Source organism: Pseudomonas sp. 210_17 TE3656 (assembly GCF_054821965.1).
Window position 1 is genome coordinate 2454470 of sequence record NZ_JBTRBC010000001.1, and the last position, 112207, is coordinate 2566676.

Annotated in this window: 108 protein-coding genes and 1 pseudogene (2 of these 109 cut by a window edge); 54 read left to right on the forward strand and 55 right to left on the reverse strand. The window is 61.2% G+C overall.

Annotated features, from left to right (window positions below; all coding sequences use genetic code 11):
• Window positions 1–1634: the 5' portion of a putative bifunctional diguanylate cyclase/phosphodiesterase gene (locus tag ACVI9W_RS11530; protein ID WP_461530049.1), read on the reverse strand. 31 nt of this gene lie to the left of the window's left edge; the window shows 1634 of its 1665 coding nt (coding positions 1–1634); the start codon lies at window positions 1632–1634; its stop codon lies beyond the left edge, outside the window.
• Between the two features lie 264 nt (window positions 1635–1898).
• Here ACVI9W_RS11530 and rep point away from each other — a divergent pair, with 264 nt between their 5' ends.
• Both rep and ACVI9W_RS11540 read left to right on the forward strand, forming a co-directional pair.
• Window positions 1899–3908, forward strand: coding sequence for a DNA helicase Rep (gene rep / locus ACVI9W_RS11535; RefSeq protein WP_342623683.1), 2010 nt, complete (start codon window positions 1899–1901; stop codon window positions 3906–3908).
• A gap of 63 nt (window positions 3909–3971) precedes the next feature.
• Window positions 3972–4544, forward strand: a complete 573-nt coding sequence (locus tag ACVI9W_RS11540; protein WP_038615864.1) for a xanthine phosphoribosyltransferase — start codon at window positions 3972–3974, stop codon at window positions 4542–4544.
• A gap of 95 nt (window positions 4545–4639) precedes the next feature.
• Here ACVI9W_RS11540 and ACVI9W_RS11545 read toward each other — a convergent pair whose 3' ends face one another.
• The 6 genes from ACVI9W_RS11545 to dadA all read right to left on the reverse strand — a co-directional run bounded on the left by ACVI9W_RS11545 (window position 4640) and on the right by dadA (window position 10637).
• Complete coding sequence (locus tag ACVI9W_RS11545) at window positions 4640–6505, reverse strand: acetyl-CoA hydrolase/transferase C-terminal domain-containing protein (RefSeq protein ID WP_461531823.1); 1866 nt, start codon at window positions 6503–6505, stop codon at window positions 4640–4642.
• Window positions 6506–6622: 117 nt separating this feature from the next.
• Window positions 6623–7027, reverse strand: coding sequence for a c-type cytochrome (locus ACVI9W_RS11550; RefSeq protein ID WP_461531824.1), 405 nt, complete (start codon window positions 7025–7027; stop codon window positions 6623–6625).
• 157 nt (window positions 7028–7184) lie between these two features.
• Window positions 7185–7733 carry a cupin domain-containing protein gene (locus ACVI9W_RS11555; protein ID WP_028942437.1) on the reverse strand — a complete coding sequence of 183 codons (549 nt, stop codon included), beginning with the start codon at window positions 7731–7733 and terminating at the stop codon, window positions 7185–7187.
• A gap of 108 nt (window positions 7734–7841) precedes the next feature.
• Entirely contained in the window at window positions 7842–8915 is a 1074-nt protein-coding gene (gene alr, locus ACVI9W_RS11560) for an alanine racemase (protein WP_038615869.1), read from the reverse strand.
• A 95-nt stretch (window positions 8916–9010) separates the two neighbouring features.
• Window positions 9011–9364 carry a RidA family protein gene (locus ACVI9W_RS11565; RefSeq protein WP_461530050.1) on the reverse strand — a complete coding sequence of 118 codons (354 nt, stop codon included), beginning with the start codon at window positions 9362–9364 and terminating at the stop codon, window positions 9011–9013.
• Window positions 9336–10637, reverse strand: coding sequence for a D-amino acid dehydrogenase (dadA, locus tag ACVI9W_RS11570; RefSeq protein WP_038615875.1), 1302 nt, complete (start codon window positions 10635–10637; stop codon window positions 9336–9338). Before dadA ends, ACVI9W_RS11565 begins: the two co-directional genes overlap by 29 nt.
• 156 nt (window positions 10638–10793) lie before the next feature.
• Between dadA and dadR the strand changes: the two genes are divergently transcribed.
• Window positions 10794–11282 (forward strand): transcriptional regulator DadR, encoded by a 489-nt coding sequence (gene dadR, locus ACVI9W_RS11575; RefSeq protein WP_027980766.1) that lies wholly within the window; start codon window positions 10794–10796, stop codon window positions 11280–11282.
• Between the two features lie 3 nt (window positions 11283–11285).
• Here dadR and ACVI9W_RS11580 read toward each other — a convergent pair whose 3' ends face one another.
• On the reverse strand, window positions 11286–11639 hold the full coding sequence (locus ACVI9W_RS11580) for a YkgJ family cysteine cluster protein (RefSeq protein ID WP_461530051.1): 354 nt from the start codon (window positions 11637–11639) through the stop codon (window positions 11286–11288).
• 115 nt (window positions 11640–11754) lie between these two features.
• Here ACVI9W_RS11580 and ACVI9W_RS11585 point away from each other — a divergent pair, with 115 nt between their 5' ends.
• A complete protein-coding gene (locus tag ACVI9W_RS11585) occupies window positions 11755–13059 on the forward strand; it encodes an NAD(P)/FAD-dependent oxidoreductase (protein ID WP_422418245.1) in 1305 nt (434 codons plus the stop codon).
• Between the two features lie 95 nt (window positions 13060–13154).
• Here ACVI9W_RS11585 and ACVI9W_RS11590 read toward each other — a convergent pair whose 3' ends face one another.
• Window positions 13155–13385: a DUF1127 domain-containing protein gene (locus ACVI9W_RS11590; protein WP_038615880.1), complete on the reverse strand. Its 231-nt coding sequence runs from the start codon at window positions 13383–13385 to the stop codon at window positions 13155–13157.
• 178 nt (window positions 13386–13563) lie between these two features.
• On the opposite strand from ACVI9W_RS11590, the gene ACVI9W_RS11595 reads away from it, so the two are divergent.
• Window positions 13564–14994, forward strand: a complete 1431-nt coding sequence (locus ACVI9W_RS11595; RefSeq protein ID WP_461530052.1) for an aminotransferase-like domain-containing protein — start codon at window positions 13564–13566, stop codon at window positions 14992–14994.
• A 98-nt stretch (window positions 14995–15092) separates the two neighbouring features.
• Window positions 15093–16610 carry a phospholipase D family protein gene (locus ACVI9W_RS11600; RefSeq protein WP_461531825.1) on the forward strand — a complete coding sequence of 506 codons (1518 nt, stop codon included), beginning with the start codon at window positions 15093–15095 and terminating at the stop codon, window positions 16608–16610.
• Here ACVI9W_RS11600 and ACVI9W_RS11605 read toward each other — a convergent pair.
• Together ACVI9W_RS11605 and ACVI9W_RS11610 are read right to left on the reverse strand one after the other, a co-directional pair.
• A complete protein-coding gene (locus tag ACVI9W_RS11605; protein WP_422418248.1) occupies window positions 16607–17746 on the reverse strand; it encodes an MFS transporter in 1140 nt (379 codons plus the stop codon). The genes ACVI9W_RS11600 and ACVI9W_RS11605 overlap by 4 nt on opposite strands.
• Window positions 17747–17840: 94 nt before the next feature.
• Window positions 17841–19334: an aldehyde dehydrogenase gene (locus ACVI9W_RS11610; RefSeq protein WP_038615883.1), complete on the reverse strand. Its 1494-nt coding sequence runs from the start codon at window positions 19332–19334 to the stop codon at window positions 17841–17843.
• Window positions 19335–19531: 197 nt separating this feature from the next.
• On the opposite strand from ACVI9W_RS11610, the gene ACVI9W_RS11615 reads away from it, so the two are divergent.
• Window positions 19532–19891 carry a cupin domain-containing protein gene (locus ACVI9W_RS11615; protein WP_038615887.1) on the forward strand — a complete coding sequence of 120 codons (360 nt, stop codon included), beginning with the start codon at window positions 19532–19534 and terminating at the stop codon, window positions 19889–19891.
• Window positions 19892–20118: 227 nt separating this feature from the next.
• Here ACVI9W_RS11615 and rpmG read toward each other — a convergent pair whose 3' ends face one another.
• On the reverse strand, window positions 20119–20274 hold the full coding sequence (gene rpmG / locus ACVI9W_RS11620; protein WP_010225867.1) for a 50S ribosomal protein L33: 156 nt from the start codon (window positions 20272–20274) through the stop codon (window positions 20119–20121).
• An 11-nt stretch (window positions 20275–20285) separates the two neighbouring features.
• The gene (gene rpmB, locus ACVI9W_RS11625) at window positions 20286–20522 is read right to left on the reverse strand and encodes a 50S ribosomal protein L28 (protein WP_010225868.1); all 237 of its coding nucleotides are present in this window, start codon (window positions 20520–20522) and stop codon (window positions 20286–20288) included.
• A 362-nt stretch (window positions 20523–20884) separates the two neighbouring features.
• Here rpmB and ACVI9W_RS11630 point away from each other — a divergent pair, with 362 nt between their 5' ends.
• Window positions 20885–22474: an ABC transporter substrate-binding protein gene (locus ACVI9W_RS11630; protein ID WP_461530053.1), complete on the forward strand. Its 1590-nt coding sequence runs from the start codon at window positions 20885–20887 to the stop codon at window positions 22472–22474.
• Here the strand turns inward: ACVI9W_RS11630 and radC are convergent.
• A complete protein-coding gene (radC, locus tag ACVI9W_RS11635; RefSeq protein WP_461530054.1) occupies window positions 22458–23144 on the reverse strand; it encodes a RadC family protein in 687 nt (228 codons plus the stop codon). The two genes, ACVI9W_RS11630 and radC, sit on opposite strands and share 17 nt — an antisense overlap.
• 132 nt (window positions 23145–23276) lie before the next feature.
• Here radC and coaBC point away from each other — a divergent pair, with 132 nt between their 5' ends.
• The 7 genes and pseudogenes from coaBC (at window position 23277) to ACVI9W_RS11670 (ending at window position 29286) form a co-directional block, all read left to right on the forward strand.
• A complete protein-coding gene (gene coaBC, locus ACVI9W_RS11640) occupies window positions 23277–24485 on the forward strand; it encodes a bifunctional phosphopantothenoylcysteine decarboxylase/phosphopantothenate--cysteine ligase CoaBC (RefSeq protein WP_038615891.1) in 1209 nt (402 codons plus the stop codon).
• Between the two features lie 6 nt (window positions 24486–24491).
• Complete coding sequence (dut, locus tag ACVI9W_RS11645; RefSeq protein ID WP_422418259.1) at window positions 24492–24947, forward strand: dUTP diphosphatase; 456 nt, start codon at window positions 24492–24494, stop codon at window positions 24945–24947.
• Between the two features lie 136 nt (window positions 24948–25083).
• Window positions 25084–26460: pseudogene (locus ACVI9W_RS11650) on the forward strand (phosphomannomutase/phosphoglucomutase); the annotation flags it as partial.
• A gap of 29 nt (window positions 26461–26489) precedes the next feature.
• Window positions 26490–27395, forward strand: coding sequence for an acetylglutamate kinase (gene argB, locus ACVI9W_RS11655; RefSeq protein ID WP_038615898.1), 906 nt, complete (start codon window positions 26490–26492; stop codon window positions 27393–27395).
• A 155-nt stretch (window positions 27396–27550) separates the two neighbouring features.
• Window positions 27551–28231, forward strand: a complete 681-nt coding sequence (locus ACVI9W_RS11660) for a CsgG/HfaB family protein (protein WP_461530055.1) — start codon at window positions 27551–27553, stop codon at window positions 28229–28231.
• Between the two features lie 30 nt (window positions 28232–28261).
• Window positions 28262–28630, forward strand: coding sequence for a DUF4810 domain-containing protein (locus ACVI9W_RS11665; RefSeq protein ID WP_461530056.1), 369 nt, complete (start codon window positions 28262–28264; stop codon window positions 28628–28630).
• Window positions 28627–29286 (forward strand): DUF799 domain-containing protein, encoded by a 660-nt coding sequence (locus ACVI9W_RS11670; protein ID WP_461530057.1) that lies wholly within the window; start codon window positions 28627–28629, stop codon window positions 29284–29286. The genes ACVI9W_RS11665 and ACVI9W_RS11670 overlap by 4 nt, the downstream gene beginning before the upstream one ends.
• 36 nt (window positions 29287–29322) lie before the next feature.
• Here the strand turns inward: ACVI9W_RS11670 and pyrE are convergent, their stop codons facing one another.
• Complete coding sequence (gene pyrE, locus ACVI9W_RS11675; protein WP_010225878.1) at window positions 29323–29964, reverse strand: orotate phosphoribosyltransferase; 642 nt, start codon at window positions 29962–29964, stop codon at window positions 29323–29325.
• An 80-nt stretch (window positions 29965–30044) separates the two neighbouring features.
• On the opposite strand from pyrE, the gene ACVI9W_RS11680 reads away from it, so the two are divergent.
• On the forward strand, window positions 30045–30824 hold the full coding sequence (locus ACVI9W_RS11680; protein ID WP_028942456.1) for an exodeoxyribonuclease III: 780 nt from the start codon (window positions 30045–30047) through the stop codon (window positions 30822–30824).
• Window positions 30825–30887: 63 nt separating this feature from the next.
• Here the strand turns inward: ACVI9W_RS11680 and ACVI9W_RS11685 are convergent, their stop codons facing one another.
• A complete protein-coding gene (locus tag ACVI9W_RS11685) occupies window positions 30888–31256 on the reverse strand; it encodes a DUF4870 domain-containing protein (protein ID WP_038615900.1) in 369 nt (122 codons plus the stop codon).
• Window positions 31257–31280: 24 nt separating this feature from the next.
• Window positions 31281–32003 carry a ribonuclease PH gene (gene rph, locus ACVI9W_RS11690; RefSeq protein WP_461530058.1) on the reverse strand — a complete coding sequence of 241 codons (723 nt, stop codon included), beginning with the start codon at window positions 32001–32003 and terminating at the stop codon, window positions 31281–31283.
• A gap of 241 nt (window positions 32004–32244) precedes the next feature.
• Here rph and ACVI9W_RS11695 point away from each other — a divergent pair, with 241 nt between their 5' ends.
• Window positions 32245–33108, forward strand: a complete 864-nt coding sequence (locus ACVI9W_RS11695) for a YicC/YloC family endoribonuclease (RefSeq protein WP_461530059.1) — start codon at window positions 32245–32247, stop codon at window positions 33106–33108.
• 13 nt (window positions 33109–33121) lie between these two features.
• Window positions 33122–33742, forward strand: coding sequence for a guanylate kinase (gmk, locus tag ACVI9W_RS11700; protein WP_157190532.1), 621 nt, complete (start codon window positions 33122–33124; stop codon window positions 33740–33742).
• A 21-nt stretch (window positions 33743–33763) separates the two neighbouring features.
• Here the strand turns inward: gmk and ACVI9W_RS11705 are convergent, their stop codons facing one another.
• From ACVI9W_RS11705 to ACVI9W_RS11720, 4 genes are all read right to left on the reverse strand, one after another.
• Entirely contained in the window at window positions 33764–35314 is a 1551-nt protein-coding gene (locus ACVI9W_RS11705) for an APC family permease (protein WP_461530060.1), read from the reverse strand.
• A gap of 111 nt (window positions 35315–35425) precedes the next feature.
• Window positions 35426–36205 (reverse strand): gamma-glutamyl-gamma-aminobutyrate hydrolase family protein, encoded by a 780-nt coding sequence (locus tag ACVI9W_RS11710; protein ID WP_461530061.1) that lies wholly within the window; start codon window positions 36203–36205, stop codon window positions 35426–35428.
• A gap of 14 nt (window positions 36206–36219) precedes the next feature.
• The gene (locus ACVI9W_RS11715) at window positions 36220–37713 is read right to left on the reverse strand and encodes an aldehyde dehydrogenase (protein ID WP_461530062.1); all 1494 of its coding nucleotides are present in this window, start codon (window positions 37711–37713) and stop codon (window positions 36220–36222) included.
• 18 nt (window positions 37714–37731) lie between these two features.
• Window positions 37732–39114, reverse strand: coding sequence for a glutamine synthetase family protein (locus ACVI9W_RS11720; protein ID WP_038615917.1), 1383 nt, complete (start codon window positions 39112–39114; stop codon window positions 37732–37734).
• 244 nt (window positions 39115–39358) lie between these two features.
• On the opposite strand from ACVI9W_RS11720, the gene ACVI9W_RS11725 reads away from it, so the two are divergent.
• The 5 genes from ACVI9W_RS11725 (at window position 39359) to ACVI9W_RS11745 (ending at window position 44089) form a co-directional block, all read left to right on the forward strand.
• Window positions 39359–40237 carry a LysR family transcriptional regulator gene (locus ACVI9W_RS11725; protein WP_461530063.1) on the forward strand — a complete coding sequence of 293 codons (879 nt, stop codon included), beginning with the start codon at window positions 39359–39361 and terminating at the stop codon, window positions 40235–40237.
• Between the two features lie 220 nt (window positions 40238–40457).
• Window positions 40458–40724, forward strand: coding sequence for a DNA-directed RNA polymerase subunit omega (gene rpoZ, locus ACVI9W_RS11730; protein WP_028942466.1), 267 nt, complete (start codon window positions 40458–40460; stop codon window positions 40722–40724).
• Window positions 40725–40784: 60 nt separating this feature from the next.
• On the forward strand, window positions 40785–42893 hold the full coding sequence (spoT, locus tag ACVI9W_RS11735; protein ID WP_038615922.1) for a bifunctional GTP diphosphokinase/guanosine-3',5'-bis pyrophosphate 3'-pyrophosphohydrolase: 2109 nt from the start codon (window positions 40785–40787) through the stop codon (window positions 42891–42893).
• A gap of 23 nt (window positions 42894–42916) precedes the next feature.
• Window positions 42917–43297, forward strand: a complete 381-nt coding sequence (locus tag ACVI9W_RS11740; protein WP_038615925.1) for a RidA family protein — start codon at window positions 42917–42919, stop codon at window positions 43295–43297.
• Window positions 43298–43354: 57 nt separating this feature from the next.
• Window positions 43355–44089, forward strand: a complete 735-nt coding sequence (locus ACVI9W_RS11745; RefSeq protein ID WP_038615928.1) for a hypothetical protein — start codon at window positions 43355–43357, stop codon at window positions 44087–44089.
• Window positions 44090–44101: 12 nt separating this feature from the next.
• On the opposite strand, the gene ACVI9W_RS11750 is transcribed toward ACVI9W_RS11745, so the two are convergent.
• The gene (locus tag ACVI9W_RS11750; protein WP_461530064.1) at window positions 44102–44959 is read right to left on the reverse strand and encodes an SDR family oxidoreductase; all 858 of its coding nucleotides are present in this window, start codon (window positions 44957–44959) and stop codon (window positions 44102–44104) included.
• A gap of 196 nt (window positions 44960–45155) precedes the next feature.
• On the opposite strand from ACVI9W_RS11750, the gene exbB reads away from it, so the two are divergent.
• The 6 genes from exbB (at window position 45156) to ACVI9W_RS11780 (ending at window position 51883) form a co-directional block, all read left to right on the forward strand.
• Window positions 45156–46142: a tonB-system energizer ExbB gene (exbB, locus tag ACVI9W_RS11755; protein WP_461530065.1), complete on the forward strand. Its 987-nt coding sequence runs from the start codon at window positions 45156–45158 to the stop codon at window positions 46140–46142.
• Window positions 46143–46145: 3 nt separating this feature from the next.
• The gene (exbD, locus tag ACVI9W_RS11760; protein WP_038615935.1) at window positions 46146–46571 is read left to right on the forward strand and encodes a TonB system transport protein ExbD; all 426 of its coding nucleotides are present in this window, start codon (window positions 46146–46148) and stop codon (window positions 46569–46571) included.
• Entirely contained in the window at window positions 46568–47305 is a 738-nt protein-coding gene (locus ACVI9W_RS11765) for an energy transducer TonB (protein ID WP_157190539.1), read from the forward strand. The genes exbD and ACVI9W_RS11765 overlap by 4 nt, the downstream gene beginning before the upstream one ends.
• Before the next feature lie 93 nt (window positions 47306–47398).
• Window positions 47399–48319, forward strand: a complete 921-nt coding sequence (locus ACVI9W_RS11770) for a hydrogen peroxide-inducible genes activator (protein ID WP_038615940.1) — start codon at window positions 47399–47401, stop codon at window positions 48317–48319.
• Between the two features lie 9 nt (window positions 48320–48328).
• A complete protein-coding gene (gene recG / locus ACVI9W_RS11775) occupies window positions 48329–50404 on the forward strand; it encodes an ATP-dependent DNA helicase RecG (RefSeq protein WP_038615942.1) in 2076 nt (691 codons plus the stop codon).
• 78 nt (window positions 50405–50482) lie between these two features.
• On the forward strand, window positions 50483–51883 hold the full coding sequence (locus tag ACVI9W_RS11780; protein WP_461530066.1) for an aminoacyl-tRNA deacylase and HDOD domain-containing protein: 1401 nt from the start codon (window positions 50483–50485) through the stop codon (window positions 51881–51883).
• A gap of 23 nt (window positions 51884–51906) precedes the next feature.
• Here the strand turns inward: ACVI9W_RS11780 and ACVI9W_RS11785 are convergent, their stop codons facing one another.
• From ACVI9W_RS11785 to ACVI9W_RS11815, 7 genes are all read right to left on the reverse strand, one after another.
• The gene (locus ACVI9W_RS11785) at window positions 51907–52281 is read right to left on the reverse strand and encodes an SCP2 sterol-binding domain-containing protein (RefSeq protein ID WP_157190543.1); all 375 of its coding nucleotides are present in this window, start codon (window positions 52279–52281) and stop codon (window positions 51907–51909) included.
• 124 nt (window positions 52282–52405) lie between these two features.
• A complete protein-coding gene (locus ACVI9W_RS11790; RefSeq protein ID WP_461530067.1) occupies window positions 52406–53383 on the reverse strand; it encodes an SEL1-like repeat protein in 978 nt (325 codons plus the stop codon).
• Window positions 53380–54267, reverse strand: coding sequence for a hypothetical protein (locus ACVI9W_RS11795; RefSeq protein ID WP_461530068.1), 888 nt, complete (start codon window positions 54265–54267; stop codon window positions 53380–53382). Before ACVI9W_RS11795 ends, ACVI9W_RS11790 begins: the two co-directional genes overlap by 4 nt.
• Window positions 54264–54656, reverse strand: coding sequence for a hypothetical protein (locus ACVI9W_RS11800; protein ID WP_461530069.1), 393 nt, complete (start codon window positions 54654–54656; stop codon window positions 54264–54266). The genes ACVI9W_RS11795 and ACVI9W_RS11800 overlap by 4 nt, the downstream gene beginning before the upstream one ends.
• Window positions 54657–54854: 198 nt before the next feature.
• Entirely contained in the window at window positions 54855–55130 is a 276-nt protein-coding gene (locus ACVI9W_RS11805) for an HU family DNA-binding protein (RefSeq protein ID WP_003213368.1), read from the reverse strand.
• 187 nt (window positions 55131–55317) lie between these two features.
• On the reverse strand, window positions 55318–56466 hold the full coding sequence (locus ACVI9W_RS11810) for an NAD(P)/FAD-dependent oxidoreductase (RefSeq protein WP_461530070.1): 1149 nt from the start codon (window positions 56464–56466) through the stop codon (window positions 55318–55320).
• Between the two features lie 33 nt (window positions 56467–56499).
• Complete coding sequence (locus ACVI9W_RS11815) at window positions 56500–56667, reverse strand: rubredoxin (protein WP_028942479.1); 168 nt, start codon at window positions 56665–56667, stop codon at window positions 56500–56502.
• A gap of 169 nt (window positions 56668–56836) precedes the next feature.
• Between ACVI9W_RS11815 and ACVI9W_RS11820 the strand changes: the two genes are divergently transcribed.
• Window positions 56837–57400 (forward strand): chorismate--pyruvate lyase family protein, encoded by a 564-nt coding sequence (locus tag ACVI9W_RS11820; protein WP_342623708.1) that lies wholly within the window; start codon window positions 56837–56839, stop codon window positions 57398–57400.
• The gene (gene ubiA / locus ACVI9W_RS11825; protein WP_461530071.1) at window positions 57400–58287 is read left to right on the forward strand and encodes a 4-hydroxybenzoate octaprenyltransferase; all 888 of its coding nucleotides are present in this window, start codon (window positions 57400–57402) and stop codon (window positions 58285–58287) included. The genes ACVI9W_RS11820 and ubiA overlap by 1 nt, the downstream gene beginning before the upstream one ends.
• A 67-nt stretch (window positions 58288–58354) precedes the next feature.
• On the opposite strand, the gene ACVI9W_RS11830 is transcribed toward ubiA, so the two are convergent.
• Window positions 58355–58726 carry a COG4315 family predicted lipoprotein gene (locus ACVI9W_RS11830; protein WP_038615961.1) on the reverse strand — a complete coding sequence of 124 codons (372 nt, stop codon included), beginning with the start codon at window positions 58724–58726 and terminating at the stop codon, window positions 58355–58357.
• Window positions 58727–58871: 145 nt separating this feature from the next.
• On the opposite strand from ACVI9W_RS11830, the gene phoB reads away from it, so the two are divergent.
• The 3 genes from phoB to ACVI9W_RS11845 all read left to right on the forward strand — a co-directional run bounded on the left by phoB (window position 58872) and on the right by ACVI9W_RS11845 (window position 62372).
• Window positions 58872–59561: a phosphate regulon transcriptional regulator PhoB gene (phoB, locus tag ACVI9W_RS11835; protein ID WP_038615964.1), complete on the forward strand. Its 690-nt coding sequence runs from the start codon at window positions 58872–58874 to the stop codon at window positions 59559–59561.
• Between the two features lie 80 nt (window positions 59562–59641).
• Window positions 59642–60916 carry a phosphate regulon sensor histidine kinase PhoR gene (gene phoR, locus ACVI9W_RS11840; protein WP_461531826.1) on the forward strand — a complete coding sequence of 425 codons (1275 nt, stop codon included), beginning with the start codon at window positions 59642–59644 and terminating at the stop codon, window positions 60914–60916.
• Between the two features lie 115 nt (window positions 60917–61031).
• Complete coding sequence (locus tag ACVI9W_RS11845) at window positions 61032–62372, forward strand: hemolysin family protein (RefSeq protein WP_038615969.1); 1341 nt, start codon at window positions 61032–61034, stop codon at window positions 62370–62372.
• A gap of 75 nt (window positions 62373–62447) precedes the next feature.
• On the opposite strand, the gene ACVI9W_RS11850 is transcribed toward ACVI9W_RS11845, so the two are convergent.
• The 8 genes from ACVI9W_RS11850 to ACVI9W_RS11885 all read right to left on the reverse strand — a co-directional run bounded on the left by ACVI9W_RS11850 (window position 62448) and on the right by ACVI9W_RS11885 (window position 72874).
• Window positions 62448–63344 carry a peptidoglycan DD-metalloendopeptidase family protein gene (locus tag ACVI9W_RS11850; protein WP_461530072.1) on the reverse strand — a complete coding sequence of 299 codons (897 nt, stop codon included), beginning with the start codon at window positions 63342–63344 and terminating at the stop codon, window positions 62448–62450.
• Window positions 63345–63509: 165 nt separating this feature from the next.
• Window positions 63510–64412: a response regulator gene (locus tag ACVI9W_RS11855; protein WP_461530073.1), complete on the reverse strand. Its 903-nt coding sequence runs from the start codon at window positions 64410–64412 to the stop codon at window positions 63510–63512.
• Between the two features lie 162 nt (window positions 64413–64574).
• On the reverse strand, window positions 64575–65333 hold the full coding sequence (gene phoU / locus ACVI9W_RS11860; protein ID WP_038615977.1) for a phosphate signaling complex protein PhoU: 759 nt from the start codon (window positions 65331–65333) through the stop codon (window positions 64575–64577).
• A gap of 56 nt (window positions 65334–65389) precedes the next feature.
• Window positions 65390–66223: a phosphate ABC transporter ATP-binding protein PstB gene (pstB, locus tag ACVI9W_RS11865; protein ID WP_038615978.1), complete on the reverse strand. Its 834-nt coding sequence runs from the start codon at window positions 66221–66223 to the stop codon at window positions 65390–65392.
• Between the two features lie 85 nt (window positions 66224–66308).
• Entirely contained in the window at window positions 66309–67979 is a 1671-nt protein-coding gene (gene pstA / locus ACVI9W_RS11870) for a phosphate ABC transporter permease PstA (RefSeq protein WP_038615980.1), read from the reverse strand.
• Window positions 67980–67996: 17 nt separating this feature from the next.
• Window positions 67997–70285, reverse strand: coding sequence for an ABC transporter permease subunit (locus ACVI9W_RS11875; protein ID WP_461530074.1), 2289 nt, complete (start codon window positions 70283–70285; stop codon window positions 67997–67999).
• Window positions 70286–70424: 139 nt separating this feature from the next.
• Window positions 70425–71423 (reverse strand): phosphate ABC transporter substrate-binding protein PstS, encoded by a 999-nt coding sequence (locus ACVI9W_RS11880; RefSeq protein WP_461530075.1) that lies wholly within the window; start codon window positions 71421–71423, stop codon window positions 70425–70427.
• Window positions 71424–71584: 161 nt separating this feature from the next.
• Window positions 71585–72874, reverse strand: coding sequence for an MFS transporter (locus tag ACVI9W_RS11885; RefSeq protein ID WP_157190557.1), 1290 nt, complete (start codon window positions 72872–72874; stop codon window positions 71585–71587).
• Window positions 72875–73247: 373 nt separating this feature from the next.
• Between ACVI9W_RS11885 and ACVI9W_RS11890 the strand changes: the two genes are divergently transcribed.
• Complete coding sequence (locus ACVI9W_RS11890) at window positions 73248–73649, forward strand: acyl-CoA thioesterase (protein WP_009402429.1); 402 nt, start codon at window positions 73248–73250, stop codon at window positions 73647–73649.
• A gap of 72 nt (window positions 73650–73721) precedes the next feature.
• A complete protein-coding gene (locus ACVI9W_RS11895; protein ID WP_461530076.1) occupies window positions 73722–74618 on the forward strand; it encodes a D-hexose-6-phosphate mutarotase in 897 nt (298 codons plus the stop codon).
• Window positions 74619–74716: 98 nt separating this feature from the next.
• On the opposite strand, the gene ACVI9W_RS11900 is transcribed toward ACVI9W_RS11895, so the two are convergent.
• The 5 genes from ACVI9W_RS11900 to ACVI9W_RS11920 all read right to left on the reverse strand — a co-directional run bounded on the left by ACVI9W_RS11900 (window position 74717) and on the right by ACVI9W_RS11920 (window position 78325).
• The gene (locus ACVI9W_RS11900) at window positions 74717–75250 is read right to left on the reverse strand and encodes a DUF3299 domain-containing protein (RefSeq protein ID WP_461530077.1); all 534 of its coding nucleotides are present in this window, start codon (window positions 75248–75250) and stop codon (window positions 74717–74719) included.
• Between the two features lie 44 nt (window positions 75251–75294).
• A complete protein-coding gene (locus ACVI9W_RS11905; RefSeq protein ID WP_157190560.1) occupies window positions 75295–75540 on the reverse strand; it encodes a GlsB/YeaQ/YmgE family stress response membrane protein in 246 nt (81 codons plus the stop codon).
• Between the two features lie 93 nt (window positions 75541–75633).
• Window positions 75634–76716: a 5-(carboxyamino)imidazole ribonucleotide synthase gene (locus ACVI9W_RS11910; RefSeq protein ID WP_038615994.1), complete on the reverse strand. Its 1083-nt coding sequence runs from the start codon at window positions 76714–76716 to the stop codon at window positions 75634–75636.
• 10 nt (window positions 76717–76726) lie between these two features.
• On the reverse strand, window positions 76727–77218 hold the full coding sequence (purE, locus tag ACVI9W_RS11915) for a 5-(carboxyamino)imidazole ribonucleotide mutase (protein WP_038615995.1): 492 nt from the start codon (window positions 77216–77218) through the stop codon (window positions 76727–76729).
• A 201-nt stretch (window positions 77219–77419) separates the two neighbouring features.
• Window positions 77420–78325, reverse strand: a complete 906-nt coding sequence (locus ACVI9W_RS11920) for a LysR substrate-binding domain-containing protein (protein ID WP_157190562.1) — start codon at window positions 78323–78325, stop codon at window positions 77420–77422.
• A 178-nt stretch (window positions 78326–78503) separates the two neighbouring features.
• On the opposite strand from ACVI9W_RS11920, the gene aspA reads away from it, so the two are divergent.
• The 4 genes from aspA (at window position 78504) to ACVI9W_RS11940 (ending at window position 83308) form a co-directional block, all read left to right on the forward strand.
• Entirely contained in the window at window positions 78504–79928 is a 1425-nt protein-coding gene (gene aspA / locus ACVI9W_RS11925) for an aspartate ammonia-lyase (protein ID WP_461530078.1), read from the forward strand.
• A 162-nt stretch (window positions 79929–80090) separates the two neighbouring features.
• The gene (locus ACVI9W_RS11930; RefSeq protein ID WP_461530079.1) at window positions 80091–81083 is read left to right on the forward strand and encodes an asparaginase; all 993 of its coding nucleotides are present in this window, start codon (window positions 80091–80093) and stop codon (window positions 81081–81083) included.
• Window positions 81084–81141: 58 nt separating this feature from the next.
• Window positions 81142–82134, forward strand: a complete 993-nt coding sequence (locus tag ACVI9W_RS11935; RefSeq protein WP_461530080.1) for an AraC family transcriptional regulator — start codon at window positions 81142–81144, stop codon at window positions 82132–82134.
• Window positions 82135–82276: 142 nt separating this feature from the next.
• The gene (locus tag ACVI9W_RS11940) at window positions 82277–83308 is read left to right on the forward strand and encodes a histone deacetylase family protein (protein ID WP_461530081.1); all 1032 of its coding nucleotides are present in this window, start codon (window positions 82277–82279) and stop codon (window positions 83306–83308) included.
• A 3-nt stretch (window positions 83309–83311) separates the two neighbouring features.
• Here ACVI9W_RS11940 and pdxR read toward each other — a convergent pair whose 3' ends face one another.
• Window positions 83312–84841 (reverse strand): MocR-like pyridoxine biosynthesis transcription factor PdxR, encoded by a 1530-nt coding sequence (gene pdxR, locus ACVI9W_RS11945; protein WP_461530082.1) that lies wholly within the window; start codon window positions 84839–84841, stop codon window positions 83312–83314.
• Between the two features lie 90 nt (window positions 84842–84931).
• Here pdxR and ACVI9W_RS11950 point away from each other — a divergent pair, with 90 nt between their 5' ends.
• From ACVI9W_RS11950 to ACVI9W_RS11960, 3 genes are read left to right on the forward strand one after another with little or no spacing between them, the layout of a single operon-like run.
• The gene (locus tag ACVI9W_RS11950; protein WP_461530083.1) at window positions 84932–85561 is read left to right on the forward strand and encodes an FMN-binding negative transcriptional regulator; all 630 of its coding nucleotides are present in this window, start codon (window positions 84932–84934) and stop codon (window positions 85559–85561) included.
• 11 nt (window positions 85562–85572) lie between these two features.
• Window positions 85573–86019, forward strand: a complete 447-nt coding sequence (locus tag ACVI9W_RS11955; protein WP_461530084.1) for a GNAT family N-acetyltransferase — start codon at window positions 85573–85575, stop codon at window positions 86017–86019.
• A 16-nt stretch (window positions 86020–86035) separates the two neighbouring features.
• On the forward strand, window positions 86036–86701 hold the full coding sequence (locus ACVI9W_RS11960) for a GNAT family N-acetyltransferase (protein WP_461530085.1): 666 nt from the start codon (window positions 86036–86038) through the stop codon (window positions 86699–86701).
• Window positions 86702–86851: 150 nt separating this feature from the next.
• Here ACVI9W_RS11960 and oadA read toward each other — a convergent pair whose 3' ends face one another.
• Window positions 86852–88660: a sodium-extruding oxaloacetate decarboxylase subunit alpha gene (oadA, locus tag ACVI9W_RS11965; RefSeq protein ID WP_461530086.1), complete on the reverse strand. Its 1809-nt coding sequence runs from the start codon at window positions 88658–88660 to the stop codon at window positions 86852–86854.
• Between the two features lie 11 nt (window positions 88661–88671).
• The gene (locus ACVI9W_RS11970) at window positions 88672–90087 is read right to left on the reverse strand and encodes an acetyl-CoA carboxylase biotin carboxylase subunit (protein WP_045186243.1); all 1416 of its coding nucleotides are present in this window, start codon (window positions 90085–90087) and stop codon (window positions 88672–88674) included.
• Window positions 90088–90290: 203 nt separating this feature from the next.
• On the opposite strand from ACVI9W_RS11970, the gene ACVI9W_RS11975 reads away from it, so the two are divergent.
• The gene (locus ACVI9W_RS11975; RefSeq protein ID WP_167335160.1) at window positions 90291–91238 is read left to right on the forward strand and encodes a LysR family transcriptional regulator; all 948 of its coding nucleotides are present in this window, start codon (window positions 90291–90293) and stop codon (window positions 91236–91238) included.
• Here ACVI9W_RS11975 and ACVI9W_RS11980 read toward each other — a convergent pair.
• The gene (locus ACVI9W_RS11980) at window positions 91180–91398 is read right to left on the reverse strand and encodes a PA3496 family putative envelope integrity protein (protein WP_075226612.1); all 219 of its coding nucleotides are present in this window, start codon (window positions 91396–91398) and stop codon (window positions 91180–91182) included. The genes ACVI9W_RS11975 and ACVI9W_RS11980 overlap by 59 nt on opposite strands.
• A gap of 99 nt (window positions 91399–91497) precedes the next feature.
• On the reverse strand, window positions 91498–92364 hold the full coding sequence (gene hexR, locus ACVI9W_RS11985; protein ID WP_038616018.1) for a transcriptional regulator HexR: 867 nt from the start codon (window positions 92362–92364) through the stop codon (window positions 91498–91500).
• 104 nt (window positions 92365–92468) lie between these two features.
• Here hexR and zwf point away from each other — a divergent pair, with 104 nt between their 5' ends.
• Both zwf and ACVI9W_RS11995 read left to right on the forward strand, forming a co-directional pair.
• Entirely contained in the window at window positions 92469–93911 is a 1443-nt protein-coding gene (zwf, locus tag ACVI9W_RS11990) for a glucose-6-phosphate dehydrogenase (protein ID WP_461530087.1), read from the forward strand.
• 85 nt (window positions 93912–93996) lie between these two features.
• A complete protein-coding gene (locus tag ACVI9W_RS11995; protein WP_461530088.1) occupies window positions 93997–94320 on the forward strand; it encodes a hypothetical protein in 324 nt (107 codons plus the stop codon).
• A gap of 37 nt (window positions 94321–94357) precedes the next feature.
• Here the strand turns inward: ACVI9W_RS11995 and ACVI9W_RS12000 are convergent, their stop codons facing one another.
• Window positions 94358–97216, reverse strand: a complete 2859-nt coding sequence (locus tag ACVI9W_RS12000) for a putative bifunctional diguanylate cyclase/phosphodiesterase (RefSeq protein WP_461530089.1) — start codon at window positions 97214–97216, stop codon at window positions 94358–94360.
• A gap of 224 nt (window positions 97217–97440) precedes the next feature.
• Between ACVI9W_RS12000 and uvrD the strand changes: the two genes are divergently transcribed.
• The 3 genes from uvrD (at window position 97441) to ACVI9W_RS12015 (ending at window position 101176) form a co-directional block, all read left to right on the forward strand.
• Complete coding sequence (gene uvrD / locus ACVI9W_RS12005) at window positions 97441–99624, forward strand: DNA helicase II (RefSeq protein WP_038616025.1); 2184 nt, start codon at window positions 97441–97443, stop codon at window positions 99622–99624.
• Between the two features lie 177 nt (window positions 99625–99801).
• Window positions 99802–100656, forward strand: a complete 855-nt coding sequence (locus ACVI9W_RS12010) for a Tim44 domain-containing protein (RefSeq protein ID WP_038616027.1) — start codon at window positions 99802–99804, stop codon at window positions 100654–100656.
• 112 nt (window positions 100657–100768) lie between these two features.
• Window positions 100769–101176: an SMI1/KNR4 family protein gene (locus ACVI9W_RS12015; protein WP_038616029.1), complete on the forward strand. Its 408-nt coding sequence runs from the start codon at window positions 100769–100771 to the stop codon at window positions 101174–101176.
• Between the two features lie 145 nt (window positions 101177–101321).
• On the opposite strand, the gene ACVI9W_RS12020 is transcribed toward ACVI9W_RS12015, so the two are convergent.
• Complete coding sequence (locus tag ACVI9W_RS12020) at window positions 101322–103082, reverse strand: cation:proton antiporter (protein ID WP_461530090.1); 1761 nt, start codon at window positions 103080–103082, stop codon at window positions 101322–101324.
• A gap of 322 nt (window positions 103083–103404) precedes the next feature.
• On the opposite strand from ACVI9W_RS12020, the gene ACVI9W_RS12025 reads away from it, so the two are divergent.
• Entirely contained in the window at window positions 103405–103890 is a 486-nt protein-coding gene (locus ACVI9W_RS12025; protein ID WP_461530091.1) for an acyl-CoA thioesterase, read from the forward strand.
• Here the strand turns inward: ACVI9W_RS12025 and pdxY are convergent.
• A complete protein-coding gene (gene pdxY / locus ACVI9W_RS12030; RefSeq protein WP_461530092.1) occupies window positions 103887–104759 on the reverse strand; it encodes a pyridoxal kinase PdxY in 873 nt (290 codons plus the stop codon). The genes ACVI9W_RS12025 and pdxY overlap by 4 nt on opposite strands.
• A 118-nt stretch (window positions 104760–104877) precedes the next feature.
• Here pdxY and ACVI9W_RS12035 point away from each other — a divergent pair, with 118 nt between their 5' ends.
• The gene (locus ACVI9W_RS12035) at window positions 104878–105270 is read left to right on the forward strand and encodes a DUF3301 domain-containing protein (RefSeq protein ID WP_038616037.1); all 393 of its coding nucleotides are present in this window, start codon (window positions 104878–104880) and stop codon (window positions 105268–105270) included.
• On the opposite strand, the gene ACVI9W_RS12040 is transcribed toward ACVI9W_RS12035, so the two are convergent.
• On the reverse strand, window positions 105267–106238 hold the full coding sequence (locus tag ACVI9W_RS12040) for a CobW family GTP-binding protein (protein WP_461530093.1): 972 nt from the start codon (window positions 106236–106238) through the stop codon (window positions 105267–105269). The two genes, ACVI9W_RS12035 and ACVI9W_RS12040, sit on opposite strands and share 4 nt — an antisense overlap.
• 55 nt (window positions 106239–106293) lie before the next feature.
• The gene (gene zigA, locus ACVI9W_RS12045; RefSeq protein ID WP_461530094.1) at window positions 106294–107502 is read right to left on the reverse strand and encodes a zinc metallochaperone GTPase ZigA; all 1209 of its coding nucleotides are present in this window, start codon (window positions 107500–107502) and stop codon (window positions 106294–106296) included.
• A 125-nt stretch (window positions 107503–107627) separates the two neighbouring features.
• On the opposite strand from zigA, the gene ACVI9W_RS12050 reads away from it, so the two are divergent.
• Both ACVI9W_RS12050 and folE2 read left to right on the forward strand, forming a co-directional pair.
• A complete protein-coding gene (locus ACVI9W_RS12050) occupies window positions 107628–108014 on the forward strand; it encodes a glutamine synthetase (protein ID WP_461530095.1) in 387 nt (128 codons plus the stop codon).
• A 31-nt stretch (window positions 108015–108045) separates the two neighbouring features.
• Window positions 108046–108933 (forward strand): GTP cyclohydrolase FolE2, encoded by an 888-nt coding sequence (folE2, locus tag ACVI9W_RS12055; protein ID WP_461530096.1) that lies wholly within the window; start codon window positions 108046–108048, stop codon window positions 108931–108933.
• Between the two features lie 16 nt (window positions 108934–108949).
• Here folE2 and ACVI9W_RS12060 read toward each other — a convergent pair whose 3' ends face one another.
• Window positions 108950–109477 carry a DUF3617 domain-containing protein gene (locus tag ACVI9W_RS12060; protein ID WP_038616044.1) on the reverse strand — a complete coding sequence of 176 codons (528 nt, stop codon included), beginning with the start codon at window positions 109475–109477 and terminating at the stop codon, window positions 108950–108952.
• Window positions 109478–109604: 127 nt separating this feature from the next.
• Between ACVI9W_RS12060 and cls the strand changes: the two genes are divergently transcribed.
• On the forward strand, window positions 109605–111044 hold the full coding sequence (gene cls, locus ACVI9W_RS12065; protein WP_461530097.1) for a cardiolipin synthase: 1440 nt from the start codon (window positions 109605–109607) through the stop codon (window positions 111042–111044).
• 5 nt (window positions 111045–111049) lie between these two features.
• Here cls and cfaB read toward each other — a convergent pair whose 3' ends face one another.
• On the reverse strand, window positions 111050–112207 hold the 3' portion of the coding sequence (gene cfaB / locus ACVI9W_RS12070; RefSeq protein ID WP_461530098.1) for a C17 cyclopropane fatty acid synthase CfaB. It continues 27 nt past the right edge of the window; 1158 of the gene's 1185 nt are visible here — the last part of the coding sequence; its start codon lies off the right edge, out of view; it ends in the stop codon at window positions 111050–111052.

Sequence of the window (112207 nt, forward strand, 5' to 3'; positions counted from 1 at the left end):
CTCAGCAAAAACACTATCAACTCATCAATCGGCAACGGCCGACTGATCAGGAAACCCTGTACCTGATCACAGTTGAAGCTGCGCAGCAGGTCCATCTGCTCCGGGGTTTCCACCCCTTCAGCCACCACCTCCAGGTTGAGGTTGTGCGCCAGGTTGATCATGGCGTGGACCAGCTTGCGGTTCTCTTCACGCTTTTCCATCCCCCCGACAAAGCTGCGATCGACCTTGAGCAAGGTGATCGGCAGGCTGTTGAGGTGGACGAAGGAGGAAAAGCCGGTACCGAAGTCATCGAGAGAAAACCGCACCCCCAGGCGACCCAGGGCGTCCATGGTCTTCTCGACCAGATCGTTGCGGCGCATCACCGCGGTTTCGGTAAGTTCGAACTCCAGCCAGCGGGCATCGACGCCATGCTCGATGATCAAGCGGCTCAAGGTGGCCAGCAGCTGACTGTCCTGAAACTGGCGGAACGACAGGTTCACCGCCATGTGCAGAGGCTCCAGGCCCTGTTCACGCAGCGCCTGCATGTCGCGCAAGGCGCGGGAAATCACCCAGTAACCCAACGGCACGATCAGCCCGCTCTGCTCGGCCAGCGGCACGAATTCGCTGGGCGGCAGCAAACCGCGCTCGGCGTGACGCCAGCGCACCAGCGCCTCCAGGCCGACAATACGTCCGTCGGCCATGTCCAAGCGTGGCTGGTAGTGCAACTCCAGCTCGTCGCGACGCAAAGCGCGGCGTAACTCGCTTTCCAGATCGGCGAGGCTGCGCGCATTGCGGTTGATGCGTTCGTTGAAGACATGGAAGGTGCAGCCCTGAGTGCCCTTGGCCTGTTGCATGGCAATATGCGCATGCCACATCAGCGGGTCCGCACCACCTTGGGCACGGGCATGCGCGACACCCAGGCTGCAGCCGATCAACAAGCTCTCGCCATCGACCCAATAGGGTTCGGCCAGGGCCTCGGTAATACGTTCAGCCATCCATTCGGCGCGTTGTGGCTCGCGGCGCGTGTCGATCAGCAGCGCGAATTCGTCACTGCCCAGGCGGGCCACCTGGTCGCCGGCCTCAAGCTGGCTTTTCAGGCGCCCGACCACTTGCAGGATCAGCCGGTCGCCGGCCTGATGGCCAAGCGCATCGTTGGCCCGGCGAAAGTTGTCCAGGTCCAGGTGACCGAGGGCCACCCCACGCCCGTCGTTGTCGGCCAGGCGTGCGGCCAGCAGGGTCTGAAAGCCCTGGCGGTTGGCGATACCGGTCAGCGGATCCTGTTCGGCCAGGCGCAGCAGGGTGGCCTCCAGCACACCGCGCTCGCGCACATGGCGCAGGCTGCGGCGCAAGGTATCGGGGCCGAGCTGGTCAAGTACCAGCCAGTCGCTGACACCCGGCGGTGGCACCTGCGGTTCATGCTCAAGCAGCAACACCATCGGCAAGATGCAGCGGCCAGGCGCCGGCTGCAGTTGCGGGGTGGCCAGCACCAGGGCATTGCGATCATTGGCAAACAGGCTGTCGACTGCGTCCCAGTTCGGTGCGGTCAACAGCACCGCACTGCCCGCCAACGGCGTCAGGCAATCACGCAAGGCGGCGGCCCATTCGGGCTCGTCAGCCAGCAAGAGCAAACGCAAGGGTTCGACAGGCGTAGACAAGCTGGCTCCTTAGGACGTGGACACAGTCAAATGACAATGGGCAGCGAGAGGCTCATCCTAAACCATTAGTGAAAATGATTTTCACTTAACATCGAGCCATTCCATTGCCGACATCCCGCAGGTTTCGCCACGCATCCTGCGGGAAAGTAACAAAAGCGGCAAATTTAGATCGCGTGGTACGTCACACTGTCAGACGGTCGCGGCAGAATCTCTCCACCCCTGCTAAAATGCGCGGCTATTTTTCTAGCGACCCCGGTTTTCGTCATGTCCCGACTCAATCCCCGGCAACAAGAAGCCGTGAACTACGTCGGCGGCCCTCTTTTGGTGCTCGCCGGTGCCGGTTCCGGCAAGACCAGCGTGATCACCCGCAAAATCGCGCACCTGATCCAGAATTGCGGCATCCGTGCGCAGTACATCGTGGCCATGACCTTCACCAACAAGGCCGCACGGGAGATGAAAGAGCGGGTCGGCACCCTGTTGCGCAAAGGCGAGGGGCGCGGCCTGACCGTGTCGACCTTCCACAACCTGGGCCTGAACATCATCCGCAAGGAACATCAGCGACTGGGCTACAAGCCGGGTTTCTCGATCTTCGACGAGACCGACGTCAAAGCGCTGATGACCGACATCATGCAGAAGGAATACTCGGGCGACGACGGTGTCGACGAGATCAAGAACATGATCGGCGCCTGGAAAAACGACCTGATCCTGCCGCCCGAGGCCCTGGAAAAGTCGCGCAATCCCAAGGAACAGACCGCTGCCATCGTCTACGCCCACTACCAGCGCACGCTCAAGGCGTTCAACGCGGTGGACTTCGACGACCTGATCCTGCTGCCGGTGAAGCTGTTCGAGGAACACGCCGACATCCTGGAAAAATGGCAGAACAAGGTGCGCTACCTGCTGGTGGACGAATACCAGGACACCAACGCCAGCCAGTATTTGTTGGTGAAAATGCTGATCGGCACGCGCAACCAGTTCACCGTGGTCGGTGACGACGACCAGTCGATCTACGCCTGGCGTGGCGCGCGCCCGGAAAACCTGATGTTGCTCAAAGAGGATTACCCGTCGCTGAAGGTGGTGATGCTCGAGCAGAACTACCGCTCCACCAGCCGCATCCTGCGCTGCGCCAACGTGCTGATCTCGAACAACCCGCATGCGTTCGAGAAGCAGCTGTGGAGCGAGATGGGCCACGGTGACGAGATCCGTGTGATCCGCTGCAAGAACGAGGAGTCCGAGGCCGAACGGGTGGCCATGGAAATCCTCAGCCTGCACCTGCGCACCGACCGCCCTTACAGCGATTTCGCCATCCTCTACCGCGGCAACTACCAGGCCAAGCTGATCGAACTGAAGCTGCAGCACCATCAGGTGCCGTACCGTCTGTCCGGTGGCAACAGCTTCTTCGGACGCCAGGAAGTAAAAGACCTGATGGCCTACTTCCGCTTGTTGGTAAACCCGGACGACGATAACGCTTACCTGCGGGTGATCAACGTACCGCGCCGGGAAATCGGCTCGACCACCCTGGAAAAGCTCGGCAACTACGCCACCGAACGCAAGATCTCGATGTACGCCGCCAGCGAGGAACTGGGCCTGGGCGAGCATCTGGACAGCCGCTTCACCGACCGTCTGCAGCGCTTCAAGCGCTGGATGGACAAGGTCCGCGAGCAGGTTGCCCTGGAAGATCCGATTGCCGCCCTGCGTGGCATGGTCACCGACATCGACTACGAAAACTGGATTCGCACCAACAGCTCCAGCGACAAGGCCGCGGACTTTCGCATGGGTAACGTCTGGTTCCTGATCGAGGCGTTGAAAAACACCCTGGAGAAGGACGAAGACGGTGAGATGACCATCGAGGAAGCCATCGGCAAGCTGGTCCTGCGTGACATGCTCGAACGTCAGCAGGAGGAAGAAGACGGTGCCGAGGGCGTGCAGATGATGACCCTGCATGCCTCCAAGGGCCTGGAGTTCCCCTACGTGTTCATCATGGGCATGGAGGAAGAGATTCTTCCGCACCGTTCCAGCATCGAAGCCGACACCATCGAAGAAGAACGGCGTCTGGCCTACGTGGGCATTACCCGCGCGCGCCAGACCCTGGCCTTCACCTTTGCGGCCAAGCGCAAGCAGTACGGCGAGATCATCGATTGTGCGCCGAGCCGCTTCCTTGACGAGCTGCCCGACGATGACCTGGCCTGGGAAGGCCTGGACGATGCGCCCACCGAAGTGAAGGCGGCGCGCGGCAATAATGCACTGGCCGATATCCGCGCCATGCTGAAACGTTAGATAATCAACCTTTGCTGCGGCGCACTGCCGTAGCCACTCTTGCTACATCGAGGAAATACCACAGTGGAAGCACTGCACCAGAAGATTCGCGAAGAAGGCATCGTGCTTTCCGATCAGGTTCTCAAAGTCGATGCGTTTCTCAACCATCAGATCGACCCTGCGCTGATGCAACTGATTGGCGACGAGTTCGCCCGGCTGTACGCCGACTCCGGCGTCACCAAGATCGTCACCATCGAAGCCTCGGGTATCGCCCCGGCAGTGATGACCGGCCTGAAGCTGGGTGTCCCGGTGATTTTCGCGCGCAAGCACCAGTCGCTGACCCTGACCGAGAACCTGCTGACCGCCTCGGTGTACTCCTTCACCAAGCAGACCGAAAACACCGTGGCGATTTCCCCGCGCCACCTCAACAGCAGCGACCGCGTGCTGGTGATCGACGACTTCCTGGCCAATGGCAAAGCCTCCCAGGCGCTGATCTCGATCATCAAGCAAGCGGGCGCCACCGTTGCCGGCCTGGGCATCGTCATCGAGAAGTCGTTCCAGGGCGGCCGTGCCGAGCTGGACAGCCAGGGCTACCGCGTTGAATCGCTGGCTCGGGTCAAGTCGCTGAAGGATGGCGTGGTTACTTTCATCGAGTAAGCCGCCCTGGCCTCATCGCCGGCAAGGCCGGCTCCCACAGGGAACTGGGTTGATCCTGGACTATTGTGGGAGCCGGCCTTGCCGGCGATTGGCCCTCAAGCGACTGTTGTAGCCTGCAACCCCGCCAACAACAACCGCTGATACAGCTCCTCTTTCAGCCCCTGCGGCTGCGCCAGCCCCATGCGCGCCAGCTGTTGTGGATAAGCCTCGGGCGCCGGTGCGTCCAGCGCTGCCCTGCCCAGTTCCAGCACTTCGCTCAACTTGAACTTGCTCTTGAGCCAGTTCAACGCCCGCAGCAAATCGCGCTCTTCATCGGTGAAATCACTGCCCAGCGGATACTCGGGAAACAACCGTGCATGGGCGTTGCGCAACTGCTGCAGCCGTTGCGGCGTGTTGTTGGTAAAACGCGCCTCCAGCTGGAATCCGGATGGCAGTTTTCCAGCTTTCTGCGCTTGCTCGATCAGCCCGGGCTGAAAACGCGAATCACAGATCGCCAGTAATCGTTGAATGGTTTCGGCGTCGGTTTGCCCACGCAAATCGGCGATGCCGTATTCGGTGACGACCACATCACGCAGGTGCCGGGGAATGGTGCAATGGCCATAACTCCAGACCAGGTTTGAGCTGACCTCGCCACCCGCTTCGCGCCAGCTGCGCAGCAGCAGAATCGAGCGCGCGCCCTCCAGGGCATGCCCCTGGGCAACAAAGTTATATTGCCCGCCGACACCGCTGAGCACCCGCCCATCTTCCAGTTGATCAGCAACCCCAGCGCCCATCAGGGTCATGGTGAACACAGTGTTGATGAAGCGCGCATCGATGCGCTGCGAGCGCTTAAGCGACTCCTGGCCGTACAGTTCGTTGATGTAGCTGATTGCGCGCATCTCAATGCATTTGCGGGTTTCCAGAGGCATATCGCGCAAGCGCTGGTAAAACGCCTGGGGGCCGAGGAAGAAGCCACCATGCACCAGCACACCACCATCGACCGGGCGCCGGATTATGCCGGCCTCAAGCAGCGCCAACAGGCCGTTGACGAACATTTCGCTGCAGCCATACAGACCGTGGACAAAGGGCTGGGTGCCGCCTTCACGGTCGATCATCTGCTGCCATGGCTGAAGATCCATATCCGCGAGTAGTGCCTGGTAGGCTTCGCTTTCAGTCTGCCGGGCCAGGAGCGCAGCGGTCAGCGCATCGCCCATGGCGCCAATGCCGATCTGCAAAGTGCCGCCATCGCGCACCAGGGTGCTGGCGTGTAAACCAATGAAGTGATCCTGGGTGGTGACCGGCATGTTCGGCGTCGAGAACAGGCGTCGGTGCTCGACCGCATCAATCAGCAGATCGAAACCCTGCCGAGGCAACTCAGAGGCGCCCGGCATATACGGCAATTCGGCATGCACCTGGCCGAGCAGGAGGATGGTCTCCCCGGCAGCCCGGCGACGCTCGATCATCGGCAACAGATCGAGGGTGATGTCCGGGTTGCAACTCAGGCTCAACCGATCCGGGTGTTGCGGATCTTCAGCCACCAGCTGGGCCACCAGGTTCAGGCCTTTGGCGTTGATGTCCCGCGCGGCGTGGCTGTAGTTGCTGCTGACGTAATCCTGCTGGGCCGTGGCACTGTGCAGCAGACTGCCGGGCTGCATGAAGAACTGCTCGACGCGAATGTTGGCCGGTAGCCGGTCCTTGCGCAGGTCGCTCAGGTACTCGAGTTCTTCATAGTCGGCGAACACGCGCTCGATGAAGGGTTCGAGAAAGCGTCGTTGCAGGCCGTCACCCAGATCGGGGCGTCCCAGGCTGAGCGCGGTATAGATCGTCAGGCGCCGTTCGGGCAACTGGCGGATGCGCGCGTACAGTGCGTTGACGAAAGCGTTGGGTTTGCCCAGGCCCAGCGGCAAGCCCATGTGGATATGCGCTGGCAAACGCGCCAGCACTTCGTCTACGGCCTTTTCGATCGAGCAGCTTTGCGCCATCTGCGCCTCCCGGTCATCCTTGCAGGTTCGACCGAGCATGGCCCGAGATTGCTCCGCAGGCCAGCGCTAAAAACGACAAAGCCCGCACACGGCGGGCTTTGTTGGCGAAGCGCAGGCTTACAGGCCGGACATCTTCTTGATGGCGCCCATCAGGTCGTCATCCGAGCAATCTGCACAGGTGCCTTTAGGCGGCATGGCATTCAGGCCGGTGATGGCCTTGGCCAGGATACCGTCCAGACCACCCTGGTGGTCGGCACGCTCTTTCCAGGCAGCCGTGTCGCCGATCTTCGGCGCGCCGAGCAGTCCGGTGCTGTGGCAAGCATTGCAGTGCTTGGCGATAATTTCATCCGGGGTCTTGGCACCGCCACCACCTGCGGAGGCAACCACTTCCATTCCCTTGCATTCCTGCCCTTGTACACACACCTGGCCGACCGGTTCCAGTCGCTTGGCGATGTCGTCGTTGGTCGCAGCTTGTGCGCTGACTGCCCAAAGGGCCAATACGGCAGCTGGTACGGCCAGCATTTTCTTGATTAGATTCACACGTACACCCTCATGGTGGCTAGTCACGCCCGCGGCCACGGATTCGCAGGCGGCGCAAGTATAACGGGAACCCTGCCATACCGAAACAACCCTAGTGTCCAAAGGGTCTTAGCCGCGACAATCCGCCGCGCTGTACGCCTTAGAAGTTGGCCGGGGTCGCCGCACTGATCAGCCGGGCCGGCTCATCGTACGGATTACGGAAACGGTGCGGCTTGGTACTTTCAAAATAGTAGCTGTCGCCCGCTTCGAGGATAAAAGTTTCCAGGCCGACCACCAGTTCCAGACGACCTTCGAGAAGAATGCCGGTTTCTTCACCGTCATGGGTAAGCATCTCTTCACCGGTATCGGCACCCGGCGGATAGACCTCGTTGAGAAACGCGATCGCCCGGCTCGGGTGCGCCTTGCCGACCAGCTTCATGGTCACCGCACCGTCGGAAATATCGATCAGCTCGTGGGCTTTGTAGACGATCTGCGTGGGGTTTTCCGGCTGCAGTTCTTCAGAGAAGAACTCGACCATGGACATAGGAATACCGCCCAGCACTTTACGCAACGAGCTGATTGAAGGGCTGACGCTGTTCTTCTCGATCATCGAGATCGTGCTGTTGGTGACACCCGCACGTTTGGCGAGTTCACGCTGGGACAGGCCCTTGAGCTTGCGAATGGCTTGCAGTCGTTCACCGACGTCCAATGCTGGAGCCCTCCTAAACGAACGAGTGGGGTCGAAATTGAACGTTATCATCGCAACAGCGTTCAGTATTTACAACACTTCGACCCGCAGCCTGTCCGCTTTCGCGTCTCAATCGCCGATATAGTCCAGCGGCACGCGTTTGAGGTTGCAGAAAATCTGGTAGGGGATGTTGCCGGCATGCATGGCCACTTCGCTGGCCAGCACGTTTTTGCCCCACAGTTCGACCGGGCTGCCCAGGCCGGCTTCCGGCACGTCGGTGAGGTCGATGCAGAGCATGTCCATCGACACCCGGCCGATCAGCTGGGTGCGCTTGCCGGCCACCAGCACCGGGGTGCCGTTGGGTGCCTGACGTGGATAGCCATCGGCATAACCCATGGCCACTACACCGACCCGGGTCGGCCGCGGACTGATGAACTTGGCGCCATAGCCCACCGGCTCGCCGGCCGGCAGCTCACGCACGCTGATGACCCGCGATTGCACGGTCATCACCGGCTGCAGCCGGGCTGCCTCTGCCTGTGGTACTTCGAACGGCGTGGCGCCGTACAGCATCAGACCCGGACGCACCCAGTCGCTGGGCATGTTCGGCCAACCGAGCACCGCCGGCGAGTTGCGCAGGCTGACCTCGGCGCTCAGGCCCTGGCGGGCGCTCTGGAATACCGCGAGTTGCTCGTTGCTGGCTGCGCTGTCGAGTTCGTCGGCACGGGCGAAGTGGCTCATCAGCACGATGCGCGCGACCTTGCCGCTGGCCAGCAGACGCTGGTATGCCGCCTGATAGTCCTTGGCGTGCAGGCCAACCCGGTGCATGCCCGAGTCGAGCTTGAGCCACACGGTGATCGGTTTGCTCAACTGCGCCTGCTCGATGGCTTCGAGCTGCCACAACGAGTGCACCACGCACCACAGATCATGCTGGACGATCAGCGGCAGTTCGCTGGCTTCGAAAAAGCCTTCGAGCAGCAACACCGGTGCCTTGATTCCGGCCGCGCGCAACTCCAGTGCCTCTTCGATGCAAGCCACGGCAAAACCATCGGCTTGCTGCTCAAGCGCCAGGGCGCAACGCACGGCGCCATGACCATAGGCATCGGCCTTGATCACGGCCAGGGCTTTGGCACCGGTCAGTTCGCGGGCAAGTTGATAGTTGTGACGCAGGGCTTGTAGATCGATAAGGGCACGGGCAGGACGCATGACGGCAGCCTTCTGGGCAGTCTGGTTAGAAGTAAAAAGCCCGGTGCTCAATTGCAGCTGATGGGCCGCCAGCGGCACCGGGTGAGGGATTGCGGTTACGGCAGTGCGGCGACCACCGACAGCTCTACGAGGATTTCCGGCTCGCACAGCTTGGCTTCAACGGTGGCGCGGGCTGGTGCCACGCCTTTCGGCAGCCAGCTGTCCCAGACACTGTTCATGCCCTGAAAATGCGCATCGATGTCCTTCAGATAGATGGTCACCGAGAGCAAACGGCTCTTGTCGGTGCCCGCCAGATCCAGCAGACGCTCGATGTTGGCCAGGGTTTCACGGGTCTGCTGCTCAATCCCGGCATTCATGTCGTCGCCCACCTGGCCCGCCAGGTAGACGGTGCCGCTGTGGGTAACGATCTGACTCATGCGCTCATTGGTGAGCTGGCGCTGGATTGCCATGTTTTGCAGGCTCCTGATGTTTTCCGTAACGAGAGATATCGAGACCTTCGGCACTGATCTGCGGCTTTTTGCGCGCGATCAGGTCGGCCAGCAAGCGACCGGAACCGCAGGCCATGGTCCAGCCCAGTGTACCGTGACCGGTGTTGAGGAACAGGTTGCGGAACGGCGTGGCACCGACGATCGGCGTGCCGTCCGGAGTGGTCGGACGCAGGCCGGTCCAGAAACTGGCCTGGCTGAGGTCGCCGCCACGAGGATAAAGATCGTTGACGATCATCTCCAGGGTTTCGCGTCGACGCGGGTTCAGCGACAGGTCAAAACCGGCGATTTCAGCCATGCCGCCAACGCGGATGCGATTGTCGAAACGGGTGATCGCAACCTTGTAGGTCTCGTCGAGAATGGTCGAGGTCGGGGCCATGGCCGGGTCGGTGATCGGCACGGTCAGCGAGTAGCCCTTGAGCGGATAGACCGGGGCCTTGATGCCCAGCGGCTTGAGCAATTGCGGCGAGTAGCTGCCCAGCGCCAGCACGTAGCGGTCGGCGGTTTCCAGCTTGCCGTCGATCCACACGCCGTTGATACGGTCACCGGCGTAGTCCAGGCGCTGAATGTCCTGACCGAAGCGGAATTCGACACCGAGCTTGATCGCCATTTCCGCCAGGCGGGTGGTGAACAGCTGGCAGTCGCCGGTCTGGTCGTTAGGCAGGCGCAGGGCGCCGGCGAGAATGTCGGTGACGTTGGCCAGGGCCGGCTCGACGCGGGCGATGCCTGCGCGGTCGAGGACCTCATACGGCACACCGGACTGCTCGAGGACGGCGATGTCCTTGGCGGCGTTGTCCAGTTGCGCCTGGGTGCGGAACAGCTGGGTAGTACCCAGGGTGCGGCCTTCGTAGGCGATGCCGGTTTCGGCGCGCAGCTCGTCGAGGCAGTCGCGGCTGTACTCGGACAGACGGACCATGCGCTCTTTGTTCACGGCATAGCGGTTGGCGGTGCAGTTGCGCAGCATCTGCGCCATCCACAGGTATTGGTCGATGTCAGCGGTGGCTTTGATCGCCAGAGGCGCATGGCGCTCGAGCAGCCATTTGATGGCCTTGAGCGGTACGCCCGGCGCAGCCCAGGGCGAGGCGTAGCCTGGCGAGACCTGGCCGGCGTTGGCAAAGCTGGTTTCCATGGCGACGGCCGGTTGGCGGTCGACCACGACGACTTCAAAACCCTGCCGTGCCAGATAGTAGGCACTGGCGGTTCCGATCACACCGCTACCAAGTACCAGAACTCGCATGTTGATTACCCTCGACGCAGCGTACCGCTGACATTTGTTGTTAATGGCATAGATGCGCGCAGTATAGGAAGGTATGACCAGTGCATTTCACTATATAAAAGCCTATATTTGGCGAGAATTCTCGGCAATGTACGCTTTCACGGAGGGGCATCCACTATGAGAACCCAGCACCAAAGCAAACGTGAACTGGATAAGATTGACCGCAATATCCTGCGGATCCTGCAGGCAGATGGACGGATCTCGTTTACTGAACTGGGCGAAAAAGTCGGCCTGTCGACAACACCCTGCACCGAACGGGTCCGGCGCCTGGAGCGCGAAGGGATCATCATGGGCTACAACGCCCGGCTCAACCCGCAGCACCTCAAGGGGAGCCTGCTGGTATTCGTCGAAATCAGCCTGGACTACAAGTCGGGCGACACTTTCGAAGAGTTCCGCCGCGCGGTGCTGAAACTGCCTCACGTACTGGAATGCCACCTGGTTTCGGGCGACTTCGATTACCTGGTCAAGGCGCGGATCTCGGAGATGGCCTCTTACCGCAAGCTGCTCGGCGACATCCTGCTGAAGTTGCCGCACGTGCGCGAATCGAAGAGTTACATTGTCATGGAAGAGGTCAAAGAGAGCCTCAGCCTGCCGATTCCGGACTGAGGTTCAGACCAGCACCTGGCGGGTGCTGGCGATGTACTGGTGCACCAGCTTTTCGGCCTGGGGATCGATCATTTCGGCCGGGCCGCGACCATTGGGGCATGGCAGGCGCTCAGTGGTACCGAACAGCCGGCAGATCAGTGGCCGCTCTTCGTACACCGTGCAGCCGTTGGGCCCCAGGTGCACACAGTTGAGCTCGGCCAGGGCGGCCTCCTGCTCGGCGGCGCTTTTGCGTGGCAGCCGGGCCATTTCTTGCGAAGACGTAGTAACCGGCCCACAGCAGTCATGGCAACCGGGGACGCACTCGAACGACGGGATCTGGTCGCGCAGGAAACGGATCTTGTGGCTGTTGCAACTCATGGCGGCCTGCGGCGAAGAACGGGAAAGGCGCTATTTTGCCCCATGGTTGCCCGGTGCCGAAAGTGCAGCTTATCCTGCGTCAATTTTTCCAAACACTTAAAACCAGGACTCATCCATGAGCGCCCCTGTTCAATCGCCCGCTTCTCACGTCGCTTCCTACTACGCCGCCAGCAGCCTGCCACAGCCGGAGTATCCGCCGCTGCAGGGCGAATTGAGCTGCGACGTCTGTGTGGTTGGTGGCGGTTTTTCCGGGTTGAACACCGCGATCGAGCTGGCCGAGCGCGGCCTCAACGTGATCCTCCTTGAGGCCCGCAAGATCGGCTGGGGCGCCAGTGGGCGTAATGGCGGGCAACTGATTCGTGGCGTCGGCCACGGCCTTGATCAGTTCAGTCCAGTGCTGGGCAGCGATGGCGTGCGTGAGCTGAAACTGATGGGCCTGGAAGCGGTGGATATCGTCCGCCAGCGCATCGAGCGTCACGCCATCAGCTGCGACCTGACCTGGGGCTATTGCGACCTGGCCAACAAACCGAAAGACCTGCAGGGCTTCGCCGAAGACGCCGAGGAATTGCGCAGCCTGGGCTACCGCCATGAGCTGCGTCTGGTGCCACCTGATCAGATGCACACGGTGGTTGGCTCGGACCGCTATGTTGGCGGCCTGATCGACATGGGCTCGGGACATTTGCACCCGCTGAACCTGGCCTTGGGCGAAGCGGCGGTAGCCAACAAGCTGGGGGTTCGCCTGTTCGAGCAATCGGCGGTTACCCGCATCGACTATGGCTCGCAGGTACGGGTGCATACCGCACAAGGTTCGGTGCAAGCCAGCACGCTGGTGCTGGGCTGCAACGCCTACCTCAATGACCTGAATGCCGAACTGGGCGGCAAGGTACTGCCCGCCGGTAGCTACATCATCGCCACCGAACCCTTGAGCGAAGCGCAGGCGCACGACCTGCTGCCACAGAACATGGCGGTCTGCGATCAGCGCGTGGCCCTGGACTACTACCGCCTTTCCGCCGACCGGCGCCTGCTGTTCGGCGGTGCCTGCCATTATTCCGGACGCGATCCGCAGGATATCGCCGCGTACATGCGGCCGAAGATGCTCAAAGTATTCCCGCAACTGGCCGACGTACGCATCGACTACCAGTGGGGCGGCATGATCGGCATCGGCGCCAATCGCCTGCCGCAGATCGGCCGCCTGCCGGATCAGCCAAATGTGTACTTTGCCCAGGCCTACTCCGGCCACGGCCTCAACGCCACTCACCTGGCCGGCAAGTTGCTCGGTGAGGCCATCAGCGGCCAGCACAGCGGGCGCTTCGACCTGTTCGCCAAGGTGCCGCACATCACCTTCCCGGGCGGCAAACATCTGCGTTCACCGTTGCTCGCCTTGGGCATGCTCTGGCATCGGCTCAAAGAGCTGGTTTGAGGTAGAGAACGGTTGGAGCAGGCTTGCCCCGCGATTGCAAGCTGTCAGTCACATCGCATCGCGGGGCAAGCCCGCTCCCACCGAGGGTATTGCGCTCAGCCACGCCAGAAGGGTTTTAGCCCTTCCTCGCGCGCCTGTTCCGGCGTCAGGCCAACATCACGCAGTTGCTCGGGCGTCAGTTCCAGCAAGGCGCGGCGGCTGTGCCAACGGTGCGCCATCAGCCCCCAGCGCCCGAGCCCGGCCGGTACATCAAACAGCTGCAGACGCTGTTCACGGCTCAGTTCTTCCGCGTGTAATTTCAGGCGCACATCGCTCATACCGCTCATTGCTTGACTCCTCCGGGTTTGGATAACCGTAGGAAAAGCTTGCGCGCCTGAGCAAAAGCATTACAGATTCAAAACCTAGTTATTATTTCCATACAGAATTGGCAGTTTTCCTACTGAATGCTGTATTTTTTTGCCATCTGTATTGGTGATTAGCTGAAGCCTTCTGCGGGAGTATGCCGTGACCCTCTATGTCAACCTTGCCGAGCTGCTCAGCGCCCGCATCGAACAAGGCCTGTACCGCCCTGGCGACCGCTTGCCGTCGGTACGCGCCCTGAGTGTGGAACATGGCGTCAGCCTGAGCACCGTGCAGCAGGCCTATCGCCTGCTGGAAGACAATGGCCTGGCCGCGCCACGCCCCAAGTCCGGCTACTTCGTACCCACAGACCGTAGCCTGCCAGCCCTGCCCGCGGTAAGCCGGCCGGCGCAACGGCCGGTGGAAATTTCCCAGTGGGAACAGGTCATCGAGCTGATCCGCAGCGTGCCGAGCAAGGATGTGGTGCAACTGGGCCGCGGCATGCCCGATGTCGACAGCCCGACGCTCAAACCCCTGCTACGCAGCCTGGCCCAGCTCAGCCGCCGCCAGGACATGCCCGGCCTGTACTACGACACCATTTCCGGCACCCTGGCCCTGCGCGAACAGATCGCCCGGCTGATGCTCGACTCCGGCTGCAGCCTCGGCCCGGCCGACCTGGTGGTCACCACCGGTTGCCACGAAGCGCTGTCGACCAGCATCCGCGCGGTGTGCCAGCCCGGCGATATCGTCGCGGTGGACTCGCCGAGCTTTCACGGCGCCATGCAGACCCTCAAGGGCCTGGGCATGAAAGCCCTGGAAATCCCCACCGACCCGCTCACCGGCATTAGCCTCGAAGCCCTGGAGCTGGCCCTGGAACAATGGCCGATCAAGCTCATCCAGATCACCCCGAGCTGCAACAATCCGCTGGGTTACATCATGCCCGAGGCACGCAAGAATGCCTTGCTGACCCTCGCCCAGCGCTTTGACGTGGCAATCCTTGAAGACGACGTATACGGCGACCTGGCCTACACCTACCCACGCCCGCGCACGATCAAATCGTTCGACGAAGACGGCCGGGTACTACTCTGCAGTTCGTTTTCCAAGACCCTGGCACCGGGCCTGCGCATCGGCTGGGTCGCCCCCGGGCGCTACCTGGAGCGGGTGCTGCACATGAAGTACATCAGCACCGGCTGCACCGCAACGCAACCGCAACTGGCCATCGCCGACTTCATTGAAGCCGGGCACTACCAGCCGCATCTGCGGCGCATGCGCAGTCAGTATCAGCGCAGCCGCGACCAGATGAGCGACTGGGTCACTCGCTACTTTCCCCCCGGCACCCGTGCCAGCCGGCCGCAGGGTGGTTTCATGCTGTGGATAGAATTGCCGGAAAGTTTCGACACCCTGCGCCTGAACCGGGCTTTACTGGGGCAAGGCGTACAGATTGCCGTGGGCAGTATTTTTTCCGCCTCGGGCAAGTACCGTAACTGCCTGCGAATGAATTTCGCCGCCCGCCCTACCGCCGAAATCGAAGCGGCAGTGCGCAAGGTTGGCGAGACCGCCATTCGTCTACTGGCCGAAGCCGCAAGCGACGGGTAACTTTCCGCCGCCGTTCGCGGTCGATATCCATAAGTCCCTGTCGTGAAGGATTCATTGCCTTGATAAGCCCGCGTGCGCTGCCCTTGCTGCTGTCGCTGATGCTCGGCCTGAGCGGATGCGCCAGTGTCAGCCAGGCCCGCGATGTCAGTCAGGCGCTGCCAGCCAGTGACTCGGCCTTCGGGCGCTCAGTGCAGCGTCAGGCCTCCGCCTACGAAGGACGCTCGGGTTTTCGCCTACTGCCCAACAGCAATGAAGCGTTTCGCGCGCGGGCCGAGCTGATTCGCAACGCCCAGTCGAGCATCGACCTGCAGTACTACATCGTCCACGACGGTCTCAGCACCCGCGCCCTGGTCCACGAGCTGCTGCAGGCCGCCGACCGCGGTGTGCGGGTTCGTATCCTGCTCGATGACACCACCAGCGACGGCATCGACGACAAGATGGCCACCCTCGCCGCGCACCCGAACATCCACATCCGCGTCTTCAACCCGCTGCACCTGGGGCGCAGCACCGGTGTGACCCGGGCGGTGGGCCGCCTGTTCAATCTCAACCTGCAACACCGGCGCATGCACAACAAGCTGTGGCTGGTGGACAACAGCATGGCCATCGTCGGCGGCCGGAATATTGGCGATGAGTACTTCGACGCCGAGCCTAACCTGAACTTCACCGATATCGACCTGTTAGGGGTGGGGCCGGTTGCCGAACAACTCGGGCACAGCTTCGATCAGTACTGGAACAGTGCCCTGAGCCGGCCGATTGGCGACTTCCTCATGACCCAGCCTGACGCCAATGACCTGCGCGCCAGCCGCCAGCGCCTGGAAGCGTCGCTGGCCGAAGCCGAAGTCGAGCGTAAAGCGCTGTATGACCGCCTGATGTCGTACAAAACCAACCCGCGCCTGGGCGTCTGGCGCAATGAACTGATCTGGGCCCACAACCAGGCGCTGTGGGATGCACCGAGCAAGGTCCTGGCCCGCGATGAGCCGGACCCGCAACTACTGATGACCCACCAGCTGGCACCTGACATGAACGGCGTCCAGCACGAACTGATCCTGATCTCGGCCTACTTCGTGCCTGGCGAGCCCGGCCTGCTGTACCTGACCAGCCGCGCCGATGCCGGCGTCTCGGTCAAGCTGCTGACCAACTCCCTGGAGGCCACCGATGTGCCGGCGGTACATGGTGGTTACGCGCCTTATCGCAGGGCATTGCTGGAACATGGCGTGCATCTGTATGAACTGCGTCGGCAACCGGGCGACCCCGGCTCCAAGCGCGCCCTGCACATCTACGGCAGCTCCGACTCAAGCCTGCACAGCAAGGCGATCATCTTCGACCGGCGCAAGACCTTCATCGGCTCGTTCAACTTCGACCCCCGCTCGGTGCTGTGGAACACCGAGGTCGGCGTGCTGGTCGACAGCCCCGAACTCGCCGAGTACACCCGCGACCTGGCGGTCCAGGGCATGGCCGCAGCGCTGAGTTACCAGCCGCAGCTGGTCAACGGCGAACTGGTCTGGGTGACCGAAGACAATCACCAGCTGCACACCCTGACCACTGAGCCCGGAGGCCTGTGGCGCCGCTTCAACGCCTGGATCAGCAAGGCTGTAGGCCTGGAGCGGATGCTCTAGACCGGCGCCGGCTCGAAGGCATTCGGGCGCCGCGCGAGCAGCACCAGGCCGGCAGCACCGGCAGCCATCAGCAGCGGCAAGGCATGACCACTGACCCACTGGCTGCCGGCACCGGCAACCAGTGGCCCGATCAGGCAACCAATCCCCCAAAGCTGCGCGACATGAGCATTGGCCCGTACCAGCGCATCATCGCGGTAACGCTCGCCAATCAGCACCAGTGACAAAGTGAACAAACCACCGGCACTGGCGCCGAACAACACCCACAACGGCCAGATCGCCCAGGTTTGCAACATCAGCGGGATCGCCAGGCTCGACAACAGCAGCATCAACGCGCAACCGCTGAACAGCGTGCGCCGCGACATGCGATCGGCCAGCGCGCCAATCGGCAGCTGCAGCAGCGCATCACCGACCACTACCGTGCTGACCATGAACAGAGCAATCTCGGTGCTGAAGCCCTGCTGCAGGCAATACACCGGCAACAGGGTCAGGATCATCGCCTCGAACGCAGCGAACAGGGCAATTGCCCAGGCAATGACCGGCAAACGCCGGCAGAAACCGATCAGGTCCAGCAAGGTCACGCTGCACGCCTCTGCGCTCGGCGCGCCGTCACGTCCCAACAGCACCAGCGGTGCCAACAGCAGCAAGCCGGCACCGATCCAGAAACCGAGGTCGTCTTCCGAACCCATTACCCCCAGCAGCAACGGCCCGGCCAGCTGGCTCAAGGCATAACTACTGCCGTACAAGGCCACCAAGCGCCCGCGCCACTGCTCGATCACCAACTGGTTGATCCAGCTTTCGCCGAGGATGAACACAATGGTCAGGATCATGCCGATCAGCAGGCGCAGCACCAGCCACAACGGGTAGCTGGGCAACAGCGCCAGCAGGCCGATCGACAATGCTCCAGCCCACAGGCACAGACGCATCAACCCCGGCGTGCCAAAGCGCGCAGCGAGCCGGCTGGACAGGCTGGCACCGAGCAATACGCCAATCGCCGGCATCGCCGCCATCACGCCAATGGCAAAGCTGCCGTAGCCCCAGCTTTCCAGACGCAAGGACACCAGCGGCATGCTCACGCCCAGCGCCAGGCCGACACTGAGCACCGCCGTCAGCACGGCGAAATAGGTTCCCCAACGCATTGCAGCCTCCCAGGCTGTCGTGGTTCTGCAGAAACAACACAGCCGGACCTGCTGCGAGCAAGGTCCGGCTGTGAACGGGATCGCGCGGTTGCGGTTACAGCTTGATCCAGGTCGCCTTCAGCTCGGTGTACTTGTCCAGTGCGTGCAAGGACTTGTCACGGCCGTTGCCCGACTGCTTGAAGCCACCGAACGGTGCGGTCATGTCGCCGCCGTCGTACTGGTTGACCCAGACGCTACCGGCACGCAGTGCCTTGGCGGTCAGGTGAGCCTTGGAGATATCCGCAGTCCACACACCGGCAGCCAGGCCGTACGGGGTGTCGTTGGCGATGTTGATCGCTTCTTCAACGCTGTCGAAGGTAATGACCGACAGTACTGGGCCGAAGATTTCTTCCTTGGCAATGCGCATGGCGTTGCTGACGCCGTCGAAAATGGTCGGCTCGACGTAGGTGCCACCGGTTTCTTCGAGGATACGCTTACCACCGACCAGCAGTTTGGCGCCGTCACTGTGACCGGCTTCGATGTACGACAGCACGGTGTTCATCTGCTGGCTATCGACCAGCGCGCCGACGGTGGTGGCAGGGTCCAGCGGGTTGCCCGGTTTCCAGGCCTTGAGGGCCTCGAGTACCAGCGGCAGGAACTTGTCCTTGATCGAACGCTCGACCAGCAGACGGGAACCGGCGGTGCAGACTTCGCCCTGGTTGAAGGCGATGGCGCTGGCGGCAGCTTCGGCAGCGGCGTTGAGGTCCGGGGCGTCGGCGAAGACGATGTTCGGGCTCTTGCCACCGGCTTCCAGCCAGACGCGCTTCATGTTCGACTCACCGGCGTAGATCATCAATTGCTTGGCGATCTTGGTCGAACCGGTGAACACCAGGGTGTCGACGTCCATGTGCAGGGCCAGGGCCTTGCCGACGGTGTGGCCGTAGCCTGGCAGCACGTTGAGCACGCCAGCCGGAATACCGGCTTCGATTGCCAGCTGGGCAATACGGATGGCGGTCAACGGCGATTTTTCCGAAGGTTTGAGCACTACCGAGTTACCGGTGGCCAGCGCCGGGCCGAGTTTCCAGCAAGCCATCAGCAGCGGGAAGTTCCACGGCACGATGGCGGCAACCACACCCACAGGCTCGCGGGTCACCAGACCCAGCTGATCGTGCGGGGTAGCCGCGACTTCGTCGTAGATCTTGTCGATCGCTTCACCGTTCCAGCTCAGGGCCTGGGCGGCACCCGGTACGTCGATGGTCAGCGAATCGTTGATTGGCTTACCCATGTCCAGGGTTTCCAGCAGCGCCAGCTCTTCGACGTTCGCGTTGAGCAGGGCAGCGAAACGGATCATGGTGGCTTTGCGCTTGGCCGGGGCCAGACGCGACCAGACGCCGGACGCGAAAGTAGCGCGGGCGTTTTCTACGGCACGCTGGGCATCGGCTTCATCACAGCTGGCGACCTGCGCCAGCAGGCGGCCGTCGACCGGGCTGAGGCATTCGAACGTCGCGCCGGAAACGGCGGCGGTGTATTCACCATTGATGAAAGCGCGGCCTTCGATTTTCAGTTGTTGGGCACGCTGTTCCCAATCCGCACGAGTCAGGGTGGTCATACGAAACTCCTCCTCTTGTTAAGGTGCAGTGCCGCACGAGGGCTCACGGGCACTGTCAAAAATTCTGGCTTGGGCGAGCTACGCGCACAGGCACCTGCCACCCTAAACCACTGGCGACCCAATTATCAATATATTTGACATAATCGCACCAAACGCCTACTGATGTTCATTTTATTAAACAAACAAGAGACATAGCCATGCGCATAGACCAGATCATCGACTTCGCCCAGGTGCTCACCGAGGCCGAACGTTATCGCCCGGCAGCCGAAAAAATCCTCAAGGGCGATCCTGAGCAAGCGGTCTACAACCACTACTCCAGCCCCTGCGGCCAGTTTGCAGCCGGGGTCTGGGAAGGCGCCGTAGGCCAATGGACCGTCAATTACACTGAACACGAGTACTGCGAGATCGTTCAGGGCGTTTCGGTGCTGCGCGATGCAGACGGCGGCGCGAAAACCCTGCGCGCCGGTGATCGCTTTGTGATCCCGGCAGGCTTCAAGGGCACCTGGGAAGTGCTGGAGCCGTGCCGCAAGATCTACGTGATGTTCGAACAGAAATAACGGCATCGCAGGCGTGTGGGAAACCACTGTGGGAGCCTGCGATCGACCGCGAAGCGGTCGTAAAACTCGAGACCACAATGCTGCTGATACACCGCATTCACCGGTTTTGCTGCCGCTTTGCGGCAGATCGCGGGGCAAGGCCCGCTCCCACAGTGGTGTGCCCCACAGCCCATAAAAAAAGGGCCCGTATCCAGAGATACGGGCCCTTTTTTCGTCAGCCGGATCAATTACTTGATCTTGGCTTCCTTGTAGATCACGTGCTTGCGAACAACCGGATCGAATTTTTTGATTTCGATTTTGTCCGGAGTGGTGCGCTTGTTCTTGTCGGTGGTGTAGAAGTGGCCGGTATTAGCGGTCGACACCAGACGGATCAATTCACGCATGATTCTCTCCCTTAGACCTTAGCGCCGTTACGGCGAATGTCGACCAGAACGGCATCGATGCCGCGCTTGTCGATGATGCGCATGCCTTTGGCAGATACGCGCAGACGCACGAAACGCTTCTCGGACTCGACCCAGAAGCGATGATGCTGCAGGTTCGGCAGGAAACGACGACGGGTTTTGTTGTTTGCGTGGGAAATGTTATTCCCGGTTACCGGACCCTTACCGGTAACTTGACAGACTCTCGACATGCCTCAGCCCTCTAAAACCACATGCCCAACCCGGCATGGGTTGGCCGCTTAATCTCTCAGTCTTTGGCGCCAGGCGCCGTGTTTCTTCAGGGTCTTATCGACTCAATCAACAGATGCGACAAGCCGAGCCCCTAGAAAAGAGCGCTGCTTTATACCAGAAAGACCAAAGCACAACAACAGAAGATGTGTTTTGCCTTGCTGGGCGACACGCCGGAGCAGCATAACGACTGGCCCGGCAAGGTGTCGACCACTCGTCGCACGATTGGCAAAAAAGGCTATGGTCATTTCCGGCTTGGCACACTAGGGTAAGACTTTTCCAGACTGCACTGGCAGATGGGCCATCGATCAGCCAAGGATTCCTCATGCGTGCTGCCGCTCTACCCCTGTTGTTCGCCACCCTGCTCGGCCCCGCACTCGCCCAGGCGGCCGCGTTGAGTGTGTGTACCGAAGCCAGCCCTGAAGGCTTCGATGTGGTTCAGTACAACTCGCTGACCACCACCAATGCCTCGGCCGATGTGCTGATGAACCGCCTGGTCGAGTTCGATGCCGCAAAAGGCCAGGTGGTGCCAAGCCTGGCCGAGAGCTGGACGGTTTCGCCCGATGGCCTGATCTACGAGTTCAAGCTGCGCCCAGAGGTGAAGTTTCACAGCACCGGCTACTTCAAGCCCAGCCGCACCCTGGACGCCGACGACGTCCTGTTCAGCTTCCAGCGCATGCTCTACCCCGCGCACTCCTGGCACAAGATCGCTCAGAGCGGCTACCCGCACGCCCAATCGCTGCAGTTACCGAGCCTGATCAAGCAGATCGACGCTGTCGACCCGCTGACCGTGCGCTTCACCCTTGACCACGCGGACGCGACCTTCCTGGCCACCCTGAGCATGGGCTTCGCCTCGATCTATTCCGCCGAATATGCCGACCAGTTGCTCAAGGCCGGTACGCCGGAAAAGCTCAACAGCCAACCGATCGGCACCGGCCCGTTCGTGTTCAACCGCTTCCAGAAGGATGCGGTGATCCGCTACCGGGCCAACCCGGACTACTTTGCCGGCAAGCCCGCAGTCGATCCGCTGATCTTCGCCATTACCCCGGACGCCAACGTGCGCCTGCAGAAGCTCAAGCGCAACGAGTGCCAGATCGCCTTGTCGCCCAAACCGCTGGATATCGCCGCCGCCAGCGAAGATCCGACACTGAAGGTAGAAAAGACCGAAGCCTTCATGACGGCTTTCGTCGCTATCAATAGCCAGCACGCACCGCTGGACAAGCCCGAGGTGCGCCAGGCCATCAACCTGGCGTTCGACAAGGCCAGCTACCTCAAAGCGGTGTTCGAAGACACTGCGGTCGCCGCCAATGGCCCCTACCCGCCCAATACCTGGAGCTACGCCAAGGACCTGCCGGGCTACCCCACCGACCTGGACAAAGCCCGCGCGCTGCTAGGCAAGGCTGGCCTTAAAGACGGCTTCAGCACCACCATCTGGACCCGTCCGCAGGGCAGCCTGCTCAACCCCAACCCGAGCCTCGGCGCGCAGTTGCTCCAGGCAGACCTGGCCAAGATCGGCATCAAGGCCGAGATCCGGGTGATCGAATGGGGCGAGCTGATCCGCCGCGCCAAGGCTGGCGAGCATGACCTGCTGTTCATGGGTTGGGCCGGTGACAACGGCGATCCGGATAACTTCCTCAGCCCGCAGTTCGCCTGCGCGGCGGTGAAGTCCGGGACCAACTTTGCCCGCTATTGCGACCAGCGCCTTGACCAGCTGATCAGTGCTGGCAAGACCACCACCGACCAGAGCGTGCGTAGCCGTCTTTACCAACAGGCCCAGACGCAGATCCAGCAGCAGGCGCTGTGGCTGCCGCTGGCGCACCCTACCGCGGCGGCGCTTCTACGCAAGGACGTGCAGGGTTACCAGGTCAGTCCGTTCGGCCGCCAGGACTTCGCCAAGGTCAGTTCGACGCGTTGAACCAGCCATGCTCGACCATCGACAGCGGTTCACCATCGCCGACGATGAAGTGGTCGAGCACGCGAATGTCGACCAGTTCCAGTGCCTTCTTGAGCCGATGTGTAAGGTGCACATCGGCTTGGCTAGGCTCTGCGATACCTGACGGATGGTTGTGGCAGAGGATCAACGCAGCGGCATTGTGAGCCAGCCCGCGCTTGAGCACTTGCCTGGGGTACACGCTGGTGCTGTCGATAGTGCCGCGAAATAACACCTCAAAACCGAGTAAGCGGTGTTTATTGTCGAGAAACAGACATGCGAACACTTCATGAGGCTCATGCCGTAGCTGAGCCTTGAGGTAATCTTTGACCGCCTGCGGGCTCTGCAGAGCGGAACCGCGACGCAGCCGATCCGCCAGATGGCGTCGCGACATCTCCATGACCGCTTGCAACTGGGCGAACTTTGCAGGGCCGAGACCAAACTCCTGGTTGAATCGCTTGCCGTCCGCTTCCAGCAATCCGCGCAATCCACCGAACTGCCCAAGTAGATGTCGGGCAAGATCAACAGCGCTATAACCTCTCACACCCGTGCGCAGAAAAATCGCCAGCAACTCGGCATCCGAAAGACTGAATGCGCCTTGCTCCAACAACTTTTCCCGCGGCCGCTCCGCCACAGGCCAATCTCTGATACTCATCCTGCCTCCCTGTCCATCGGTTACTGCTCCTGTGTTTCAGCCCTGTGCTACATTACCCGCTCTTTTTTACGCGACGATTCGGCCTGGGGAGGCGTCGTCGCCGCGTGTAATCATTGAGCAAAAGGCAAGCCTATGCAGCGGCTGTATCGTAAGCGCATCGTTCTCGGCGTCGGCGGCGGCATCGCCGCCTACAAGAGTGCCGAACTGGTCCGCCGACTCCTGGAACACGGTGCGCAGGTGCGTGTCGTCATGACCCGCGGCGGCGCGGAGTTCATCACCCCGCTCACCCTGCAAGCACTGTCCGGTCACCCGGTGCACATGGATCTATTGGACCCTGCTGCCGAAGCGGCGATGGGCCATATCGAACTGGCCAAGTGGGCCGATCTGGTACTGATTGCCCCGGCCACCGCCGACCTGCTGGCGCGTATGGCCCAGGGCGTCGCCGACGACCTGCTGACCACCCTGGTGCTGGCCACCGACGCCACCGTGGCCGTCGCCCCGGCGATGAACCAGGCCATGTGGCGCGATCCGGCCACCCAGGCCAACCTCGAACTGCTGCAAAGCCGCGACATCAAGGTGTTCGGCCCGGCCTCCGGCAGTCAGGCCTGTGGCGATGTTGGCCTCGGCCGCATGCTCGAGGCCACCGACCTGGCCTGGTGCGCCGCCGAAAGCTTCAAGCGCGAATCGCTGACCGGCAAACACATCGTGATCACTGCCGGACCGACCCAGGAAAACATCGATCCGGTGCGCTACATCACCAACCACAGCTCCGGAAAAATGGGCTTTGCCCTGGCTGAGGCAGCTGTGGAAGCCGGCGCCAAGGTGACCCTGATCAGTGGCCCGGTGCACCTGCCAACGCCCGACCGGGTTACCCGTATCGACGTGGTCAGCGCCCGCGACATGCTGGCTGCCTGCGAAGCGGCGATGCCCTGCGACATTTTCATCGCCTCGGCCGCAGTCGCAGACTACCGTCCAGAGGTGGTCGCACCACAGAAACTCAAGAAAGACCCTACGACAGGTGACGGCCTGCTGCTGCAGATGGTCCGCAACCCGGACATTCTCGCCAGCATCGCCACCCGCCCCGATCGCCCGTTCAGCGTCGGCTTCGCCGCCGAGACCGAACACCTGCTCGACTACGCTGCGCGCAAGCTCAAAGACAAGAACCTCGACCTGATTGTCGCCAACGATGTGGCCAACCCCAGCATCGGCTTCAACAGCGAGGAAAACGCCTGCAGCGTGATCGATCGCCAGCTTCACGAAACACTCTTCGCACAGACCAGCAAGGGCAAGATCGCCCGTCAGCTGGTTGCTTTCATCGCCGAACGTCTCAACCAGGTTTAATTCTGCATGCACGCTCTACAAGCCAAGATTCTCGATCCACGCATCGGCGGCGAATTCCCGCTGCCGCAGTACGCTACTCCAGGCTCCGCCGGTCTCGACCTGCGCGCCATGCTCAAAGAAGACACCGTGCTGGAGCCGGGTCAGACTGTACTGATCCCTACCGGTCTGTCGGTCTACATCGGCGACCCGGGCCTTGCCGCGCTGATCCTGCCGCGCTCGGGCCTGGGCCACAAGCACGGCATCGTGCTGGGTAACCTGGTCGGCCTGATCGACTCCGACTACCAGGGCGAGCTGATGGTTTCCTGCTGGAACCGCGGCCAGACCCCGTTCACCATCACCATCGGCGAGCGCATTGCACAACTGGTCCTGGTACCTGTGGTGCAGGCTCATTTCGACATCGTCGAAGCCTTCGACGAAAGCCAGCGTGGCGCTGGCGGCTTTGGCCATTCCGGCAGCAACTGATCCACTCGCTGCCCACGGTGCGCCAAGGATGGCGAACTCTCTGGCGAAATGACCGTCAAAGCGTTCAGTTTGAGCCTGCCCTGCACGCCCTCGATATTGGAGCTCCCCAGAGATGAACGACATGGCACACCTGGTACCCGCACTCCCGGAAAGCATCTTCCGCGCCTATGACATCCGTGGCGTGGTCGGTGACACCCTGACTGCAGAGACCGCCTACTGGATCGGCCGCGCCATCGGTGCACAAACCCTGGCCCAGGGCGAACCGAACATCGCGGTCGGCCGTGACGGCCGCCTGTCCGGCCCGATGCTGGTCGAGCAATTGATCAAAGGCCTGGTCGAGGCCGGCTGCAACGTCAGCGATGTCGGCCTGGTGCCGACCCCTGCCCTGTACTACGCCGCCAACGTCCTGGCCGGCAAGTCCGGAGTGATGCTCACCGGCAGCCACAACCCGCCGAACTACAACGGTTTCAAGATCGTCATTGCCGGCGACACCTTGGCCAACGAACAGATCCAGGCCCTGTTGACCCGCCTGAAGAGCAACGACCTGAGCCGCGGCGAAGGCAGCGTCGAGAAAGTCGAAATCCTCGATCGCTATTTCCAGCAGATCACTGGCGACATCAAGCTGGCGAAAAAACTCAAAGTCGTCGTCGATTGCGGCAACGGTGCGGCCGGCGTAATTGCCCCGCAACTGATCGAAGCCCTGGGCTGCGAAATGATCCCGTTGTTCTGCGAAGTCGACGGCAACTTCCCTAACCATCACCCGGATCCGGGCAAACCCGAGAACCTGGTCGACCTGATTGCCAAGGTCAAGGAAACCGGTGCCGACCTCGGCCTGGCCTTCGATGGCGATGGCGACCGTGTCGGCGTGGTGACCAACACCGGCAGCATCGTCTACCCCGATCGCCTGCTGATGCTGTTTGCCCAGGACGTGCTTGAGCGCAACCCGGGCGCCGAGATCATCTTCGACGTCAAATGCACCCGCCGCCTGACCCCGCTGATCGAGCAATACGGTGGCCGCGCGCTAATGTGGAAGACCGGTCATTCGTTGATCAAGAAGAAGATGAAGCAAACCGGCGCCTTGCTGGCCGGCGAGATGAGCGGACACATTTTCATCAAGGAACGCTGGTACGGTTTCGACGACGGCATCTACAGTGCCGCGCGCCTGCTGGAGATCCTCAGCAAGGCCAAAACCGATGCTGAACAGCTGTTCGCCGCGTTCCCGAATGATATTTCCACACCGGAAATCAATATTGATGTGACCGACGAGGGTAAATTCAGCATCATTGATGCACTGCAACGCGAAGCCGACTGGGGCCAAGACGCCAACCTGACCACCATTGACGGTGTGCGGGTCGACTATCCCCACGGCTGGGGTCTGGTTCGCGCCTCCAACACCACACCGGTGCTGGTACTGCGCTTCGAGGCCGACAATGACGCCGAACTGCAGCGTATCCAGGAAGTCTTCCGCGCCCAGTTGAAGCGCGTTGCTCCTGATCTGCAACCCAAGTTCTGACTGACTATCTGTTCCAACTGGAGCCCTGCATGACCCTCGATCGCGATGCCGCCACCCATGTCGCCCAGGTTTTGTCCGAAGCGCTGCCTTACATCCGCCGTTTTGTCGGCAAGACCCTGGTGATCAAATACGGCGGCAACGCGATGGAGAGCGAAGAGCTCAAAACCGGTTTTGCCCGCGATGTGGTGCTGATGAAAGCGGTCGGCATCAACCCGGTGGTCGTGCATGGCGGCGGCCCGCAGATCGGTGATCTGCTCAAGCGCCTGTCGATCGAAAGCCACTTCATCGATGGCATGCGCGTCACCGACGCCCAGACCATGGACGTGGTCGAGATGGTCCTCGGCGGCCAGGTGAACAAGGACATCGTCAACCTGATCAACAGCCATGGCGGCAGCGCCATCGGCCTGACCGGTAAAGACGCCCAGCTGATCCGTGCGAAAAAACTGACCGTTACCCGTCAGACGCCAGAGATGACCACCCCGGAAATCATCGATATCGGTCATGTCGGCGAAGTTACCAGCGTCAACACCGACCTGCTGAACATGCTGGTCAAAGGTGACTTCATCCCGGTCATCGCGCCGATCGGCGTCGGTGCCAACGGCGAGTCGTACAACATCAACGCCGACCTGGTCGCAGGCAAGGTGGCCGAAGCACTGAAAGCTGAAAAGCTGATGCTGCTGACCAACATCGCCGGCCTGATGGACAAGCAAGGCACCGTGCTCACCGGCCTGACCACCGAGCAGGTCAACGAGCTGATCGCTGACGGCACCATCTACGGCGGCATGCTGCCGAAGATCCGCTGCGCCCTGGAAGCAGTGCAAGGCGGCGTCAACAGCTCGCACATCATCGATGGCCGGGTGCCGAATGCGGTACTGCTGGAGATCTTTACCGACAGTGGTGTCGGTACCCTGATCACCAACCACAAGCCTCGCTAAGGCTTTCAATCGCGGGGCGACACGTTGGCTTGCCCCGCGATATCCCACCTAGAATCCAGATCTCTCCTACTTCTCAAGTAAATTGCCGGCCAGCCGACACTGATGGCACAATGCAATCAGATGCAAACCATTTGTATTTACCTGGGAGAAGTAGCGTGAAATATGCGTCACATGGACTCGTGCTGGCAGCTGCCGTCGTACTTGGGTCGATAGCAGGCTGTGCAACCGAAACCTCCAGAGCCGTCGCTGTACAGCAGGTTGAAAGCGTCAACCGCCCCTACAGCGGACTGCGCACCCCCATTGCCGTAGGCAAGTTCGACAACCGCTCCAGCTATATGCGCGGCATTTTCTCCGACGGCGTCGACCGTCTTGGTGGTCAGGCCAAGACCATCCTGATCACTCACCTGCAGCAGACCAACCGGTTCAACGTGCTGGACCGCGACAATATGGGTGAGATCCAGCAGGAAGCAGCCATCAAGGGTCAGGCGCAGCGCCTCAAGGGTGCCGACTTCGTGGTCACCGGCGACGTGACCGAGTTCGGCCGCAAGGAAGTCGGTGACCGTCAGTTGTTCGGCATTCTCGGCCGCGGTAAAACCCAGGTCGCCTACGCCAAGGTGGCATTGAACATCGTCAACATCAGCACCTCCGAAGTGGTCTATTCGAGTCAGGGTGCCGGTGAATTTGCCCTGTCCAACCGTGAAGTCATCGGCTTCGGCGGTACCGCCAGCTACGACTCCACCCTCAACGGCAAGGTCCTCGACCTGGCCATGCGCGAAGCAGTCAACAAACTGGTCGGCGCAGTGGAAAGCGGTGCCTGGAAACCTGCCAACCAGTAAGCAGCCTCCGTTCACAAGGACGAACATAGAATGAGAAGCGCAATTTTTTCCTGGCGCACGGGCGCCGGCATCCTGCTGGGCAGCATCCTGCTGACCGGCTGCACCACCCAGAAGCCCCTGTACCAGTGGGAGAGCTATCAACCTCAGGTATACCAATACTTCAAAGGGGAGTCGAAGGAAGCCCAAGTCGAAGCCCTGGAGCGCGATCTGCAGAAGATCCGCGCCAAGAATGGAGCCGTACCACCGGGCTACCACGCCCAGCTTGGCCTGCTCTACTCGAGCCTGGGCAAAGATGATCAGATGATTCAGCAGTTCCAGACCGAGAAGGTTCTGTTCCCAGAGTCGACCGCGTATATGGACTTCTTGATGAAGAACGCACGGCAAGGAGCCAAACAGTGATCAATCGTGTTCTCAAACTGGTTGTCGGCGCATGCATTCTGTCGCTGTTCGCCGGCTGCGCCGAACGCAAGACCATCGACTACTCGGCGTTCAAGCAAGCTCACCCGCGCTCGATCCTGATTCTGCCACCGCTGAACGAGTCACCGGACGTGAAAGCCAGCTATAGCATGCTGTCGCAGGTGACCTACCCGCTGGCCGAAGCGGGTTACTATGTGTTGCCGGTAGCGCTGGTCGACGAGACTTTCCGCCAGAACGGCCTGAGCACTCCGGCCGACATCCACCAACTGCCGACGAAGAAACTCAATGAGATTTTCGGTGCGGATGCCGCGCTATATGTAACGGTTAGCGACTACGGCACCCGCTACATGGTGATCAGCAGCGCTTCAATCGTCACCGCCAGCGCCAAGCTGGTGGACCTGAAGAGCGGCACCACCCTATGGACCGGTACGGCCACCGCGTCCAGCGAAGAAGGCAACAACAACGCTGGCGGCCTGGTCGGCATGCTGATCACTGCTGCGGTCAAGCAGATCATCAACAGCACCTTGGATGATGCCAGTTATCCGATTGCCGGCATGACCGGGGCACGCCTGCTGACGCCCTATCAGAACGGCGGGATCCTCTACGGCCCTCGCTCACCGAAGTACGGTACCGACTGATGAAAAAAACGGGCCGCTTGAGCGGCCCGTTTTCATTCAGATCCCGTACTGCGCACGGTAGGCCTCAACAGCCGGCAGATGCTGTTTGAGCGCCGGGTCGTCGGCGAGGAACTCCAGCACCTGGGTCAGCGAAACGATGCTGACCACCGGAATACCGAAGTCGCGCTCCACTTCCTGGATCGCCGACAGCTCACCGTTACCGCGTTCCTGGCGGTTCAACGCGATCAGAACACCAGCGGCCTTGGCCTGCTGGCCCTGGATGATCTGCATGACTTCGCGGATCGCAGTGCCAGCGGTGATCACGTCGTCGATGATCAGCACGTCGCCGGTCAGCGGTGCGCCGACCAGGCTGCCACCTTCGCCGTGTGCCTTGGCTTCTTTACGGTTGAAGCACCATGGCAGGTCGAGGTCATGATGCTCGGCCAGCGCTACGGCAGTGGCTGCCGCCAGGGGGATACCCTTATAGGCCGGGCCGAACAGCACATCGAACGGAATCTTGCTGTCGACAATCGCCGCTGCATAGAAACGCCCGAGCTGAGCCAGGGCCGAACCACTGTTGAACAGGCCGGCATTGAAGAAATACGGGCTGGTGCGCCCGGATTTGAGGGTGAATTCACCGAAGCGCAGAACCCCGCGGTCGATGGCAAAACGAATGAAGTCGCGCTGATACGGCTGCATGAAGAGTCCCGGATACCACGGATTTAGCTAAATGAGTACAGCTCGGGTATCATACACGCACGAGATTTTTGGGGCCATTTATGCGGATCATCAGTGTGAACGTTAATGGCATTCAGGCTGCCGTTGAGCGTGGTTTGCTCAGCTGGCTACAAGCCCAGAATGCTGACGTCATCTGCCTTCAGGATACCCGCGCCTCGGCCTTTGAACTCGACGACCCAGCTTTCCAGCTTGATGGCTACTTCCTTTATGCCTGCGACGCAGAAGTTCCCGCCCAAGGCGGCGTGGCGCTTTATTCGCGGTTGCAGCCCAAGGCAGTCATCAGCGGCCTGGGCTTCGAGACAGCCGACCGCTACGGACGTTACCTGCAGGCCGATTTCGACAAGGTAAGCATCGCAACGCTGCTGCTGCCTTCGGGAATGAACGGCGACGAAGACTTGAACCAGAAGTTCAAGTTGATGGACGACTTCGCCAAGTACCTGGACAAGCAGCGACGCAAACGTCGCGAATACATCTATTGCGGCTCGTTGTACGTGGCGCAGCAGAAGCTCGACGTCAAGAACTGGCGCGATGGCCAGCAGTCGCCGGGCTTCCTGGCGCCGGAACGGGCCTGGATGGACACCGTCGTCGGTGACATGGGTTATGTCGACGCCCTGCGCGAAGTCAGCCGTGAAGGCGACCAGTACAGCTGGTGGCCAGACAACGAACAGGCCGAGATGCTCAACCTGGGCTGGCGTTTCGACTACCAGCTGCTGACCCCGGGCCTGCGCCGCTTCGTGCGTAGCGCGCGCCTGCCGCGTCAACCGCGCTTCTCCCAGCACGCGCCACTGATCGTGGACTACGACTGGACGCTGACGATCTGATTCGTTCAGGCACAAAAAAACCGACATCACGTCGGTTTTTTTGTGCCTGCTGTCAGCTGATCATTATTTGATCGGCCGCCAGGTCAACGGATAGCGATAGGGCTGACCATCGTTGGCCTTGACCCCGGCAACGATCGTGAGAACCAGCACGGCAACCATCAACATGCCGAACAACACGATCCCCACCAGCACAAACATCAGCGCAAAGCAGATGATCGAGGCCAGAAACACGGTGAGCTGAAAATTCAGCGCTTCCTTGCCCTGGGCGTCTATGAACGGGTCCAGGTCCTTCTTCCAGATCCACATCACCAGTGGACCCAGCAGGTTGCCAAACGGCACCACCAGCCCCAACAGCGCGGCCAGGTGACAGAACATCGCCCACTGACGAATCTCGGCATTGGGGGTGGGCAACTGTAACGGTTGCTCAGTCATGTTCTGCTCCTTGCCGTGTCGAAATCAGTCAGCCAGCGAGGCTAGCTGCAGTTCGAACAGATCGACCATGCCTTTCTGCGCCAGCGCCAGCATGGCGTTGAGCTCTTCCGGCTGGAACGGCGCGCCTTCGGCAGTGCCCTGGACTTCGATGAAGCCACCCTGGCTGGTCATGACCACGTTCAGGTCAGTCTCGGCAGCGGAGTCTTCCAGGTAGTCCAGGTCGAGTACGGCTTCGCCCTGGTACATACCAACCGAAACGGCAGCGATCATGTGCTTGAGCGGGTCGCCGCCTTTCAGGCCGCCACGCTTCTTGACCACGCGCAGGGCATCGACCAGGGCAACCATGGCACCGGTGATCGAGGCAGTGCGGGTGCCGCCATCAGCCTGGATCACGTCGCAGTCGACGTACAGGGTGATGTCGCCGAGCTTGCTCATGTCCAGCGCAGCGCGCAGCGAACGGCCGATCAGGCGCTGGATTTCGAGGGTACGGCCACCCTGCTTGCCACGGGCGGCTTCACGCTGGTTACGCTCGCCGGTGGAGCGCGGCAGCATGCCGTACTCGGCGGTCAGCCAGCCTTGGCCCTGACCTTTGAGGAAGCGCGGCACACCATTCTCGACGCTGACGGTACAGACGACTTTGGTGTCACCGAACTCGACCAGTACTGATCCCTCGGCGTGTTTGGTGTAGTTGCGGGTGATGCGGATCGAGCGGAGCTGATCGGCAGCGCGACCACTTGGACGTTTCATTTGGGATACCTGTACTGGGTTTGAATCTGCCCAGCATTATAGAGCGCACCGGGCCCGGAGGACACGTCTATTGTCGCAGCCCCGAAAACAGTGGGCCCAGAGGCGTTGGTCGGTTTTTTCCGGGAGTTGCCTGACTGTTTGTAACATCAGTGCATTGGGAGCCAGCGCCGCACTGCGCTACAATCCTGCGCCTTTGCAGCCGGTTGGCTTTTCCTTGACCCTTTTTTGCGAGGTACTTCCCATGGTGCACAGCATGACCGCTTTTGCTCGTGTCGAGCGCGCCGGTAGCCAGGGCACCCTGATCTGGGAACTACGCTCGGTCAACCATCGCTACCTGGAACCGCACCTGCGTTTGCCTGAAGCGCTGCGCGACCTCGAAGGTGCAGTGCGTGAAGCACTGCGCCAGGGGCTGTCGCGAGGCAAGGTCGAATGCACCTTGCGCTTCAATGAAGAGAACGCCGGCAAGCCCCTGCAGGTCGACCGCGAGCGCGCTGCGCAACTGGTCGCCGCCGCCGAGACCGTGGCCAGCCTGATCAAGCAGCCGGCACCGCTGAACCCGCTGGAGGTGCTGGCCTGGCCTGGCGTGCTGGTCGCTGATGCCAGCGACCCGCAAGCGCTGAACAACGAAGCGATGGAGCTGTTCGAAGAGGCTCTCAAGGAGCTCAAGAACGGCCGCAACCGCGAGGGTACCGAACTGGCCCGCCTGATCCACGAGCGCCTCGACGGCATGGCCAGCGAAGTCACCACCCTGCGCGCCCTGGTGCCGCAGATGCTGGCAGCCCAGCGGCAGAAGATTCTCGACCGTTTCACCGACATGCAGGCCGAACTCGACCCGCAGCGCCTGGAGCAGGAAATGGTCCTGCTGGCGCAAAAGAGCGACGTCGCTGAAGAGCTCGACCGCCTGAGCACCCACATCAACGAAGTACGCCGGGTGCTCAAGTCCGGCGGCGCCGCTGGCCGGCGCCTGGACTTCCTGATGCAGGAGCTCAATCGCGAAGCCAACACCCTGGGCTCCAAAGCCTTCGACCCACGCAGCACCCAGTCCGCGGTCAACCTCAAGGTACTGATCGAGCAGATGCGTGAACAAGTACAGAACATTGAGTAAGGCCACCCCGACCATGAATCACAGCAGCGGCACCCTTTATATCGTTTCCGCCCCGTCCGGCGCCGGCAAGACCAGCCTGGTCAAGGCCCTGATCGACGCCGACAACAGCATCCAGGTGTCGGTCTCGCACACCACCCGGGCCATGCGCCCGGGCGAAGTGCACGGCGTGAACTACCACTTCGTCGAGCACGCCGAGTTCAAGCTGATGATCGAGCAAGGCGACTTCCTCGAACAGGCCGAAGTGTTCGGTAACTTCTACGGGACGTCGCGCAGCGCGCTGCAGCAGACCCTCGACCAGGGCCACGACCTGATCCTGGAAATCGACTGGCAAGGTGCCCAGCAGGTGCGCAAGCTGATGCCTGAGGCGCGTTCGATCTTCATCCTGCCGCCGACCCAGGAAGCCCTGCGCCAGCGCCTGACCAACCGTGGCCAGGACAGCGATGAGATCATCGAGGGGCGGATGCGTGAAGCGGTAAGCGAGATGAGTCATTACGACGAGTATGACTTCGTCATCATCAACGATGACTTCGCCACTGCGCTGGAAGACCTCAAGGCGGTGTTCCGCGCCAACCGCTTGCTGCAGGCTAACCAGCAGCAGCGTCATGGCCAGTTGCTCAAGCAATTGCTTGCCTGAGCAACCGGTCACTCCAGCCGCTTAGCGGCGGCTGGAGACAGTGGCGTGACGTTGCAGGGTCATGCCCAGGAAGAACGCCGGCGCCCGCAGGCGTGACAGCATCATCAGCCCCAGCCCCAGCAGTGTGATGATCACTGCAATCACGAACACCAAGCCCAAACCACCTACATGCGAGCCGCTGCCGAACGAGGGCGAAGCACTGTCGTAGGCAGTCTGCAGGAAGATCACCGAGAGAATACCGCCACCGAGCAGCGGGCACAGGCCACGCATCAGGAAGTGGCGCACGCTGTCGAACAGGCTGTGGCGGAAGTACCAGACACAGGCATAAGCGGTCAGCGAGTAGTAGAAGCAGATCATCATGCCCAGGGCAGTGATGGTGTCGGCCAGTACGTTCTCGCTCAGGGTACGCATGGTGACGTAGAACACACCTGCCGCCACACCGGCACAGATCGTCGCGTAACGCGGGGTTTTCGAGCGTGGGCAGATGTTGGCGAAGCGCTCAGGCACCGCACCGTAGTAACCCATGGCCAGCAAGGTGCGCGCCGGTGCAACAAAGGTCGACTGCAGCGAAGCAGCGGTACTGGCCAACACCGCGATCGACATCAGGATCGCCAGCGGGCCCATGACCGGACCTGCCAGGTGGGCAAAGACGTTTTCCTGGATGCGCGGGTTGTTCAGGCCAAGACCAACATCACCGATACCGGCAAATTGCAGTGTGGCAATCGCCGTGACCAGGTACAGACCGAGAATCAGCAGCACCGTCAGGGTCGCTGCACGGCCAGGGGTGTCACCGCTGCCCACTGACTCTTCACTGATGCTCAGGCACACGTCCCAGCCCCAGAAGATGAAGATCGACAGTGACAAACCGGCGGCAAACGCCGAGAACGACTCGACACCAAAGGGGTTGAACCAGTCGAAATCGAACTCCAGCGGCGGCATCGGCGCAGACTCGCCAAAAGCAGCCATGGCAAAGCCCACCAGCACCACCAACTGCAACGCCACCAGAGCGTACTGTACGGTCATGGTGGTGGCGATTCCGCGACAGCAAATCCACACCGCCATGGCGATGAACACGCAACAGGTGACGACATTGATCAACAGGTTATCGGCCAGCGCCGCCACCTCGTGGCTGCCGGTTATCTGCCCGAGGAACAGATAAAAGAAGTCGACCGCCACCCCCGCAAGGTTGGACAGCACAATGGTGGTGGCCGTAACCAACCCCCAACCACCGATCCAGCCGATCATCGGGCCGAACGCCCGCGCCGACCAGGTAAAGGATGTGCCGCTGTCAGGTTCGGCCGAGTTCAGCTCGCGATAGCCCAGCGCAACCAGCAACATTGGCAGGAAACCGACGATGAACACCGCCGGCAGGTGAGCACCGACTTCACGCACGGTTGGGCCGAGGGCGCCAGTGAGGGTGTAGACCGGTGCAATGGTGGAGATACCCAGGACAATGCTCGCCAGCAGTCCAAGCCGGCCCGAGGCCAGCCCTTTGGATGCTTTCGATGCACCTTTTTCCTGGGTGCGAGCCTGTCCCATACCCGGGGACAGGCCTGCTTCGTATTCGCTCATGAGTAGTTGCCGCCGCTTTTACTATTGTTTTTCAGGACGCCCCGCAGCGCGTCCGCTTGCACTCAATGAAACCTGTTGCTGTTGCGTGAATTCCGGATTATCCGGATGACCTCATAGGGTCTTCTCCCGGTGACGCTCGCCCCTTGCACGGGCCAGGCATGCCTCACGAAACGCCTGAAACAGACGCAACGAAACCGGGTTTTCGGCCAAGCGGTACTCCGGGTGCCATTGCACACCGACCACAAAGCCCGGGGCGTCCTCCATGGACACCGCTTCGATCAATCCGTCCGGCGCCAGGGCCTCGGCCCGCAGGCTGTCAGCCAGGCGATCGATGCCTTGGCTGTGAAGCGAATTGACCATGAAGCTCTGTTCCAGCCCCAGCCGTTCGAACAGCCCGCCGAGCTGTACGGTAACGCTATGACGTGGGCTGTATTGCTCTTCCAGTGGCGCATCCTGCGGCTCGCGGTGATCAAGGAAACCTGGCAGCTCCTGCACCCGCTGGTGCAGGGTGCCGCCCAAGGCAACGTTCAATTCCTGGAATCCACGGCAGATGCAGAACACCGGCACACCGGTGGCAATGGCGGCCTGCAGTAACGGCAGGGTCAGCCGGTCGCGAAACACATCGTGCTTCGTACCTTCCACGCTGGGGGCGCCATTGTAATGATGCGGCTCGACATTTGAAGGTGAACCGGTAAAAAGAATGCCATCGAGGCGCTCTAGCACGCGTTGCGGGTCAACCGGCTCGGCACGCGCCGGCAGGATCAGCGGGATCCCGGCGAAACCTGCCGCTTCGACATACTTGTCACCAACGGTGTGCGACGAATTATTGCCCAACTGCTGACGACAGGCAGAAATGCCAATCAAAGGCGGCAGGTCATTGGTAGTTTGCATGGGTTCACCCTCCCTTACAGCTTGATCCAGGTCGCCTTGAGTTCGGTGTATTTGTCAAAAGCGTGCAGCGACTTGTCGCGGCCATTACCCGACTGCTTGAAGCCGCCAAACGGCGCGGTCATGTCGCCGCCGTCGTACTGGTTGACCCAGACGCTGCCAGCACGCAGGGCACGGGCAGTCTTGTGGGCGCGGGAAATGTCGTTGGTCCAGACCGCCGCGGCCAGGCCGAACGGTGAATCGTTGGCGATAGCAACGGCCTCTTCGGCGCTGTCGAAGGTGATCACCGACAGCACCGGCCCGAAGATTTCCTCGCGGGCAATGCGCATGGCGTTGGTCACGCCATCGAAGATCGCCGGTTGCAGGTACACGCCACAGGTGTCTTCCAGCACACGCTCGCCGCCAGTCAGCAACGTAGCGCCATCGGCTTTGCCGGCTTCGATGTAGCCGAGCACGGTATCCAGCTGGGTGCTGTCCACCAGCGCGCCGACGCGGGTTTCGGGATCCAGGGCGTGCCCCGGCTTCCAGGTCTTGAGCGCCTCGACCACCATCGGCAAGAAGCGCTCCTTGATGCTGCGCTCGACCAGCAGGCGCGAGCCGGCAATGCACACTTCGCCCTGGTTGAAGGCGATGGCCGCCGCGGCCGCATCGGCAGCCGCTTGCAGGTCAGGGGCGTCGGCAAAGACGATGTTCGGGCTCTTGCCGCCGGCTTCCAGCCAGACCCGCTTCATGTTCGACTCACCGGCATAGACCATCAGCTGCTTGGCAATGCGCGTGGAGCCGGTGAACACCAAGGTGTCGACATCCATGTGCAGGGCCAGGGCCTTGCCGACCGTGTGACCGTACCCAGGCAGTACGTTCAGTACACCGGCCGGAATACCGGCGTCGAGTGCCAACTGGGCGATACGGATCGCCGTCAGCGGTGATTTTTCGGACGGCTTGAGGATCACCGAGTTACCGGTGGCCAGGGCCGGGCCGAGCTTCCAACAGGCCATCATCAGTGGAAAGTTCCACGGAACAATGGCCGCAACCACGCCGACCGGCTCGCGGGTGACCAGACCCAGCTGGTCGGACGCGGTTGCAGCAACTTCGTCATAAATCTTGTCGATGGCTTCGGCATGCCAGCGAATGGCATTGGCCGCAGCCGGAATATCAATGCTCAGGGAATCGGCAATCGGCTTGCCCATGTCCAGGGTTTCCAGCAGCGCCAGTTCCTCGGCGTTGGCCAGCAGCAGATCGGCGAAGGCAATCAGCACCCGTTTGCGCTGTGCCGGCGCCTGCTGGGCCCAGACGCCACTGTCGAAACTGCGGCGGGCGGCGGCCACGGCGCGCTCGGCGTCGGCGCTGTCGCAGCTGGCGACCTGCGCCAGCTGGCGGCCATCGACCGGGCTGGAACAATCGAAAATGTCACCAGCAACACTGGCGCAGTACTGCCCGTCGATAAAGGCACGGCCTTCGATCTTCAGGGTCTGGAACAGCTGTTCCCAGTGTTCACGTGGTGCAATTGTCATTGTTGTTTTCTCCGGGCATCACACGGTATGCAGGTACCAGTTGTATTCGAGGTCGGAAATCGACACCTCGAATTCGGCCATTTCGCTTTCCTTGCAGGCGACGAAAATGTCGATGTAATCCGGGCTGATGTACTTGTTCAGCACTTCGCTGTCATCGAGTTCACGCAACGCATCGCGCAGGTTGTTCGGCAGGCTCTGCTCCAGTTGCTCGTAGGAGTTGCCTTCAATCGGCGCGCCCGGCTCGATCTGGTTGGTCAGGCCGTGGTGAATACCGGCCAGAATCGCTGCCATCATCAGGTACGGGTTGGCATCGGCACCGGCTACGCGGTGTTCGATGCGCACCGCATCGCTGCTGCCGGTCGGTACACGGACCGCCACGGTGCGGTTGTCCAGGCCCCAGCTTGGCGCATTGGGCACATAGAACTGGGCACCGAAACGGCGGTAGGAGTTGATGTTCGGGCAGAGGAAGGCCATCGACGCCGGCATGGTTTCCAGGACGCCACCGATGGCGTGGCGCAGGGTCTCGCTCTGCTCGGGGTCATCGCTGGTGAAGATGTTCTTGCCGGTTTTCTTGTCCAGCAACGAGATATGCACATGCAGACCGTTGCCCGCCTGGCCCGGGTAAGGCTTGGCCATGAAGGTGGAATCCATCTCATGGTCGTAGGCGATGTTCTTGATCAGGCGCTTGAGCAGTACCGCATAGTCGCAGGCCTTGATCGCGTCGGCGACGTGATGCAGGTTGACCTCGAACTGCGCAGGCGCGCTTTCCTTGACGATGGCATCGGCAGGAATGCCCTGTTCTTTCGCTGCTTCGAGCATGTCCTGCAGGCAGTCGACGTACTCGTCGAGATCGTCGATCAGGTACACCTGGGTCGATTGCGGACGCTTGCCGGAGATCGGCGAGCGCGGCGGTTGTGGACGGCCGTTGAGGTTGTCCTGGTCGATCAGGTAGAACTCCAGCTCGAACGCCGCACAGATATCCAGGCCCAATGCGTCGAATTTCTCCACGACGCCACGCAAAACCTCACGCGGGTCGGCAAAGAACGGCGCGCCGTCCAGCTCGTGCATGGTCATCAGCAACTGCGCAGTAGGGCGCTTCTGCCAGGGTTCGTAGCTCAGGGTGCCAGGGATCGGGAAACAGATACGGTCGGCGTCGCCGATATCCAGGCCCAGGCCGGTGCTTTCCACGGTCGAACCGTTGATATCCAGGGCGAACAGCGAGGCCGGCAGGTTTATGCCTTTTTCGTAGACTTTGACCAGGCTCGCACGCTCGATGCGCTTGCCACGTACCACGCCGTTCATGTCGGCAATCAACAGATCGACAAACTGCACCTCAGGGTGGGCCTGGAGAAATTCACCCATCTCGTCGAGAGGGATGGCGCGCGGGGAGACCGACGTCATGGCTAGGCATCCTTTGATTTTTTATCGAACGACTGTGGAGGAGGTACTGCGGCGCTAACGGGAGCGGCGATGGTTTCATTTGTTCTTTTAAGTAGTCCCATCGTGGGGAACTGCAGAACGTTGTCATATAGGACTTTCGTTCCACATGCTGACAACGTCGCGAGTTGATTCACGACTGCTGCCGCACTATAGAATGGCCCTAGCGCAACAGACATTGGCATTTAGGCAAGCAAAGAGTGCACCCATGCAATATCAGATCAGTCACGCCGACCTCTCACTGGTACTCGCCCTGGTACGCGGACGCTCACTGGCAAAGGCCGCAGAGCTGCTGCGGGTGGATGTTTCGACGGTGTTCCGCTCGATCCGGCGCATGGAAGCTGCCCTCGGTACCGCGTTGTTCGTAAAGAGCCGCAAAGGCTACATCCCCACCGGTACCGCCCAGGCCCTGGCCGAGCAGGCCGAGCGCGCCGAACAGGCCCTGGATGCCGCGCGGGTGGCGCTGGAGCACGGTGAGCAGGTGGTCAGCGGTACCGTTCGTCTGACATGTACCGACGCCGTGCTGCACAGCCTGCTGCTGCCGGCCCTGGCCGAGTTCATGCCGGCCTATCCGGCCCTGTCGCTTGAACTGGCGACCTCCAACACCTTCGCCAACCTGAGCCGCCGCGATGCCGACCTGGCCCTGCGCCTGACCAACGCGCCACCGGAGCACCTGGTCGGCCGCTGCCTGGGCTCGGCTTCTTATGTGGTCTGTGGCCGCGAGGAGTATCGCGAAAAGCTCAAAGAAGCCCCGGCCAGCCTGCCCTGGATTGCACCGGACGATGCCATGCAGGACCATCCCACGGTGGTCTGGCGCAGTGAGCATCTACCCAGTGTGACGCCCCGTTATCGCTGCAGTAGCATCTCGGCCATTGCCCAACTGGTGACTGCCGGACTGGGCGTGGCGGCGCTACCCGACTACATGGCCCACACCCTGCCGGGCGTCGAGCCGTTGAGCGAGGCCCTGCCCGGTTGCGACACCGAGGTATGGCTGCTGACCCGCCCGGATTGCCGGGCTTTGCGCTCGGTGCAGACCTTGTTCGATGAACTGACGCCGCGGCTGCGCGATGCCTTGGGGCGCCAGTAAAATCGTCATCGTGGGGCCTGTGGGAGCGGGCTTGCCCCGCGATGCTTTAAATCCGACAACACGACAAACAGTTGTGCCAGAGCCCCTGAAGTGGTTATCGTCAGCGCTATCAAGGACCCGAAACAAAATCAAAGCTTCCCTAAAGGCTGGTGATTTTTTAAACTATCGAGTCCGCTCGCCCATTCGGGCTGAACACCGCATTTGCTACTTGAGGAAGACCATGGCCCGCGTAACCGTTGAAGACTGCCTAGAACACGTGGATAACCGTTTTGAGCTGGTCATGCTCTCTACCAAGCGTGCCCGTCAGCTGGCCACCGGCGGCAAAGAGCCGAAAGTGGCATGGGAAAACGACAAACCTACCGTCGTTGCCCTGCGTGAAATCGCTGAAGGCATCTGCACCCCTGAATTCATCGCTGCCGAATCCATTGTCGAAGTCGAGCCTGCCTTTGCATTTGGTAGCGAGGAAGAGGCCAACGAGGCGGTCTAAGCCTATGCCTGGTCGACGTAGTACGGCGCAGGTCCCCTTTCCTCGACAGGAGGTAATCCTGTGCCGAGCATAGACGCCCTCGCCGATCGTCTGTCGACCTACCTCGGCGCTGACCAGGTCAACCTGGTGCGCCGAGCGTACTTCTACGCCGAACAAGCCCACGATGGCCAACGCCGTCGTAGCGGTGAAGCCTACGTCACACATCCGCTGGCGGTGGCAAGCATCCTCGCCGACATGCACATGGACCATCAGAGCCTGATGGCGGCCATGCTCCATGACGTGATCGAAGACACCGGCATCGCCAAGGAAGCCCTCAGCTCGCAATTTGGCGAGACCGTGGCCGAACTGGTCGATGGGGTCAGCAAACTGACCCAGATGAACTTCGAGACCAAAGCCGAAGCCCAGGCGGAAAACTTCCAGAAAATGGCCATGGCCATGGCCCGGGATATCCGCGTGATCCTGGTCAAACTGGCCGACCGCCTGCACAACATGCGCACGCTTGAAGTGCTGTCAGGCGAAAAACGCCGGCGCATCGCCAAAGAAACCCTGGAAATCTACGCCCCCATCGCCAACCGTCTGGGGATGCACAGTGTGCGCGTGGAATTCGAAGACCTGGGTTTCAAGGCCATGCACCCGATGCGCTCCGCGCGCATCTACCAGGCAGTCAAGCGCGCCCGCGGCAACCGCAAGGAAATCGTCAACAAGATCGAAGAGTCGCTGGCCCACTGCCTGGCCGTCGACGGCATCGAAGGCGAAGTCAGCGGCCGCCAGAAGCACCTGTACGGCATCTACAAGAAGATGCGCGGCAAGCGCCGCGCCTTCAACGAGATCATGGATGTCTATGCGTTTCGCATCATCGTCGACAAGGTAGACACCTGCTACCGCGTGCTCGGCGCCGTGCACAACCTGTACAAGCCGCTGCCCGGACGCTTCAAGGACTACATCGCAATTCCCAAGGCCAACGGCTACCAGTCGCTGCATACCACGCTGTTCGGCATGCACGGGGTACCTATCGAGATCCAGATTCGCACCCGCGAAATGGAAGAGATGGCCAACAACGGCATTGCCGCCCACTGGCTGTACAAGTCCAGCGACGACGAACAGCCCAAAGGCACCCACGCCCGCGCCCGCCAGTGGGTCAAAGGCGTACTGGAGATGCAGCAACGCGCAGGCAACTCCCTGGAATTCATTGAAAGCGTGAAGATCGACCTGTTCCCGGACGAGGTCTACGTGTTCACGCCCAAAGGCCGCATCATGGAGCTGCCCAAAGGCTCCACGGCGGTCGATTTCGCTTACGCGGTGCACACCGACGTCGGCAACAGTTGCATCGCCTGCCGGATCAACCGGCGCCTGGCGCCACTGTCCGAACCGCTGCAGAGCGGCTCGACGGTCGAGATCGTCAGCGCTCCGGGCGCGCGACCGAACCCAGCCTGGCTGAACTTCGTCGTCACCGGCAAAGCCCGCACGCACATCCGCCACGCCCTCAAGCTGCAGCGCCGTTCCGAGTCCATCAGCCTCGGCGAACGCCTGCTGAACAAAGTGCTCAATGGTTTCGACAGCGCCCTGGACAAGATTCCCCAGGAGCGCGTCCAGGCCATGCTCAGCGAGTACCGCCTGGAGCAGCTCGAGGACATGCTCGAAGACATCGGCCTGGGCAACCGCATGGCCTATGTGGTCGCACGCCGCTTGCTGTCCAGCGAAGGCGAGCAGCTGCCGACCCCCGAAGGTCCATTGGCGATCCGCGGTACCGAAGGCCTGGTGCTCAGCTATGCGAAGTGCTGCACACCGATCCCGGGCGACCCGATCGTCGGCCACCTGTCGGCCGGCAAAGGCATGGTCGTGCACCTGGAAAATTGCCGAAACATCAGTGAAATCCGCCACAACCCGGAAAAGTGCGTGCAGCTGTCCTGGGCCAAGGATGTCACCGGTGAGTTCAACGTCGAACTGCGCGTCGAGCTGGAGCACCAACGCGGCCTGATCGCACTGCTGGCCAGCAGCGTCAACGCCGCCGACGGCAACATCGAAAAAATCAGCATGGATGAGCGCGATGGTCGCATCAGCGTGGTCCAACTGGTGGTCAGCGTGCACGACCGCGTGCACCTGGCCCGCGTGATCAAGAAACTGCGTGCCCTGACCGGGGTGATCCGCATCACCCGCATGCGCACGTAGCCCAATAACAGCAAGGAGTCATCATGACCAAGACCGTCATCACCAGTGACAAGGCCCCCGCCGCCATCGGTACCTACTCCCAGGCGATCAAAGCCGGTAACACGGTGTACATGTCCGGCCAGATCCCACTGGACCCGAAAACCATGGAACTGGTCGAAGGCTTCGAAGCCCAGACCGTTCAGGTCTTCGAAAACCTCAAGGCGGTTGCTGAGGCTGCCGGCGGTTCGTTCAAGGACATCGTCAAGCTGAACATCTTCCTGACCGACCTGAGCCACTTCGCCAAGGTCAACGAGATCATGGGCAAGTACTTCGAACAGCCGTACCCAGCGCGCGCCGCCATCGGTGTTGCCGCCCTGCCACGTGGCTCGCAAGTTGAAATGGACGCGATTCTGGTCCTCGAGTAATACCCCGCGCGGCGAGCCGCCCGGCTCGCCCTCGCTCTGCCCCGGAAGGATCCCGCCATGCGCCACGCGCTTGCCCTGACCCTGGCTGCCGCACTGCTGAGCGGATGCGCCAGCCACAAACCTGAAGACTACAACGGCATCTGGATCAACCAGAAAGCCATCGATACTGCCGCCAAAGGCGTCAGCCTGCGCCAGGCCCTGCACGACAACGGCCCGAACTTCGAATGGAAGGTCAATGTCGCCGCTGCGCAGGCCAGCTTCGACAACGGCTTTGAAATTGCCGAAGGCCAGCTCAAGGCTGGCGACAAGCAATACCAGGTGGAATTCTCCGGCAACCAGGTCGCAACCCTGGTCCTGGACGGTGACGAGCTGGTGCAGAACACCAGCGACTGGGCACCGCAACAGAGCTTCGAGAAAGCCCGTACGCCTGCCCCTATGGGCGCTCGCACCGGCACCACGTTTGAACAGGCCCTGTACAACGCCTACCTCGGTGGCGAGTGGAAGATCGTCGAAGGCCCGGGCCAGGGCGCCCTGGTGCATTTTCGCGACAACGGCAGCGTCGAGGGTTTACCCAACCTGGACCGCTACGCGCTGTGCCTGGCCGGCGACTGTGCCGACATGAGCGGCAACAACGACAGCCTCTGGCTGGAGCGCAACCAAAAAGGCGCGCCGTGGATCTTCAAGCGCAATGGCGATCAGCTGGAAATTCTGCGCGCCCTCAACAGCGCGCAGCCTGACGAAAAGCCGCAACTGCAACCTGGCGCTCGCCAGTGGTTGCTCGAGCGCGACTGACCCGCTGGTGAACTAAGCGCGCCCTTCAAGGATGGCTGCATAGCCTTCCTTGTAGCTTGGGTACTGCGGCGCCCAGCCCAGTGCCCGGGCACGGGCGTTGCTGCAACGCTTGCTGCCGGTACGACGTACCCGATCCTGTTCCGACCACTCGGTGACGCCCATGTACTGGCGCAGCCAGGCCACCACTTCGGCCAGCGGTGCCGGGGCATCATCCACGCCGATGTAGCAATCCTCCAGCGCCTGCCCCCCAGCGTCGGCCTTGAGCAGAAAAGCCAGCAAGCCGGCGGCATCCTCGGCATGGATGCGGTTGGCATACAGCGGCGGCTCTTCTGTGACCCGGTAACCCTGGCGCACCTGGCTGAGCAGCCATTCCCGTCCCGGGCCATAGATACCGGTCAGACGCACGATGGAAGCCGGTATGCCGCTGGCCAGCGCCAGCTTTTCCGCCTCCAGCATCACCGTACCGCTGTAGTTCTGCGGCTCGGCCACCGATGTCTCGTCGATCCATTCACCGCCCTGCTGGGCATAGACGCCGCTGCTGGAAACGAACAGCAAGCGCTTCGGCGCCTGTCCACGCTCAGCCAACCAGCTCAGGACATGCTTCAAGCCATCGACATACGCGGCTCGATAACCGGCCTCGTCATGCTGACTGGCCGCTGCGCAGTAGACCAGATAGTCCGGCGCCGCTGATGGCCAGGTGGCCGGACACTGCGCGTCGAACAGGTCCGCAGCCACGCCCGTGATCCCGGCCGGCAACTGCTCGACGCTGCGACGCAGGCCGCTCACCTGCCAGTTGCACGCCAGCATTTGCTTGGCCAGACGGCTACCGACATCCCCACAACCGACGATCAGAACAGAACACGCAGACATCCCGAAACTCCGCAAATCAAAGGCCCAGCCTATCCAAATAAATCGATAGGCGGCTAGCGATGATGGAAAAAAAGTAACTTTATTGCTTCTGCTAACAAGAATTACTTGCAATAATGGCCGCCGAATTTTTGTTCTCGGCCTGTCTCGAGGCCTAGAAGGACAACCACCTCTTTCTTCTTCATCAGGTCCGGCCAGCATGACACGTATCCAACCTTCCGCTTCGCCAACCACGCCGCGCGTATGGCGCGCCATTGCCGCGCTGATGTTCAGCCTGGCAGTGGCCCCGGCTGCACTGGCCGATGAGCCGACCACAGCCGCTGCCGCCCCCGCCGCTGCCGTAGCCCCGGCTGCAGCGCCTGCCGCGCCAGGCACCGAGCCAGCTGCTGCGCCGGCCGCCGCTGCCGCAGCGCCGGTTGATGGCCAGGCTGTTACCGAAGCCGAAGAAGTCGAAGCGCTGGTTGAAGACACCAGCCTGGGCATGGCCCACGACCTGTCCCCATGGGGCATGTACAAAAACGCCGACATCGTGGTCAAGATCGTCATGATCGGCCTGGCCATCGCTTCGATCATCACCTGGACCATCTGGATCGCCAAGGGCTTCGAGCTGATGGGTGCCAAGCGCCGTCTGCGCGGTGAAATCGCCCTGCTGAAGAAATCCACCACCCTCAAGGAAGCCAGCGATGGCGCCAACAAGGAAGGCACCCTGGCCCACCTGCTGGTTCACGATGCCCTGGATGAAATGCGCCTGTCGGCCAACGCCCGCGAGAAAGAAGGCATCAAGGAACGCGTCAGCTTCCGCCTTGAGCGCCTGGTAGCCGCCAGCGGCCGCAACATGAGCAGCGGCACCGGCGTATTGGCCACCATCGGCTCCACTGCACCGTTCGTCGGTCTGTTCGGTACCGTGTGGGGCATCATGAACAGCTTCATCGGCATCGCCAAAACCCAGACCACCAACCTGGCTGTGGTTGCTCCCGGTATCGCCGAGGCCCTGCTGGCCACCGCACTGGGTCTGGTTGCCGCAATCCCGGCGGTCGTCATCTACAACGTCTTCGCCCGCTCCATCGCCGGTTACAAGGCTCAGGTTGCCGACGCCTCGGCAGAAGTCCTGCTGCTGGTCAGCCGCGACCTGGACCACCAGCCAGGTGAACGCGCCACTGCACCTCACATGGTGAAAGTGGGGTAATCCATGGGCCTGCATCTTAACGAAGGTGGCGACGACCTCGCCGAGAACCACGAAATCAACGTCACGCCGTTCATCGACGTGATGTTGGTCCTGCTGATCATCTTCATGGTGGCAGCGCCCCTGGCAACCGTCGACATCAAGGTTGACCTGCCCGCCTCGACTGCCAAACCGGCACCGAGGCCGGAGAAGCCGATCTTCCTCAGCGTCAAGGCTGACCAGAACGTCTATGTCGGCGAAGAGCAGGTCCAGCGCGACCAGCTCGGCGCGGTACTCGACGCCAAGACCAAGGGCGACAAGGACACCACGATCTTCTTCCAGGCCGACAAAGGCGTGGATTACGGCGATCTGATGGAAGTCATGAATTCGCTGCGCGCGGCCGGTTACCTGAAAGTCGGTCTGGTCGGGCTTGAGACGGCAGCCAAGAAATGATCAAGACGCGGCATAAGTTCGCGCGTTACGGCACCAGTCTGGCGATTGTGTTGGGTATCCATGCTGTCGCCGTGCTGCTGACGCTCAATTGGTCGGTACCCCAAGCGATCGAGTTGCCGCCTGCGGCAATGATGATCGAGATGGCCCCGATGCCCGTACCGGCGCCTCCACCGCCGCCCAAGGTAGTGACCCCGCCACAGCCGCCAGCGCCGGTTGAAGAACTGCCGCTGCCGAAACTGGCCGAGGCACCGAAACCGAAAATCGCCATCGCCAAGCAGGTCAAGCCGAAGGCTAAACCGCAGCCGCCCAAGCCTGAGAAAAAGCCTGAGCCGCCGCAAGACAAGCCTACCGACGAGCAAGTGGTCGATACGCCGCCGAGCAACGCGCCTGCGCAGAAATCCGCAGCGCCGGCACCGAGCATCGCCACCAACAGCAATGCCCTGCCAACCTGGCAGAGCGATCTGTTGCGCCACCTGGCCAAGTACAAGCGCTACCCGGAAAACGCCCGGCGCATGCGCATGGAAGGCATCAACCGGTTGCGTTTTGTAGTCGATGGCGAGGGCAAGATTCTGTCGTACACCCTGGCCGGTGGCTCGGGCAGTGCGGCACTGGATCGGGCGACTCTGGAGATGATCCGTCGCGCCCAGCCGGTGCCACCACCACCCAAGGAATTGCTGAATAACGGCAGCATCGAAGTGATCGCGCCATTCGTCTACTCGCTGGACAAGCGCTGACGCTTTGTTTCTGTCACAAACAAGCAACTCTGATAACGTGCGTCTATCGATTGCAGCCGCTATGCTGGGGCCGCAACTTCATGGACGCACGTTATGACCCTCACAGAATTGCGCTACATCGTCACCCTCGCCCAGGAACAGCACTTCGGCCATGCCGCCGAGCGTTGCCATGTCAGCCAGCCGACTCTGTCGGTCGGCGTGAAAAAGCTTGAGGACGAGCTGGGTGTACTGATCTTCGAGCGCAGCAAAAGCGCTGTACGCCTGACCCCGGTTGGCGAAGGCATTGTCGCCCAGGCGCAGAAAGTCCTCGAGCAGGCCCAAGGCATCCGCGAACTGGCCCAGGCCGGCAAGAACCAGCTGACCGCACCGCTGAAAGTCGGGGCGATCTACACGGTTGGCCCTTACCTGTTCCCGCACCTGATTCCACAGCTGCATCGGGTTGCCCCGCAGATGCCGTTGTACATCGAAGAAAACTTCACCCACATCCTGCGCGACAAGCTGCGCAACGGTGAGCTGGACGCGGTGATCATCGCCCTGCCGTTCAACGAGGCCGATGTCCTGACCCTGCCCCTGTACGATGAACCTTTCTATGTGCTGATGCCCAGCGAGCACCCCTGGACCAAGAAGCAAACCATCGACGCCAGCCTGCTCAACGACAAGAGCCTGCTGCTACTCGGCGAGGGCCATTGCTTCCGCGACCAGGTACTCGAAGCCTGCCCGACCCTGACCAAGGGCAGCGACGGCACCAAGCACACCACGGTCGAGTCCAGCTCGCTGGAAACCATTCGCCACATGGTCGCGTCGGGTCTTGGCGTGTCGATCCTGCCGTTGTCGGCGGTACACAGCCATCACTACGCTCCCGGGGTTATCGAAGTGCGTCCGTTGAGCCCGCCGGCACCGTTTCGCACGGTGGCGATCGCCTGGCGCGCGAGCTTCCCGCGGCCCAAGGCAATCGAGATCCTCGCCGACTCCATCCGCCTGTGCTCGGTGGCCAAGCCACCTGCGAGCGCGTAGGAAGTCGCCATGCCGGAGTTGTCCCAGGTATCGGTAACTGCATTGAAGGGCGTTGGCGAGGCCATGGCCGAGAAACTCGCCAAGGTCGGCCTGGAGAACCTTCAGGATGTGCTTTTCCACCTGCCCCTGCGCTATCAGGACCGCACTCGTGTGGTCCCGATCGGCGCCCTGCGCCCTGGCCAGGATGCGGTGATCGAAGGGGTGGTCAGCGGCACCGATGTGGTCATGGGCAAGCGTCGCAGCCTGTTGGTGCGCCTGGGTGACGGCACTGGTGTGCTGAGCCTGCGTTTCTACCACTTCAGCAATGCGCAGAAGGAAGGCCTCAAGCGCGGCACCCACCTGCGTTGCTACGGCGAAGCCCGTCCCGGCGCCTCGGGGCTGGAGATCTACCACCCGGAATACCGCGCCCTGACTGGCGACGAACCGGCGCCAGTGGAACAGACCCTGACGCCAATCTACCCGACCACCGAAGGCCTGACCCAACAGCGCTTGCGCCAGCTGTGCCAGCAAAGCCTGGCGATGCTAGGCCCGCGCAGCCTGCCGGACTGGCTGCCAGTGGAGCTGGCCCGGGACTACCAGCTCGCGCCGCTGGACGATGCCATCCGCTACCTGCATCACCCGCCGGCCGATGCCGACGTCGACGAACTTGCCGAAGGCCAGCACTGGGCTCAGCACCGTCTGGCCTTTGAAGAGCTGCTGACCCACCAGCTGTCCCAGCAGCGCCTGCGCGAAAGCCTGCGGGCGCAACGGGCACCGGTATTGCCCAAGGCAACACGCTTGCCCCAGCAGTACCTGGCCAACCTCGGCTTCGCCCCGACTGGCGCCCAACAACGGGTCGGCAACGAAATTGCCTACGACCTCAGCCAGCCCGAGCCAATGCTGCGTCTGGTCCAGGGCGACGTCGGCGCCGGCAAGACCGTGGTTGCCGCCCTTGCCGCCCTGCAGGCTCTGGAAGCTGGCTATCAGGTCGCGCTGATGGCTCCTACCGAGATTCTCGCCGAACAGCACTTCGTGACCTTCAAACGCTGGCTGGAGCCGCTGGGCATCGAAGTGGCCTGGTTGGCCGGCAAGCTCAAAGGCAAAGCTCGCGTCAGCGCCCTGGAACAGATCGCTGCTGGTGCACCGATGGTGGTCGGCACCCATGCCCTGTTCCAGGACGAGGTGAAGTTCAAGAACCTGGCCCTGGCGATCATCGACGAGCAGCACCGTTTCGGCGTACAGCAGCGCCTGGCGCTACGCCAGAAAGGCGTGGGCGGCCAGCTCTGCCCGCATCAGTTGATCATGACCGCAACGCCTATCCCACGGACCTTGGCGATGAGTGCCTACGCCGACCTCGACACCTCGATCCTCGACGAGCTGCCGCCCGGGCGTACACCCGTCAACACTGTATTGGTCGCCGACAGCCGCCGCTTCGAAGTGGTCGAGCGGGTCCGCGCCGCCTGCGCCGAAGGCCGCCAGGCCTACTGGGTCTGTACGCTGATCGAAGAATCCGAAGAGCTGACCTGCCAGGCCGCCGAAACCACCTTCGAGGAGCTGGGCAGCGCCTTGGGTGAGCTACGTGTCGGCTTGATCCACGGGCGCATGAAGCCTGCCGAAAAGGCCGCCGTCATGGCCGAGTTCAAGCAAGGCCACCTGCAGCTACTGGTGGCGACCACGGTGATCGAGGTCGGCGTCGATGTCCCCAACGCCAGTCTGATGATCATCGAGAACCCTGAACGCCTGGGCCTGGCGCAGCTGCACCAGTTGCGCGGGCGGGTCGGCCGGGGCAGTGCGGTGAGCCATTGTGTACTGCTCTACCACCCGCCGCTGTCGCAGATCGGTCGCGAACGACTGGGGATCATGCGTGAAACCAATGATGGCTTCATCATTGCCGAGAAAGACCTGGAGCTGCGCGGCCCCGGTGAAATGCTTGGCACCCGCCAGACCGGCCTGTTGCAGTTCAAGGTCGCCGACCTGATGCGCGATGCCGACCTGCTCCCCGCCGTGCGTGATGCCGCTCAGGCCCTACTGGCGCGCTGGCCCGAGCATGTCAGCCCGCTGCTGGAACGCTGGCTGCGTCATGGCCAGCAATATGGACAGGTGTGACACCCGTCCCAGAATGGATCCAGCTGAAGGTCCAAGCTGGTTATACTCTTGCGATCGTAAAATTTCTGGATACAGACCATGACTGAAGTTGCCCTGGATACCGCAACCCCCCACGCTCCGTCTGTTATCCGGTTGCTGCTGGAAAAGCTCGGCATTGCCTATCGTGAAGTGCTGGATCGTCCGCAGTTGTTGCCCGAGCGCAAGATCCAGGCGGTGTTGCTCGATGACGAAGTCGGCGCGTTGATGGTGCTGTTCGCGCAGAACCAATTGCTCGACCTCAACCGCCTGACCGAGCTGACCGGTCGCAAGCTGGCCGCCGTGCCCCTGGATCGCCTGAAAACCATGCTCGACAAGCATGGCCTGAAAATCCTCCCCGGCCTTCCGGCACTGACCAGCTCGCCTTGCCTTTATGATGAGAGCCTGCTCAAGCCTGAAAAGCTGCTGATTCACTCCGGTGAGGCAGGCCTGCTGCTGGAAATCGAACGCGACGACTTCAAGAAGATGCTGAGCAAGGCCAGCGCCGGCAATTTTGGCGAGCCGCTGAGCAGCATCCGGCCGAACCTCGACCGCCCGACCGACGACCGCGAAGAAATCACCCAGGCGGTCCAGGCCTTCACCGCCCGGCGAATCCAGCAGCGTCTGGAAAATACCATCGAGATTCCGCCACTGGCGGAAACCGCGCAAAAGATCATCAAGCTGCGCGTCGACCCCAACGCCACCATCGACGATATCACCGGCGTGGTCGAGACCGACCCGGCCCTGGCGGCCCAGGTGGTCAGTTGGGCGGCCTCGCCCTACTACGCCTCCCCCGGCAAGATTCGTTCAGTGGAGGACGCCATCGTCCGCGTGCTGGGCTTCGACCTGGTGATCAACCTGGCACTGGGCCTGGCACTGGGCAAAACCCTGAGCCTGCCCAAGGACCATCCACAGGCCACCACACCGTACTGGCAGCAGTCGATCTACACCGCAGCGGTGATCGAAGGCCTGACTCGCGCCATGCCTCGTGCCGAGCGCCCGGAAGCCGGCCTGACCTACCTCGCCGGCTTGCTGCACAACTTCGGCTACCTGTTGCTGGCGCATGTCTTCCCGCCGCACTTCTCGCTGATCTGCCGCCACCTGGAGGTCAATCCGCACTTGTGCCACAGCTATGTCGAACAGCACTTGCTGGGCATCAGCCGTGAGCAGATCGGCGCCTGGCTGATGCGTTTCTGGGACATGCCCGAGGAGCTGGCCACCGCGCTGCGCTTCCAGCACGACCCACAGTACGACGGAGACTACGCGGCGTTCCCGAACCTGGTGTGCCTGGCTATTCGCCTGCTGCGTGCCCGCGGTATCGGCTCGGGCCCGGAAGAGTCCATCCCGGACGAACTGCTTGAGCGCCTGAACATCTCCCGCGAAAAAGCAGAAGATGTGGTGAGTAAAGTGCTGGAAGCAGAAGCCCTGCTACGCGAGCTGGCCTCGCAATTCAACCAGCACTGAGCAGAGTGGCCTGCCCCTGCGGGTCAGGCCTTCTTCTTGGGTTTCAGGTACTTCATCAGGCCCTGGAACCAGATCACCAGCGCCGGATTGCCCTTGATCTGGATGCTCTTGTCCTGAATCCCCTGCATGAATGCCAATTGCTTGTTCTTCGCTTGCAAGGTGGCGAAACCGAAGGCCGCATCCTTGAAGGCAATGGCGAAGGCCGGCTGCGGGTGCGTGCCGGACTGGCTGCTGATACGCATGTCCTTGACGATGAAATGGCGCGCCGCCTTGCCGTCGAGGGTCTGGAGCTGAAATACCAGATCCTTGTCGGCCAGTTGCTGCTGGAACGCCGGGTTCTTGCGACTGGCCTTGGCCATCAACAACCCCATGGCCCAAAGGAGAAAGCGAAACTTCATGTGCACGCCTCGGCTAAAAAGTGACTGGCGAAGCAGTTTATAGTCTCGCTATAAAAACACCATACTTTGCCGCACATTTCGCGAAGATCATGGCAATTTGCTCTGTAACCGGGTAATTCGCGGCTTAGTAGCAACGTCCCCCGGGCTGCGCACCGGCTTGTTGCAAGCGTTTTACGCTGTCCACGTACTCCACAACCCCTTTTTCTCGCGCCAGCTCATAGCAGGCCAGCGCACGCGACAGGTCGATGGCGCCGCCCAAGCGGCCACTCTCCCAATCTGACGCCAAGGTTGTCAGCGACTCCCAGTTGCCCATGTCGATCGACCTGATCAGCCATGAACGGGCACGCTCAGGATCCATGCACGGGCCATCGTAGCTCTGGTCAGTCCCTGAGCAATAGAACCCGTACAAGGCAGCCGCACCCGCAGGCAAGCTCTGCGCAGCGGCGAGGAACAGCTTCTCGGTCACCGCGGCGCTCAAAGCAGGCGCCATTCCGGAATAACCCAGGCTCGCAGCGGCCAGGCTGGCGTCCGGGTTGCCCGAAGCTGCAGCGCACAGCAGAAACTGCATGCCTACGTCGAAAAACTCTGCAGTAGGTGGATACTTCTCCACCCCGCCCAGGGCCAGGAAGATGTTGGCTTTGCGGTAGCAGACCTCCTCGGCCGGGTTCATCTTTGGTAGCCCTGTCAGCAGCAGGCGTGACTCATCCACCGACCAGTCATCGACGGAGACCAACGCCCAGCACGCCTTGCGTTCGAACTGATAGCCCCTGAGCCGATCGAGACCGCCGCGTTTGTCCAGCACCCGAACATGGCCATCACTCAAGTGCTGCACCTCCAGGCCCTTGAGACCCGCCGTCAAGGGTGCGATCAATGGCAATGCAAGCTGCGCGCCCTGCATCGCCCGGACCAATGGATAGACGTTATCCTGCAGCCCCTGCAACTGGCTGTAGAGGACTCGTCCGCTGCTGGCTTGGCGTTGCACCTGAGGATCGTTGGCAAACTCGTGCAGGAAGCTGTCGAACTCAGCCACGCATGAAGTCTCGGCCATGGCTGGAGGGACCAGCACGCTCAATAGCAGCAGACACAATAAAACCCTGATCACGATTGTGGCTCCTGGCTGCGCGACCGTGCCCGCTCCGGGATGATCCCCGGCTTACCGGCGCTGTTCATGGCCTGGACATAGCTGCGGTAGTACTCGGCAGCCTGTTTGCGCTTGTACAACGCCCAGAGGCTGTCGGCGATGTTGAGCTTGAGTACGACCCGCTGCGGCACGACCCCTTCGACTTTGGCAAACAGCTCATAGGCCGCGCTGTGCCACTCGCCCTGCTGCAGGGCGTAGCCGAGGTCGTTGTACAGTGCCGCGGTCTGCGCGTTCAGCGGCTCCTCTCGCAGCAGCCGTGGCAGCTCGATATCGAGGTAGGTATACACCGCATCGCGGTCCTCGATTGCAAGCCGCGCGAGGACGATTTCCCGCGCCAGTTTCAACGAATCCCGCTCATGCCCTCGCACCTGCTCCAGCAACTTCTGCCTGGCCAGCGACGGCGTGTGGTACCAGTGATGCTGGCGCCAGTTTTCCGTGATGTTCCCTTCGTAACCGGACAACGCCAGCGAGGCGCGGGCGTCACGGAGCAGTGCGCCGTTGTCCCAGAAGTACACGCCAGCCTGAAATACCAGGCCGTTGAGCGCGTAGTACTCAAAACCCGGATGAGCGACCACCGCTGCGCATTGCACCACGAGGTAATCCTTGTCGCCGCGCACGGTGAAGACGTCACGCAGCTGCACCTGGCCCAGCTCGGGCTGGCAGACATCGGCCAGCGACTGAGACCGCCCATCGCCTCCCGTCAGCTGCGCCTGCCAACGATTGTCCTGCAGCGTCAACTGCACTTGCGAGGTGCCACTGAAGTCCGGCGTCAACGTGAAGGTGCGAGTGTCGGCCAAGGCCTGCGCAACACCCAGACCACAGATCAATGCCAGCAGGCGCCTCATGCATGCACCTGCGGGCTGGCGGCCGGCTTCAAGCGACGCCCCATCCCTTCACTCAAAAGCACCGCCAGCAGTGTCAGGCCACCATTGAGGCTGCTATAGAACAGGGCGCGCACCGGGTGCTCCGGCAACAGCCAATAGAGAATGAGCAAGGCTTGCACCAGGGTCAGCAGCAGACGAACCCTGAGGCGCAGGAACAACGCAATCGGCACACTGAATATCATCAGCAGGTACCAGGCCCCCCAGGCAACCATGCCGGCTGCCACGCCCCGGGCAGTGAAGCCACCGAAATGCTGTTTGTAGTAGCTCACGGCGTAATCGTTGAGCAGCACGAAGAGCACGCAGGCCAATGCATGCAAGGCGAAATTGAGCAGAAGACGGCGCCGGATCATGCGGCACCTGAATCGCGAGCGACCGCCACGGCGGTCAATGACATACCTTTGCAGTGCATCCTGCGCCCCTCCCTGGACGTGTCCCGCTGCCATCGCGACAGGGGCGCCGTATGCTAGTCACAAGCTCCGGGCGGGGCAATAAAAAACGGGCACCGTGTCGGGTGCCCGTTTTTCAACGCAATCAATCTGTGCGAGGCATCACGGATTGACGCTGTCCTTCAGGGATTTACCTGGTTTGAAGGCAACCGTGTTGCTGGCTTTGATTTTGACTGGCTCACCGGTTTGCGGGTTCTTGCCAGTGCGAGCGCCACGATGACGCTGCAGGAATGTACCGAATCCGACCAGCGTCACGCTGTCCTTGCGGTGCAGGGCGCCAGTGATTTCTTCGAGCACGGCGTTGAGCACGCGATTGGCTTGCTCTTTGGTGAGGTCGGCCTTTTCAGCAATAGCTGCGGCGAGTTCTGGTTTGCGCATAGTGAAGCCTCTTAGACGGTTTTTTGTTGTTATGCCGTGCTGCTCTTCAAGAACAGCGCCCAAGGCACCGCAGGCTCTAAACTGCGGCAGACGGGAGTGAGGATGGCATGCCGTCAGGGGCCGCGCCAGTCTCTGGGCGGCCATTGTTGCGGCAATAACAGGGGAAATCCGACAGAACGCCAGCTATTTACGCCATGAGCGCCGGAAGCTGCCGATTTAGAGCCAGTTTCTCCATCACCGCCGAGCCCGTCAGGGCGTAACCCAGCAGGTTGCCATTGACGTCATGACAGAGCACCTTGAGGTCAAGGCCCTGACCTTCGACCTGCCATGTACCTTCGCGGCCATGGGGTGGCGGCGAGACCACCAGCGGACAAGCCGGTGTCTTCACCGTAACCGGCATAGGGCCGTAGGCAACTGCTGTCGGGTTGCCAGCCAGGGTTTGTGCCAGCGCGCGCGCGCAGCTCATCAACGGCATGACATAGAGCAGATTGAGGCCATCGACTTCGGCGCAATCGCCCAAGGCGTAGATATTGGCATGCGAAGTACGCAGGTGCCGGTCGACCACCACGCCACGGTTCACCTGCAAGCCAGCCGCAGAGGCCAGGTCGATGCGTGGACGCAGGCCAACCGCCGAAACCACCAGGTCACACGCGATCACCGTACCGTCCGAGAGGTGCGCCTCCAGCCCTTCGGCAACCCGTTGCAGACGCGTCAGCACCGGCCCGAGATGAAAGCGCACGCCAAGCGCCTCCAGGCCAGTCTGCACGGCGGCGGCGGCTGCCGGGTGCAGCAAGGTCGGCATGACCTGCTCGCACGGCGCCACCAGCTCGACCTGGAAGCCGCCCAGGCTCATGTCGTTGGCGAATTCACAGCCGATCAGGCCGGCCCCGAGGATCAACACCCGCTGCTTGCCCGCCGCCGCTGCACGGAAGCGGGCGTAATCCTCCAGATCGTTGATCGGGAAGATCGCCTCACCGGCATCGCCTTCGACCGGCACCTGCACGGTTTGCGCGCCCCAGGCCAGGATCAGGTCACGGTAGGCCACCTGCTCTTCGCCGATCCACAGGCGCTTGTGGCCCGGATCGATGCCGCTGATACGGGTATGGGTACGCACTTCGGCCTTGAGCTGTTCAGCCATGGCCCCCGGCTCGGCCATGCTCAGGCCGTCGGCATCCTTGTTCTTGGCAAAGCCGGTGGACAACATTGGCTTGGAATAGGAACGGCCGTCGTCGGCGGTAATCAACAGCAACGGCGTCTCGCCGTCGAGCTTGCGAAATTCGCGGGCCAGGTTGTAACCCGCCAAGCCAGTACCCACAATTACCACCGGTGCCGTCATGCCCTGTTTCCTTGCTTCCTGATTAAATTGTGATCAGCCGATGGCGATCATTTCGAAATCCATCTTGCCCACACCGCAGTCCGGGCACAGCCAGTCTGCCGGGACATCTTCCCAACGGGTACCCGGGGCGATGCCATCATCCGGCCAACCCTCGGCCTCGTCGTAGATCAGGCCACAAACAATACACTGCCACTTTTTCATCACTTACTTCCTCAACAAACCCAGGCATTGGAGTGGTCGCTCTCGGCAACATTACAGTGGCGACCTTCTCAAGGAGGGGCTTTGTACTGGAGCCAGGTGCCAGCATGCAAGCCGGATCGGGCAATCATGCTAAGCTCGCGGTCTCTTTAGCCTGTTAACCCATACCATCGTGCCGTACGAAACATCGCAAGCGCCCGCTGCAGAATGGTTGCAGTACTCTCAGGTAGCAGACAGCGCAACGCCTGCGCTGCTTGACTGGTTGTTCGATCAAGGATCACTGACCCGTCGCCTGACTCGATTATCCGCCGATCACTTTTCTGTTACACCCCTTTACGAGGGTTGGCAGCCCCTGCGTGATGACGAGTGCCAGGCGCTGGATCTGGCGCCTGGTAGCGAAGGCTGGGTCCGCGAAGTGTACTTGCGCGGCCACGGCCAGGCCTGGGTGTTCGCCCGCAGTGTCGCCTCGCGCAGTGCCCTCGAAAGTGGCGGGTTGGACATGGAAGCGCTGGGCAGCCGCTCGCTGGGCGAACTGTTGTTCTGCGACCAGGCCTTTACGCGCCGCGCCATTGAGGTCTGTCATTACCCCAAGGCCTGGCTGCCGGCGATCGACGCCAGCGACAAGCTCTGGGGGCGTCGCTCGCGCTTTGATCGGGCCACACTGAGCGTGCTGGTTGCCGAAGTCTTCCTGCCGTCACTGTGGCAGGCCGCCGAGATTTCCGGGGAGATCCGCTGATGTACCTGCAGCTGCTCAAGTCGCTCAATCGTCTGCATCCGCGCGCCTGGGACTTCATTCAGTTGAGCCGCATGGACCGGCCGATCGGTATTTACCTGCTGTTGTGGCCGACGCTGTCAGCGGTGTGGATTGCCGCCAAGGGCACCCCGACTCTGGCCAACGTGCTGATTTTCACCCTCGGCGTGGTGCTGATGCGTGCGGCCGGTTGCGCGATCAACGACTTCGCCGACCGCAAGGTCGATGGCCACGTCAAACGCACCGCCGACCGCCCGTTGGCAGCCGGCCGGATCAATGCCCGCGAAGCACTGGTGCTGTTTGCCGTGCTGGTCGGCGTGAGCTTCCTGCTAGTGCTGTGCACCAATGCCCAGACGGTATGGTTATCGTTCGGCGCGGTGGCGTTGGCGGCCTGCTATCCCTTCATGAAGCGCTACACCTACTACCCGCAAGTGGTGCTCGGGGCGGCTTACTCCTGGGGCATTCCCATGGCCTTTACCGCAGCCAACGGCGAGCTTCCGGCCATCGCCTGGCTGCTGTACATCGCCAACCTGCTATGGACGGTGGGCTATGACACCTACTACGCCATGGTCGATCGCGACGATGATCTGAAGATCGGGGTCAAATCTACCGCGATCCTGTTCGGTGAAGCCGACCGGATGATTATCCTGACCCTGCAAGTGCTGTCGCTAGGCTGTTTGCTGATGGCCGGTAACCGCTTTGAACTGGGAGGCTGGTTCCACCTTGGGCTGGCGGCCGCCCTGGTGTGCTTCGTCTGGGAATTCTGGACCACCCGCAAGCTGGACCGCGAATCGTGTTTCAAGGCCTTCCTGCATAACCACTGGGCCGGGCTGCTGGTATTTGTCGGGATCGTGCTGGATTACAGCTTCTGATTCGTCGCGGGGCAGGCCCGCTCCCACAGAGCAGTGGGAGCGGGCCTGCCCCGCGATTGCGGCACGACTACTTGATCACATGCCAGACATCCTTCATGCCGTCACCGGTCATGTCACCGGCTTTCTTGTCCTTGATGAAGGTGTACACCGGCTTGCCTTTGTAGGCCCATTGCATCGAGCCATCGTCACGCTTGATCTGTGTCCAGCCCTCCTCGGCCATGTCGCCGTCTTTGACCATCAGCGGCGGCCAGTTCTTGGCGCACTCATCGTTGCACATGGACTTACCGCCCGAATCCTTGTCAAAGGTGTAGAGCGTCATGCCAGCATGGTCGACCATCACACCGTCTTTCATCATGGCATGATGCGCCGACGCCATTCCTGGCAACGCCAGTGCCACCGCAGTGAAAAGCGCCATCCAGTTCAGCGTATGTCGTGTCATTGGATCCACCGTGTTTCTCGGGAGAGGGAATTTAAGCCTAGCCCAGTAACCGAATGTTGCTGAAACGCCCACGACTTGTCACACGACTGCAATAATTCCGTTATCTAATGCGGGCCAAGACACCTGAACGGGAAGAGGTTTGAACATGGTTGGCAGAAACATTCTGATCGTTGACGACGAAGCGCCAATCCGCGAGATGATCGCCGTTGCATTGGAAATGGCCGGCTATGACTGCCTGGAAGCAGAAAACTCGCAGCAGGCCCACGCGATGATCGTCGACCGCAAGCCGGACCTGATCCTGCTCGACTGGATGCTTCCGGGCACTTCGGGCATCGAACTGGCCCGACGCCTGAAGCGCGACGAGCTGACCGGCGATATCCCGATCATCATGCTCACCGCCAAGGGTGAGGAAGACAACAAGATCCAGGGTCTTGAAGTCGGTGCCGACGACTACATCACCAAACCCTTCTCGCCCCGTGAGCTGGTCGCCCGGCTCAAGGCCGTGCTGCGCCGCGCTGGCCCAAGCGATGGCGAAGCGCCCATTGAAGTCGGTGGCCTGCTGCTCGATCCGATCAGCCACCGCGTGACCATTGATGGCAAGCCAGCTGAAATGGGCCCGACCGAATACCGTCTGCTGCAGTTCTTCATGACCCATCAGGAGCGCGCCTACACCCGCGGCCAATTGCTCGATCAGGTCTGGGGCGGCAACGTCTATGTCGAAGAACGCACCGTCGACGTGCACATCCGCCGCCTGCGCAAGGCACTGGGTGATGCCTACGAGAATCTGGTACAAACCGTACGCGGCACCGGTTATCGCTTCTCCACCAAGAGCTGAACCGCTATATCAGGCCCAAGGTATTGGAAAGGACGCGTCGTTAATTGAACCAGAACTGGCATGGCACCCTGATTCGCCACATGCTGCTATTGATCAGCGCCTGCCTGCTGGTCGGCCTGATCAGCGGCTATTATGGCTGGAGCCTGGCCCTGGGCCTGGCGCTCTACCTGGGCTGGACCCTCAAGCAATTGCTGCGCCTGCATGAGTGGTTGCGCCTGCACAAACCCGACGAAGCACCGCCTGATGGCTATGGCCTGTGGGGCGAGGTGTTCGACAGCATCTATCACCTGCAACGCCGCGACCAGCGCGTGCGTGGCCGTCTGCAGGCGGTGATCGACCGCGTGCAGGAGTCCACCGCCGCGCTCAAGGACGCGGTGATCATGCTCGACAGCGACGGCAACCTGGAGTGGTGGAACCGCGCCGCCGAAACCCTGCTGGGCCTGAAAACCCCACAGGACAGCGGCCAGCCAGTCACCAACCTGGTGCGCCACCCGCGCTTCAAGGAGTACTTCGAACAGGAGAACTACCTCGAACCGCTGGAGATCCCTTCGCCGATCAACGACCGCCTGCGCGTACAGCTGCATATCACCCGCTATGGCAACAACGAGCACCTGATGCTGGTACGCGACGTCACCCGTATCCACCAGCTCGAACAGATGCGCAAGGATTTCGTTGCCAACGTCTCGCATGAACTGCGCACGCCGCTGACGGTGATCGCCGGCTACCTGGAAACCCTGCTCGACAACGTCGAGGACGTGAATCCGCGTTGGGTCCGCGCCTTGCAGCAGATGCAGCAACAAGGCGGACGCATGCAGACCCTGCTCAATGACCTGCTGTTGCTGGCCAAGCTGGAAGCCACCGATTACCCCTCGGACAACCAGCCGGTGGCGGTTGAAGCCTTGCTGCAATCGATCAAGAGCGATGCCCAGGCGCTGTCAGGCCAGCGTAACCAGCGCATCAGCCTGGAAACCACACCCGGTATCTTCCTCAAGGGCAGTGAGGCCGAGCTGCGCAGCGCGTTCTCCAATCTTATTTTCAACGCGGTCAAATACACCCAGGACGAAGGACAGATCCGCATTCGCTGGTGGGCCGACGAACAGGGCGCGCACCTCAGCGTTCAGGACTCAGGTATCGGCATTGACGCCAAGCACCTGCCACGCCTGACCGAGCGTTTCTACCGGGTCGACTCCAGCCGCGCCTCCAATACCGGTGGCACCGGCCTTGGCCTGGCGATCGTCAAGCACGTACTCTTGCGTCACCGCGCACGCCTGGAGATCAGCAGCGTACCCGGCCACGGCAGCACCTTTACCTGCCATTTCGCCCCCGTGCAGATTGCCCAGCGCCTGGCTTCCTGAGGCCTCGCCCCTAGGCAACCGCGCCCTCACCCGCTACATTGGCGGACTTGTGCCAGCGAATGCTGGCACGGCATTTCTCTCTTTTTTCAGATGACGGACCCCGTAAAACCCCATCATGGACCCTTCCCCTGGTATCAGCTTCGCCTCACTTTTCGCCGATTTCGGCATGATTCTTTTTGCTCTGCTGCTGGTGCTGCTCAACGGCTTTTTCGTTGCCGCCGAGTTCGCCATGGTCAAATTGCGCTCGACCAAGGTCGAGTCGATTGCCGTGCAGCATGGCTGGCGCGGGCAAATCCTGCGCACCGTGCACAACCAGCTGGACGCCTACCTTTCGGCCTGCCAGCTGGGCATCACCCTCGCCTCGCTGGGCCTGGGCTGGGTCGGTGAACCGGCCTTTGCGCATCTGCTCGAACCGCTGCTGGCCGCTGTCGGCGTAGAGTCGCCGGAGGTGATCAAAGCGGTGTCGTTCTTCAGCGCCTTCTTCGTGATTTCCTACCTGCACATCGTGGTGGGTGAGCTGGCGCCCAAGTCCTGGGCGATCCGCAAACCCGAACTGCTGTCGCTGTGGACTGCGGTACCGCTGTACCTGTTCTACTGGCTGATGTACCCGGCCATCTACCTGCTCAACGCCAGTGCCAACGCCATTTTGCGTATCGCCGGCCAGGGTGAACCCGGCCCGCATCATGAGCACCATTACAGCCGCGACGAACTGAAACTGATCCTGCACTCCAGCCGTGGCCAGGACCCCAGCGACCAGGGCATGCGCGTACTGGCGTCGGCAGTGGAAATGGGTGAACTGGAGGTGGTCGACTGGGCCAACTCCCGTGAAGACATGGTCTGCCTTGACGCCCATGCGCCGCTCAAGGAAATCCTGGCGATGTTCCGCCGGCACAAATTCAGCCGTTACCCGGTGTTCGATGCCAAGCGTGGTGAGTTCATCGGCCTGCTGCATATCAAGGATCTGCTGCTGGAACTGGCCGATCTGGAGCACATCCCCGAATCCTTCAACCTTGCCGAATTGACCCGGCCGCTGGAGCGCGTGTCCCGCCACATGCCTCTGGCCCACCTGCTCGAAGAGTTCCGCAAAGGCGGCGCGCACTTCGCCCTGGTCGAGGAAGCCGATGGCAAGGTCATTGGCTACCTGACCATGGAAGACGTGCTGGAAGTGCTGGTCGGTGACATCCAGGACGAACACCGCAAGGCCGAGCGCGGCATCCTTGCCTACCAGCCAGGCAAGCTGCTGGTACGTGGCGACACGCCGCTGTTCAAGGTCGAGCGCCTGCTCGGCGTGGACCTGGACCATATCGAGGCGGAAACCCTCGCCGGTCTGGTCTACGAGACCCTCAAGCGGGTACCGGAAGAAGAGGAGCAGCTGGAAGTCGAAGGCCTGCGCATCATCATCAAGAAGATGAAAGGCCCGAAGATTGTTCTGGCCAAGGTGCTCAAGCTCGATTGAGCTGCAACACCGCATCGCGGGGCAAGCCCGCTCCCACAGGCTGGAATGACCTGTGGGAGCGGGCTTGCCCCGCGATCAAGGATTGCCGGCGGTAAAGTTCGGTAACCCGCCGACAGGCTGGTTGAACTGGTAAGGAATCGACTCCAGCGCCAGCCCGACGTTGCGCTGCACGACAAAATGCAGGTGCGGGCCAGTGCTGTTGCCGGTGTTGCCGGATTTTGCCAGCGCGGTCCCGTACACCACCCGCTGTCCTTCGCCAACCACTACAGAACCACGCATCAGGTGCAGATAGACACCCATGGTGCCGTCGTCATGCAGAATCCGCACGAAATTGCCGGCCGGGTGCGTTCCGCGCCCGCTCTGGTTGTTCTCGGTCTTGATCACGGTGCCCGCCCGTGAAGCAATGATCGGCGTACCTTCAGGCATGGCGATGTCCATGGCGTAGCGGCTTTTGGGGCCGAAATGGCTGTAACTGCCGTTGGCCCCCTGGGTCACGCGAAAAGGCCCGCCGCGCCATGGCAGCGGATATTTAAAGGCCTGCTGGCGCTGTGCCGGGTTGCCCAGGGCATAGGTGAACTTCTCCTGATAACTCACCGGCAGGTCCGCTTGCAGTGCGTTGACCACAGTCAGCAGCACTGCCGCACGCGCAGGCACCACACGCCGGACAAGCCGCGTACCTGCGCCCTTGGCGTTACCCAGACGCTCCAGGCGCAGCTCCACCTCCACCGGCGCGTGGGTGTCGTTGCGGGCGCTGAAGCTCACGCCGCTGGCGAACTTGATGGCGTGCAGTTTCACCTGACCTTCCAGCTGCTCGACCATTTGGTCGCGGAAAACAAAGGCCTTTGCGCCAGGCAGTGGCCGGTCGGAATACGAGACTACACCGTTGGCATCGGTGCTTTTGTAGAAGGTCGAGGCCAGGGTCGGGCTGCAAGCCACGAGCAAGGCGCAGAACAGCAGCGAATGTGCCTGCATGGTTAGTGGCTTTTTGACAGTTGAAGTCTGTCGAAGACTAGCAGGGGATTTTGCCGGAGGGATGGTGGAGGTGTTTCAGAAGACGAGCGGTGTAGGAGCGGATTTATCCGCGAAGGGCCTCAGCGCAGCTCTTCGCGGATAAATCCGCTCCTACCAATCCTGAGGTCAGGCCCCCGGTACGAAATGCTTCTGCGCCGTACCACGGGCAATCAACCGCGACAGGTAGTCCAGCTTCTGCGCATCCTGATCGACGAACTTGAAGGTCAGCTGCAACCAGTCGCTGTCCGGCTTCGGTTCCAGCGCCGCCACCGCATGCAGGTAACCATTGAGGCGGGCGACTTCGGCGTTTTCACCCTGCTCCAGATCGAGCACAGCGCCTTCGAGCACCTGTGGCAGGGTCTCGCCACGGCGGACCACCAGCAGCGCCTCCTTGAGGCTCAGGGCCTTGATCACGCACGGCTGCACACCGTTTGGCAGACGCAGCTGCCCCTGACCACGCCCCGCAGGTGCGGCAGCGGCAGCAGTGGGCTTGGGCGCATTGATCAGGGGCTTGGCCGCCGCCACCGGAGCAGCTGGTGCTGTCGGTTTTACCGTTTCGGCACGGCCACCGGTGAGGGCGCTCAGCGAGTCATTGGCAAAAGCCGAATTGGCACGCGTCGGGGCGCTGGCCAGCAAGGTATCGAGCTTGCCAACCTTGGTCAGGGCCTTCTTCACCTTGGTCAGCAATTGCTCATTGGTGAACGGCTTGCCGACGAAATCAGAAACACCGGCCTGGATCGCCTGGACCACGTTTTCCTTGTCGCCGCGGCTGGTCACCATGATGAACGGCAACGTCTTCATCGACTCCTGCTGACGGCACCAGGTCAGCAACTCCAACCCGGACATTTCCGGCATTTCCCAGTCGCACAGGACCAGGTCGAAAGCTTCACGCGCCAGCAATGTCTGGGCCTTGCGACCGTTGACCGCGTCTTCGATGACAATTCCCGGGAAATAGTTGCGCAGACACTTCTTCACCAGGTCGCGAATGAACGGCGCATCATCCACAACCAACACACTGACTTTACTCATCGCCACTCCTATTGAATCCCGACTAGCATAACGCTGACTAATGGCCATTTGCCAAACATTGGCTCACGCCGGGACTCGTGGTTTCGTTCGCGGCTGCCTTGAGGTGCTCGACCGCAAACGAAAACGCCCGGCCAGGGCCGGGCGTTCGTTCTCGGGGCAGTCTTACTTATCGTCAGTTTCAGCCGGAACATTAGCCTTTTCGCTGCCACCTTCGACCTCTTCTTTCATGCGCTTGAGGCCCAGGTGACGCACGTCGGTACCGCGCACCAGGTAGATCACCAGCTCGGAGATGTTGCGCGCGTGGTCGCCGATCCGCTCCAGTGAACGCAAGGCCCAGATCACGCTGAGTACCCGCGAGATCGAACGCGGATCTTCCATCATGTAGGTGACCAGCTCGCGCAGCGCGGTCTTGTACTCGCGGTCGATGGTCTTGTCGTACTGGGCGACCGACAGCGCCAGGTCGGCGTCGAAACGGGCAAAGGCATCCAGCGCATCGCGGACCATGTTGCGCACCTGGTCGCCGATGTGCCGGACTTCGACGTAGCCACGCGGCGACTCACCTTCTTCGCACAACTGAATGGCGCGGCGGGCGATCTTGGTCGATTCGTCACCGATGCGCTCCAGGTCGATCACCGACTTGGAAATGCTGATGATCAGACGCAGATCGGAAGCGGCCGGCTGACGACGGGCGAGAATGCGCACGCATTCCTCGTCGATGTTGCGCTCCATCTGGTTGATCTGCTCGTCGACTTCGCGCACTTGCTGGGCCAGGCCCGAGTCGGCCTCGATCAGCGCGGTGACCGCGTCATTGACCTGTTTCTCGACCAGACCGCCCATCGCCAGGAGGTGACTGCGGACCTCCTCGAGTTCGGCGTTGAACTGCTGGGAGATGTGGTGGGTAAGGCTGTCTTTGTTGATCATGAGAAATCCTTGGAGCGTCCGGTAAGTGCTGTCAGGCGGCGTTCAGTCGTTGAATCCTAGCCATACCGACCGGTGATGTAGTCTTCGGTCTGCTTCTTCGCCGGATTGGTGAACAGCGTGTCAGTGTCACCGAACTCGATCAGCTTGCCCATGTACATGAAGGCGGTGTAATCGGACACCCGCGCCGCCTGCTGCATGTTGTGGGTAACGATGACGATGGTGTACTTGGACTTCAGTTCGTAGATCAGCTCTTCGACCTTCAGCGTCGAGATCGGGTCCAGGGCCGAGCATGGTTCGTCGAGCAGCAGAACTTCTGGTTCCACGGCGATGGTGCGGGCAATCACCAGACGCTGCTGTTGACCACCGGACAGGCCCAGGGCCGACTCGTGCAGGCGGTCCTTGACCTCCTCCCACAGGGCCGCGCCCTTGAGTGCCCATTCCACGGCCTCATCGAGCACGCGCTTCTTGTTGATGCCCTGGATGCGCAGGCCGTAGACCACGTTTTCGTAGATGGTCTTGGGGAACGGGTTGGGCTTCTGGAACACCATGCCGACTCGGCGACGCAGTTCGGCCACGTCCTCGCCCTTGCGGTAGATGTTGTTGCCGTACAGGTTGATCGCACCCTCGACGCGGCAACCGTCAACCAGGTCGTTCATGCGGTTGAAGGTGCGCAGCAAGGTCGATTTACCGCAGCCGGACGGGCCGATGAAGGCGGTCACGCGCTGTTTCGGGATGTTCATGCTGACGTCGAACAGAGCTTGTTTCTCGCCGTAGTACAGGCTCAGGCCAGGCACTTCGATGGCCACGGTTTCATCAGCCAGTTGCAGGCTCTGCTTGGTACGACCCAGGGCCGACATATCGATGCCGTGGGCGTGGGATTCTTGCTGCATGGTCAGACTCCATACGCTATCAATTTCGTTTCATCGAACCGCCCGGCACAACACACGGGCGGCACTTGCAAAAAGGGTGCTTCGATCAGCTGTCCAGCGCCTTGTACTTCTCGCGCAGGTGGTTACGAATCCATACGGCCGACAGGTTGAGCGTGGCGATCACCAGCACCAGCAGCAACGCGGTGGCGTAAACCAGCGGCCGCGCGGCCTCGACGTTCGGGCTCTGGAAGCCGACGTCATAAATATGGAAGCCCAGGTGCATGATCTTCTGGTCCAGGTGCAGGTACGGGTAGTTGCCGTCCACCGGCAGCGATGGCGCCAGCTTCACCACACCCACCAGCATCAGCGGTGCCACTTCACCCGCGGCACGGGCCACGGCGAGGATCATGCCGGTCATCATCGCCGGGCTGGCCATCGGCAGGACGATCTTCCACAGGGTCTCGGCCTTGGTTGCACCGAGCGCCAGCGAACCTTCGCGAACCGTACGCGGGATACGCGCCAGGCCTTCTTCAGTGGCCACGATCACCACCGGTACCGCCAGCAGTGCCAGGGTCAGCGAGGCCCAGAGCAGACCCGGCGTACCCAGGGTTGGCGCTGGCAGTGCTTCAGGGAAGAACAAGCGGTCGAGCGAGCCACCCAGTACATAGACGAAAAAGCCCAGACCGAACACACCGTAAACGATGGCCGGAACACCGGCGAGGTTGTTCACGGCGATACGGATCAGGCGGGTCACCGGCCCCTGGCGCGCATATTCACGCAGGTACACCGCCGCCAGCACGCCGAACGGGGTGACGATCACGGCCATGATCAGGGTCATCATCACGGTACCGAAGATTGCAGGAAAGATCCCGCCTTCGGTGTTGGCTTCACGCGGGTCGTCGCTAAGAAACTCCCAGACCTTGGCGAAATACACGCCCATCTTGGTGAAGAAGCCCATGCCGTTCGGCTGGTAAGCGTGAACCACCTTGCTCAGGTTGATCTCGACTTCACGACCGTTGCCATCCTTTGCAACCAGGCTGTCGCGACCAAAATCCTGATGCAGGTTGCTCAGACGCTCTTCGATGGCCTTGTAGCGGTTGTTCAGCTCGGCACGTTCGGCGTCCATGTCAGCCTGGGCGGCGGCATCCAGTTTGCCGTCGAGTTCCAGCTTGCGAGCGTGCAGACGCAGACGCTCAAGGCCATAGTTGATGGCACCGATGTCCTTCTTCTCAAGCTTCTGCAGCTCGCCAGCCAGCTTGTCGGCACGCTTGAGGCGCGCTTGCAGCTCGGACCAGGCCGCCTGGCCTTCGGCGACGACCTTGCCGTTTTCCTTGACGCTGACCAGGTAGCCGTAGAAGTTACCCCACTCTCGACGTTCCAGGGCAATCAGCTCGACCGGCGTCTGCAGGTCGGTCAGCCAATCGCCGACCACCCAGGTGAAGTCGCTGCCGTTGAGGTCGCGGTTGCCGACCTTGATCAGCTCACGGGTCATGAACTCCGGGCCGTTCTCCGGGACCGGCAGGCCGGCCCCTTTCAGACGTGCCAGCGGCACTTCTTCCTTCTGCACCACTTCGCCGATAACGACGTGGTCGGCCTGGCCAGGCACCTTGTAGGTAGCCTGGACCAGATCGGCTGGCCAGAAGTGGCCGAGGCCGCGCACAGCGATCACAGAGAGCAGACCGATGGTCATGATCACCGCGATGGCGACGGCGCCACCGCTGATCCAGACGCCGGGGGCGCCGCTCTTGAACCAGCTTTTGAGGGAATCCTTTTTCACGGATCTCTACCTTTCTATCAAAGCGACGAGTATTTCTTGCGCAGACGCTGGCGAATCAGCTCGGCCAAGGTGTTCATCACGAAGGTGAACATCAACAGCACCAGCGCGGCGAGGAACAGCACGCGGTAATGGCTGCCACCGACTTCCGATTCCGGCATCTCCACCGCAACGTTGGCGGCCAGGGTGCGCATACCTTCGAACAGGTTCATTTCCATGACCGGGGTGTTGCCGGTGGCCATCAGTACGATCATGGTTTCACCCACCGCACGGCCCATACCGATCATCAGCGCCGAGAAAATACCCGGGCTGGCGGTCAGGATGACCACGCGGGTCAGGGTCTGCCATGGCGTTGCACCGAGTGCCAGGGAGCCCAGGGTCAGGCTGCGCGGCACGCTGAACACGGCATCTTCAGCAATCGAATAGATGTTCGGAATCACCGCGAAGCCCATGGCGATACCGACTACCAGGGCGTTACGCTGGTCGTAGGTGATACCCAGGTCATTGGTGATCCACAGGCGCATGTCACCACCGAAGAACCAGGTCTCCAGGAGCGGGCTCATGTACAGGGCGAACCAGCCGGTCAGCAGGATGACCGGGATCAGAATCGCCGACTCCCAGCCATCCGGGACCCGCAGGCGGATCGACTCAGGCAGACGGCTCCAGGCGAAGCCAGCAACCAGGATGCCGATCGGCATCAGCAGGAACAGGCTGAATACACCCGGCAGGTGGCCTTCCAGGTACGGCGCCAGGAACAGGCCGGCGAAGAAACCGAGAATTACTGTCGGCATCGCCTCCATCAGCTCGATCACCGGCTTGACCTTGCGGCGCATGCCCGGAGCCATGAAGTAAGCGGTGTAGATGGCTGCGGCAATGGCCAGCGGAGCCGCCAGGATCATCGCGTAGAACGCAGCTTTCAGGGTACCGAAGGTCAGCGGCGAGAGGCTCAGCTTGGGTTCGAAGTCGGTGTTCGAGGCGGTGGACTGCCAGACGTACTTCGGCTCGTCATAGTTCTCGTACCAGACCTTGCTCCACAACGCGCTCCAGGACACTTCCGGGTGCGGGTTCTTCAGCGTCAGCGGCAGCAACTTGCCGCCCTGTTCGACGATGATGCGGTTGGCCCGCGGCGACAGTGCCAGAATGCCTGCGCCTTCGGCTACCGGCTCGACCAGCAGGGTACGGTGCGCAGTACTGTGGAACACGCCAAGCTTGCCGGCAGCATCCAGGGCAACGAAGCCCTTACGGCGCTCTTCGGCATCGATCTGCACGATCGGCGCTGTGCCCATCTGGAACTCGCGAATGCGCTTGAAGCGCTGCTCGCCGTCCGGATCCCGGGCCATGAACCACTGGGCCAGGCCGCCTTTGGAGTCGCCGATGATCAGCGAGATACCGCCGACCAGCTGGGTGCTGGCGGTGACTTCGGCATTACCGTCTTCGAGCAGTTTGTAACGGCCATTGAGGCTCTTTTCACGCAGGCTGAAGACATCCGCCTGAGCCCGGCCGTTAATCACATACAGCCACTGCTGACGCGGATCGATGAAGATCGCTTTGACCGGTTCAGTCATCTGCGGCAGGTCAATGCGGTTCTGCTCGCTGGTGACCTCACCGGTCATCATGTTTTCTTCGCGGCTCAGCGATACCACCTGCAGGTGCGCGCCAGTGGAACCGGCAACCACCAGGGTTTCGCCATTCACATTGAGGCTGACGTGCTCCAGCGCGCGGCCCTGCTCATCGAGCACGAACGGCTCCTGGCCATAAGGGAAGTCGATGGCCGGGGTGATGGTTTTCTTGTTGTCCGGGTAGGTGATCTTGTAGCTGTGGCTGAATGCCAACGCCTGACCATTGGACAAGCCCAGCACCACCAGCGGGTTACCCGGCTGATCGGCGCCAATAGAGGTCACCTGGGTACCTGCCGGTACTGGCAGGTCAACGCGTTTGAGCTCGGCACCGCTCTTGGTGTCGAAGAACAGCGCTTGACCCTTGTCGGAAACCCGCATCCCCACCAGGTTCTGCTCTTCCAGGGCAATCATCAGCGGTTTGCCGGCATCCTGGCTCAGCCAGGTCGGCTCCAGCGCTTTCTTGCTGGTCAGCGTGGCACCCTGGAACAGCGGCACGACCACATAGGCCAGGTAGAAGAAGATCAAGGTGATCGCTGCCAGCACGGCAAGCCCGCCCACCAGTACATACCAGCGGGTCAGGCGATCCTTGAGCGCACGCATGCGGCGCTTGCGTTGCAGTTCGGGCGTATTGAAGTCAATCCGCACGGGGGGAGAATTTTGGGTCATTGTGGAGTTGGCCAGATCATTCATGCGCACACCCTAGCGGTCCCGTATGACAAAAACATGACAATGCAGTGACGCAAAAAAGCCCGCCGCTCAGTGGTCCTGGCAGCGGACTCGCAATTTGTGGCGAAACCGGGTCATTGACCGGGCTCCGCCGAACCTTCAGTTACTTCTTTGCAACGTTGCCGTTGTGGTTCAGACCCAGGTCTGCCAGGGCTTTTTCAGCCACTTTGGCAGGCAGCGGGATGTAACCGTCCTTCACGACAACCTGCTGGCCTGCTTGCGACAGAACCAGTTTGACGAACTCGGCTTCCAGCGGGGCCAGAGGCTTGTTCGGCGCCTTGTTGACGTAGACGTAGAGGAAACGCGACAGCGGGTAGGTGCCGTTCAGGGCGTTGGCTTCGTTGTCTTCAACGAATGCGCCGCCTTCTTTCTTGGCCAGGGCCACGGTCTTCACGCTGGCAGTCTTGTAGCCGATACCCGAGTAACCGATACCGTTCAGCGAGCTGCTGATCGACTGCACGACCGAAGCCGAGCCAGGTTGTTCGTTGACGTTAGGCTTGAAGTCGCCTTTGCACAGGGCTTCTTCCTTGAAGTAGCCGTAGGTGCCGGATACCGAGTTGCGACCGAACAGCTGAACCGGCTTGTTGGCCAGGTCGCCGGTCACACCCAGATCACCCCAGGTTTTCACGTCGGCTTTGGCACCGCACAGACGGGTCGAGGAGAAGATCGCATCGACCTGGGCCATGGTCAGGCCTTTGATCGGGTTGTCCTTGTGCACGAATACGGCCAGGGCGTCGACGGCAACCGGGATGGCGGTTGGCTTGTAGCCGTACTTCTGTTCGAACGCCTGCAGCTCGACGTCCTTCATCTTGCGGCTCATCGGGCCGAGGTTGGCGGTGCCTTCGGTCAGCGCCGGTGGCGCGGTGGAGGAGCCGGCAGCCTGAATCTGGATGTTTACGTTCGGGTATTCCTTCTTGTAGGCCTCAGCCCACAGGGTCATCAGGTTCGCCAGGGTATCGGAACCGACGCTGGAGAGGTTGCCCGACACACCGGTGGTCTTGGTGTAGGTCGGAATAGCAGGGTCAACAGCGGCAACCGCATTGGCGGTGGCAACGCCAGCGGCGACGAAAGTCAGGGCCGCCATCAAACGCTTCAGTTTCATGCCTTGCTCCTAGCAGAATTTGGGTTGAGATGGATCGGGCCCAAGTATCTGCAGGCCGCATGACTACTCTATGAACCGAATGTGACAATTAGATGAAAGGCCATCACCGAAATCCGGGGATGGCCTTTTCAAAATGTTGCGAGGGTTGGCTTAGAGCGGTTTCAACGTTTTTTCGCCAGCAGATAGATACCCACCAGCAGACCAATGGTGCAGATGCCAGCGACGTAGTAGGCCGGTGCCATCGGGCTGAACTTGAGCAGCGCGGTGACCACCATCGGCGTCAGACCACCGAAGATTGCGTAAGCCAGGTTGTAGGAAAAAGACAGACCACTGAAGCGCACCACCGGCGGGAACGCCTTGACCATGACATACGGCACCGCGCCGACAATACCCACGCACAGCCCCGTCAGGGCATACAGCGGGAACATCCATTCAGGGTGGGTTGGCAGGCTGTGGTAGAAGGTCCAGGACGACGCCAGCAACAGCAGGCTGCCGACAATGAACACTCGGCCGGCGCCCAGGCGATCTGCCAGCGCGCCAGTGCCGATGCAGCCGAAGCTGAGCAGGACGATGGCCAGGCTGTTAGCCTTCAGCGAGTCGGTCGGGCTGACCTGGTACAGGCTCTGCAGCAGGGCCGGAGTCATCAGGATCACCACCACGATGCCGGCCGACAGCAGCCAGGTCAGCAACATCGAGATGACGATGGCGCCACGGTGATCACGCAACACCGCACGCAGGGGGACTTCTTCAGCCAGTGCCTTGCGCGCCTGCATCTCGGCAAATACGGGGGTTTCGTGCAGCCAGCGGCGCAAGTACACAGCAAAGAAGCCGAACACCCCACCCAGCAGGAAAGGAATACGCCAGGCGTAGTCGGCAACTTCCTGCGGGCTGTAGATGCTGTTGATCAAGGTTGCCACCAGCGAGCCGAGCAGGATCCCGGAGGTCAGCCCGGCCGTCAGGGTGCCACAGGCGTAGCCGGTGTTGCGTGCCGGTACATGCTCGGACACAAACACCCAGGCGCCCGGCACCTCTCCGCCAATCGCCGCGCCCTGGATCACCCGCATCAGCAACAGCAGGATCGGTGCCCACATGCCGATCTGTGCATAGGTCGGCAGCAGGCCCATGATCAGGGTCGGCACGGCCATCATGAAGATGCTCAGGGTGAACATCTTCTTGCGTCCCAGCAGGTCGCCAAAGTGGGCCATGACAATCCCGCCCAGCGGCCGCGCCAGATAGCCAGCGGCAAAAATACCAAACGTTTGCATCAAGCGTAGCCATTCCGGCATGTCGGCAGGAAAGAACAGCTTGCCGACCACGGTGGCGAAGAACACGAAAATGATGAAATCGTAGAATTCCAGCGCACCGCCCAGGGCGGAAAGCGACAGAGTTTTGTAGTCACTGCGGGTGAGCGGCCGCGAAGGCTGCGCGATACTGCCGGGCACGGAGGTCATAGGTATCTCTTATTGGTATAGCTTTATTGATACTGCAGGCCGCCTGTGACGCGGGTTACGGCCTGGGAAGCCCCAAACCATAGCAAATTGCCGGAAAAAGCACATAGCAGTACATATTCAATACAACTATTCATGACTGCATGGTCGTCGCTGCGCTTTTCGCTCTATATACTGGCCGCCTGTAGGAAAAGGTTGCGTCTTGTGAAGGATGTTGTGCGAAAACGCCGCTAGATATGCTTAGTCGGTTTCGCAGAGTTTCCCTTCGCCGCCTGGCAAAGCGAAAGCAGCGTAGAATAGTTGTGCTGAATCGTTTTTCGAGGCGTCTGTCATAGCGCCAACCAACGAAGCGTCACGGGTCAGAGGCACCCCCGGCATGATTGAACTCGAACAAGAAGATCCTATCCCGCAAGGCGACCTGGCCTTGCAGATCACTGCATTACCGCGTGAGACCAACGGTTTCGGCGACATTTTCGGCGGCTGGCTAGTCGCTCAGATGGACCTGGCCGGCACCGCCATGGCCAGTCGTGTCGCCGGTGGCCGGGTGGCAACCGTGGCGATCGACCGTATGGCCTTCCTGGTCCCTGTGGCCGTTGGTGCGCAGTTGTCCTTTTATACCCAGACCCTGGAAATCGGCCGCAGCTCGATCCAGATGATGGTCGAGGTGTGGAGCGACGATCCGCTGTCCAGCGAATGGCGCAAGGTCACCGAGGCTGTGTTCGTGTTCGTTGCCATTGATGGCAGCGGCCGCACCCGTTCGGTTCCTCCTCGTCGCTGACACGCCTGCGCGGTAAACTCGAAGGTAGGCAACCGGTCGAGAACCGTACGGCAAACCAACGAGATCAAGCGCATGTCCACACCCAAGGTCGAATCCGAACAGCACGGCGTACTCAATTGCTGGCGCATCACCAGCGACACTGCCGAACTGCTGGTAGCCCAGCAGGGCGCGCAGGTCCTGAGCTATCAGCGGATCGGCGAGCCGCCGTTGCTGCTGCTCAGCGAGCAGGCCACCTTCAAGCAGGGTAAATCCGTGCGCGCCGGGGTTCCGGTGTGCTGGCCCTGGTTTGGCAAGCTCGAGCGAAATCCTGCGGCTGTGCAGGCCATGTATCACGGTGAAGACCCACTGGCCCATGGCCTGGTGCGCGGTCGCGACTGGCAACTGCTGGGCATCGAAGGCAGCGGCGACAGTGTCCGGGCTGAATTCACCTTGCCCGAAACCCAGGGCGACCTCCCCGGCTGGCCGCATAATGTCGAGCTCAAGCTGAGCATCGTCATGGGCGAACAGCTGACTATCACGCTCTCCAGCTACAACCTCGACAACGTCCCGGTCACCATCAGCCAGGCACTGCACAGCTACTTTGCAGTCAGCGATGTGCGTGAGGTGGTGGTAGAAGGCGTTGATGGCCTGAGCTACATCGAAACCCTGGCTGACTGGGAACAACGCACGCAACAAGGCGATCTTGGTTTTGCCGGTGAGACTGATCGCATCTACCTGCAGACGCCTGAGCAGTTGAGCATTGTCGACCCGAACTGGAACCGGCGCATTTGCCTGAACAGCAGCGGTTCACGCTCGGCGGTGATCTGGAACCCGTGGATCGCGCGCGCGGCCGAACTGCCGGACATGGCCGATGATGGCTGGCAGCGCATGCTGTGTATCGAGACTGCGAACGTCTGGGACGATGTGGTGACGCTGGCACCTGGGGCAACGCATTCGCTGAGTGTCAGCATTGCTAGCGAGCGACTCTAGACCCAGTGGGGGCTGGCCTTGCCGGCGATCGAGCGCGAAGCGGTCGCCGACTGAACTGGCCTCATCGCCGGCAAGGCCAGCTCCCACAGGAGTAGCGTTTACAAATCGGCGTCTTCCACTACCCGCACCTTGGACGCATCCATGGCATAGGCGGCGTCGGCCAGATCATTGCTGACTTTCTCGATCTTCAACGTGCCGTTGACCCACAACGGCGTATAGATATCGTCGAGCTTCAAACCTTTGGGATAACGCACCAGCACCAACTGATTGGGTGGCGGTGGCGGTACGTGGATGCAGGCACCCGGATAAGGCACGAGAAAGAACAGCGTGCTGTTGCCCTTGGCATCGGTTTCCAGCGGCACCGGATAACCACCCAAACGGATCTGCTTGCCGTTCATGGCAGCGACGGTCTTGTTCGAATACATCACCGCCGGCAAGCCCTTGGCCTGCTTCATGCCACCCTTGTCGGTGAAGGTGCCCATGGCTTCCGGGGTGTTGTGGTCGATCTCGGGCATCAGCTCAAGGGCTTTCTGGTCCGACTTGGGCATCAGCTCCAGCCAGTCGGTTTCCGCCAGTTCGGCACGGGCCAGGCTGCTGATGAGCAACAGTGAAAGCAGTAATACACGGCGCATGAGAATGCTCGGCAACGGAAATTGCCGAGCATTCTAGCCTGCCATCAGTTCTTTTTGACCATACCGTAGATCACCAGAAGGACGACCGCGCCCACCAGCGCACCGAGAAAACCTGCGCCCTCGCCGGCCCGGTAGATGCCCAGCGCCTGGCCGCCGTAGGTCGCTGCGAGCGAACCGGCAATGCCGAGGAGAATGGTCATGATCCAGCCCATGCTGTCGTCGCCGGGCTTGATGAAGCGTGCCAGCAGACCGACGATCAGGCCGATGAAGATGGTTCCGATGATACCCATGGCAATCCCTCTGAGTGAAATGGCGCATGCCAAAGCCTAGTCAGCGCTTTGGCATCCCGCCATCAGAGGGACCGCGAAGAAGGAAGGTTCCCTTCAGCCCTGGATCAGGGCTTCGACCTGCTGGATCTTCTGTTCCAGGGTCGCCATGTCGTCACAACGCAGGGTGGCATGACCAACCTTGCGCCCGACCTTGAAGGCCTTGCCGTAGTGATGCAGGTGGCATTCGTCGATCGCAACCACCTTGTCGACCGCCGGCACTTCGCCGATGAAGTTGAGCATGGCGCTTTCGCCGACCTTGGCAGTCGAACCCAGCGGCAGGCCGGCCACGGCGCGCAGGTGGTTTTCGAACTGGCTGCACTCGGCGCCTTCGATGGTCCAGTGCCCGGAGTTGTGCACCCGTGGGGCGATCTCGTTGGCCTTCAGGCCGCCGTCGACTTCGAAGAACTCGAAAGCCAGCACGCCGACATAGTCGAGCTGCTTGAGCACGCGACCGGCGTAGTCCTCGGCCAGGTTCTGCAGCATGTGGTCTTCACTCGCAACCGACAGGCGCAGGATGCCGTTCTCGTGGGTGTTGTGCACCAACGGGTAGAAACGGGTTTCGCCATCACGGGCACGCACGGCGATCAACGAGACTTCACCGGTGAACGGCACGAAGCCTTCCAGCAGGCATGGCACGCTGCCGAGTTCGGCGAAGGTGCCTACAACATCCTCGGCAGTTCGCAGCACTTTCTGGCCTTTTCCGTCATAACCCAGGGTACGGGTCTTGAGCACGGCCGGCAGGCCGATGCTGGCCACCGCAGCATCCAGGTCGGCTTGCGACTGGATGTCGGCAAACGACGGGGTTGGAATGCCCAGGTCTTTGAACATGCTCTTTTCGAACCAGCGATCGCGGGCGATGCGCAGCGATTCGGCACTCGGGTAGACCGGAACGAACTGCGACAGGAAAGCTACGGTTTCCGCCGGCACGCTTTCGAACTCGAAGGTGACCAGATCGACTTCGTCGGCCAACTGGCGCAGGTGATCCTGGTCGCCGTAATCGGCACGCAGGTGCTCGCCCAGTGGCGCGGCGCAAGCGTCCGGAGCCGGGTCGAGGAAGGCGAAGTTCATGCCCAGCGGCGTTCCTGCCAGGGCCAACATGCGACCCAGCTGGCCGCCACCGATTACACCGATTTTCATGCTTTTGACCTCAGGCCTGGCGCGGATCTGGATTGTCCAGAACGTTGTCTGTCTGCTCAGCGCGGAACTGCTTCAGCACCGTGTGGAACTGCGGGTGCTTGGCCCCGAGGATGCTCGCCGAGAGCAGCGCGGCGTTGATCGCACCGGCCTTGCCGATGGCCAGGGTGGCAACCGGAATACCGGCTGGCATCTGTACGATCGACAGCAGCGAATCGACACCGGAGAGCATCGACGACTGCACCGGTACGCCCAGAACAGGCAGGTGGGTCTTGGCCGCACACATGCCTGGCAAGTGGGCAGCGCCACCGGCTCCGGCGATGATCACCTCAATGCCACGGCCTTCAGCCTCTTCGGCATACTGGAACAGCAAGTCCGGGGTGCGGTGGGCGGAAACCACCTTTACCTCGTAGGGAATGCCGAGTTTTTCCAGCATATCGGCGGTGTGGCTAAGGGTGGACCAATCGGACTTGGAGCCCATGATCACGCCAACCAGTGCACTCATCGTCGAGCCTCTTCTCTTGGGCGCCCGCAGGCGCGTCAAAAAACAACAAGCCACGCGGGACAACCGGCGTGGCTTGTTATACGAATTAGGGTCGGGGGAAACCGACCGAAGGCCGCGCAGTATACCGCAAAGCCGCGCTTTTGATGCACCCTGACGACCAACTGTCGGCCTTATTTTTCGGGGCTTTGGCTGACTTTTGAGTCAAGCCGTTGCCGGCCCGCCCTCCAGCTTGCGCCAGAGCAAGCGCACGTTGGCTTTGCGCACCAGCGCGCAGCGATACAGACGGATTTCCAGCGGCACGTGCCACTGGCTGCCGCCACAGATCACCAGCTCACCCCGCTCAAGCTCGGCGCGCGCCGACAGCCGCGGCACCCAGGCAATGCCCAGGCCTTCCAGCGCCATGCTCTTGAGGCTGTCGGCCATGGCTGTCTCGTACACCGTGGTAAAACGCAGATTGCGCTGACGCAGCAGCAGATTGACCGAGCGGCCGAGAAACGCCCCGGCGCTATAGGCCAGCAACGGCACACTGCCTTCACCTTCGAGATCGAACAACGGCTTGCCTTCAGCGTCGGCGGCGCACACCGGGAGCATCTCGGTGTTGCCCATATGCAGCGACGGGAAGATTTCCGCGTCCATCTGCAACGCGGCATCGGGATCATAGAACGCCAGCATCAAGTCGCAACCGCCTTCACGCAGGGCGTGCACCGCATCGCCAACGTTGGTAGCCACCAGACGCGTGGCGATGTTCAGACCATCGTTGCGCAACTGGGCGATCCAGCGCGGGAAGAACCCCAGCGCCAGGGAGTGAGCGGCCGACACCTGAATCACCTCGCCCTGCCCGCCTTCCAGATGATGCAGATGGCGCAGCACTTCGCCCAACTGATCGACCACGGTACGCGCCGTCACCAGGAACAATTGGCCGGCCGCAGTCAGTTCAATCGGCGTGCGCGAGCGGTTGACCAGGGTCAACCCCAACGCGGCCTCAAGGCTGCGAATACGGCGGCTGAAGGCCGGCTGGGTCACAAAGCGGCGCTCGGCCGCCTGGGAAAAGCTGCGGGTCGCCGCCAGGGCACTGAAGTCTTCCAGCCATTTGCTTTCGAGGTTCATCTGTCTCTCCAGGCATGCACCAAAATGGCACACGCTCGAATGTCGGTTGGCGTCACATCAACCATTATGCCGTTTGTGCATAGGTTAGCGTGCAACAGCATTGGCCGCAAAATCGGCGCAGGCCTAGGATTGGCGCCATTCCGGCATGTGCCGGGCCTAACACGAGATGATATTTATCATGTCCGCTGCTGCATCGTTCCGCGTCGAAAAAGACCTGCTTGGCACCCTTGAAGTCCCAGCTGATGCCTACTACGGCATCCAGACCCTGCGCGCTGCCAACAACTTCCACCTCTCCGGTGTTCCGCTGTCGCACTACCCTAAACTGGTTGTCGCCCTGGCGATGGTCAAGCAGGCTGCTGCTGACGCCAACCGTGAGCTGGGTCACCTGAGCGATGCCAAGCACACCGCCATCAGCGAGGCTTGCGCCCGTCTGATCCGCGGTGACTACCACGAGCAGTTCGTGGTCGACATGATTCAAGGCGGTGCTGGTACTTCTACCAACATGAACGCCAACGAAGTAATCGCCAACATCGCGCTGGAGGCCATGGGCCACCAGAAGGGCGAGTACAAGTACCTGCACCCGAACAACGACGTGAACATGGCGCAGTCGACCAACGACGCCTACCCGACCGCGATCCGTCTGGGTCTGCTGCTCGGTCACGATGCGCTGCTGGCCAGCCTCGACAGCCTGATTCAGGCCTTCGCCGCCAAGGGCAAGGAATTCGACCACGTACTGAAGATGGGCCGCACCCAGCTGCAGGACGCCGTGCCGATGACCCTGGGCCAGGAATTCCGCGCCTTCGCCACCACCATGACCGAAGACCTCAACCGTCTGCGTTCCCTGGCGCCAGAGCTGCTGACCGAAATCAACCTGGGCGGTACCGCCATCGGTACCGGCATCAACGCCGACCCGGGCTACCAGATGCTGGCCGTCCAGCGCCTGGCGACCATCAGCGGCCAGCCGCTGGTACCAGCTGCCGACCTGATCGAAGCCACCTCGGACATGGGCGCCTTCGTCCTGTTCTCGGGCATGCTCAAGCGTACCGCGGTCAAGCTGTCGAAGATCTGCAACGACCTGCGCCTGCTGTCCAGCGGCCCGCGTACCGGCATCAACGAGATCAACCTGCCAGCGCGTCAGCCAGGCAGCTCGATCATGCCAGGCAAGGTCAACCCGGTAATCCCGGAAGCCGTTAACCAGGTGGCCTTCGCCATCATGGGCAACGACCTGGCCCTGACCGTCGCTGCCGAAGGCGGCCAGCTGCAACTGAACGTGATGGAACCGCTGATCGCCTACAAGATCTTCGATTCGATCCGCCTGCTGCAACGCGCCATGGACATGCTGCGCGAGCACTGCATCGTCGGCATCACCGCCAACGAACAGCGCTGCCGTGAACTGGTCGAACACTCGATCGGCCTGGTCACCGCCCTGAACCCGTACATCGGCTACGAAAACGCCACCCGTATCGCTGCCATCGCCCTGGAAAGCGGCCGTGGTGTGCTGGAACTGGTCCGCGAGGAAGGCCTGCTGGACGAAGAGATGCTCAACGACATCCTGCGTCCGGAAAACATGATTGCTCCGCGTCTGGTGCCGCTGAAGGCGTAACCGATGCTGTAACACCGCTCACCAGGTCGAGGGACTAGACACCTCTCACCTTTTGAGGGCCCAGGGATCACTCCCCGGGCCCTTTTTTTATGCCTGTGGCATATCGTTGACAGCATGACGTACTGTGAGCAGCTAACTATAAGCCGATCACGGAGACAGCCCATGGCAACCGCTCATCCCGCCCGCAACATCATGGTGCTGTATACCGGTGGCACCATCGGCATGCAGGCCAGCGCCAACGGCCTGGCCCCGGCCTCGGGTTTCGAACAGCGGATGCGTGAGCAACTGGCCGGACGTGCCGATATCCCGCACTGGCAGTTCCGCGAAATGCAGCCACTGATCGACAGCGCCAACATGACGCCCGAGTACTGGCAGCGCCTGCGCGCGGCGGTGATCGAGGCTGTCGATGCGCAAGGCTGCGATGCCGTACTGATCCTGCACGGTACCGATACCCTCGCCTACAGCGCCGCCGCCATGAGCTTCCAGCTCCTCGGCCTGCAAGCACCTGTGCTGTTCACCGGCTCCATGCTGCCGGCCGGGGTTGCCGACAGCGACGCCTGGGAAAACCTGGTCGGCGCCCTGCTGGCTCTGGCCCAAGGGGTCGCTGCAGGTGTGCAGCTGTATTTTCATGGTGAACTGCTCGAACCCAACCGCACCGCCAAGGTGCGCAGCTTTGGCCGGCACCCGTTCGTCACGCTCAAGCGCTTCGGTGGTGCGGCCACAGTGCAGCCTTTGCCAACTGAACTCGACTATCGGCAGGCAAAACAAACCGCCACGGTCGCCGTCCTGCCGCTGGTACCAGGCTTCGGCGCCGCGCTGTTGCACGCGGCGCTCGACAGCGGTGCGCAGGGCCTGATCCTGGAATGCTTCGGCAGCGGTACCGGACCGGCTGACAACACCGACTTTCTCGATACCCTGGCGCAAGCGCAAGCGAGTGGGGTCGTGGTGCTGGCAATCACCCAGTGTCATGAAGGCGGAGTCGAGCTGGATGTGTACGAAGCCGGCAGCCGCCTGCGTCAGGCCGGGGTGTTGTCGGGGGGCGGGATGACCCGCGAAGCAGCGTTCGGCAAGTTGCAACTGCTGCTCGGCGCCGGCTTGCCGATGGCAGACGTACGCCGCCTGATCGAGCTCGACCTGTGTGGCGAACTGCGCTGACCCCGGCAAGGCACGCATATTGCTCGCTTGCCGGTAGCCCTTCAGCAGGAAGCCAGACATGCTCCACTCACACCTCACCACCCTCAACGCCGTATCGCTGGTGCTACAGGCCTTCAAGGATGACGATGTAGACGCTGCGGCGCTGCTCAACGGTAGCGGCATCAGCCCGGCCGACCTGGGCCGCGCCGATTCGCGCATCACCACCCGCCAGGAGTTGCTGGTGTGCGCCAACGCCGTGGCGCGGCGCCGTGAAGTGGGCCTGGAACTGGGTCGGCGCATGCATGTTTCCTGCTACGGCATGCTCGGTTACGCCCTGCTCTCCAGTGCCACCTTAGGTGACGCTTTGCGCCTGGCCATGCAATATCCGGCGCTGCTGGGAACACTTTTCCAGCTGCGCCTGATCGACGACGGCGAACGTATCTGGTTCAGCGCCAGCAATTATCGCGAAGACCCTCACCTGGCAGCGTTCAACGCCGAGTTCTGTCTGACCTCGTTGAAAGTCATCTGTGATGACCTGCTCGGGCAATCGCTGCCGCTGCTGGCGTCGCGCTTTGTCCACGCCGCTCCCGATTACCAGGCGCTGTACGCTGAAACCTTCAACTGCCCGCTGCACTTCGAGGCCAGCGACAACGCCTTTGCCTTCGAGCGCCGCTGGCTGGATATGCCCTTGCCATTGGCCGACCAGATCACTCACCGGGCCATGAGCGAACGCTGCCGCCGGCAGAACCTGGAGTTCACCGGTCGCCAGGCGTGGCTCGGGCGCATCCGGCAGTTGCTGCTCGATCAGCTGGATGCCGCGCCCGGACTGGAAGGCCTGGCAAAACAGATGAACTGCTCATCACGCACCCTGCGTCGGCATCTACAGGAGCTGGGCAGCAGCTACCAGCAGTTGCTCGACGAGCTACGATTCGAGCGAGCCAAACAGCTGCTGGCCGAAGACCAGCTGCCGATCTATCAAATTGCCGAAGCGCTGGGCTTCAGCGAAACCGCCAGTTTCCGCCATGCATTTCTACGCTGGAGCGGCGTAGCGCCAAGCCATTTCCGCGCCTGACAGGCGCTCAGCTCGCCGCGTGGGGGCGATATCCGGACAGCCAGGCTGGCCATATCGATCCCCTTTTGGCCGTTTCCGCCGTTCTGCACCGGGGCCGATCCATCAACAATGGACCCATGCCAGTGACCCCGGAGAACAACAAATGCTGACAATCTATTCCGATGACCATCACCTTCATCACGGCCGCTGCGAGTTGATCGACGGACAGCTGATGCCCTGCTTCGAAATGCCTTCACGTGCCGACCATGTGCTGGAACGGGTCAAGACCCGTGAACTGGGCCCGGTACAAGGCCCTGCAGATTTTGGCCGGGCACCGCTGTTGCGCGTGCACAGCGCCGATTACCTGAACTTCTTCGAGGGCGCCTGGCAGCGCTGGGCCAGCCTCGGCCACGATAGTGACCTGCTGCCCTTCACCTGGCCTGCGCGCACCTTGCGCAGCATCAAACCCAAAGGCCTGCATGGAGAACTGGGCTATTACAGCTTCGACGCCGGCGCGCCTATCACCGCCGGGACCTGGCAGGCTGCCTACAGCGCAGCGCAGGTCGCACTCACCGCCCAGGCCGCCGTGCAAGCCGGTGCCCGCAGTGCCTTTGCCCTGTGCCGTCCACCGGGACACCACGCCGCCAGCGATGTCATGGGCGGCTACTGCTACCTGAACAATGCCGCTATTGCAGCCCAGGCATTCCTCGACCAGGGCCAGCGTAAAGTCGCGATCCTTGATGTGGATTACCATCATGGCAACGGCACCCAGGAAATTTTCTACCAGCGCAGCGACGTGTTCTTCGCCTCGATTCATGGCGATCCACAAGCCGAGTTCCCGTTCTTCCTCGGCTATGCCGACGAACAGGGCGAAGGCGAAGGCCTGGGCTACAACGTCAACTACCCGCTGCCCGCAGGCAGTGACTGGGCAACCTGGAGCAACGCCCTGGATCAGGCCTGCGAGCGTATCGCCGCCTATGCACCGGACGTGGTGGTGGTGTCGCTCGGCGTCGATACCTTCAAGGACGACCCGATCTCCCAGTTCAAACTGGACTGCCCTGATTATCTGAAGATGGGCGAGCGTATTGCCCGCCTCGGCAAACCGACCCTGTTCGTCATGGAAGGCGGTTATGCGGTCGAAGAGATCGGCATCAATGCCGTGAACGTACTTGAAGGTTTCGAAGCGGTTCGATAATCGTCAACCACGCCAGGCACGCCGCAAGCGTGCCAGGGCGTCGGCAATCTTCGCTTCGTCCACCGCGGCGAAGCCCAGCACCAGCCCTGCGCGGTTATCCACAGAGGTAAGCGAATCAGGCAACCAGTAATCGCTCAGGGCATTGAGTTCGACGCCGACGGCTTCGGCCTGAGCGATCAGCTGTTGCTCGCGGGCATGGCTTTCGACATCAATCTTCACGTGTAATCCCGCCGCCACCTCGGGCATCAGCCCGAGGCCGGAGATATCCACAGGCCAGCCTGCTTGCAATGCATTGCGCCGGCTCAGCGCAGCGCGCCGCACCCGGCGAATGTGCCGCTGAAAATGCCCCTGGGCCATGAACTGCGCCATCACCGCCTGCGTGCCGACCTCCGAATGCCTGACCGCCAGCGCCCGGCACCGGGAGAAGGCTTGCACCAGCTGTTGCGGCAGCACCAGATAACCCAGACGCAACGCGGGAAAGGCTATCTTGCCGAACGTGCCGACATACAACACCCGCCCGCTACGATCCAGCGCCGCCAGCGGGGCCAACGGCGCCCCGCTGTAGCGGTACTCGCCGTCGTAATCGTCCTCGATGATCCAGGCGTCCTTGCGCTGCGCCCAGTCCAGCAGTTCCAGGCGCCGGGCCAGGCTCATGGTGACCCCGGTGGGATACTGGTGCGAGGGGGTCACATAACTCAGGCGGCAATGCGCCACGTCATAGAGTGCAGCGCAGTCCAGTCCTTCGTTATCGACAGCAATGCCACGCACTTGCGCACCGGTCAGGGCGAAGGCATTACCGGCGGCACGATAGCCGGGGTTTTCCACAGCCACCACGTCACCCGACTCCAGCAGCAACTGTGCACAAAGGCTTATCGCCTGCTGCGCACCACTGGTGATCACAATTTGCTCAGCCGTGCAGGAAAGCCCGCGTGAACGACGCAAATAGGTGGCAATCAGCTCACGCAGCTCGGTCTCCCCCGCCGGATCGCCGTAGCCCAAAGCGGCAGGATCCGGATTGCGCCAGAATCCCGCCTGCAGCTTGGCCCAGACGTCGAACGGAAACAGATCGAGCGCCGGTAATCCGACACGAAACGCCCTTGGCGGACCGCTTTTCGGCGCGGGCAAATGGTGCTTTTCCAGCCGCTCCAAGGGGCCATTGTGGATAACATTACTGGATATAATCTCAGTATCTTCCGGCGTTTTTGTGGATAACCCTGTGGAAAAACCCAGGGATAACCCTGTGGATACTTTTGTGGATAGTTTTGGCAGCTGACTCACATAGGTGCCGTCGCCAACCCGGCTCTCGATAAAGCCTTCGGCATACAGCTGGTCGTAGGCACGCACCACGCTGTTGCGCGACAGTGCCAGTGCCGCGGCCATGTCGCGGGTGGCCGGCAAGCGCGTGCCGCTGCTCAAACGGCCATCCAGCACGCGCAGGCGCAGCGCCTGGTAAAGCTGACGACTCAACCCCTGGCGCCGGTCAAGGACAATACCCGTAGGGTCGAACGGCAACGCGAAAGGACGCACGCTCATGACAATGGACCTATCAAATTAGCTGGAAATGGCTCTTACCATAGACCAATAGCCTGCCTAGGATTGAACCATTCGCCAAGGACAATCCTCATGTTCACACCTTCGAGCTACAAGGAAACCGACCTCAGCCAGCTGCACCGGCAGATCGAACAGACCCGCCTGGCCGTGCTGGTTACCCAGGGTGAACAAGGTCTGCAGGCCAGCCACCTGCCCCTGCTGCTGGATCGCAGCCAAGGCAGCAACGGCACCCTCTACGGCCACTTCGCCCGCGCCAACCGACAATGGCAAGCGCTGGAAAACGGCGCCGAAGCCCTGGTGGTGTTTTCTGGGCCCGACGCTTATGTCAGTGCCGGCTACTATCCGAGCAAGGCCGAGGATCCGCGCACCGTACCGACCTGGAACTACCTGGCCGTACACGCCTGGGGTAAAGCCGAGGTTTACCACGATGCCGAGCATCTGCTGGACATCGTCCGGCGCCTGAGCGACCACCATGAGCAGTCTCAAGCCAGGCCGTGGTCGGTGGATGAAGCACCCGCCGACTACATGGCTGGAATGCTCAAGGCGATTGTCGGCTTTGCCCTGCCCATCGAGCGCCTGCAAGGCACCCGCAAACTCAGCCAGAACCGTTCGGCCATCGATATCGAAGGTGTGCGTACGAGCCTGGCCAACAGCAGCGATCCCCTGGACAACCAACTGGCCGCAGTGATGCGCCACTCTTGAAGGACTCTCTCATGCCTATCGTTACGATCCGCCCGGTTACTGCCGATGACCACAGCGCCTGGCTGCCCCTGTGGCAGGCCTACCAACGCTTCTACGAGACCCGAATTGGCGACGAGGTGACCGCCGTGGCCTGGCAGCGCATGCTCGACCCGAATGAGCCGACCAATGCCGCGCTGGCCTGGGTCGACGGTAAAGCGGTGGGCATGGTCCACTGGATCTATCATCGTTCGAACTGGAGCATCGAGAACTCTTGCTACCTGCAGGATCTCTATGTCCAGAGTGAGCAACGTGGCCTGGGTGTCGGCCGCCAGTTGATCGAATACGTCTACGCTACGGCGAAGGCAGCAGGCTGCGCCAAGGTTCACTGGTTGACCCATGAAACCAATGCCACCGCCATCAGCCTGTACGAGCAGGTCGCCGAGCGGCCTGGTTTCATCCAGTTTCGCAAACCGCTGTAAGCCCTGGAGCCTTTACATGAATGCATCGTTGAACTGGCACCCGGCAAAACGCCCGCAACCGAAAACCCTGGTCGGGCGCTTCATTCGCCTGGAAAAGCTCGATCCGCGTCGTGACCGCGAAGACCTCTGGCAGGTGTTCCAGGGCCCCGACGCCGACCCGAAACTCTGGGATTATCTGGCCTACGGGCCGTTCACCGAGCGTGAAGACTTCGACCACTGGCTCGACAGCAACGCGGCCAGCAGCGATCCGTTGTTCTATAGCGTCATCGACAGCGCCAGCGGCCAGACCCAGGGCATCCTCAGCCTGATGTCGATCGTGCCCGACCAGGGCCGTATCGAGATCGGCCATATTGCCTTTGGCGCCGCCATGCAGCGCACGCCCAAAGGCACCGAGGCGGTCTACCTGCTGGGCAAGCTGGCGTTCGAGCTGGGCAACCGCCGCCTGGAGTGGAAGTGCAACAACGACAACGCCCGCTCCAAACGTGCAGCCGAACGCTTCGGCTTCCACTTCGAAGGGGTGTTTCGCAAGCATATGGTGATCAAGGACAGGAATCGCGATACCGCCTGGTTCTCGATTACCGATGATGAGTGGCCGGCGATTGCGGCGGGGTTTGAGCGCTGGCTGAGCAGCGATAACCAAATGCCTGGCGGCCAGGTGCAAACCCTCGAAGCGTGCCGGTAGGAGCGGATTTATCCGCGAAGGGGCGCAGCGCGGCCCCAAACCCGGGACTGCTATGCAGTCCTTCGCGGATGAATCCGCTCCTACAGAGCGCAAAAAAAGGGGAGCATTTGCTCCCCAGAGGTTAACCGCTTGTAGATGAAGGCCTGAAAATCAGCCCTCGATCTCGATCAGGATTTCGCCCGGGTTGACCCGGTCGCCCTTGGCTACATGAATGGCGGTGACCTTGCCGGCGATGTCCGCCTGGACTTCGGTTTCCATCTTCATGGCTTCGGTAATCAGCACCGGCTGGCCGGCCTTGACCATGTCGCCTTCCTTGACCAGCACATCGACGATGTTGCCCGGCATGGTGGTGCTGACGTGGCCCGGTGCGCTGGCCTGCTTGCGCTTGCTGCTACCACCGCCGACGAATTCGTTGAGCGGTTCGAACACCACTTCTTCCGGCATGCCGTCGATGGACAGGTAGAAGTGACGCTTGCCTTCGGCCTTAACGCCGACACCGGTAATGTCGACGCGGTAGGTTTCACCGTGGACGTCGATGACGAACTCGGTCGGCACGCCTTCGCCGCCAGCCGAAGCCACCTTGCCAGCTTCCGGAATTGGCAGCAGCACTTCAGGGGTCAGGGTGCCGGCTTCGCGCTCTTCGAGGAACTTGCGCCCGATGTCCGGGAACATGGCGTAGGTCAGCACGTCTTCTTCGGACTTGGCCAGGTTGCCGATATCGGCACGCAGCTTGGTCATTTCCGGCTTGAGCAGGTCGGCCGGGCGCACGTCGATGACTTCTTCGCTACCGATGGCCTGACGACGCAGGTTCTCGTCGACCACACCCGGTGCCTTGCCGTAACCGCCTTGCAGGTACAGCTTCACTTCGTTGGTGATGGTCTTGTAGCGCTCGCCGGCCAGCACGTTGAAGAACGCCTGGGTGCCAACAATCTGCGAGGTCGGGGTCACCAGCGGCGGGAAGCCGAGGTCTTCACGCACGCGCGGGATCTCAGCCAGCACTTCGCTCATGCGGTTGAGCGCGCCCTGCTCCTTGAGCTGGTTGGCCAGGTTGGAAATCATCCCGCCCGGTACCTGGTTCACTTGCACGCGGGTATCCACGGAAGTGAACTCGCTTTCGAACTGGTGGTACTTCTTGCGCACGGCATAGAAGTACAGGCCGATTTCCTGCAGCAGCTCCAGGTCCAGGCCAGTGTCGAACTCGCTGCCCTTGAGCGCTGCAACCATCGACTCGGTACCCGGATGGCTGGTACCCCAGGCAAAGCTGGAGATCGCAGTGTCGATGTGATCAGCGCCGTTCTCGATGGCCTTGAGTTGGCACATGGCAGCCAGGCCGGCGGTGTCGTGGGAGTGCACGAACACCGGCAGCGATTGCTCGGCCTTCAGCGCCTTGACCAGCTCGCCGGTGGCGAATGGGGTCAGCAGGCCGGCCATGTCCTTGATCGCCACCGAGTCGCAACCCATGGCTTCCATCTGTTTGGCCTGGGCCACGAAAGCGTCGATGGTGTGCACCGGGCTGGTGGTGTAGGCAATGGTGCCCTGGGCGTGCTTGCCGGCAGCCTTGACCGCTTCGATGGCCACACGCAGGTTACGCACGTCGTTCATGGCATCGAAGATGCGGAACACGTCGATACCGTTGACGGCAGCCTTGGCCACGAAGGCTTTGACCACATCGTCGCTGTAGTGGCGGTAGCCGAGCAGGTTCTGACCGCGCAGGAGCATCTGCAGGCGGGTGTTAGGCAGCGCTGCACGCAGTTTGCGCAAACGCTCCCACGGGTCTTCCTTGAGGAAGCGCACACAGGCGTCGAAGGTCGCGCCGCCCCAGACTTCCAGCGACCAGTAGCCGACCTTGTCGAGCTTGTCGCAGATCGGCAGCATGTCTTCGGTACGCATGCGGGTGGCCAGCAGGGACTGGTGGGCGTCACGCAGGATTGTGTCGGTTACAAAGATTTTCTTGGACATTATGGGATTCCTCACAGGCCTGCGTGGGCGGCAATGGCGGCAGCGATGGCCAGGGCCAGCTCTTCGGGTTTGCGCTTGATCGAGTAGTTGGTCAGTTCCGGATGGCTTTCAACGAAGCTGGTATTGAACTGACCGCTGCGGAATTCCGGATTGCGCAGGATTTCCTGGTAGTAGGCGGCAGTGGTCTTCACCCCTTGCACGCGCATGTCGTCCAGAGCCCGCAGGCCGCGGTCCATGGCTTCTTCCCAGGTCAGCGCCCAGACCACCAGTTTCAGGCACATGGAGTCGTAGAACGGTGGAATGGTGTAGCCGGTGTAGATCGCCGTGTCGGTCCGTACGCCGGGACCGCCGGGTGCGTAGTAACGGGTGATCTTGCCGAAGCTGGGCAGGAAGTTGTTCTTCGGATCTTCAGCATTGATCCGGAACTGCAGGGCAAAGCCGCGGTGCTGGATGTCTTCCTGCTTCACCGACAGCGGCAGGCCCGAAGCAATGCGGATCTGCTCGCGAACGATATCGATACCGGTGATTTCTTCGGTGATGGTGTGTTCCACCTGCACCCGGGTGTTCATCTCCATGAAGTACACCTCGCCATCGGCGAGCAGGAACTCCACGGTACCGGCGTTCTCGTAGCCCACCGCTTTGGCTGCCCGCACCGACAGGTCGCCGATATAGGCGCGCTGTTCAGGGGTCAGTTGCGGGCTTGGGGCGATTTCGATGAGCTTCTGGTTGCGGCGCTGGATCGAGCAATCGCGCTCGAACAGGTGCACAACGTTGCCGAAGCTGTCACCGAGGATCTGTGCCTCGATGTGTTTCGGATTGACGATGCATTTTTCCAGGAACACTTCCGCCGAGCCAAATGCCTTGGTCGCTTCGGAAATCACCCGTGGGAATGCCTGTTCCAGCTCCTCGCGGCTGTTGCAGCGACGAATACCGCGGCCGCCACCGCCGGAGGTGGCCTTGAGCATCACCGGGTAACCGATGCGGTCACCTTCCTCAAGCGCCTCGTGAATGTCGGCAACGTTGCCTTCGGTGCCCGGAGTTACCGGCACACCGGCTTTGATCATGCTGCGACGGGCTTCGGTCTTGTCACCCATGCGGCGAATGACTTCGGCTGCCGGACCAATGAACTTGATCCCGCGTTCAGCACAGATGTCCGCAAGCTCAGCGTTCTCAGACAGAAAACCATAACCGGGATGCAGGGCATCACAACCGGTTTCCACGGCCAGGTTCACCAGCTTGCGCGGGTTCAGGTAGCCGGCCAGGGGCTCGGCACCAATGCTGTGGGCCTCGTCTGCACGCTTGACGTGCAAGGCATGGCGGTCGGCGTCGGAGTAGATCGCCACGGAGCGAATGCCCATCTCGGCGCAGGCACGCACGATCCGAACTGCGATTTCACCCCTGTTGGCGATCAGGATTTTTTTTATCACTGGAGTATTCCCAAGGCCGCTAGAACAAACGAGCCGGCACCGCCGGTCGGCGCGTGACCAATCGTCGCTGGCCAGTCGCATCTTTACCCTAGCGCTGTCTCTTGATAAACAAAAATCAATATTTATTAGGGCGTGCATTAGCAAAAGCTTATAGTGCTGTTACAAGGTTTTGCCGGGATGTGGAAAAAATGCGTAAGTCATTGATGCGTATGACATTGCGTCAGTTGCAGATCTTCAATGAGGTCTGTGATTTGCGTTCCTACAGCCGCGCGGCCGAGGAGATGAACCTCACGCAACCCGCCGTTAGTCTACAGATCCGCCAGCTCGAAGAACTGGTGGGTCAGCCGCTGTTCGAGTACGTCGGCAAAAAACTCTACCTGACCGAGGCTGCCGAAGCCCTGCAGCGCGCCAGCCGGGACATCTTCGGCCGCCTGGAAAGCCTCGACATGCAGCTCTCCGACATGCAGGGTTCGTTGCAAGGGCAGCTGAAGCTGGCAGTGGAATCCAGTGCCAAATACTTCGTCCCGCATCTGTTTGCCGCCTTCAAGCGCCTGCACCCTGAAGTCAATCTTACCCTCACCGTGGTCAACCGGGCCCAGGCCATCCGTCGCCTCTCGGACAACCGTGACGACCTGATCATCATGTCCATGGTGCCCCAGGACATGGGCCTGGAATTCCTGCCGTTTCTCAACAATCCGATTGTCGCCGTGGCACCGCCGGATCATCCCTTGTGCAAGCTGGAAAAGCTGCGCTTGCAAGATCTTGAGCCGCATACCCTGCTGGTTCGCGAACAAGGTTCGGGCACCCGCAAGGCCTGTGAAGAGTACTTCAAGGACAAGCGCGTGCACTTCACCCAGACCCTTGAGGTCGCCTCGGCCGATGCCCAGCGCGAATGTGTGATTGCCGGCCTGGGCATTGCCTTGCTGACCCGGCATGCGCTGAACCTGGAACTGGCTACCGGGATGCTGCGCGAGCTACCGGTCGAAGAACTGCCGCTGTACCGCAGCTGGTGCGTGGTGCAGGCCAAGGCCAAACGGCAATCGCCGGTGGCCTTGGCCTTTCTTGCATTCATCCGCAGCGAACGAACGCAAATCAGCGGGCTTGTTGAGCGTTTTTCGGGGAGTTTGCCGCCGATACCTGCCATACGCTGATGGCTTGCAACTCGGGGTAATCGGCGATTTCCTGGAGCAGGCGGCGTTGTTCGGAGTAGCTTTCGATCGCGCGGCGGTACTCCATGCGGCGCTGATCTTTCTCCTGCTGCTTGCGGGACTTGGCGTTGGGTTGATACGAGCCATCGAGTTCACGAGCCATTGCATATCTCCCTGATCGAGTGCGGGAGTTTCAGCCTGACTACGCGGCGTTACGATTTGGCGGCGTGCCAATGACAAATCGATGAAACAGCAACCCGGCTCAGTCGTCCATCGCCTTGATCGACTTGGGCGACAGACGCAGGCTGCGCAAGCTGCGTTTGACGCTCTTGAGGTGATTGACCAGGCTCGGACCACGCGCCATGGCCACGCCCATGGCGAGCACATCGATCACCACCAGGTGGGCAATACGCGAGGTCAGCGGGGTGTAGATTTCCGTGTCTTCATGCACGTCGATCGCCAGGTTCACGGTCGACAGCTCAGCCAATGGGGTCTGGCTCGGGCACAGGGTAATCAGTGTGGCACCGCTTTCACGCACCAGGTTGGCGGTGATCAGCAGGTCCTTGGAACGCCCTGACTGGGAAATGCAGATGGCCACATCACCCGGCTTCAGGGTCACCGCCGACATTGCCTGCATATGCGGGTCGGAATACGCCGCCGCCGTAAGCAGCAGACGGAAGAACTTGTGCTGGGCGTCAGCCGCCACTGCGCCGGACGCGCCAAAGCCATAGAACTCGACGCGCTGGGCCTGGGCCATGGCCGAAACCGCACGCTGCAGGGCCTGAGGGTCGAGGTGCTCGCGCACTTCCATCAGGGTATGCAGGGTGGTGTCGAAAATCTTCAGGCTGTAATCGGCGACCGAGTCGTCTTCATGAATGGCGAACTGGCCAAAGCTGGCGCCGGCCGCCAGGCTCTGGGCCAGCTTGAGCTTGAGGTCCTGGAACCCGGAACAACCGATGGCTCGGCAAAAGCGCACGATGGTCGGCTCGCTGATACCAACGCTGTGGGCAAGATCGGCCATGGAGCTGTGCATGACGGCTGCGGGATCCAGCAGCACGTGATCGGCAACTTTGAGTTCCGATTTGCGTAACAGATGGCGCGACTGGGCGATGTGTTGCAACAGATTCAAGGGCAGGACTCGGTTATGATCGACTGACCGGGTTGTAGCTTTCTTGTAGTTATACTACATGACCGGCGACCCGCCCAGCTAAACGAACCTGGAGAGTGGTGGTATTGACTATCCCTTGCGACATTATGGTGTTCGGCGGCACCGGTGATCTGGCCCTGCACAAACTGCTTCCGGCGCTCTATCACCTGTATCGCGAGGGCCGCCTGCACATCGCCGTGCGCATCATTGCGCTGGCCCGGCGCAACCTGCCACGCAGTGAGTATCTCAAGCTCGCCGAGCGTCGCTGCCGGGCGCAGATTGCCCGCAACGACTTCGATGAGGATGTCTGGGCGCGTTTCTGCGCACGCCTGGACTACTTCGCCATGGATGCCGCGCAAAGTGCCGACTTCGGTCGCCTGGCCCGCTTTCTCGGCGAACCGGGCGGGCTGACCCGCGTCTACTATCTGGCGACCGCACCGAATCTGTTCGTGCCGATCGCCAACCACCTGAAAGTTGCCGGCCTGGCCGAAAGCGAAGCACGCATTGTCCTGGAAAAGCCCATCGGCCATTCACTGGAGTCGGCTACCGCGATCAACCAGGCCATCGGCGCGGTGTTCGACGAGTCGCAGGTGTTTCGCATCGACCACTACCTGGGCAAGGAAACCGTGCAGAACCTCATGGCCTTGCGCTTTGCCAATGCCCTGCTGGAACCGGTGTGGCGCAACAACCAGATCGATCATGTGCAGATCAGCGTCTGTGAAAGCCTCGGCGTAGAGAACCGCGGCGCCTACTACGATCGCGCTGGGGCGACCCGCGACATGCTGCAGAACCACCTGCTGCAACTGCTCTGTCTGGTGGCGATGGAGCCGCCCGCGCAATTCGAGGCGGAAGCGGTGCGCGATGAAAAGGTGAAAATCCTCAAGGCCCTCAAACCTATCGGCGGCCAGGACGTGCAGGACAAAACCGTGCGCGGTCAGTACAGCGCCGGCAAGATCGGCGGCCAGGAAGTCCCTGCCTACTATTTCGAGAAAGATGTCGACAACGACAGCGATACAGAGACCTTCGTCGCCGTTGAAGCGCATATCGACAATTGGCGCTGGGCGGGTGTGCCCTTCTATCTACGCACCGGTAAGCGCCTGGCCAAACGCTCGTCGCAGATCGTCATCCAGTTCAAACCCGTACCCCATCGCCTGTTCGAGGGCGATCAGGCCAACCAGTTGCTGATCCAGCTACAGCCAGACGAGCGCATCAGCCTGCAGATGATGACCAAGACGCCCGGCAAGGGTATGCGCCTGGAGCCCGTCGAGCTGAACCTGAACCTTGCTCAGGTATTCGGCCAGACCCGGCGCTGGGACGCCTATGAGCGCCTGCTGCTGGATGTACTCGAAGGCGACTCGACGCTGTTCATGCGCCGTGACGAGGTCGAAGCGGCCTGGGCCTGGATCGATCCGATCCTCAACGGCTGGCAGGAGCACTTCCAGGCGCCCAGGCCCTACCCGGCCGGTTCCAACGGCCCGGAGCAAGCCCATAGCCTGCTGGCACGCCAGGGCAGCGCCTGGCACGACTGAAAACCTTCCTGCTCCATTGAGCACCTCGATAACCGGAAGATGGACTTGCAACATGAGTTGCAACCCATCATCGAGGAATCAAGGCATGACCATCGCAACCAAGGACTGGACCATTCAAAACGACCTGATGCCAGGCATCGGCGGGGGAAGTTTCCGCGTGCGCGGCACCGTCACGGTCGCCCACCCTGGCATCACCCCCGTATTGGTAAAGCCCGATCTTCAGGACCGATCCTTTGCGTTGAACCTGAAGCTGGAGCTGGTACAGGAAGAAGGCATCTTTACCCAGGTACAGACCGACAAAGAAGTCTGCTTCGAGATGTCTGGCGATCACAGCTACATCCCTTGCGTGAGGGTGCTGCATGAGGGTGAGCTTCTGACCACCGTCGACGAGATCATCACCACCAACTGACGTGTCCAGCAGCAGGCCTGTGCTCTGGCACGGCCTGCTAGCTGATAAGGCGAGTCATGCTACGCCCCAGCAGCGCACCGAATGCACTGGCATCCACCGGCTTGCTGATCAGGTAACCCTGCACTTCGTCACACCCCTGCTCGCGCAGCAACGCCAACTGCTCCGGGGTTTCCACGCCCTCGGCAACCACTTTCAGATCCAGGCTCTTGGCCATGGCAATGATCGCCCGGGTGATCGCCGCGTCTTCGCTGCCTTCGTGCAGGCCACGAATAAAAGCCTGGTCGATCTTGACGTAGTCCACCGGGAAGCGCTTGAGGTAGCTGAGTGATGAATAGCCCGTGCCGAAATCGTCGATCGCCAGCTTGACCCCGAGTTCATGCAGCTGCTGAAAGGTGGTGATGATGTGCTCGACGCTGTCGAGTAACTGGCTCTCGGTCAGCTCCAGCTCCAGCAGGTGCGGGGCCAGGCCGCTCTCCTCCAGGACCTGGCGCACCAGGCTGACCAGCTTGCCCTGACGCAATTGATACACCGACAGATTCACCGAAACGCGGATCGGCGCCAGCCCCTGGCGCTGCCATTCGCAAGCCTGCCAGCAGGCCTGGCGCAGGACGAATTCACCAATGGGTGAGATCAGCCCGGTCTCTTCGGCCAGGCCGATGAACTCACTGGGAGGGACCATGCCCCATTGCGGATGCTGCCAGCGCACCAACGCTTCGGCCGCCAGCAAGCGCCCCTGACGCAGGCACAGCTTGGGCTGGTAGTAGACCAGCAACTGCCGCTCCTCGATGGCCTTGCGCAAGTGGTTCTCCAGTTGCAGGCGCTCGAGGGTGCTGGCACGCAGGTTCTCGGTGTAGAACTGAAAGCTGTCGCCGCCCAGATGCTTGGCATGCTGCTTGGCCATGTCGGCCTGGCTGACCAGCGCGCCAAGATCAAAGGTGGCATCGGACAACAAGCTGATGCCTACCGAAGCACTGATCACCACTTCATGTCCATCCAGACGCTGCGGCACCCGCAGTTTGTCCAGCAGGCGCGTGGTCACCCGTACCAGGCTGGACAGGTTGTTGTAGCCATCGAACAGTACGGCAAACTCATCACCGGACAAACGCGCCACGGTATCGGCCTCCGGCACGGCGTTGGCGATGCGCTGGGCCATCTTTTTCAGCAGTTGGTCAGCCAGCTCATGCCCGAGGCTTTCATTGAGCAACTTGAAGCGGTCCAGGTCGATGTGCAGCAATGCCAGGCTGCGGCCGTTAAGCCTTACCCGCTGCCCGGCATCGTGCAGGCGCAAGCGGAACAGCGCGCGGTTGGCCAACCCGGTCAGCTCGTCGTAATGCGCCAGGTAGCGCAGGCGCTCCTCCGACTCACGGCGGGCCGACAGGTCAGTATAGAAGCCGACAATATTGCTGATAGTGCCACGGGCATCACGTACCCCGTTCAGCTGCAGCCATTGCGGATACAAATCGCCATTCTTGCGTGCTTCAACCAACTCCCCCTGCCAGCGCCCCTGCTGATCCAGAGCCTGTTCAATGGCCAGGCTGTGCCGTCGCGCATCACGGCTGCTGGGCAGCTCCAGGGCATTGCGTGAGAGCAGTTCTTCACGGGAGTAGCCGGTGACTTCGCAGTACGCCTGATTGACCGTCAGCAGTACGAAATTCGGGTCAAGAATGGCAATGCCTTCGCTGGCCGCCTCGAATACCGTGGCTGCCAGACGTTGCTGTTCCTCCTGAGCCTTCTGCGCAGAAACATCGCGGCGCGTGCCAAGCATGCGCACGACCTTGCCATTGGCGCCGTGCTCGACTGCCCGGCCGCGGTCTTCGATCCAGCACCAATGCCCCTGACTGTGGCGCACCCGATACTCGACCCGGTAATCCTCGCTGCGCCCTTTGAGGTGCTCGACCAGTGTACGGCGCAACAGCGGCAAATCGTCTGGATGCAGGCGTGGCTTGAGGTCATTGCGCACGCTACGTACCTGGGCCGGTTCCAGGCCGAACAATTCGCGTAGCTGGGTATGGTGGACCTCATCGGTCTCCAGGTTCCAGTCCCACAACCCCAACTCACTGGCCTCCAGAGCCAGGGCCAGGCGCTGTTCGCTTTTGCTTAGCGCATGGTTGGCTTGATCGACTCGGGATTCCAGGCCGACCTGAGCCTCACGCAATTGCTCCTCGACCAGGCGCCGCTGCTCAACTTCGCCGGCCAGCGCCTGATTGAGCCGCTCGCTGTGGCGCTGGGCGGTCTGCAGGTGTTCAATCAAGGCCTGGTTCTGAAAACGTTTGAGTAGCCCACCTTCGATCAGTCGATTGACCTGCCAGGCCACCACCAGCAAGGCCCCCAACAAAATCAGGCCAAGCCAGCCCCAGCCTCGATGCTGTTCGTCACCACTCCAGAACAAGAAGGCGATCGGTGGCAGCAGACAGGGCAAGGTGAAGCTGAGGAAAGCCGGCAGGCTGACGGCATAGGCGATACTGGCGGACAGCGTCGCCGCCCCCAGCAGGCCAAACACCCAGGCCTGCTGCACAAAGTTATCCACAGGGACCAGGGCAATCGCGGCGCTGGCCAGGGTCAGGCCACTGAACGCCGAGCCCAGCAAAAACATGCGCCACCAGGTCGGCTGAGCCTGGCGATCGGGCATGGCCGAATCAAACGCGGCCACCTGGATAACCCGCAGGGCCACCAGCGCCATCAACCAGACCACCCAGACGCTGACCTGCAGGTAGCGCGCCGGGCTCCAGAGCAACCAGGCACAGACCAGACCGTTGAGCAGCATGAACAGGGTGGGCAGCAACGAGCCTTGATAGAGCAGGCGGGTGCGCTCTACGGCCAGTTGCGTAGCGAATTGTTTACGAATACTCCCGCGTGTCCCCAGAGGCACGCCGACGGAGCCGGAACCAGATGTCATAGGCAGTGTTCTTGTAATGGTTAGCCCTAAACGTGCACGGAGCATACACAAGCAAACGCCTGCGCCAAACTGCTCTGGATCATTATTCTGCTCTGCGGTTTTCCGACGAAAAGCGCTCAAGCGCGCAGGCCTTGGGCTGGAGCGCGATGACCGGCCAGTCGAGAGGACGAAGTTTTTCTACTGTATATTTGCCCAAGGGTTGCCCGCGCCCCTAAAATGGTCGGATGCGCGATGATCTCTCTCTCCTGTTGAACTCCCTCAACGACGCCCAACGCCAGGCCGTAGCGGCCCCCGTTGGTCGTCAGTTGGTCCTGGCCGGTGCCGGCTCCGGCAAGACCCGTGTGCTGGTGCACCGCATCGCCTGGTTGATCCAGGTCGAGCAGGCCTCGCCGCACTCGATCCTGTCGGTGACCTTCACCAACAAGGCCGCTGCCGAGATGCGCCAGCGTATCGAGCAATTGATGGGTATCAACCCGGCCGGTATGTGGGTAGGCACCTTCCACGGCCTGGCCCATCGCCTGTTGCGGGCGCACTGGCAGGAAGCCGGGCTGAACCAGAACTTCCAGATTCTCGACAGCGATGACCAGCAACGCCTGGTCAAGCGCGTGATCCGCGAGCTGGGCCTCGATGAGCAGCGCTGGCCAGCGCGCCAGGCCCAATGGTTCATCAACGGGCAGAAAGACGAAGGCTTGCGCCCGCAACACATCCAGGCCAGTGGCGACCTGTACCTGGGCACCATGCGCAGCATCTATGAAGCCTACGAGTCCGCTTGCCAGCGCGCCGGGGTCATCGACTTCTCCGAGCTGTTGCTGCGCGCCCTGGACCTGTGGCGCGACCATCCGGGCCTGCTCGAACATTACCAGCGGCGCTTCCGTCATGTGCTGGTGGACGAATTCCAGGATACCAACGCCGTGCAGTACGCCTGGTTGCGTCTGCTGTGCAAAGGTGGCGACAGCCTGATGGTGGTTGGCGACGACGACCAGTCCATTTATGGCTGGCGCGGCGCCAAGATCGAGAACATCCACCAGTACAGCGCCGACTTCCCCGACGCCGAGATGATCCGTCTGGAGCAGAACTACCGCTCCACAGCCGGCATCCTCAAGGCCGCCAACGCCCTGATCGCCAACAACAGCGATCGCCTGGGCAAGGAACTGTGGACCGACGGCGGCGATGGCGAGCCCTTGAGCCTGTACGCAGCCTTCAACGAACACGATGAAGCGCGCTACGTGGTCGAAACCATCGAGAGCGTGCTCAAGACCGGCCTGGCCCGTAGCGACATTGCCATCCTGTATCGCTCCAACGCCCAGTCGCGGGTGCTTGAAGAAGCCTTGTTGCGTGAACGCATCCCCTACCGCATCTACGGTGGTCAGCGCTTCTTCGAACGCGCCGAGATCAAGAACGCCATGGCTTACCTGCGCCTGCTAGAAGGTCGCGGTAACGACGCGGCACTTGAGCGGGTGATCAACGTACCGCCACGGGGCATCGGCGAAAAAACCGTCGAAGCGATTCGCGACCACGCCCGGCACAGCGAGGTGTCGATGTGGGAATCGATGAACCTGCTGATCGCCAACAAGGCGCTCAAGGGCCGCGCGGCCAGTGCCCTGGCCGCGTTCATCGAGCTGATCGAAAACCTTGCCGCCAAGGTCATGGAGATGCCGCTGCACCTGATGACCCAGACAGTCATCGAGCAGTCCGGGCTGATCATCTATCACCAGGAAGAAAAAGGTGAAAAGGGTCAGGCACGGGTAGAAAACCTTGAGGAACTGGTCAGCGCCGCGCGCAACTTCGAAACCAGCGAAGAAGATGCCGAACTCTCGCCCCTGGCCGCGTTCCTCGGTCATGCTTCGCTGGAAGCTGGCGATGCCCAGGCCGACGAACACGAAGACAGCATCCAGCTGATGACCCTGCACAGCGCCAAAGGCCTGGAATTCCCGCATGTGTTTCTGGTCGGCATGGAAGAAGGCCTGTTCCCGCACAAGATGAGCCTGGAAGAGCCTGGCCGTCTGGCGGAAGAACGCCGGCTGGCCTACGTCGGCATCACCCGGGCGATGCAGCAGCTGGTGATGACCTACGCTGAAACCCGGCGTCTTTATGGCAGTGAAACCTACAACAAGGTTTCCCGTTTCGTACGCGAGATACCGGCGGGGCTGATCCAGGAAGTGCGCTTGTCCAACAGCGTCAGCCGCCCTTTCGGCTCAGGTCAAAAGCAGAACACCAGCAGCCTGTTCGCCAACGCGAACATTCCGCAAACTGCCTTCAATCTTGGCCAGCGTGTGCAACACGCCGTATTCGGCGAGGGCGTGATCCTCAACTTCGAAGGCTCCGGCGCCCAGGCCCGGGTGCAGGTCAACTTCGCCGAAGGCAGCAAGTGGCTGATGCTCGGCTACGCCAAGCTCGAAGCGCTGTAGGTAGGAATGGTGGGAGCGGGCTTGCCCCGCGATATTGCAATCGCGGGGCAAGCCCGCTCCCACAGAACAGCGGCCCTGACTGCAGGCAAAAGATGGAAACATCTTGGCGCTGGTCATGTGTCCTACAACCTGTGCACCATGACGCGCGTGCAATCCACAAAACGGGAATACCCTTCTATGCAACGTTTTCTTAGCATCGCCCTGGCGTTGTGCATCGGCCTGACGATGAGCCTCGACGCCAACGCCAAACGCATGGGCGGCGGCAAAAGCTCAGGCGCCGCGCCAATGCACCAGACCCGCCAGGCTGCCCCGACCACCCCGGGTGCCTCGCCAACCGCGCCAGGTCGCGCACCTGCAGCCGCCAGCGGCGCATCGAAATGGCTCGGCCCTCTGGCCGGTATCGCCGCCGGTGGCCTGCTGGCCTCGATGTTCATGGGCGATGGCTTCGATGGCATGCAGATCTTCGACATCCTGATCATGGCGCTGATCGCCTTCCTGGTGTTTCGCTTCATCGCCGCCCGTCGCCGCAAGCAGCAGCCACAAATGGCCGCCGCCGGTCACGCGCCATTCCAGCGTGAAGCCCATCAGCCAACGGCTCAGCCGTCGATCTTCGGTGGTTCCGCCGCGCCAGCCGCTGCCGCCCGTCCGGTCATCAACGCACCGGCCTGGTTCAACGAGCAAAGCTTCCTGGCCGCTGCCCGTAATCACTTCCAGACGCTGCAGCAGCACTGGGACGCCAACGAAATGGACAAGATCGCCGAATTCGTTACCCCGCAAATGCTGCAGTTCCTCAAGCAGGAACGTGCTGAGCTGGGTGATGGCTTCCAGTCCACCTACATCGACAACCTGGATGTGCAGCTTGAAGGTGTCGATGATCGCGCCGACAAGACCATCGCCACCCTGACTTTCAGCGGTGTGTCGAAAACCTCGCGCTTCGACCAGGGTGAAGTGTTCAGCGAAAGCTGGAACATGGAACGCGCCCAGGGCGAAAACCAGCCTTGGCTGGTCGCCGGGATCCGCCAGAACGGCTGATCTTGAGGCATTGCACAAAAAAACCCCGGGCTTGTCCCGGGGTTTTGCTTTTAGCGCAGCGGGCTACTAGGGTATAACGCGCAGCGTGTCGTAAAGGTTAGAGGATAGAACCGTGGAAGAAGTCATCGAACAGCTCCGAGAAGCCAATGAACCGGTACCGGTGCCGCTTGAGTTGCCGGACGAAGACCAGCTGGTCGAAATCGAAGAAGAGTTGTTCATCAATATTCCATTCGTCTTCAAGGAGTTTCTGCTGACGGTCAGCGACGTGGTCTACGGTAGCCTGGAGCCCGTCACTGTCACCGATCCGCAGTCGCACACCTACCTGCCGGAGGTGGCGGCCAACGCCTGGGATGCGGGTGTACCGCGAGACCTGATTCCGATCTGCCAGGATGGCGACGATTACTACTGCGTCGAAGAAGACGGCACTGTCGTGCTGTGGTCTGGCGAAGAAGAGATTGTCACCGAAGAAAGCTGGGAGTCGGTCTGGCACTGGGCACGGGATGTCTGGCTGGAAAGCTGAATGAGAAATATCCTCATAAATTAATGGCCCTTAGCCATTAATGTTCGTAGAATCGCCATGCCTTCCTGTGCGTGGCGATTTGCTACCGCTCCATCCCCTCGGACATTCGAATCGTCTCGTGCAGGAAGCGTCTTTCCCCGTCACCCTAGGGGTGATTCTCCTGATGATTGTCCAGCGTCTCCAGCAACGCGATCTGCATGCGTGTGTGCACGCGGATGAGCCAGCGCCAGAGCAACGCCGCCACACCCGCCGCCACCACCACAATCAGCACCAGCAATTCGCTGGTCGGCAGAATGCTCGCCGAAAGTGCCGACAACAGCAGAAAGATCACCAGCAGCGACAACAGCGGAATGACCTCGGCAATCACCCGGCGCACCCGTTGGGTATGGCGCCCGGCCATTTCCGGCTTGACGCCCATCTCGGCCAACAGCATCGACAGTGCCTTGAGCTTGCGATAGGCGGCAATCAGGAACGGTAGCGACAGCAGCAATGCTGCACCCCAGATCAGTGCCTTCTGCTGGCCTACGTCGCTGATCCATTCCCCCAGGTGTTCGCCGATGCGCGCAGCGAAATAGCCGCCACTGAAAAAGATCGCTACCACCAGTGCCAGGTTCACCCCCACCTGCAGCAGGATGCGCCGGATCATCGAAGCCAGTAACGCGCCCTCGCCGTGAGGCTGGATACTGCGCAGCCACTCGCCGTACAGCGACAACACCCGTGCCAGGCGGCGCGGGACGACCTTGGCAAGCTTCAGCGACAAAGGATCGGCGCCACGGATCAGATAAGGCGTGAGCAGCGTGGTGATGGCCGATACGGCTACCGCGACCGGATAAAGGAAGTCGCTGGTGACCTGCAGGGTCATGCCCAGCGCCGCGATGATGAAGGAGAACTCGCCAATTTGAGACAGCCCCATCCCTACCCGTAGCGAGGTGCGTCCGTCATTGCCAGCGATAAATGCCCCCATGCCACAGGACAGCATCTTGCCCAGCACCACGGCCACGGTGATGACCACGATCGGCCAGGCATATTCGACCAGCACCAGCGGGTCGATCATCATGCCGATGGCGACAAAGAAAATCGCACTGAACAGGTCGCGAACCGGTTCAATCAGCCGCTCGATTTTCAGCAACTGTCGCGATTCGGCCATGATTGCACCGATCAGGAAAGCCCCCAGCACCATGCTGTACTCGAGTTTGACCACCAGCAGACAGAAGCCGAAACACAGGCCCAGCACGGTGATCAGCAGCATCTCGTTGCTTTCGAAACGTGCGACGTAGGCCAGCAGCCGCGGCACCAGCAGAATGCCGATGACCAGCGCCACGATCATGAACAGCGACAGCTTGCCGACGGTGGAAAACACTTCGCCGGAACTGACCGAGCCACTGACGGCGATCCCCGAGAGCAAGGCGATAATGCCGATACCGAGAATATCCTCGACGATCAGCACGCCGAAGATCAGTTGGGCAAAGCGCTCGTTCTTCATTTTCAGGTCGTTGAGCGCCTTGACGATGATGGTGGTCGAGGAAATCGCCAGAATCGCTCCCAGAAATAGCGAATCCATGGTGCTCCAACCGAACCAGCGACCGATCTCGAAGCCGATCCAGATCATCAGCACGATTTCCAGGAACGCCGCGATAAACGCCGTGGCGCCGACCTTGAACAACTTGCGCAGGCTGAACTCCAGGCCCAGGCAGAACATCAGGAAGATTACCCCGAGCTCGGCGAGGGTCTTGATCGTGTCTTCGTCGTGGATCAGGCCAAACGGTGGGGTATGCGGGCCGATGATAAAGCCGGCGACGATGTAACCCAGCACCACCGGCTGTTTGAAACGGTGAAAGAGGATGGTGACCACACCCGCAACCAGCATGATCACTGCCAAGTCCTGGATAAAGCTTATGGCATGCACGGCGTGGTACTCCTTACCTTGAGACGAAGGGCAAACCGCTACTCATCCCAGGAATAGACTGATTGAGTTGCGGGTACATAGTGTTTTTAATGTAGAAAACCCACCTTGCATGGGCCTCCTCAGGTTAACACTGCCGCCTGTCGCGCAAAGCCGGTGCAATAAGTGGAAACAGATCGACCAAATCAACGCCGCAAATGGCACAAACAGCGTGACGGCAAGGCCGCTGTCAGCGTCCCGTCTTTAGATGGGAATCGTAATAGGGGAAAGAAGCGTGAATACCAGTCGCCACCCCGCCTCAGCGCAACCTAACCGTGAGCACACTATGGAACCTGGAAACGCCCAGCTGTCGATGACCGTCCTGATGACCCCGGACATGGCCAACTTTTCTGGCAACGTTCATGGCGGCACACTGCTGAAATACCTCGATGAAGTCGCTTATGCCTGCGCCAGCCGCTATGCCGGGCGTTATGTGGTGACCCTGTCGGTAGACCAGGTGGTCTTTCGCGAGCCGGTACATGTCGGCGAGCTGGTGACCTTTCTTGCCTCGGTCAACTACACCGGTAACACCTCGATGGAAGTCGGCATCAAGGTGGTCACCGAAAACATTCGCGAGCGTTCGGTACGCCACAGCAACAGCTGTTTTTTCACCATGGTCGCCGTCGATGACGACCGCAAGCCTGTAGCGGTACCGCCGCGCCAGCCGGAAAGCAGCGAAGAAAAGCGCCGCTTCCTGCAAGGCAAGCAGCGCCGGCAGATTCGCCAGGAGCTGGAAAAACGCTACCAGGAGCTCAAGAGCGACACGCTTTAACAGCTCAGGCGCCGAGCCTCGAAGCGCACCCGTGGATGCACGATGCGGTCCTGGGCCCGCACCAGCTCGAGTTCGTAGCTGGCGCAGGCCTGGGTTTCAAGCAGCACTTCATGCACCGCGGCGGCGGTGAATTCGAACGCTGCCAGGCAGCTATCGCCCAGCAGCAGGCGCGCCAGGAACAGCCCTGACGTCAGGTCGCCCACGCCCACGGGTTGACGCGGGAAGGCCAGCAGCGGCCGGCGTAGGTGCCAGCTGCCTTCGGCGGTGACCAACAGCATCTCGAAATCTTCCGCCCCGCGTCCGGGATAAGCCAGGTGCTTGACCAGTACCGCTTTCGGCCCACGTTCCAGCAGGCTGCGAGCCATGGTCACGCAATCTTCCAGGGACTGCGGCCGGCGATCACAGAAACTGTCCAGTTCCAGCTGGTTCGGGCACAGCACATCAGCAGCCGCCAACGCTTCTTCAAGCAGAAAGCGGCTGACTTCGGCCGGTACGATGCAGCCCTTTTCCGGATGGCCCATGACCGGGTCACACAGGTACAAGGCCTTGGGGTTGGCCGCCTTGATCCGCGCTACGCCACTGAGGATCGCGCGTCCCTGCTCGGCGCTGCCCATATAGCCGGACAACACCGCATCGCAATTGCCCAACTCGCCGATCGCGGCAATGCCCTCGACCAGTGCGGGAATTTGAGCAGGCGCAAGCACTTCTCCCGTCCACTGGCCATACTGAGTGTGATTGGAGAACTGCACGGTATTGAGTGCCCAGACATTCACACCGACCCGCTGCATCGGGAACACTGCCGCGCCATTACCGGCATGGCCGAAAACTACATGGGACTGGATGGCGAGCAGATGCGGCGTACGTTTCATGCAAGACTTCCGAAGCAGTGAATTGAAAGACAAGACGCGCAGTATGGCGTCAAATGCCACCTGTACGACAGAGCGGGGAGGCAGTTAAGCTGAGCGTACTTCGTTGGAGTAAATGTAAATGCTGACCCTGGGTAATCTCTCCGTGCTGATGCTGCTGGCTACAGCTGGCGCCTGGCTGTGGCACAACCACGGATTGCGTGAAAAGGCCCTGGAACGGGTCAAGCAGCACTGTGCAAAACTCGATCTGGAACTGCTCGATGGCAACGTGGCGCTCAAACGCATCGGTTTTGTCCGCGACGCCCAGGGTCGCAAGCGCCTGGCCCGTGTGTACAACTTCGAGTTCACCGTCACCGGTGAGCAGCGCCACCCGGGCACTGTCACCCAGTTTGGTGCCCATAGCATGCAGATCGAACTGGCGCCCTACCCGTTCGAAATCAAACCGGCACAGCATGCTGACAACGTCATCGAAATGAATCAGTGGCGCCAGGACCATAACCGCTGGCGTAACTAGAGCCGGCAAGCCTGCATGGCTTGCTGCAGCAGCTTTTGATCCTGTGCGCTGGTGAAAATCAGCTCGATGCGCGAGTCTCGACGCCATTCGCTGGGTTGCCAGTGCAGATCGCCCTGCCCGCCTACCGCGTTGATCGACTGCCAACCTTGCGGGCTGTGGATAACCAGTTTGGCCCGGCGCCAGTCGAAGTCACGCAACAACTGTTCGAGACGCGAGCGTTCAAACTTCTGCTGCGGATGCCAGCGCCAACCGATACTCCAGCCCTCCGTAGCATCCTGAATGCTGCAAATCGGCTCCTGTGGATTTATCCACAGGGCCGCCGTAGGTCCGGCTGCATTGGGCAAAACCAGCTTATCCACAGACGCGGTTTCACCCGGTGCAAACACCTGGGTGGGCAACTCCGATAACGGCAATCGCCCCTGCTCGGTCCAGTACAGCGACTGACGGGGCAGCTGTGAAGTTATCCACAAGCGCTTTTCATCATCCAGCCCTTGGGATTTATTCAGCACCAGCAGGCCTGCGCCGGCCAACGCGTCCTGCTGCGCCTCAGGTAAAGCGCTGCCCGCTGCAAGTTGCTCGGCATCCAGCACCATGACCGCTGGTTGTACAGCCAATACCCCACGCCATGGCGACTGCCGAAGTTGCTCCAGCAATTGCAGTGGATGCCCCAACCCCGAAGGTTCGATAAACAACCGGTGCGGTTTGGCTTTGCGCAGTAAACGCCCCAGGCCGACCTGAAAAGGCGCACCGTTGACGCAACACAGACAACCACCCGCCACCTCGCCCATAGCGATACCCTGATCATCGGTGCTCAGCAACGCCGCATCCAGGCCGATCTGACCGAACTCATTGATCAGAATGGCCCAGCGCTCGTTTACCGGTCGCTGGGCCATCAGCTGACGGATAAGGCTGGTTTTGCCGGCCCCTAAAGGTCCGGCAATAACGTGGGTAGGGATGTTCTGCAGCATATGACGTTAGCGGTCCTGGATTTTCATCACTATGCCTTGAAATCAGTCCATTGCGTCAAGCCGCCTCTTCGTCATGCCAGGGGCCGAAAGGATCCGCCAGTTGGCACCAGCTTTCGGCGCCTTCAGCCATTTCCGCGTCGCTCAGCAGGCAGGCGTCCAGCTCGGCCTTCAGCTGGGTGAAGTCAATGTTCTGACCGATGAACACCAGCTCCTGACGGCAATCACCACATTCGGCCGTCCAGTTGTTGAGGATTGCTGCCGTACTCTGTTCATCTTGCGGCCAGTGCTGACGCGGCACAAAGCGCCACCAGCGTCCGGCAAAACCGTAACGCATCATGCCCCCGGCCTGCGACCAGCTGCCGGCCTCCTGATGCTTGCTGGCCAACCAGAAGAACCCTTTCGAGCGCAGCAAGCGGCCATTACTCCACGCGCTGTGGATAAAGTCGAAGAAGCGTTGCGGATGCAGCGGTCGACGGGCTTGCCAAGTGCTGGCGGCAATACCGTACTCCTCGGTTTCCGGCACATGCTCACCGCGCAGTTCCTGCAGCCATCCCGGGGCCTGAGCGGCACGCTCGAAATCGAACAGGCCGGTATTGAGGATCGACGCCAAAGGCACCTGGCCCATGAGCATCGGTACGATCCGCGCATGGGCATTGAGGCTGCGCAGGATGGCGCAGAGTTCTTCGCGCTCATGGCTGCTGATCAGGTCGATCTTGCTGAGCAGGATCACATCGGCAAACTCCACTTGTTCGATCAGCAGGTCGCTGATCGAGCGCTGGTCGTCCTCGCCAAGGGTTTCGCCATGACTGGCCAGGCTTTCAGCCGCCTGGTAATCGCGCAGGAAATTCAACCCGTCGACCACCGTGACCATGGTGTCCAGCCGCGCCTGATCCGCCAGGCTGCGGCCTTGCTCATCACGGAAGGTAAATGTCTCGGCAACCGGTAGCGGTTCGGAGATGCCGGTGGACTCGATCAGCAGGTAGTCAAAGCGGCCCTCGCGCGCCAGCCGGCCAACCTCTTCAAGCAAGTCCTCACGCAGGGTGCAGCAGATGCAGCCGTTGCTCATCTCCACCAGTTTTTCTTCAGCGCGGTTGAGGCTGACATTGCGTTGCACCTCGCTGGCATCGATGTTGATTTCACTCATGTCGTTGACGATCACTGCCACCCGCAGGTTCTCGCGGTTGCGCAGGACATGGTTGAGCAGGGTGCTTTTGCCGGCACCCAGAAAGCCGGAAAGCACGGTGACGGGAAGGCGGTTGGGCATGGTCAGATCCTCATCGGGGCAGGCGCATTCGAACGATGCATTGCGCAATGTTATATTATAACAATACAATCTCGCCAAGCTGCTTCGCCTGAACTCGACCGAAGGCCCCTCGAAGGACGCCAAAAATGAAACTGTTGTGCCTGTCTGCCACTGCCCTGTTGCTGCTGTGCCTGCCTGTTGCAGCCGTGGCTGTTCCACTGAGCAAAGGCTTGGCGCTGTGCACCCGTAGCGCCACCTTGCTGGCGTGTGGTGATGCGCAAGGCAATTACTACAGCGTGCGCAGCGAGGGCAGCACGACGTATCTGCGCGGTTATGAAGTACAAGGACGGCGGCTATGGACACAAACCAATAGCCGCTACGGGCAACTGACGTTCTACACCGGCCTGGCCAGTGACGGTGAAACCTGGGTGGGTTACAGCCGCAAAGTCGGCTGGACCACTTTCAATCGGGTGTCCAGCTCCAGCGGTCAGCGCTTCAACCTGCGCTGCAATCGCCTGAGCGGCTGCCAGTAATCACTCTCGCCAAACAGAATACGAGCTGCCCATGACTGCCCTGACGCTTCCTGATATTGCCGCGCAAGCCATTCACACCTCCTTGCCCCTGGACTGGGTTGGCATGTGCAACATTGCTTTGCCGGTGTTGTTTGATGGCAGCACCTTGCGTGCAAGTGCCGACGCGGGCGTCAGCCTGGACGATGGCAGCTCACGCGGTATCCACATGTCACGCTTGTATCTGGCACTGGAGGTGTTCGAACAGCAGCCTTTAACACCTCAGCTCATTCACCAGGTGCTGGATACTTTTCTGGAAAGCCACGCAGGAATATCCGCAGGCGCCTACTTGAATTTGCGCTTCGAACTCATGCTCAAACGTCCGGCATTGATCAGCCCGTTGGCGGGGTGGAAAGCCTATCCAGTCAGCCTTTCTGCACAGCTAAAAGACGAAGTGTTCCACGTGGAACTAAAAGTACAGCTGGATTACTCCTCCACCTGCCCTTGCTCTGCTGCCCTGGCCAGGCAACTGATTCAACAGCAATTCCTCACCGATTTCGGCAACCGTAGCCTCAGCCATGAGGCTGTACTCGACTGGTTGGGCAGCGCCCAGGGTGTGGTGGCAACACCTCACAGCCAACGTAGTGTGGCGCAATTGCAGATACGTTTGAAGCAAGGGGTCAGCGAGCTGCCGATCAAGGCACTGATCGATCAGGCGGAGACGGCACTCGGCACCGCCGTGCAGACTGCGGTGAAGCGCGCAGACGAACAAGCCTTTGCCTTGGCCAACGGTCAGAACCTGATGTTCTGTGAAGACGCCGCTCGCCGTCTGCACCTGGCCCTGCAACACCTGACCTGGTTGAGCGGCTTCAGCCTGCGCGTGGAACATGCAGAGAGTCTGCATGCCCACGATGCGGTTGCTCACAGCCAGTGGCACTGGTAACGCAGTTCAAGGTGCTTTAGGTTCGCGGCTTGACGCTACCGCAATCGTCGCCCAACCAAACGGCACGCGTGTTCATGCTGCCTTGTTGCTGGACACCCGAAGCATTGAAGGTGCCGTTCACCGTGGTGGTGAACTCTTTATCACTCTGGAATGTGGCTACCCCATTACCCTGCGCTTTCGGGCAGCTGAAAGTGAACTTCCAGACATTGCCCGTGCGCTCGGTAATCTTCTGGGCACAACCGGACTTCGGGTCTTGCAGCGGGATATCGTTGGTCTTGACCTGCTCAGGCGTCAGGCACGAGCGCACGCCCTGACCGGCGACACTGATCCCCTGCTTGGCCAGGCCGCCTTCAATCATCGCCCGCTGCTCGGGCGGCAGGTTCTTCAGCTGGCCGAGCATGAAGCCCATGTCCGGCAGCGCCTTGCCATCGACCTGCATGTTGCTGGTGGTCAGCTCCCACAACCCCGGTTGCAACATCTGCGCATGCACCAACGGGCTCGATACACCCAGGACCAATGCCAGCATTGGCAGACGACTTTTCATGTAATGACTCCTCGAAACTCCAGCCCCAAGCTGGAACACAGCTTAGACGTCAATTTGCCCTTTCGGTTGCAAGTACCGTGCGGAACATGCTCTGTTAGACGCAGTGCCATTGGACAGCAGGATGCATATGGATTACCACAGCCCCTACTTCTTCGGTTACCTGATCGGTGCCCTGCACTTGCTTGGTGCCATCGCCGCCATGCATGCGGTACTCACCGTGCGCACTGCCCAGGGTGCAATTGCCTGGGCCTTGTCGCTGCTGTTTATCCCCTACTTCACTTTGATCCCTTACCTGGTATTTGGCAGTCGTACCTTCGACGCCTACATCCAGGCGCGACGCCAGGCCAACCGCGAAATGCATGTGGCCATGGCCGACCTCAACTGGCGACCATGGGTCGATGAAGCGCTGGCAGCACGCAACTCCGAATCCTATGGCGCACTTCGGGCCATGCCCAGGTTGGGGCGGATGCCGTGTCTGGCGAACAACCAGGTGCGCCTGCTGATCGACGGCAAGGCAACTTTCGACGCGATCTTTGCCGCCATCGAGCAAGCACGTGACACGGTGCTGGTGCAGTTCTTCATCATCCATGACGACAAGCTGGGGCGTGCCTTGCAAGCCCTGCTGCTGAAGAAAGCCGCCGAAGGGGTAAACATCTATGTGCTGTACGACCGGGTCGGCAGCCACGCCCTGCCCGCCAGCTACAGTCAAAAACTGCGCGACGGTGGTGTGAACATCCGCGCCTTCGCCACGCGCCGTGGTTGGTTCAACCGCTTCCAGGTCAACTTCCGCAACCACCGCAAGATCGTCGTGGTCGATGGCGTGCAGGGTTTTCTCGGCGGGCACAACGTCGGCGACGAGTACCTGGGCGAAAAGCCCAGGCTCTCACCCTGGCGCGATACCCATGTGCAAGTCAGCGGCCCGGTGCTGGCCTGCCTGCAGGAATCTTTTGCCGAGGACTGGTTCTGGGCCGCACGCAAACTGCCACCGCTGATCCTGCCGGACACCTACCCCGAAGATGGCGTGCTCTGTCAGGTACTGGCCAGTGGTCCGGCCGACCCTCAGGAAACCTGCTCGCTGTTCTTCGTCGAAGCCATCCATTCGGCAAGGGAGCGGCTGTGGATCACCAGCCCCTACTTCATTCCTGATGAAGCGGTGGCTGCCGCACTACGCCTGGCCGTATTTCGCGGAGTGGATGTACGTATCCTTTTGCCGTCGCGTGCGGACCATCGCATCGTCTATGCGGCATCCAGCCTCTATGCCTTCGAAGCGGTGCGCGCCGGGGTAAGGATGTTCCGCTATGGTCCGGGCTTCCTGCACCAGAAGGTGGTGCTGATCGACAACGAGATCAGCGCCATCGGCAGCGCCAACCTCGACAACCGTTCGTTCCGCCTGAACTTTGAAGTGATGCTGCTGACGGTCGATCGCGCCTTCGCCGATCAGGTCGAAGCCATGCTCATCCATGACTTCGACCAGGCCAGGGAGATCAGTGCCGAGGACAGCCAGGACACCCACCGCCTACAACTATTGGGCATGCGTATCGCCCGGCTGATTTCACCGATTCTCTAATCACCTCAGCGATAGAGGTCCTCGCGGGTCAGCGGCAGGTCATGATGGCCGTCGGCATAAGGTTTGACCGCGAGGATCTGGTGCAGGTTGATCCAGCCCTTGGCGAAGGCGTAAGAACAGCCAGCCAGGTACAGGCGCCAGATCCGCAGGGCCTTTTCCGGCACCAGCGTCGAGGCTGCTTGTAACTGGTTTTCCAGGCGGTCGCTCCAGTGCTTGAGCGTGCGCGCGTAGTGCAGGCGCAGGCTCTCGACATCAACAATCTCAAGACCGGCATGGCTGATGCTGGCAGCGATCATCGACAAGTGCGGCAGCTCGCCGTGAGGGAACACATAGCGCCCAATGAAACTACCCGCGCCCCGCCCTACCGGGCGCCCATCAATATGTTTGGCGGTGATGCCGTGGTTCATCACCAGACCACCTTCGCGCACGGCACCGAACAGACGCTCAGAGTACAGCGCCAGGTTGGCATGGCCGACATGCTCGAACATGCCGACACTGACCACCTTGTCGAAGCGGCCATCCTGAGGAATGTCGCGGTAGTCGAGAATCTGCAGCTTCACCTGGTTTTGCAGACCTTCGTCCTTGACCCGTTGGCGACCGAGCTTGAGCTGCTCTTTGCTCAGGGTGATGCCTAACACCTTGGCGCCAAACTCCCGGGCGGCAAAGCGCGACAACCCACCCCAACCACACCCGACATCGAGCAGGTAGTCCCCCTTCTGCAAGCGCAGCTTGCGGCACAGGTGCTCGAACTTGTTCTGCTGGGCCTGCTCCAGAGTGTCCTGCTCGGTTTTGAAGTACGCGCAGGAATAGGCCATGTCGCGGTCCAGCCACAGCTGGTAGAAATCGTTGGACAGGTCGTAGTGATAGGAAATCGCCGCCGCGTCAGTTTCCTTGTCATGCTCGCTGCGTACTGGCTGGTCATCGACTTCATGCTTGAGCAAGGCTTCGCTGAGCTCATCGCAAACCCGGATCACCTCACCGATGGTGCCCTCCAGTTCCAGCTTGCCTTCGACAAAGGCGGCGCCGAGTTCTTCCAGGCTTGGATGGGCCAGTTGGGTGATCAACTGCGGATCCTTGACCAGGATGGTGACCTGCGGTTTAGGCCCCAGATCGAACTCATGGCCATCCCACAGCTTCAGGCGCAGGGGTAATCGCAGGCTTTG

What these genes read in the sequence shown, in the direction of transcription:
- ACVI9W_RS11550 (WP_461531824.1), bottom strand. Translation starts at nt 7,027, where the DNA reads ATGCTGGCCGTACCAGCTGCCGTATTGGCCCTTTGGGCAGTCAGCGCA.
- ACVI9W_RS12050 (WP_461530095.1), top strand. Translation starts at nt 107,628, where the DNA reads ATGAAACTGTTGTGCCTGTCTGCCACTGCCCTGTTGCTGCTGTGCCTG.
- ACVI9W_RS11940 (WP_461530081.1), top strand. Translation starts at nt 82,277, where the DNA reads ATGCTGACAATCTATTCCGATGACCATCACCTTCATCACGGCCGCTGC.
- ACVI9W_RS11955 (WP_461530084.1), top strand. Translation starts at nt 85,573, where the DNA reads ATGCCTATCGTTACGATCCGCCCGGTTACTGCCGATGACCACAGCGCC.
- pdxY (WP_461530092.1), bottom strand. Translation starts at nt 104,759, where the DNA reads ATGAAACGTACGCCGCATCTGCTCGCCATCCAGTCCCATGTAGTTTTC.
- ACVI9W_RS11805 (WP_003213368.1), bottom strand. Translation starts at nt 55,130, where the DNA reads ATGCGCAAACCAGAACTCGCCGCAGCTATTGCTGAAAAGGCCGACCTC.
- ACVI9W_RS11685 (WP_038615900.1), bottom strand. Translation starts at nt 31,256, where the DNA reads ATGACTGAGCAACCGTTACAGTTGCCCACCCCCAATGCCGAGATTCGT.
- ACVI9W_RS11745 (WP_038615928.1), top strand. Translation starts at nt 43,355, where the DNA reads ATGCGCCACGCGCTTGCCCTGACCCTGGCTGCCGCACTGCTGAGCGGA.
- zigA (WP_461530094.1), bottom strand. Translation starts at nt 107,502, where the DNA reads ATGCCCAACCGCCTTCCCGTCACCGTGCTTTCCGGCTTTCTGGGTGCC.
- ACVI9W_RS11715 (WP_461530062.1), bottom strand. Translation starts at nt 37,713, where the DNA reads ATGACAATTGCACCACGTGAACACTGGGAACAGCTGTTCCAGACCCTG.
- ACVI9W_RS11630 (WP_461530053.1), top strand. Translation starts at nt 20,885, where the DNA reads ATGCGTGCTGCCGCTCTACCCCTGTTGTTCGCCACCCTGCTCGGCCCC.
- ACVI9W_RS11720 (WP_038615917.1), bottom strand. Translation starts at nt 39,114, where the DNA reads ATGACGTCGGTCTCCCCGCGCGCCATCCCTCTCGACGAGATGGGTGAA.
- radC (WP_461530054.1), bottom strand. Translation starts at nt 23,144, where the DNA reads ATGAGTATCAGAGATTGGCCTGTGGCGGAGCGGCCGCGGGAAAAGTTG.
- ACVI9W_RS12010 (WP_038616027.1), top strand. Translation starts at nt 99,802, where the DNA reads ATGCAACGTTTTCTTAGCATCGCCCTGGCGTTGTGCATCGGCCTGACG.
- ACVI9W_RS11890 (WP_009402429.1), top strand. Translation starts at nt 73,248, where the DNA reads ATGATTGAACTCGAACAAGAAGATCCTATCCCGCAAGGCGACCTGGCC.
- ACVI9W_RS11665 (WP_461530056.1), top strand. Translation starts at nt 28,262, where the DNA reads ATGAGAAGCGCAATTTTTTCCTGGCGCACGGGCGCCGGCATCCTGCTG.
- ACVI9W_RS11950 (WP_461530083.1), top strand. Translation starts at nt 84,932, where the DNA reads ATGTTCACACCTTCGAGCTACAAGGAAACCGACCTCAGCCAGCTGCAC.
- dut (WP_422418259.1), top strand. Translation starts at nt 24,492, where the DNA reads ATGCACGCTCTACAAGCCAAGATTCTCGATCCACGCATCGGCGGCGAA.
- rpoZ (WP_028942466.1), top strand. Translation starts at nt 40,458, where the DNA reads ATGGCCCGCGTAACCGTTGAAGACTGCCTAGAACACGTGGATAACCGT.
- recG (WP_038615942.1), top strand. Translation starts at nt 48,329, where the DNA reads ATGCCGGAGTTGTCCCAGGTATCGGTAACTGCATTGAAGGGCGTTGGC.
- argB (WP_038615898.1), top strand. Translation starts at nt 26,490, where the DNA reads ATGACCCTCGATCGCGATGCCGCCACCCATGTCGCCCAGGTTTTGTCC.
- ACVI9W_RS11930 (WP_461530079.1), top strand. Translation starts at nt 80,091, where the DNA reads ATGGCAACCGCTCATCCCGCCCGCAACATCATGGTGCTGTATACCGGT.
- ACVI9W_RS11545 (WP_461531823.1), bottom strand. Translation starts at nt 6,505, where the DNA reads ATGGCGCAAAGCTGCTCGATCGAAAAGGCCGTAGACGAAGTGCTGGCG.
- ACVI9W_RS11980 (WP_075226612.1), bottom strand. Translation starts at nt 91,398, where the DNA reads ATGGCTCGTGAACTCGATGGCTCGTATCAACCCAACGCCAAGTCCCGC.
- ACVI9W_RS12035 (WP_038616037.1), top strand. Translation starts at nt 104,878, where the DNA reads ATGCTGACCCTGGGTAATCTCTCCGTGCTGATGCTGCTGGCTACAGCT.
- alr (WP_038615869.1), bottom strand. Translation starts at nt 8,915, where the DNA reads ATGCGTCCTGCCCGTGCCCTTATCGATCTACAAGCCCTGCGTCACAAC.
- ACVI9W_RS11935 (WP_461530080.1), top strand. Translation starts at nt 81,142, where the DNA reads ATGCTCCACTCACACCTCACCACCCTCAACGCCGTATCGCTGGTGCTA.
- folE2 (WP_461530096.1), top strand. Translation starts at nt 108,046, where the DNA reads ATGACTGCCCTGACGCTTCCTGATATTGCCGCGCAAGCCATTCACACC.
- phoU (WP_038615977.1), bottom strand. Translation starts at nt 65,333, where the DNA reads ATGATCAACAAAGACAGCCTTACCCACCACATCTCCCAGCAGTTCAAC.
- ACVI9W_RS11770 (WP_038615940.1), top strand. Translation starts at nt 47,399, where the DNA reads ATGACCCTCACAGAATTGCGCTACATCGTCACCCTCGCCCAGGAACAG.
- ACVI9W_RS11780 (WP_461530066.1), top strand. Translation starts at nt 50,483, where the DNA reads ATGACTGAAGTTGCCCTGGATACCGCAACCCCCCACGCTCCGTCTGTT.
- ACVI9W_RS11900 (WP_461530077.1), bottom strand. Translation starts at nt 75,250, where the DNA reads ATGCGCCGTGTATTACTGCTTTCACTGTTGCTCATCAGCAGCCTGGCC.
- gmk (WP_157190532.1), top strand. Translation starts at nt 33,122, where the DNA reads ATGAATCACAGCAGCGGCACCCTTTATATCGTTTCCGCCCCGTCCGGC.
- ACVI9W_RS11910 (WP_038615994.1), bottom strand. Translation starts at nt 76,716, where the DNA reads ATGAAAATCGGTGTAATCGGTGGCGGCCAGCTGGGTCGCATGTTGGCC.
- rph (WP_461530058.1), bottom strand. Translation starts at nt 32,003, where the DNA reads ATGAAACGTCCAAGTGGTCGCGCTGCCGATCAGCTCCGCTCGATCCGC.
- ACVI9W_RS11740 (WP_038615925.1), top strand. Translation starts at nt 42,917, where the DNA reads ATGACCAAGACCGTCATCACCAGTGACAAGGCCCCCGCCGCCATCGGT.
- ACVI9W_RS11895 (WP_461530076.1), top strand. Translation starts at nt 73,722, where the DNA reads ATGTCCACACCCAAGGTCGAATCCGAACAGCACGGCGTACTCAATTGC.
- ACVI9W_RS11905 (WP_157190560.1), bottom strand. Translation starts at nt 75,540, where the DNA reads ATGGGTATCATCGGAACCATCTTCATCGGCCTGATCGTCGGTCTGCTG.
- ACVI9W_RS11850 (WP_461530072.1), bottom strand. Translation starts at nt 63,344, where the DNA reads ATGCAGGCACATTCGCTGCTGTTCTGCGCCTTGCTCGTGGCTTGCAGC.
- exbB (WP_461530065.1), top strand. Translation starts at nt 45,156, where the DNA reads ATGACACGTATCCAACCTTCCGCTTCGCCAACCACGCCGCGCGTATGG.
- ACVI9W_RS11605 (WP_422418248.1), bottom strand. Translation starts at nt 17,746, where the DNA reads ATGCGTTGGGGAACCTATTTCGCCGTGCTGACGGCGGTGCTCAGTGTC.
- ACVI9W_RS12060 (WP_038616044.1), bottom strand. Translation starts at nt 109,477, where the DNA reads ATGAAAAGTCGTCTGCCAATGCTGGCATTGGTCCTGGGTGTATCGAGC.
- uvrD (WP_038616025.1), top strand. Translation starts at nt 97,441, where the DNA reads ATGCGCGATGATCTCTCTCTCCTGTTGAACTCCCTCAACGACGCCCAA.
- ACVI9W_RS11705 (WP_461530060.1), bottom strand. Translation starts at nt 35,314, where the DNA reads ATGAGCGAATACGAAGCAGGCCTGTCCCCGGGTATGGGACAGGCTCGC.
- ACVI9W_RS12025 (WP_461530091.1), top strand. Translation starts at nt 103,405, where the DNA reads ATGGAACCTGGAAACGCCCAGCTGTCGATGACCGTCCTGATGACCCCG.
- ACVI9W_RS11845 (WP_038615969.1), top strand. Translation starts at nt 61,032, where the DNA reads ATGGACCCTTCCCCTGGTATCAGCTTCGCCTCACTTTTCGCCGATTTC.
- ACVI9W_RS11885 (WP_157190557.1), bottom strand. Translation starts at nt 72,874, where the DNA reads ATGACCTCCGTGCCCGGCAGTATCGCGCAGCCTTCGCGGCCGCTCACC.
- ACVI9W_RS11610 (WP_038615883.1), bottom strand. Translation starts at nt 19,334, where the DNA reads ATGACCACCCTGACTCGTGCGGATTGGGAACAGCGTGCCCAACAACTG.
- oadA (WP_461530086.1), bottom strand. Translation starts at nt 88,660, where the DNA reads ATGTCCAAGAAAATCTTTGTAACCGACACAATCCTGCGTGACGCCCAC.
- ACVI9W_RS11960 (WP_461530085.1), top strand. Translation starts at nt 86,036, where the DNA reads ATGAATGCATCGTTGAACTGGCACCCGGCAAAACGCCCGCAACCGAAA.
- rpmG (WP_010225867.1), bottom strand. Translation starts at nt 20,274, where the DNA reads ATGCGTGAATTGATCCGTCTGGTGTCGACCGCTAATACCGGCCACTTC.
- aspA (WP_461530078.1), top strand. Translation starts at nt 78,504, where the DNA reads ATGTCCGCTGCTGCATCGTTCCGCGTCGAAAAAGACCTGCTTGGCACC.
- ACVI9W_RS11880 (WP_461530075.1), bottom strand. Translation starts at nt 71,423, where the DNA reads ATGAAACTGAAGCGTTTGATGGCGGCCCTGACTTTCGTCGCCGCTGGC.
- ACVI9W_RS11800 (WP_461530069.1), bottom strand. Translation starts at nt 54,656, where the DNA reads ATGATCCGGCGCCGTCTTCTGCTCAATTTCGCCTTGCATGCATTGGCC.
- ACVI9W_RS11585 (WP_422418245.1), top strand. Translation starts at nt 11,755, where the DNA reads ATGAGCGCCCCTGTTCAATCGCCCGCTTCTCACGTCGCTTCCTACTAC.
- ACVI9W_RS11725 (WP_461530063.1), top strand. Translation starts at nt 39,359, where the DNA reads ATGCAATATCAGATCAGTCACGCCGACCTCTCACTGGTACTCGCCCTG.
- cls (WP_461530097.1), top strand. Translation starts at nt 109,605, where the DNA reads ATGGATTACCACAGCCCCTACTTCTTCGGTTACCTGATCGGTGCCCTG.
- exbD (WP_038615935.1), top strand. Translation starts at nt 46,146, where the DNA reads ATGGGCCTGCATCTTAACGAAGGTGGCGACGACCTCGCCGAGAACCAC.
- ACVI9W_RS11975 (WP_167335160.1), top strand. Translation starts at nt 90,291, where the DNA reads ATGCGTATGACATTGCGTCAGTTGCAGATCTTCAATGAGGTCTGTGAT.
- pyrE (WP_010225878.1), bottom strand. Translation starts at nt 29,964, where the DNA reads ATGCAGCCGTATCAGCGCGACTTCATTCGTTTTGCCATCGACCGCGGG.
- pdxR (WP_461530082.1), bottom strand. Translation starts at nt 84,841, where the DNA reads ATGAGCGTGCGTCCTTTCGCGTTGCCGTTCGACCCTACGGGTATTGTC.
- ACVI9W_RS11680 (WP_028942456.1), top strand. Translation starts at nt 30,045, where the DNA reads ATGCGGATCATCAGTGTGAACGTTAATGGCATTCAGGCTGCCGTTGAG.
- ACVI9W_RS11855 (WP_461530073.1), bottom strand. Translation starts at nt 64,412, where the DNA reads ATGAGTAAAGTCAGTGTGTTGGTTGTGGATGATGCGCCGTTCATTCGC.
- ACVI9W_RS11590 (WP_038615880.1), bottom strand. Translation starts at nt 13,385, where the DNA reads ATGAGCGGTATGAGCGATGTGCGCCTGAAATTACACGCGGAAGAACTG.
- dadR (WP_027980766.1), top strand. Translation starts at nt 10,794, where the DNA reads ATGAGAACCCAGCACCAAAGCAAACGTGAACTGGATAAGATTGACCGC.
- phoB (WP_038615964.1), top strand. Translation starts at nt 58,872, where the DNA reads ATGGTTGGCAGAAACATTCTGATCGTTGACGACGAAGCGCCAATCCGC.
- ACVI9W_RS11710 (WP_461530061.1), bottom strand. Translation starts at nt 36,205, where the DNA reads ATGCAAACTACCAATGACCTGCCGCCTTTGATTGGCATTTCTGCCTGT.
- ACVI9W_RS11580 (WP_461530051.1), bottom strand. Translation starts at nt 11,639, where the DNA reads ATGAGTTGCAACAGCCACAAGATCCGTTTCCTGCGCGACCAGATCCCG.
- pstB (WP_038615978.1), bottom strand. Translation starts at nt 66,223, where the DNA reads ATGCAGCAAGAATCCCACGCCCACGGCATCGATATGTCGGCCCTGGGT.
- dadA (WP_038615875.1), bottom strand. Translation starts at nt 10,637, where the DNA reads ATGCGAGTTCTGGTACTTGGTAGCGGTGTGATCGGAACCGCCAGTGCC.
- ACVI9W_RS12000 (WP_461530089.1), bottom strand. Translation starts at nt 97,216, where the DNA reads ATGACATCTGGTTCCGGCTCCGTCGGCGTGCCTCTGGGGACACGCGGG.
- ACVI9W_RS11785 (WP_157190543.1), bottom strand. Translation starts at nt 52,281, where the DNA reads ATGAAGTTTCGCTTTCTCCTTTGGGCCATGGGGTTGTTGATGGCCAAG.
- ACVI9W_RS11750 (WP_461530064.1), bottom strand. Translation starts at nt 44,959, where the DNA reads ATGTCTGCGTGTTCTGTTCTGATCGTCGGTTGTGGGGATGTCGGTAGC.
- ACVI9W_RS12040 (WP_461530093.1), bottom strand. Translation starts at nt 106,238, where the DNA reads ATGCTGCAGAACATCCCTACCCACGTTATTGCCGGACCTTTAGGGGCC.
- coaBC (WP_038615891.1), top strand. Translation starts at nt 23,277, where the DNA reads ATGCAGCGGCTGTATCGTAAGCGCATCGTTCTCGGCGTCGGCGGCGGC.
- ACVI9W_RS11995 (WP_461530088.1), top strand. Translation starts at nt 93,997, where the DNA reads ATGACCATCGCAACCAAGGACTGGACCATTCAAAACGACCTGATGCCA.
- ACVI9W_RS11565 (WP_461530050.1), bottom strand. Translation starts at nt 9,364, where the DNA reads ATGGCAATCCAGCGCCAGCTCACCAATGAGCGCATGAGTCAGATCGTT.
- ACVI9W_RS11810 (WP_461530070.1), bottom strand. Translation starts at nt 56,466, where the DNA reads ATGACGGCACCGGTGGTAATTGTGGGTACTGGCTTGGCGGGTTACAAC.
- ACVI9W_RS11600 (WP_461531825.1), top strand. Translation starts at nt 15,093, where the DNA reads ATGCTCGGCCTGAGCGGATGCGCCAGTGTCAGCCAGGCCCGCGATGTC.
- ACVI9W_RS11695 (WP_461530059.1), top strand. Translation starts at nt 32,245, where the DNA reads ATGGTGCACAGCATGACCGCTTTTGCTCGTGTCGAGCGCGCCGGTAGC.
- phoR (WP_461531826.1), top strand. Translation starts at nt 59,642, where the DNA reads ATGCTGCTATTGATCAGCGCCTGCCTGCTGGTCGGCCTGATCAGCGGC.
- ACVI9W_RS11615 (WP_038615887.1), top strand. Translation starts at nt 19,532, where the DNA reads ATGCGCATAGACCAGATCATCGACTTCGCCCAGGTGCTCACCGAGGCC.
- ACVI9W_RS11815 (WP_028942479.1), bottom strand. Translation starts at nt 56,667, where the DNA reads ATGAAAAAGTGGCAGTGTATTGTTTGTGGCCTGATCTACGACGAGGCC.
- ACVI9W_RS11830 (WP_038615961.1), bottom strand. Translation starts at nt 58,726, where the DNA reads ATGACACGACATACGCTGAACTGGATGGCGCTTTTCACTGCGGTGGCA.
- ACVI9W_RS11920 (WP_157190562.1), bottom strand. Translation starts at nt 78,325, where the DNA reads ATGAACCTCGAAAGCAAATGGCTGGAAGACTTCAGTGCCCTGGCGGCG.
- ACVI9W_RS11795 (WP_461530068.1), bottom strand. Translation starts at nt 54,267, where the DNA reads ATGAGGCGCCTGCTGGCATTGATCTGTGGTCTGGGTGTTGCGCAGGCC.
- rpmB (WP_010225868.1), bottom strand. Translation starts at nt 20,522, where the DNA reads ATGTCGAGAGTCTGTCAAGTTACCGGTAAGGGTCCGGTAACCGGGAAT.
- rep (WP_342623683.1), top strand. Translation starts at nt 1,899, where the DNA reads ATGTCCCGACTCAATCCCCGGCAACAAGAAGCCGTGAACTACGTCGGC.
- ACVI9W_RS11765 (WP_157190539.1), top strand. Translation starts at nt 46,568, where the DNA reads ATGATCAAGACGCGGCATAAGTTCGCGCGTTACGGCACCAGTCTGGCG.
- ACVI9W_RS11875 (WP_461530074.1), bottom strand. Translation starts at nt 70,285, where the DNA reads ATGAATGATCTGGCCAACTCCACAATGACCCAAAATTCTCCCCCCGTG.
- purE (WP_038615995.1), bottom strand. Translation starts at nt 77,218, where the DNA reads ATGAGTGCACTGGTTGGCGTGATCATGGGCTCCAAGTCCGATTGGTCC.
- ubiA (WP_461530071.1), top strand. Translation starts at nt 57,400, where the DNA reads ATGTACCTGCAGCTGCTCAAGTCGCTCAATCGTCTGCATCCGCGCGCC.